General features: G+C 63.6%; 93 protein-coding genes and 2 riboswitches (1 of these 95 only partly in view). Of the genes, 43 read left to right on the forward strand and 50 right to left on the reverse strand.

Annotation, left to right across the window (positions count from 1 at the left end; translation table 11 throughout):
- Nucleotides 1–42 precede the first annotated feature (42 nt).
- The 6 genes from ASD01_RS25885 to ASD01_RS25910 form a co-directional block, all read right to left on the reverse strand.
- The gene (locus ASD01_RS25885; RefSeq protein ID WP_034805926.1) at nt 43–1,059 is read right to left on the reverse strand and encodes a LacI family DNA-binding transcriptional regulator; all 1,017 of its coding nucleotides are present in this window, start codon (nt 1,057–1,059) and stop codon (nt 43–45) included.
- Nucleotides 1,060–1,180: 121 nt separating this feature from the next.
- On the reverse strand, nt 1,181–2,461 hold the full coding sequence (locus tag ASD01_RS25890; protein WP_060644608.1) for a D-tagatose-bisphosphate aldolase, class II, non-catalytic subunit: 1,281 nt from the start codon (nt 2,459–2,461) through the stop codon (nt 1,181–1,183).
- Between the two features lie 5 nt (nt 2,462–2,466).
- Complete coding sequence (locus ASD01_RS25895; RefSeq protein ID WP_060644610.1) at nt 2,467–3,408, reverse strand: tagatose kinase; 942 nt, start codon at nt 3,406–3,408, stop codon at nt 2,467–2,469.
- 22 nt (nt 3,409–3,430) lie between these two features.
- A complete protein-coding gene (locus ASD01_RS25900; protein WP_060644612.1) occupies nt 3,431–4,393 on the reverse strand; it encodes an ABC transporter permease in 963 nt (320 codons plus the stop codon).
- Nucleotides 4,390–5,901 carry a sugar ABC transporter ATP-binding protein gene (locus ASD01_RS25905; RefSeq protein ID WP_060644614.1) on the reverse strand — a complete coding sequence of 504 codons (1,512 nt, stop codon included), beginning with the start codon at nt 5,899–5,901 and terminating at the stop codon, nt 4,390–4,392. The genes ASD01_RS25900 and ASD01_RS25905 overlap by 4 nt, the downstream gene beginning before the upstream one ends.
- A gap of 111 nt (nt 5,902–6,012) precedes the next feature.
- Nucleotides 6,013–6,903, reverse strand: coding sequence for a substrate-binding domain-containing protein (locus tag ASD01_RS25910; RefSeq protein ID WP_034805529.1), 891 nt, complete (start codon nt 6,901–6,903; stop codon nt 6,013–6,015).
- Between the two features lie 259 nt (nt 6,904–7,162).
- Between ASD01_RS25910 and ASD01_RS25915 the strand changes: the two genes are divergently transcribed.
- The gene (locus ASD01_RS25915) at nt 7,163–7,447 is read left to right on the forward strand and encodes an acylphosphatase (protein ID WP_034805532.1); all 285 of its coding nucleotides are present in this window, start codon (nt 7,163–7,165) and stop codon (nt 7,445–7,447) included.
- 30 nt (nt 7,448–7,477) lie between these two features.
- On the opposite strand, the gene ASD01_RS25920 is transcribed toward ASD01_RS25915, so the two are convergent.
- Entirely contained in the window at nt 7,478–8,146 is a 669-nt protein-coding gene (locus tag ASD01_RS25920; protein WP_051659704.1) for a TetR/AcrR family transcriptional regulator, read from the reverse strand.
- 189 nt (nt 8,147–8,335) lie between these two features.
- Between ASD01_RS25920 and ASD01_RS25925 the strand changes: the two genes are divergently transcribed.
- The gene (locus tag ASD01_RS25925; protein ID WP_060644615.1) at nt 8,336–9,532 is read left to right on the forward strand and encodes a multidrug effflux MFS transporter; all 1,197 of its coding nucleotides are present in this window, start codon (nt 8,336–8,338) and stop codon (nt 9,530–9,532) included.
- Between the two features lie 80 nt (nt 9,533–9,612).
- Here ASD01_RS25925 and nrdF read toward each other — a convergent pair whose 3' ends face one another.
- From nrdF to ASD01_RS25950, 5 genes are all read right to left on the reverse strand, one after another.
- Entirely contained in the window at nt 9,613–10,587 is a 975-nt protein-coding gene (gene nrdF / locus ASD01_RS25930; RefSeq protein ID WP_034805549.1) for a class 1b ribonucleoside-diphosphate reductase subunit beta, read from the reverse strand.
- A 129-nt stretch (nt 10,588–10,716) separates the two neighbouring features.
- Nucleotides 10,717–12,870 (reverse strand): class 1b ribonucleoside-diphosphate reductase subunit alpha, encoded by a 2,154-nt coding sequence (gene nrdE / locus ASD01_RS25935; RefSeq protein WP_060644617.1) that lies wholly within the window; start codon nt 12,868–12,870, stop codon nt 10,717–10,719.
- Nucleotides 12,840–13,256: a class Ib ribonucleoside-diphosphate reductase assembly flavoprotein NrdI gene (gene nrdI / locus ASD01_RS25940; protein WP_060644618.1), complete on the reverse strand. Its 417-nt coding sequence runs from the start codon at nt 13,254–13,256 to the stop codon at nt 12,840–12,842. Before nrdI ends, nrdE begins: the two co-directional genes overlap by 31 nt.
- Nucleotides 13,257–13,268: 12 nt before the next feature.
- Nucleotides 13,269–13,490, reverse strand: coding sequence for a glutaredoxin-like protein NrdH (nrdH, locus tag ASD01_RS25945; RefSeq protein WP_034805557.1), 222 nt, complete (start codon nt 13,488–13,490; stop codon nt 13,269–13,271).
- A 387-nt stretch (nt 13,491–13,877) separates the two neighbouring features.
- A riboswitch (cobalamin riboswitch) is annotated at nt 13,878–14,103 on the reverse strand.
- A gap of 254 nt (nt 14,104–14,357) precedes the next feature.
- The gene (locus ASD01_RS25950; RefSeq protein ID WP_060644620.1) at nt 14,358–14,657 is read right to left on the reverse strand and encodes a hypothetical protein; all 300 of its coding nucleotides are present in this window, start codon (nt 14,655–14,657) and stop codon (nt 14,358–14,360) included.
- Nucleotides 14,658–14,801: 144 nt separating this feature from the next.
- On the opposite strand from ASD01_RS25950, the gene ASD01_RS25955 reads away from it, so the two are divergent.
- Nucleotides 14,802–15,740: a LysR substrate-binding domain-containing protein gene (locus ASD01_RS25955; RefSeq protein WP_051659705.1), complete on the forward strand. Its 939-nt coding sequence runs from the start codon at nt 14,802–14,804 to the stop codon at nt 15,738–15,740.
- Here the strand turns inward: ASD01_RS25955 and ASD01_RS25960 are convergent.
- The 5 genes from ASD01_RS25960 to ASD01_RS25980 form a co-directional block, all read right to left on the reverse strand.
- Nucleotides 15,698–16,435 (reverse strand): aspartate/glutamate racemase family protein, encoded by a 738-nt coding sequence (locus ASD01_RS25960; RefSeq protein WP_034805563.1) that lies wholly within the window; start codon nt 16,433–16,435, stop codon nt 15,698–15,700. The two genes, ASD01_RS25955 and ASD01_RS25960, sit on opposite strands and share 43 nt — an antisense overlap.
- A gap of 5 nt (nt 16,436–16,440) precedes the next feature.
- Nucleotides 16,441–17,262, reverse strand: a complete 822-nt coding sequence (locus ASD01_RS25965; RefSeq protein ID WP_060644622.1) for an ABC transporter permease — start codon at nt 17,260–17,262, stop codon at nt 16,441–16,443.
- A 1-nt stretch (nt 17,263) separates the two neighbouring features.
- Entirely contained in the window at nt 17,264–18,178 is a 915-nt protein-coding gene (locus tag ASD01_RS25970) for an ABC transporter permease (RefSeq protein ID WP_034805568.1), read from the reverse strand.
- A gap of 234 nt (nt 18,179–18,412) precedes the next feature.
- Entirely contained in the window at nt 18,413–19,711 is a 1,299-nt protein-coding gene (locus ASD01_RS25975; RefSeq protein ID WP_034805570.1) for an ABC transporter substrate-binding protein, read from the reverse strand.
- A 33-nt stretch (nt 19,712–19,744) separates the two neighbouring features.
- Nucleotides 19,745–20,833, reverse strand: coding sequence for an ABC transporter ATP-binding protein (locus tag ASD01_RS25980; RefSeq protein ID WP_060644623.1), 1,089 nt, complete (start codon nt 20,831–20,833; stop codon nt 19,745–19,747).
- Between the two features lie 419 nt (nt 20,834–21,252).
- Here ASD01_RS25980 and ASD01_RS25985 point away from each other — a divergent pair, with 419 nt between their 5' ends.
- From ASD01_RS25985 to ASD01_RS26005, 5 genes are all read left to right on the forward strand, one after another.
- On the forward strand, nt 21,253–22,095 hold the full coding sequence (locus ASD01_RS25985; RefSeq protein WP_060644625.1) for a metallophosphoesterase family protein: 843 nt from the start codon (nt 21,253–21,255) through the stop codon (nt 22,093–22,095).
- Nucleotides 22,092–23,258, forward strand: coding sequence for an ABC transporter ATP-binding protein (locus tag ASD01_RS25990; RefSeq protein WP_060644627.1), 1,167 nt, complete (start codon nt 22,092–22,094; stop codon nt 23,256–23,258). Before ASD01_RS25985 ends, ASD01_RS25990 begins: the two co-directional genes overlap by 4 nt.
- A gap of 106 nt (nt 23,259–23,364) precedes the next feature.
- Nucleotides 23,365–24,327, forward strand: a complete 963-nt coding sequence (locus ASD01_RS25995; RefSeq protein ID WP_082584693.1) for a carbohydrate ABC transporter permease — start codon at nt 23,365–23,367, stop codon at nt 24,325–24,327.
- A complete protein-coding gene (locus ASD01_RS26000; protein WP_060521957.1) occupies nt 24,324–25,157 on the forward strand; it encodes a carbohydrate ABC transporter permease in 834 nt (277 codons plus the stop codon). Before ASD01_RS25995 ends, ASD01_RS26000 begins: the two co-directional genes overlap by 4 nt.
- Before the next feature lie 24 nt (nt 25,158–25,181).
- Nucleotides 25,182–26,447 (forward strand): ABC transporter substrate-binding protein, encoded by a 1,266-nt coding sequence (locus ASD01_RS26005; protein ID WP_060530407.1) that lies wholly within the window; start codon nt 25,182–25,184, stop codon nt 26,445–26,447.
- A gap of 64 nt (nt 26,448–26,511) precedes the next feature.
- Here ASD01_RS26005 and ASD01_RS26010 read toward each other — a convergent pair whose 3' ends face one another.
- A complete protein-coding gene (locus ASD01_RS26010; protein WP_060521959.1) occupies nt 26,512–27,498 on the reverse strand; it encodes a LacI family DNA-binding transcriptional regulator in 987 nt (328 codons plus the stop codon).
- Between the two features lie 235 nt (nt 27,499–27,733).
- On the opposite strand from ASD01_RS26010, the gene ASD01_RS26015 reads away from it, so the two are divergent.
- From ASD01_RS26015 to ASD01_RS26050, 8 genes are all read left to right on the forward strand, one after another.
- Nucleotides 27,734–28,762, forward strand: a complete 1,029-nt coding sequence (locus tag ASD01_RS26015) for a substrate-binding domain-containing protein (RefSeq protein ID WP_034805587.1) — start codon at nt 27,734–27,736, stop codon at nt 28,760–28,762.
- 59 nt (nt 28,763–28,821) lie between these two features.
- Nucleotides 28,822–30,363: a sugar ABC transporter ATP-binding protein gene (locus tag ASD01_RS26020; protein WP_060644789.1), complete on the forward strand. Its 1,542-nt coding sequence runs from the start codon at nt 28,822–28,824 to the stop codon at nt 30,361–30,363.
- 28 nt (nt 30,364–30,391) lie between these two features.
- Nucleotides 30,392–31,381 (forward strand): ABC transporter permease, encoded by a 990-nt coding sequence (locus ASD01_RS26025; RefSeq protein ID WP_060521961.1) that lies wholly within the window; start codon nt 30,392–30,394, stop codon nt 31,379–31,381.
- Nucleotides 31,382–31,383: 2 nt separating this feature from the next.
- Nucleotides 31,384–32,394, forward strand: a complete 1,011-nt coding sequence (locus tag ASD01_RS26030) for a sugar-binding transcriptional regulator (RefSeq protein ID WP_034805596.1) — start codon at nt 31,384–31,386, stop codon at nt 32,392–32,394.
- Nucleotides 32,391–33,386, forward strand: coding sequence for an aldo/keto reductase (locus tag ASD01_RS26035; protein WP_034805599.1), 996 nt, complete (start codon nt 32,391–32,393; stop codon nt 33,384–33,386). The genes ASD01_RS26030 and ASD01_RS26035 overlap by 4 nt, the downstream gene beginning before the upstream one ends.
- A gap of 12 nt (nt 33,387–33,398) precedes the next feature.
- Entirely contained in the window at nt 33,399–35,147 is a 1,749-nt protein-coding gene (locus ASD01_RS26040; protein ID WP_060644629.1) for a glycerol-3-phosphate dehydrogenase/oxidase, read from the forward strand.
- Nucleotides 35,120–35,962 (forward strand): class I fructose-bisphosphate aldolase, encoded by an 843-nt coding sequence (locus tag ASD01_RS26045; protein WP_034805605.1) that lies wholly within the window; start codon nt 35,120–35,122, stop codon nt 35,960–35,962. The genes ASD01_RS26040 and ASD01_RS26045 overlap by 28 nt, the downstream gene beginning before the upstream one ends.
- Before the next feature lie 119 nt (nt 35,963–36,081).
- Nucleotides 36,082–37,611: an FGGY-family carbohydrate kinase gene (locus ASD01_RS26050; RefSeq protein WP_034805608.1), complete on the forward strand. Its 1,530-nt coding sequence runs from the start codon at nt 36,082–36,084 to the stop codon at nt 37,609–37,611.
- A 75-nt stretch (nt 37,612–37,686) separates the two neighbouring features.
- On the opposite strand, the gene ASD01_RS26055 is transcribed toward ASD01_RS26050, so the two are convergent.
- From ASD01_RS26055 to ASD01_RS26095, 9 genes are all read right to left on the reverse strand, one after another.
- Complete coding sequence (locus ASD01_RS26055) at nt 37,687–38,313, reverse strand: outer membrane protein (protein ID WP_060644631.1); 627 nt, start codon at nt 38,311–38,313, stop codon at nt 37,687–37,689.
- A 202-nt stretch (nt 38,314–38,515) separates the two neighbouring features.
- The gene (locus ASD01_RS26060) at nt 38,516–39,853 is read right to left on the reverse strand and encodes a sensor histidine kinase (protein WP_060521967.1); all 1,338 of its coding nucleotides are present in this window, start codon (nt 39,851–39,853) and stop codon (nt 38,516–38,518) included.
- Nucleotides 39,850–40,524 (reverse strand): response regulator transcription factor, encoded by a 675-nt coding sequence (locus ASD01_RS26065; protein WP_060521968.1) that lies wholly within the window; start codon nt 40,522–40,524, stop codon nt 39,850–39,852. The genes ASD01_RS26060 and ASD01_RS26065 overlap by 4 nt, the downstream gene beginning before the upstream one ends.
- A 326-nt stretch (nt 40,525–40,850) precedes the next feature.
- The gene (locus tag ASD01_RS26070) at nt 40,851–42,590 is read right to left on the reverse strand and encodes a M14 family metallopeptidase (RefSeq protein WP_060644633.1); all 1,740 of its coding nucleotides are present in this window, start codon (nt 42,588–42,590) and stop codon (nt 40,851–40,853) included.
- Entirely contained in the window at nt 42,587–43,441 is an 855-nt protein-coding gene (locus tag ASD01_RS26075; RefSeq protein WP_060644790.1) for an ABC transporter permease, read from the reverse strand. The genes ASD01_RS26070 and ASD01_RS26075 overlap by 4 nt, the downstream gene beginning before the upstream one ends.
- Nucleotides 43,442–43,445: 4 nt before the next feature.
- Complete coding sequence (locus tag ASD01_RS26080; RefSeq protein WP_034805623.1) at nt 43,446–44,369, reverse strand: ABC transporter permease; 924 nt, start codon at nt 44,367–44,369, stop codon at nt 43,446–43,448.
- Nucleotides 44,370–44,432: 63 nt separating this feature from the next.
- Nucleotides 44,433–45,920, reverse strand: coding sequence for an ABC transporter substrate-binding protein (locus tag ASD01_RS26085; RefSeq protein ID WP_370689612.1), 1,488 nt, complete (start codon nt 45,918–45,920; stop codon nt 44,433–44,435).
- A 90-nt stretch (nt 45,921–46,010) separates the two neighbouring features.
- Nucleotides 46,011–47,843, reverse strand: a complete 1,833-nt coding sequence (locus ASD01_RS26090; RefSeq protein WP_060644635.1) for an ABC transporter ATP-binding protein — start codon at nt 47,841–47,843, stop codon at nt 46,011–46,013.
- A gap of 13 nt (nt 47,844–47,856) precedes the next feature.
- Nucleotides 47,857–48,441 (reverse strand): winged helix DNA-binding protein, encoded by a 585-nt coding sequence (locus ASD01_RS26095; protein ID WP_043622645.1) that lies wholly within the window; start codon nt 48,439–48,441, stop codon nt 47,857–47,859.
- A gap of 121 nt (nt 48,442–48,562) precedes the next feature.
- Between ASD01_RS26095 and ASD01_RS26100 the strand changes: the two genes are divergently transcribed.
- The 4 genes from ASD01_RS26100 (at nt 48,563) to ASD01_RS26115 (ending at nt 58,543) form a co-directional block, all read left to right on the forward strand.
- Complete coding sequence (locus tag ASD01_RS26100; protein ID WP_060644637.1) at nt 48,563–52,183, forward strand: hydantoinase B/oxoprolinase family protein; 3,621 nt, start codon at nt 48,563–48,565, stop codon at nt 52,181–52,183.
- A 292-nt stretch (nt 52,184–52,475) separates the two neighbouring features.
- The gene (locus ASD01_RS26105) at nt 52,476–54,377 is read left to right on the forward strand and encodes a methyl-accepting chemotaxis protein (RefSeq protein ID WP_060644639.1); all 1,902 of its coding nucleotides are present in this window, start codon (nt 52,476–52,478) and stop codon (nt 54,375–54,377) included.
- Nucleotides 54,378–54,629: 252 nt separating this feature from the next.
- Complete coding sequence (locus tag ASD01_RS26110) at nt 54,630–55,589, forward strand: 3'-5' exonuclease (RefSeq protein ID WP_060530413.1); 960 nt, start codon at nt 54,630–54,632, stop codon at nt 55,587–55,589.
- A gap of 671 nt (nt 55,590–56,260) precedes the next feature.
- Nucleotides 56,261–58,543 (forward strand): TonB-dependent receptor, encoded by a 2,283-nt coding sequence (locus ASD01_RS26115; protein WP_371814115.1) that lies wholly within the window; start codon nt 56,261–56,263, stop codon nt 58,541–58,543.
- A gap of 75 nt (nt 58,544–58,618) precedes the next feature.
- On the opposite strand, the gene ASD01_RS26120 is transcribed toward ASD01_RS26115, so the two are convergent.
- From ASD01_RS26120 to ASD01_RS26145, 6 genes are all read right to left on the reverse strand, one after another.
- Entirely contained in the window at nt 58,619–60,160 is a 1,542-nt protein-coding gene (locus ASD01_RS26120) for an aldehyde dehydrogenase family protein (protein WP_060644641.1), read from the reverse strand.
- 18 nt (nt 60,161–60,178) lie between these two features.
- Nucleotides 60,179–61,063 (reverse strand): NAD(P)-dependent oxidoreductase, encoded by an 885-nt coding sequence (locus ASD01_RS26125; RefSeq protein ID WP_060644643.1) that lies wholly within the window; start codon nt 61,061–61,063, stop codon nt 60,179–60,181.
- 179 nt (nt 61,064–61,242) lie between these two features.
- A complete protein-coding gene (locus ASD01_RS26130) occupies nt 61,243–62,160 on the reverse strand; it encodes a LysR family transcriptional regulator (protein ID WP_244495306.1) in 918 nt (305 codons plus the stop codon).
- 24 nt (nt 62,161–62,184) lie between these two features.
- Nucleotides 62,185–63,342, reverse strand: a complete 1,158-nt coding sequence (locus ASD01_RS26135; protein ID WP_060644645.1) for a M20 aminoacylase family protein — start codon at nt 63,340–63,342, stop codon at nt 62,185–62,187.
- Nucleotides 63,343–63,447: 105 nt separating this feature from the next.
- Nucleotides 63,448–63,960: a hypothetical protein gene (locus tag ASD01_RS26140; RefSeq protein ID WP_034805654.1), complete on the reverse strand. Its 513-nt coding sequence runs from the start codon at nt 63,958–63,960 to the stop codon at nt 63,448–63,450.
- 15 nt (nt 63,961–63,975) lie between these two features.
- Nucleotides 63,976–64,794 carry a DUF3100 domain-containing protein gene (locus tag ASD01_RS26145; RefSeq protein ID WP_034805657.1) on the reverse strand — a complete coding sequence of 273 codons (819 nt, stop codon included), beginning with the start codon at nt 64,792–64,794 and terminating at the stop codon, nt 63,976–63,978.
- 449 nt (nt 64,795–65,243) lie between these two features.
- On the opposite strand from ASD01_RS26145, the gene ASD01_RS26150 reads away from it, so the two are divergent.
- The 7 genes from ASD01_RS26150 to ASD01_RS26180 all read left to right on the forward strand — a co-directional run bounded on the left by ASD01_RS26150 (nt 65,244) and on the right by ASD01_RS26180 (nt 73,312).
- The gene (locus tag ASD01_RS26150) at nt 65,244–66,269 is read left to right on the forward strand and encodes an ABC transporter substrate-binding protein (protein WP_034805952.1); all 1,026 of its coding nucleotides are present in this window, start codon (nt 65,244–65,246) and stop codon (nt 66,267–66,269) included.
- A 164-nt stretch (nt 66,270–66,433) separates the two neighbouring features.
- Entirely contained in the window at nt 66,434–67,939 is a 1,506-nt protein-coding gene (locus tag ASD01_RS26155; protein WP_034805659.1) for a sugar ABC transporter ATP-binding protein, read from the forward strand.
- Complete coding sequence (locus ASD01_RS26160) at nt 67,939–68,931, forward strand: ABC transporter permease (protein ID WP_034805955.1); 993 nt, start codon at nt 67,939–67,941, stop codon at nt 68,929–68,931. Before ASD01_RS26155 ends, ASD01_RS26160 begins: the two co-directional genes overlap by 1 nt.
- Nucleotides 68,928–69,884: an ABC transporter permease gene (locus tag ASD01_RS26165; protein WP_060644646.1), complete on the forward strand. Its 957-nt coding sequence runs from the start codon at nt 68,928–68,930 to the stop codon at nt 69,882–69,884. Before ASD01_RS26160 ends, ASD01_RS26165 begins: the two co-directional genes overlap by 4 nt.
- Entirely contained in the window at nt 69,881–70,900 is a 1,020-nt protein-coding gene (locus tag ASD01_RS26170; RefSeq protein WP_060644648.1) for a LacI family DNA-binding transcriptional regulator, read from the forward strand. The genes ASD01_RS26165 and ASD01_RS26170 overlap by 4 nt, the downstream gene beginning before the upstream one ends.
- 81 nt (nt 70,901–70,981) lie before the next feature.
- On the forward strand, nt 70,982–72,226 hold the full coding sequence (locus ASD01_RS26175; protein WP_034805665.1) for a Gfo/Idh/MocA family protein: 1,245 nt from the start codon (nt 70,982–70,984) through the stop codon (nt 72,224–72,226).
- A gap of 249 nt (nt 72,227–72,475) precedes the next feature.
- Nucleotides 72,476–73,312: a universal stress protein gene (locus ASD01_RS26180; RefSeq protein WP_034805667.1), complete on the forward strand. Its 837-nt coding sequence runs from the start codon at nt 72,476–72,478 to the stop codon at nt 73,310–73,312.
- A gap of 46 nt (nt 73,313–73,358) precedes the next feature.
- On the opposite strand, the gene ASD01_RS26185 is transcribed toward ASD01_RS26180, so the two are convergent.
- Entirely contained in the window at nt 73,359–73,808 is a 450-nt protein-coding gene (locus tag ASD01_RS26185; protein ID WP_034805669.1) for a pyridoxamine 5'-phosphate oxidase family protein, read from the reverse strand.
- 228 nt (nt 73,809–74,036) lie between these two features.
- Here ASD01_RS26185 and ASD01_RS26190 point away from each other — a divergent pair, with 228 nt between their 5' ends.
- The 3 genes from ASD01_RS26190 (at nt 74,037) to ASD01_RS26200 (ending at nt 77,708) form a co-directional block, all read left to right on the forward strand.
- Complete coding sequence (locus ASD01_RS26190; protein ID WP_234798788.1) at nt 74,037–75,515, forward strand: SLC13 family permease; 1,479 nt, start codon at nt 74,037–74,039, stop codon at nt 75,513–75,515.
- Between the two features lie 172 nt (nt 75,516–75,687).
- Nucleotides 75,688–76,860: a glycerate kinase family protein gene (locus ASD01_RS26195; protein ID WP_034805670.1), complete on the forward strand. Its 1,173-nt coding sequence runs from the start codon at nt 75,688–75,690 to the stop codon at nt 76,858–76,860.
- 140 nt (nt 76,861–77,000) lie between these two features.
- The gene (locus ASD01_RS26200) at nt 77,001–77,708 is read left to right on the forward strand and encodes a class I SAM-dependent methyltransferase (protein WP_034805671.1); all 708 of its coding nucleotides are present in this window, start codon (nt 77,001–77,003) and stop codon (nt 77,706–77,708) included.
- A gap of 24 nt (nt 77,709–77,732) precedes the next feature.
- Here the strand turns inward: ASD01_RS26200 and ASD01_RS26205 are convergent, their stop codons facing one another.
- Entirely contained in the window at nt 77,733–79,115 is a 1,383-nt protein-coding gene (locus tag ASD01_RS26205; RefSeq protein ID WP_226020775.1) for a S8 family serine peptidase, read from the reverse strand.
- 157 nt (nt 79,116–79,272) lie between these two features.
- On the opposite strand from ASD01_RS26205, the gene ASD01_RS26210 reads away from it, so the two are divergent.
- Both ASD01_RS26210 and ASD01_RS26215 read left to right on the forward strand, forming a co-directional pair.
- Entirely contained in the window at nt 79,273–79,815 is a 543-nt protein-coding gene (locus ASD01_RS26210) for an RNA polymerase sigma factor (RefSeq protein ID WP_034805673.1), read from the forward strand.
- Nucleotides 79,812–80,624 carry an anti-sigma factor family protein gene (locus tag ASD01_RS26215; protein ID WP_060644650.1) on the forward strand — a complete coding sequence of 271 codons (813 nt, stop codon included), beginning with the start codon at nt 79,812–79,814 and terminating at the stop codon, nt 80,622–80,624. Before ASD01_RS26210 ends, ASD01_RS26215 begins: the two co-directional genes overlap by 4 nt.
- A gap of 52 nt (nt 80,625–80,676) precedes the next feature.
- Here the strand turns inward: ASD01_RS26215 and ASD01_RS26220 are convergent, their stop codons facing one another.
- A complete protein-coding gene (locus ASD01_RS26220; protein ID WP_034805679.1) occupies nt 80,677–81,159 on the reverse strand; it encodes an Lrp/AsnC family transcriptional regulator in 483 nt (160 codons plus the stop codon).
- Between the two features lie 155 nt (nt 81,160–81,314).
- Here ASD01_RS26220 and ASD01_RS26225 point away from each other — a divergent pair, with 155 nt between their 5' ends.
- Genes ASD01_RS26225 through ASD01_RS26235 form a run of 3 tightly spaced genes read left to right on the forward strand, consistent with a single transcriptional unit; the run spans nt 81,315 to nt 84,966 of the window.
- The gene (locus ASD01_RS26225) at nt 81,315–82,520 is read left to right on the forward strand and encodes a diaminopropionate ammonia-lyase (protein ID WP_060644651.1); all 1,206 of its coding nucleotides are present in this window, start codon (nt 81,315–81,317) and stop codon (nt 82,518–82,520) included.
- A gap of 2 nt (nt 82,521–82,522) precedes the next feature.
- Complete coding sequence (locus ASD01_RS26230; protein ID WP_060644653.1) at nt 82,523–83,698, forward strand: M20 aminoacylase family protein; 1,176 nt, start codon at nt 82,523–82,525, stop codon at nt 83,696–83,698.
- A gap of 29 nt (nt 83,699–83,727) precedes the next feature.
- A complete protein-coding gene (locus ASD01_RS26235; protein ID WP_034805688.1) occupies nt 83,728–84,966 on the forward strand; it encodes a Zn-dependent hydrolase in 1,239 nt (412 codons plus the stop codon).
- A 172-nt stretch (nt 84,967–85,138) separates the two neighbouring features.
- Here ASD01_RS26235 and ASD01_RS37315 read toward each other — a convergent pair whose 3' ends face one another.
- The 4 genes from ASD01_RS37315 to ASD01_RS26255 form a co-directional block, all read right to left on the reverse strand.
- Nucleotides 85,139–85,672 (reverse strand): hypothetical protein, encoded by a 534-nt coding sequence (locus ASD01_RS37315; RefSeq protein WP_156623704.1) that lies wholly within the window; start codon nt 85,670–85,672, stop codon nt 85,139–85,141.
- Between the two features lie 438 nt (nt 85,673–86,110).
- Entirely contained in the window at nt 86,111–87,934 is a 1,824-nt protein-coding gene (thiC, locus tag ASD01_RS26245) for a phosphomethylpyrimidine synthase ThiC (protein WP_060644657.1), read from the reverse strand.
- Nucleotides 87,935–88,024: 90 nt separating this feature from the next.
- Nucleotides 88,025–88,153, reverse strand: a riboswitch (TPP riboswitch).
- A gap of 97 nt (nt 88,154–88,250) precedes the next feature.
- The gene (locus tag ASD01_RS26250; protein ID WP_060644659.1) at nt 88,251–89,615 is read right to left on the reverse strand and encodes a sigma-54-dependent transcriptional regulator; all 1,365 of its coding nucleotides are present in this window, start codon (nt 89,613–89,615) and stop codon (nt 88,251–88,253) included.
- Nucleotides 89,616–89,618: 3 nt separating this feature from the next.
- The gene (locus tag ASD01_RS26255; protein WP_034805700.1) at nt 89,619–91,487 is read right to left on the reverse strand and encodes a sensor histidine kinase; all 1,869 of its coding nucleotides are present in this window, start codon (nt 91,485–91,487) and stop codon (nt 89,619–89,621) included.
- A 228-nt stretch (nt 91,488–91,715) separates the two neighbouring features.
- On the opposite strand from ASD01_RS26255, the gene ASD01_RS26260 reads away from it, so the two are divergent.
- Entirely contained in the window at nt 91,716–93,041 is a 1,326-nt protein-coding gene (locus ASD01_RS26260) for a dicarboxylate/amino acid:cation symporter (protein WP_034805703.1), read from the forward strand.
- 79 nt (nt 93,042–93,120) lie between these two features.
- On the opposite strand, the gene ASD01_RS26265 is transcribed toward ASD01_RS26260, so the two are convergent.
- Complete coding sequence (locus ASD01_RS26265; RefSeq protein ID WP_060644660.1) at nt 93,121–93,840, reverse strand: helix-turn-helix transcriptional regulator; 720 nt, start codon at nt 93,838–93,840, stop codon at nt 93,121–93,123.
- A gap of 92 nt (nt 93,841–93,932) precedes the next feature.
- Between ASD01_RS26265 and ASD01_RS26270 the strand changes: the two genes are divergently transcribed.
- A complete protein-coding gene (locus ASD01_RS26270; RefSeq protein ID WP_060644662.1) occupies nt 93,933–94,544 on the forward strand; it encodes a glutathione S-transferase family protein in 612 nt (203 codons plus the stop codon).
- A gap of 63 nt (nt 94,545–94,607) precedes the next feature.
- On the opposite strand, the gene ASD01_RS26275 is transcribed toward ASD01_RS26270, so the two are convergent.
- Nucleotides 94,608–95,108, reverse strand: coding sequence for a hypothetical protein (locus tag ASD01_RS26275; protein ID WP_034805724.1), 501 nt, complete (start codon nt 95,106–95,108; stop codon nt 94,608–94,610).
- A gap of 545 nt (nt 95,109–95,653) precedes the next feature.
- Between ASD01_RS26275 and ASD01_RS26280 the strand changes: the two genes are divergently transcribed.
- Nucleotides 95,654–96,514 (forward strand): hypothetical protein, encoded by an 861-nt coding sequence (locus ASD01_RS26280; RefSeq protein ID WP_060644663.1) that lies wholly within the window; start codon nt 95,654–95,656, stop codon nt 96,512–96,514.
- A 141-nt stretch (nt 96,515–96,655) separates the two neighbouring features.
- Here the strand turns inward: ASD01_RS26280 and ASD01_RS26285 are convergent, their stop codons facing one another.
- From ASD01_RS26285 to ASD01_RS26315, 7 genes are all read right to left on the reverse strand, one after another.
- Nucleotides 96,656–97,579: a response regulator transcription factor gene (locus ASD01_RS26285; protein ID WP_060601704.1), complete on the reverse strand. Its 924-nt coding sequence runs from the start codon at nt 97,577–97,579 to the stop codon at nt 96,656–96,658.
- Nucleotides 97,572–100,958 carry a hybrid sensor histidine kinase/response regulator gene (locus ASD01_RS26290; protein ID WP_060644665.1) on the reverse strand — a complete coding sequence of 1,129 codons (3,387 nt, stop codon included), beginning with the start codon at nt 100,956–100,958 and terminating at the stop codon, nt 97,572–97,574. The genes ASD01_RS26285 and ASD01_RS26290 overlap by 8 nt, the downstream gene beginning before the upstream one ends.
- A 172-nt stretch (nt 100,959–101,130) precedes the next feature.
- Nucleotides 101,131–102,534 carry a CehA/McbA family metallohydrolase gene (locus tag ASD01_RS26295; protein WP_060644667.1) on the reverse strand — a complete coding sequence of 468 codons (1,404 nt, stop codon included), beginning with the start codon at nt 102,532–102,534 and terminating at the stop codon, nt 101,131–101,133.
- A 7-nt stretch (nt 102,535–102,541) separates the two neighbouring features.
- Entirely contained in the window at nt 102,542–103,645 is a 1,104-nt protein-coding gene (locus tag ASD01_RS26300) for an ABC transporter ATP-binding protein (RefSeq protein ID WP_060644669.1), read from the reverse strand.
- Nucleotides 103,646–103,658: 13 nt separating this feature from the next.
- Nucleotides 103,659–104,489, reverse strand: a complete 831-nt coding sequence (locus ASD01_RS26305) for a carbohydrate ABC transporter permease (RefSeq protein WP_029742802.1) — start codon at nt 104,487–104,489, stop codon at nt 103,659–103,661.
- Nucleotides 104,489–105,397: a carbohydrate ABC transporter permease gene (locus tag ASD01_RS26310; RefSeq protein WP_060601700.1), complete on the reverse strand. Its 909-nt coding sequence runs from the start codon at nt 105,395–105,397 to the stop codon at nt 104,489–104,491. The genes ASD01_RS26305 and ASD01_RS26310 overlap by 1 nt, the downstream gene beginning before the upstream one ends.
- A gap of 115 nt (nt 105,398–105,512) precedes the next feature.
- On the reverse strand, nt 105,513–106,874 hold the full coding sequence (locus ASD01_RS26315; protein WP_029742799.1) for an extracellular solute-binding protein: 1,362 nt from the start codon (nt 106,872–106,874) through the stop codon (nt 105,513–105,515).
- A gap of 232 nt (nt 106,875–107,106) precedes the next feature.
- Here ASD01_RS26315 and ASD01_RS26320 point away from each other — a divergent pair, with 232 nt between their 5' ends.
- Together ASD01_RS26320 and ASD01_RS26325 are read left to right on the forward strand one after the other, a co-directional pair.
- A complete protein-coding gene (locus ASD01_RS26320) occupies nt 107,107–108,147 on the forward strand; it encodes a LacI family DNA-binding transcriptional regulator (protein WP_029742798.1) in 1,041 nt (346 codons plus the stop codon).
- An 11-nt stretch (nt 108,148–108,158) separates the two neighbouring features.
- Nucleotides 108,159–110,093 carry a DUF5054 domain-containing protein gene (locus ASD01_RS26325; RefSeq protein WP_060644671.1) on the forward strand — a complete coding sequence of 645 codons (1,935 nt, stop codon included), beginning with the start codon at nt 108,159–108,161 and terminating at the stop codon, nt 110,091–110,093.
- On the opposite strand, the gene ASD01_RS26330 is transcribed toward ASD01_RS26325, so the two are convergent.
- Entirely contained in the window at nt 110,080–111,390 is a 1,311-nt protein-coding gene (locus tag ASD01_RS26330) for an adenylate/guanylate cyclase domain-containing protein (RefSeq protein ID WP_060522005.1), read from the reverse strand. The two genes, ASD01_RS26325 and ASD01_RS26330, sit on opposite strands and share 14 nt — an antisense overlap.
- Nucleotides 111,391–111,716: 326 nt before the next feature.
- Between ASD01_RS26330 and urtA the strand changes: the two genes are divergently transcribed.
- From urtA to urtC, 3 genes are all read left to right on the forward strand, one after another.
- Nucleotides 111,717–113,009: an urea ABC transporter substrate-binding protein gene (urtA, locus tag ASD01_RS26335; RefSeq protein ID WP_060522006.1), complete on the forward strand. Its 1,293-nt coding sequence runs from the start codon at nt 111,717–111,719 to the stop codon at nt 113,007–113,009.
- Between the two features lie 170 nt (nt 113,010–113,179).
- Nucleotides 113,180–114,796 (forward strand): urea ABC transporter permease subunit UrtB, encoded by a 1,617-nt coding sequence (gene urtB, locus ASD01_RS26340; protein ID WP_060530434.1) that lies wholly within the window; start codon nt 113,180–113,182, stop codon nt 114,794–114,796.
- Nucleotides 114,793–115,343, forward strand: the 5' end (the start) of a protein-coding gene (gene urtC / locus ASD01_RS26345) for an urea ABC transporter permease subunit UrtC (RefSeq protein WP_060644672.1). It continues 598 nt past the right edge of the window; the window shows 551 of its 1,149 coding nt (coding positions 1–551); it begins with the start codon at nt 114,793–114,795; the stop codon falls past the right edge of the window. The genes urtB and urtC overlap by 4 nt, the downstream gene beginning before the upstream one ends.

Raw genomic sequence — 115,343 nt, forward strand, 5'->3', positions numbered from 1 at the left:
TCTGAGACGTCGCATTCGGACAGAACGGGTCGCCCGACCTTGCTAGGCGGAACCGCGCAGCATGATCTCGGCGCTCAAGAGAATGCGCTCGTCCTCGGGGAAGGCGCCGCCGTCGTCGGTGGTTTCCCCGAGCTTGAACAAAAGCAGTTCGATCGCCAGACGACCGATCTCGTTGTAGTTCTGCGCCACCGTCGTCAGCGGCGGGCAGGTGTAGCGCGACAGCGGATGGTCGTCGTGGCCGGCGACGCGCAGATCCGCATCGGCATCGCGTCCGACCTTGAGACCCGACTGGAAGGCGGCGGCAATGACGCCGAAGGCGACGCGGTCGTTGGCGCAAAGCACCGTCCTGGTTGGAAAGCCGCCGGAGCCGAGGATGCGCAGCGTCTCGTCGAAGCCGAATTTTTCGAAATCCCAGGCGGCATTCGGCGTGGTTTCGACCAGTGCCGGCTCCATCTTCAGCTGCTGCATCGCTTCCAGATAGGCGTCGCGCCGGGCCATCGCGTTGTTGTTGACCGGCGGCATGCCGAAGTAGCAGGGCGGGCTGCCGGAGCGGCAAAGATAGTCGACCATCAGACGGAAGCTCTGGCGGTTGTCGGTGCCGACGAAGGACGAGCTGTCGTCGAGTGGCGAGTCCACATAGATCAGCGGAATGCTGGCGCCGAGCGCCGTCAGCGTCCGGTGATGCGACTGCACGCCGAGCGGCGCGATGATGGCGCCGGCGACGTTCATCGACTTGAAGGTCTCGATCGCCCGCTCTTCCATTTCCGGCCGCCCGTCGGAGGAGAGCACGAAGGCAAGGAACCCTGCCTGGTTGGCGATGTGTTCGATCCGGCGCGTCAGCGCCATGTAGAAAGGGTCGGTCGAGTTCGGGACGATGACGCCGAGGATGTTGGTGCGGCGGCGGTTCAGGTTGACGGCGAAGATGTTCGGGCGAAAACCCGACTGCTTGATCGCAGCCTCTATGGCATCGCGGGTCTTCTTGCGGACCGAGCCTGGATCATTGAAGTATTTCGAGACCGTCGGGCGCGACAGGCCGACGAACTCCGAAAAATCCTCCATGGTCTTGATCTGTCTGTCCACGGTCGCTGTGCCCCATATTGTTTTGATTTCGTTTATAGGTTCATTTCGAGGGGATAGGCAGTACCGGCTCGCAAATATTCACCGAACAGAGGGCCGGGCGCTAAGCGCGGCAGGCCCTGAAGTAATCCTCGAGAACCCGATCGACGGCAGCAAGTGCCAGCGGTTTTGCTTGAGCCGCGACTTCACCGTCGCGCACGCGCTCGTAATTGCCGGGGAGATACTGGCTGATCAGCGTTTCCGCGATGACGACGCCGTCAAGCAGTGCCAGAAGTTCTTCGACGGCTGCCGCGACCTTCGGATGCGGCCAGTAATAGCGGATGCGGTCGCTATAGGAGAAGTGCCGCTGCAGCCGCTGGGCCTCCGCCGAGCCGTGGTAATACTTGCCCCAGTTGCCCGGCTCCTCGCGCATCACTTCCTCGGTGACGGCCGCCAGCGTCTGCTTGCGCGCCTCGGGGAAAAGGAAGGCGGCGATCTGGTCGAGGCCGTAGAGTGCCTCGCGCAAAGCGAAGGTCAGGCCCGGGCCGACCTTGAGAATGGCAAAGCCGTCGGAAACGAGATCGCGCAGCGCCTCTGGTGTCTGGTAGTCGGTCGAATGCGCTTCGAAGACGACGCCGTCGAGCTGTTTCAGGCTGGCGCTGAGGTTCGCCGCTTTCGCCCGGTCATAGGCGATCACGTTCTCGTTGCCGAACTCGACGCCCGGCTGGACCACCGCGCCGACGACACGTCCGAAGGCGTCGGCAGCGCCGGCCTTTTCAAACGCCTGGCGATGAATGGAGACGGTCTCGACCGCCGCCTCGGGTGCGGTGACTTCCAGCGTGTCGAGCTCTTCCAGTGCGCCGCCCGGAACCGGCACTTCGGTGCCGATGATGTAGACGGGAGCGGTGTGGTTTTCGCCGCGAATAGCGGCTTCGGCGGCAGCCGCCAGCCGCGCGGCGCGCTCCGCCGTCACCGCGTCGGGCAGAGCCACCGGCTCGCCGGCGCAGCCCATGCTGGTATCGAGATGCAGCTTGGTGAAGCCGGCCTGCGCATAGGCCTTGATCATCGTCTCGGCCTTGTCCATCGCTACATCCGCCGGCAGGTGCTTCCACGGGTTCGGGCCCAGATGGTCACCGCCGAGAATGATCTTTTCCTTCGGGAAGGCGACACGATCGGCGATCCCGGCGACGAAGCGGGTGAAATCGGCGGGCGTCATGCCGGTATAGCCGCCGTCCTGGTTGACCTGGTTGCAGGTCGCCTCGATCAAAAGCGCGGCATCTTCCTTCAGCGCCCGAAGCATGGCGGCTTCGATTACCAGCGGGTGGGCCGAGCAGACGGAGGGTATGCCGCGCGGGCCGGGGCGTTCGGACCAGCGGGCGATGTCGATCAGAAGGTTCTGTTGCATGGCGGTCAGCCCTTTTTCGCGGTGATGAAGGTTTCGAGATCGGCGCGCGTCGATGCGCCTTCCATCGGGCCGGAAATCATGACGGCGCGCGCGCCCGAGGCATTGGCGAATTCCAGTGCTTCAGCGGGTTTGGCTCCGTTCAGCCAGAAGGTGACGAAGGTCGCGCCGAAGCAGTCGCCGGCGCCGGTCGGGTCGATTTCCTCGACGGCAAAGCCCGGATGCGAGAGCGTCGTTTCACGATCGAAATAGCTGGCGCCTTCGGCGCCGCGCTTGACGACGACCACCTTGATGCCGGTGGCGAGCAGCTCGGCAATGGCTTCCGCTTCGGTCTTTGCCTGCGTGAACAGGAAGAGTTCCTGTCCGCTCGGCAGGAAGACGTCGGTCTTGGCGAGCACCGCCTGCAGCGCCTCGCGCATGCCGGGACTGTCGAGGATTTCCGGCCGCAGGTTCGGGTCGAAGGAGACGGTGCCGCCGGCTGATTTGATGATCTCGATCGCGGCGATGATGCTCTCGACCACGCTTGGAGCGTAGAGCGACGAGCCCATCACGTGCAGGTGGCTGCAAGTTCCGACCAGCGCCCGGGTCGCCTCGTCGAGCCGGATCGTGCCGCAGGCACTGTGGCGGATGTTGAAGACGAAGGCGCGGCTGCCGTCGGCGCGGTAGCGCACGAAGGCGCTGCCGGTGGTGCCGAGCGGATCGACCGCGATACCCGAGATGTCGACGCCATCGGCCTTGAGCCGATCGAGGTTGACGTGGCCGAAATCGTCGTTGCCGACGCGCGAGATCATTGCCGCTGGCTGGCCGAGCTTGCCGACCTGGTCGATGAAGATTGCCGGCGCACCCGAGGGGTAGGGGCCGATCAAAGAGGTCGCCTGGCGAAAGCCGTCGCCCTTTTCGGTGGCGATGATCTCCACGAGAATTTCGCCGATCGTCAGTATCTTGTGCATGGGTATGTTCTCTTCGGAAAGATCAGCGCTTTGCCTGCTTGGCGCGTACGTCGAGCCAGACGGCGATCAGGATCACCAGGCCCTTGACGATGAGCTGGTAGAAGTAGGGGACCGACAGCATGTTCATGCCGTTGTTCATGACGCCGATGATGAGCGCGCCGATCAGCGTGCCGACCATGGTGCCGACGCCGCCGGCAAGCGAGGTGCCGCCGAGGACTGCCGCCGCGATCGCGTCGAGCTCGTAGCTCATGCCGGCATTGGTCTGGGCGGAGAACAGGCGGGAGGAGAGAAGCACGCCGCTGATCGCCGCCATCACGCCCGAGATCATGAAGATGGTGATCTTCAGCCAGTCGACCTTGATGCCGGAATAGACCGCTGCCTCGCGATTGCCGCCCGTCAGATAGGCGCGGCGGCCGAAGCTCGTCTTGCTCAAAAGGATGTGGTTGACGAGGAAGAGCACGGCGACGACCCAGATGATGATCGGCAGGCCGAGGAAGCTTTCGGTACCGATGGCGGTCCAGGTCGAGTTCTCGATCATCGCCGGCGCGCCGTTGGTCGGCAGGCTGACCATGCCGCGGTAGATGCCCATGGTCGCGACGGTGACGATGAAGGATGGCAGCAGCAGCTTTGCCGTCAGTACGCCGTTCAGCATGCCCATCAGGGCGCCGGCAAGAAGCGTGATGGCGAGCGCCGGCGCGAAGCCGAGGCCGAAGGCGAAACATTGCGCGCCGACCATGCCCGCAACCGCAATGATCGAGCCGACCGAAAGGTCGATCTCACCAAGCAGGATCACCCAGGTCATGCCGAAGGCGGCGATCGCCACCACGGCCACCTGCTGCAGGATGTTCATGAAGTTGACGACCGACATGAAGCGCGGGTTGAGGAAGGAGAAGATGACGCAGAGCATCACCAACGACAAAAGGATGCCGCCATACTGTTTCAGGGCGCGCAGGAAGGCGGCCTGGAGTTCGGATTGCTGCGTCATGATTTAAATCCCGTTGCGTGCGCCATGATCGTTTCCGGGTTGAGTTCGGCGCCGGAAAGCGTTGCGCCGATGACGCCCTCGTGCATGACGACGACGCGGTCGCTCATTCCCAGCACTTCCGGCAGCTCGGAGGAGATCAGCAGGATCGCCGTCCCCTCGGCCGCCAGCTGGCGGATGATCTTGTAGATTTCGAACTTGGCGCCGACATCGACGCCGCGAGTGGGCTCGTCGAGGATCAGCACCTTGGGCCGGGTCAGCAGCCACTTGGCGAGCACGATCTTCTGCTGGTTGCCGCCGCTGAGCGAACCCGAGGGCGTGTCGAGCGAATGGGTCTTGATCGCCAGCCGGCCGACTTCCTGGGCTGCCGCCGTGCGTTCGGCGCGGCTGCGGGTGAAGCCGAGCGGGCCGGTGAAATCGGAGAGCGCCGCCATCGAGATGTTCCAGCCGACGCTGTGGCTGAGGACCAGGCCCTCTTCCTTGCGGTTTTCGGTGACGAAGCCGATGCCGCGGGCGATTGCCTCTGCCGGCGAGCGGAAGCGGACCGGTTGCCCCTCGAAGCGCACAGTTCCGGTCGCGGCCCTCATGCCGAAGAGCGCGTTCATCACCTCGGAGCGGCCGGAGCCGACGAGGCCGAAGAAGCCGAGGATTTCACCGGGCCGGATGTCGAAGGAGATGTTTTCGAACTCGCCGTCGCGGGTGAGGCCGTCGACGGAGAGAACCGGCGTGGCATCCGGCTTCTGCTCGTGTGCCGCTGGCGGATAAATTTCGTCCATGCGGCGGCCGACCATCAGCGCGATCAGCGTCTCGATGGTGACGTCGTCGCGATCATGGGTGGAGACATATTCACCGTCGCGGATGACCGTGATGTCGTCGCTGAGCCGCATGATCTCTTCCATGCGGTGCGAGATGTAGATGACCGCGACGCCACGGCTCTTCAGCCGCGCGATGATGTCGAAGAGGATCTCGGCTTCGCTGTCGCTGAGCGACGACGTCGGCTCGTCGAGAATGACGACTTTGGCCTCGTGGCTTAAGCCCTTGGCGATCTCTACCAGCTGGCGCTGGGCGATCGAGAGATTGCCGACCTTCTCGCTGACATCGATCGGCAGGCCGAGATCGGCGACGATCGCGCGGGCCCTGACGACCAGTTCCTTGTCGTTGATGAAGCCGAAGCGGCGTGGCTCGCGGGTGGCGAGAATGTTTTCGGCCACCGTCAGATTGCTGCAGAGGCTGAGTTCCTGGAAGACGATGGCAAGACCGAGTGCGGCGGCATCCTGCGGATTGCGCGGCTGGTAGGGGCGCCCATCGAGGGCGATTTCCCCCGAGGTCGCCTCGTGAACCCCTGCGAGGATCTTCATCAGCGTCGATTTGCCGGCGCCGTTTTCGCCGAGCAGCGTGTGCACCCGGCCGCGGCGAACCTTGAGGCGCATGCCCTTCAGCGCCGCGACCTGGCCGAAGGATTTGGTGACGTTGTCGATTTCGAGAATGGTATCGCTGGTCGAACCAAACATGGCGGCCTCCTTCAGGTCAGCCGAGAGCAGCGCCTCCGGCCAGAGGACGGAAACGGACCCTGATGGGTTGCCGCCGCCCCTGAGGTGAGGCGGCGGCTGTCCTGGGAGGACTTACTTCGCGGTGTAGACGCCGGGGACGATCGGCTGTTCGGCCGGCACGGTCTCGCCGGCGGCAACCTTGACGGCGGTGTCGACCGCCTGCTTGCCCATCTGGTCCGGGAACTGTTGGATGACGCCGACCATGACAGGGTTCGTGTCGACGGCGTCGCGCGCTTCCTTCATGCCGTCGAAGCCGATGACCTTGACCTGGGATTCGAGACCCGCAGCCTTGACCGCAACGGCAGCGGCAAGGGCGGCATCGTCGCCGAAGCCGAAGATGCCGGTGATATCAGGATTGGCCTGCAGCATGTTCTGGGCGGCGGCCAATGCTTCGGCGCGGGTGATGCCGGTCTGGATCGCGACGATTTCCATGTCCGGATGCTTGGCGATCGCTTCCTTGAAGCCGTTGACACGGTTTACCACCGACTGGACCGTCGGATAGTCGATGACGGCGACCTTGCCCTTGTTGTCGAGAACCTTGGCCATCAGCTCGCCGGCCTTGACGCCGCCGGTGAAGTTGTCGGTGCCGATATGCGAGGTGACGGTCGCGCCATTTGCCGGAACGTCGACGGTGATCACCTTGATGCCGGCCTTCTCGGCTTTTTCGATCGCAGCGCGCACGCCCTGGCTGTCGACCGGCGAGATGACGATGACGTCGACGCCCTTGACGATGAAGTCTTCGACATCGGCGAGCTGCTTGTTCAGATCCTGGTTGGCGATCGAGACCTCGAGCTTGACGTTCTTGGCTTCAGCCTCGGCTTTCATCGCGTCGGCGAGCTCGATGTAGAACGGGTGCTGCTGGGTCAGAAGCGACGCGCCGATGCCGTCGGCAAAAGCCGAGGAGGCAAGGAGCGACAGCGCCGTGCCGGCGACGAGAGATTTCAGAATGCGGGACATGTTCATGGTTTCCTCCCTGGAAACGGCGCGGGCCTTCTTGTGTCTCAGCCAAGCTGGCGAGGCCCTCCCACCGCCGTCTTGGTGAGGCCGTAAAAATCATAAAAGTTTTCGCGCGTCAACTTTTAAAAATACACGAACAAAATATTGGGGGCGCAGTGTGGAAATTTTTAGGTTGCAGCGGTCGTCCTTTCAGTCCTTTTGCGGGTGGCTTGTCTTTCCGCAGCCTTGCGCCAGATTTCATGACAAACGGCAAAGGAGACGAGCCATGGCTGAGACCGGCAAGACGGCGTTGGTCCGCATTCTCGGGCGGGTGCAAGGCGTCAGCTTCAGGGTCTGGACGCGTGACGAGGCGCGCAAGCTCGGTCTGGTGGGATGGGTTCGAAACGAGGCGGACGGGTCGGTAGCCGCCTTGATCAGCGGCCCGGAGGACGCGGTCACCCTCATGCTCGAGCGCCTGCATGACGGGCCGCCGGCGGCATGGGTTTCAAAGGTGGTTGCCGAATTTGTCGAGCCGCCTGAGCACGTCGGTGACTTTCGCATCACCAAATAGGCCGGGATTGGTTTTTAGCGCCGGTTGGCGTTAGGCTGCCGAAACCGTTGACGGCCGGCCATAGGCGCGCAGGAACGTCTTCACCGCCCTGCGGGCGCTGATCTCCAGCTCTGCTTCGCTCGGCGTTTCACCGAACAGCCCACCCATCTGCAGGTCGGCCTTGATCAGTGCGATGAACTGGCGCGCCGCGAGGTCGAAATCGTCGATGTCGAGCGGTGCGATGTGGGCAAGGCGCGCAAACAGCGCCGCCAGCGCCCGATCGGTCTTGCCGGGTCCTTGCTCCCGCCAGAACTGGAAGAGATGCGGATAGCGGTTGCCCTCGGTCGAGATCAGCTTCTGGATGAACTTGGCGTCCTGGTTGCAATTGCAGTTCTTGTTGAGGCGCACGGCAAATTCGGCCAGGTCTTCCTCGAGGTTGTCGGCGTTTTCGGGAAAGGTCGCGAGGATGGAGAAAAGCACGCCGTTCACGCGATCCATGATGTCCTGGATCACCGCCATGAACAGCGTCTCTTTCTCGCGGTAGTGATTGTAGATGGTCTGACGCGAGACACCCGCCGCGACGGCGATCTCGTCGATGCTGGCGCCGGAAAAGCCTTCCCGACAGAAAACATCGGCCGCGGCCTCCAGGATCGAAAGGCGTTTCGCGAATTGCCCTTTCTGGGGGCGAGCGTCAGCCGAGGCCAAATCAAATTTCTTCATGGACCGAAGATAGGCGCCATTGACGATTTAGACAATGCTGTCTAATTTTACACGTATGTCCAAATTAATGGACGGAATAGTCGGCGCAGGATGCGTATCCCCAACGTTCGATCCTGGCACGACGATGTCTTTGAGTTTCAATCCGGGCGGCAGCGATTTCGGCGCCGCGATTTCTGAAAGTTCATTGCCATGACAACGTCCTTCCTCCGCACGGCGATCGTGCTCGGCCTGATCTCGGCGATCGGCCCGTTTGCAATCGACATGTATCTGCCGGCCTTGCCGTCAATCGGCAAGGACCTGACGGCCGAAAACGGCGTGGTGCAGTTCAGCCTGCTGGCGTTCTTCATCTCCTTTGCCATCTCGCAGCTTGTCTATGGGCCCCTCTCCGATATCTGGGGCCGCAAGGCGCCGCTCTATCTCGGCATCGGCCTCTTCACCGTCGCCAGCATCGGCTGCGCGCTTTCGACCGACATCGAAACCCTGATCGCTTTCCGCTTCCTGCAAGGGATCGGCGGTGCCGCCGGCATGGTCATTCCGCGCGCCGTGGTGCGCGACATGCACACGGGCGTCCAGGCCGCGCGGCTGATGTCGATGCTGATGCTGGTCTTCAGCGTTTCGCCGATCCTGGCGCCGCTTGCCGGCAGCGCCGTCATCGGCTTCTACGGTTGGCGCGGCGTGTTCTATGCGGTGACCATCGCCGCCTTCATCGGCCTGATCCTGCTCTCGACGCAATTGCAGGAAACCCGGCCGAAGAAGGATCGTGCCGACAGCAGTATCGCAAGTGCGCTTGCCGCCTATCGCCTGCTCCTCTCCGACCGCAATTTCCTGACGCTCACCTTCATCGGCGGCCTCGGCATTTCCGGGTTCCTGGTCTATCTCGCCAATTCGCCCTTCGTGCTGATCGACCATTATGGGCTGACGCCGACTGAGTACAGCATCGCCTTTTCGATCAATGCCGTGTCGTTCTTCGCTGTGTCGCAGGCGACCGGCTGGCTCGGCGAGCGCTTCGGTCTGGTGCGGGTCATGCATCTTGCCGTCGGCGCGTTCGCGCTGACCATGGTCACGATGTTCATCGTCATGAGCCTCGGCTTCAACCAGTTGCCTGTCATGGCCGCGTTCCTCTTCGTCGGCTATGGCGTGCTCGGCCTGGTTATCCCGACCTCGGCGGTGCTGGCGCTTGAAGACCACGGCGAGATCGCCGGAACGGCCTCGGCACTGATGGGTACGCTGCACTTCGTCACCGCCGCCGTCGCCATGGTGGTTGCGACTATCTTCTTCGACGGAACGGCCCTGCCGATGGCCGGCGCGATCGCCGCTTGCGCCCTTGCCGCCTTCCTGCTGACGCAAGCAACGATCGGCCGCAGCCGGGTGGTCGCGGCAGAGTAGGCGCTGCTATTGCTGAACAAAGGCCGGCGAGGGCGTCCTCGCCGGCCTTTTGTTGTCAGGTATGACCGAATGGGCCGTCCTTAAAAATTCCAGTCCTCGTCCTCGGTCGCCACAGCCTTGCCGATAACGTAGGACGAACCGGAACCGGAAAAGAAGTCGTGGTTCTCGTCGGCATTCGGCGAAAGCGCCGAGAGAATGGCCGGGTTGACCTTGCAGGCTTCCGCCGGAAACAGCGCCTCGTAGCCGAGGTTCATCAGCGCCTTGTTGGCGTTGTAGTGCAGGAACTTCTTCACGTCTTCCGTCAGGCCGACGCCGTCATAGAGCGCCTCGGTGTATTTCGCTTCGTTGTCGTAGAGTTCGAGCAGCAAGTCGAAGGCGAAAACCTTGATCTCTTGGCGGCGTTCCTCGCTCAAGCGCTCCAGCGCGCGCTGGAACTTGTAGCCGATGTAATAGCCGTGCACCGCCTCGTCGCGAATGATCAGCCGGATCATGTCGGCGGTGTTGGTGAGCTTGGCGCGGCTCGACCAGTACATCGGCAGATAGAAGCCGGAATAGAACAGGAAGCTTTCGAGAAAGACGCTCGCGACCTTCTTCTTCAGGGGATCGCCGGAGGCATACTCCGCCATGATCAGCGCGGACTTCTTCTGCAGGAACTCGTTCTCTTCCGACCAGCGATAGGCGTCATCGACATCGGGTGTCAGGCAGAGCGTCGAGAAGATCGAGGAATAGGAGCGGGCATGCACCGCCTCCATGAAGGAGATGTTGGAAAGCACCGCCTCTTCATGTGGGGTGGTCGCATCTTCCATCAGTCGGACGGCGCCGACGCCGTTCTGGATCGTGTCGAGCAAGGTGAGGCCGGTGAAGACGCGGATGGTGAGTGTCTGCTCCTCCGGCTTCAGCGTTGCCCAGGAGGGAATGTCGTTGGAAAGCGGCACCTTCTCCGGCAGCCAGAAATTGCCGGTCAGACGGTTCCAGACCTCCAGGTCCTTGTCGTCTTCGATGCGGTTCCAGTTGATGGCGCGGATGCGGCTTGCGGGTTTGGTGTGCATGTTCATGTCGTTGAACCTTTGTGATCGTGTATGCCTCATCGCGCGGTGAGGGGGTGCCCCTCATCCGCCTGCCAGCACCTTCTCCCCGCTTGCGGGGAGAGGGCTAGGGTGGGGGGCCGTTACTGGAATGCGAGGTTACAGCGCGCAGGAAACGCAGCCCTGGACCTGCGTACCCTCGAGCGCCATCTGCCGAAGGCGGATGTAGTAGATGGTCTTGATGCCCTTCTTCCAGGCATGGATCTGAGCACGGTTGATGTCGCGGGTCGTTGCCGTGTCGCGGAAGAACAGGGTCAGCGACAGGCCCTGGTCGACGTGCTGGGTGGCGGCCGCATAGGTGTCGATGATCTTCTCCGGCCCGATCTCGTAGGCGTCCTGGTAGTATTCGAGATTGTCGTTGGTCATGAAGGCGGCCGGATAGTAGACGCGGCCGATCTTGCCTTCCTTGCGGATCTCGATCTTCGAGACGATCGGATGGATCGAGGAAGTGGAGTGGTTGATGTAGGAGATCGAACCGGTCGGCGGCACGGCCTGGAGGTTCTGGTTGTAAAGGCCGCCAGCTATCACCGCCCGTTTCAACTCCAGCCAGTCTTCCTGAGTCGGGATCGAGATGCCGGCTTCCTCGAACAGGCCCTTCACCTTTTCGGTCGCCGGCAGCCATTCGGTCTCGGTGTATTTGTCGAAATAGTCACCCGACGCGTATTTCGAGTTTTCGAAGCCGGCGAAGCTCTTGCCCTTCTCGACCGCCAGCCGGTTCGACGCGCGGATGGCGTGATAGGTCACCGTGTAGAAATAGATGTTGGTGAAATCGATGCCTTCCTCGGAGCCATAATAAATGCGCTCGCGGGCGAGATAGCCGTGCAGGTTCATCTGCCCGAGGCCGATCGCGTGGCTGTCGTCGTTGCCCTTTTCGATCGAGGGCACGGACGAGATGTGGCTCATTTCGGAGACGGCGGTGAGGGCGCGGATCGAGGTTTCGATCGTCTGGCCAAAATCCGGGCTGTCCATGGCAGCGGCAATGTTCAGCGAACCGAGATTGCAGGAGATATCCTTGCCCATGTGCTTGTAGGAGAGGTCGTCGTTGAACGCGCTCGCTTCGCTCACCTGCAGGATTTCCGAGCAGAGATTGCTCATGGTGATGCGCCCGGCGATCGGGTTTGCCCGGTTCACCGTGTCCTCGAACATGATGTAGGGATAACCGCTCTCGAACTGGATCTCGGCGATGATCTGGAAGAAGTCGCGCGCCTTGATCTTGCGCTTGCGGATGCGGGCATCCTCGACCATCTCGCGGTACTTCTCGGTCACCGAAATCTCGGTGAGGGGCACGCCATAGACCTGCTCCACGTCATAGGGTGAGAACAGATACATGTCCTCGTTGTTGCGGGCGAGCTCGAAGGTGATGTCGGGGATGACGACGCCGAGCGACAGCGTCTTGATGCGGATCTTCTCGTCGGCGTTTTCGCGCTTGGTATCGAGGAAGCGCATGATGTCGGGGTGGTGGGCGTGCAGGTAGACAGCACCGGCTCCCTGGCGCGCGCCGAGTTGGTTGGCGTAAGAGAAACTGTCTTCGAGCAGCTTCATGACCGGGATGACGCCGGATGACTGGTTCTCGATCTGCTTGATCGGCGCGCCCATCTCGCGGATGTTGGTGAGCGACAGCGCCACGCCGCCACCGCGCTTGGAAAGCTGCAGCGCCGAATTGATGGCGCGGCCGATACTCTCCATGTTGTCCTCGATCCGGAGCAGAAAGCAGGAGACGAGCTCGCCGCGGCTCTTCTTGCCGGCGTTGAGGAAAGTCGGCGTTGCCGGCTGGAAGCGGCCGGAGATGATCTCGTCGACGAGATCGCGGGCAAGCCCCTCGTTGCCGCGCGCCAAGGCCATCGCCACCATGCAGACACGGTCTTCGTAGCGTTCCAGGTAGCGCTTTCCGTCGAAGGTCTTCAGCGTATAGGACGTGTAGTATTTGAACGCCCCGAGGAAGGTCGGAAAGCGGAACTTCTTTGAATAGGCATGATCGTAGAGATCGCGCACGAAGTTGAAGGAATACTGGTCCAGCACTTCCTGCTCGTAATAGCCCTCGGTCACCAGATAATCGAGTTTTTCCCGGAGGTTATGGAAGAACACCGTGTTCTGGTTGACGTCCTGGAGGAAGTACTGTTTCGCCGCCTGCCGGTCCTTGTCGAGCTGGATCCGTCCCTCTTCGTCATAGAGGTTCAGCATTGCGTTCAGCGCATGATAGTCGAGCGCTGCTTCCGTCGCCTTCAAGGGGCGTTCGAGTGTCGTGACGTCCAAAATCGTTCCATCCCGTTTTTGACATTGGCGACGTCCTCGTCGGTCCCGAGCAGCTCGAACCGGTAGAGATAGGGTACCCGGCACTTGGCCGAAATCACGTCGCCGGCGATCCCGTAGGTCGCGCCGAAATTGCTGTTGCCCGCTGCGATCACGCCGCGGATGTGAGAGCGGTTGCCCGCGTCGTTCAAGAAGCGGATGACCTGCTTCGGCACCGCCCCGCGGCCATCGTCGCCGCAATAGGTCGGCACGATCAGCACATAGGGCTCTGCGACCGTAAGTGCGTCCATACTTTCCCTGAGCGGTATGCGGGCGGCGCGAAGGCCGAGCTTTTCGACGAAGCGATGGGTGTTTTCCGAGCGACTGGAAAAATAGACGATCAGGCCCATCGCCCGCGTCCTTCAGGAAAGCGCGCTGATCATGTCCGGGCGGAAACCCGCCCAATGCCGCTCGCCGGCGACGACGACCGGGACCTGCCGATAGCCAAGACCCTGCACCAGCGCGAATGCATCGGAATCCTCGGAGATATCGACGATGCGATAATCGATGCCTTGGCGGTCGAGCGCACGGGTTGTGGCGGTGCATTGGACGCAGGCTGGTTTGCTGTAGACGGTGATCGACATGGGTTCCTCGTAGGGTCTGGCAAATGGGCGCAAAAAGTCGTCGGATCGCGCGAACGCGAACCGTGGTGTTGGCGATTGGACACGAAACATCGCTCCCCGGTCGACTCGACCGGAGTTGACGTCGTCAAGCTGGCCCAAGGTCGGTTACGCAACCGGGCCGGCTCGTTTTGGTCGGGCGCTCAGGAATTCCGCGGATGCGGGTTTTCAAGGCGCGGCCTTTCAATCAGGCGCGCAACAACGCGCACCCGTCCGCAGAAGGTGGATCTGAACTGGAAGAAACTGGCATGACTTCACCCCGAAGCTTTCGACGGGCTGCCGGGGAGACGTCGAGATGATCGGGCAGGCTCATCCTGCCACGCACTCAACCCCTCCGGACACCCCGCCCGTGGACGTTTGGTGATCGAGGCAGGTCTCCTGGCTTACGGGTCAAAGCTGCCATCCCGACCTTCCCGAGGCCTCATGCCTCAGTGGTCCAAATCCGGACAGTCGCTCGCCGTCTACAGTTGCGGGGGCAGCTACGGCATAGCCTCAGCGGAAACCCGCCGGCGCACCGTATTCCCGTCTTAGCTCCCAATCCTTGCGAATCGGAAGAACCTCGAACACTAGATATAGTAGTTCATCGCAAATCTACGTCAATAGGTGTGAGGTGCCGGACGGCCCGTGCGGAGGGTCTTTTCTTTTGCAGTGTGGATAACGGAGAGTAAACGGCGCTTTGAAACGGCTCTCCGTCGGGGGCTTCGTCTCGCCGCCGAAACGGCAACAAGCGCCGCAGCGCTCGCAGGGTTTTGGGGAGAAATTTCGATGGAGCCATCACGCGGGCCGGATGCTGCACTAGGCGATCCAGGCCCGTCGCGTCTCGGCACTCGCTCAATCGCAAAGCAGGATGCTGACGTCCTTGTTTTCGCCGGGTTGCGCACGCGGCGAGACCGCCATGGCCCGTGGCTTGCTCGCGCCCTTGCAGCCTGCCGAGGTTTGCGGCACGGATGAGGCCTCTTCCTCGGGCCAGTGCCACGGATCGGCTGTATCGCCGATGCGCGGGCGAATGTGCTCCTGGTCCCGCGTCAAGCCGATATCCCGGAGCTGGAACTCGTTGAAGGTATCGATGGCAACGGAGGGGCTGAGGGTCTTATCGGCCCAGTTCAGAACATAGTAAATCGTTGATCGCATTGCGCTAAGCATTGCTATCCTCACTTCTCTAAGAGGTCGTGTGTTCGCGAAAAAAGTGAGGGTTTTTGCCGTTTCGCGCAAAGCGATTTCTCGCATGCTGGCATAAAGAATGCTTATCTCAGTTCCATGAGCAAGATTCCTCCCATGAGTGCGGTGCGCGCTTTTGAGGCCGCCGCCAGGCACCTGAGTTTCACCCGCGCCGCCGAAGAGCTCAGCATGACGCAGGCGGCCGTCAGCTATCAGATCCGGCTGTTGGAAGATCGCATCGGCGCGCCGCTGTTCGTCCGGCTTCCGCGCGAGATGCGATTGACTGGCGCCGGGCGGCAGTTGGCGCCGAAGGTGACCGAAGCGATCGATCTCTTAGGGGCAGCCTTCTCGGAGATCGCCGACAAGACCGAGCATCACCTGCACATCTCCGTGCTCCCGACCGTCGTTTCGAGCTGGCTCGGCCAGCGCCTCGCCTCGTTTCAGACCGCGCATCCCAATATCAGCATCAGGGTGCACATGTCGACCGAGCTGGTCGACTTCAAGCGCGACGCCGTCGATCTCGCGGTGCGCAGCGGCGCCGGCGACTGGCCGGGCAACGATGTCTTTCCTTTGTTTCCGCTCGATTACGTGCCTGTCTGCACGCCCTCCTTCCTGGAGAAGCACCAGCTCAAGGAGCCCGCCGACGTTCTGAGGGTCCGGCGTTTCGGCAACGCCAGCTGGTGGCGGCGATGGATGATCGAAACCGGCGTCGAACCGCCGGCAAGCAACGGCACCGAATTGATCTTCGACGTCCAGGCGATGGATGTCGCCACAATCCTGGCGGATCACGGCATTGCGATTGCCGTCTCAACCTTCCTGATGGATGAACTGAAGAGCGGCAGGCTCATCCGGCCGTTCGAGCACGTGGTGCGCGACGGCCGCGCCTACTGGCTCGTCTATCCGCAAAGCACCAGGCGGCAGAAGAAGATCCAGGCTTTTCGCGACTGGGTCGTTGCCGAAGCCGATGCGTCGAATGCGATGCTTGCCACCGTGATGGAGGTGTCCAGGTCGCTTCATCCAGGGGGCAGCGCAAGCGCGCTCACCAAGCCGGAATAGGATTTGCTGAGCGGGGCTGCGTAGGAGCCGCGCTTGCTCGTCGAAAGCCCCTGCGACACCAGTGCTTCCGCCTGCTTGACCGCGGCCGACACGCCGTCGATGACCGGCACGCCGTAGTCGGCCTGGAGCATGCGGGCGAGATCCGCCATGCCGGCGCAACCGAGCACGATTGCCTCGGCGCCGTCCTGATGAAGCGCCAGTTCGATCTCGCTCCGCAGCTTGGCAAGGGCGTTCGAGGACTTGTCCTCCAGTTCAAGCACGGGAATATCGGCGGCGCGCACCTTCGCCCGGCCCGCCATGCCGTAGTGCCGGGTCAGGTTTTCGATCAGCACCCGCGAACGTTCCAGCGTCGTCACGACGGTGAAGCGCTGCGCCACCATGGCTGCGGTTGCGACAGCGGATTCGCATAAGCCCACCACCGGCATGCGGGCTAGCGCGCGCGCCGCCTCAAGCCCCGTATCGTCGAAGCAGGCGATGACGGCGGCGTCCGCGCCCGCGGCTTCGCCGTCACGGATCTCCGCGAGCAGGCCCGGAAGCGCAATCGCACCGTCATAATGCCCTTCGATCGAGACCGGACCGGATTTCGATGTGCGGGCGAGGATTTCCGTGTGGGGTTCGGCGACCGCCCGCGCAGCAGTCGCTGCCTTTGAGGTCATCGAGGCGGTGGTGTTGGGATTGACGATCAGAATGCGCATCGGTCCTAGCTCAGCTTTGCCTGGCGGCGCCGCAGCATCAGTATGACAGCCAGCGCGACTAGGATGATGGTGAAGGAGAAGAGGGTTGTGACCGTGCCGAGCGCATAAAGCACCGGCGTCGTCACGTTCGTCGTCATGCCGTAGATCTCGAGCGGCAGGGTGTTGTAGCTGCCTGATGTCATCAGCGTGCGGGCGAACTCGTCATAGGAGAGCGTGAAGCCGAAGAGACCGACGCCGATCAGGCTCGGGGCGATCATCGGCAAAAGCACATGGCGAAAGGTCTGCCACGCCGTCGCGCCGAGATCGCGAGCGGCCTCTTCATAGGCCGGCGAAAACCGGTTGAAGACCGCAAACATGATGAGCACGCCGAAGGGCAGCGTCCAGGTCAGATGCGCGCCGAAGCCAGAGGAATACCAGGCAGGTTTCAGGCCGAACTGCTGGAAGACGACGCCGATGCCGAGCGAGATGATGATCGACGGCACCACGAGACTGGCGACAGTCAGATAGAACAGTGCGGTCGCGCCGCGGAAGCGCCGGCGGAAGGCGAGGCCCGCAAGCAGGGCGACGACGACATTGACCACCATGACCATCAGCCCCAGCGTGAAGGACCGGCGGAACGAAGCGCCGAAATCACCGACCGCCTGCCTTTCGAACAGATTGTAGAACCAGTGCACGGAGACGCCGTTCAGCGGAAAAGTGAGACCGCCGTCCGGCCCCTGGAAGGCGAGGATCAGCACCGCCGAGAGCGGGCCGTAGAGGAACAGCACGAACAGGGTGAAGAAGGCTGCAAGCAGGTAGAATTCCTTGCCGCGTTTCTCGTGAGGCATGTCAAAGCTCCTTGCGAATGTCTACGACGCGTAGGATGGCGGCGACCATCAGGAGAACGACGATCAGAAGAACCACCGCGTTGGCGGCGGCGGCCGGATACTGCAAGAGCGACATCTGGTTCTTCATCATCAGCGCCACCGAGGCGCTCTGGCCGCCGGACATGACCTGCACGGTCGAGAAATCCGCCATGACGAGGGTGACGACAAAGATCGAGCCGATGGCGATGCCGGGCTTGGCGAGCGGCAGAATGACGTTCCAGAGGATCTGGAAGCCGGAGGCGCCGCAGTCTCGGGCCGCTTCGATCAACGATCGGTCGATGCGCATCAGCGTGTTGAAGATCGGCGTCACCATGAACAGCGTGTTGAGATGGACCATGGCGAGCACCACGGCAAAATCGGAATAGAGCAGCCACTCGATCGGCTGTGGGATGAGGCCGAGCTCGATCAGGGCAGAGTTCACAAGACCGTTGCGGCCGAGCACCGGGATCCAGGAAATCATGCGGATGATGTTCGACGTCAGGAACGGCACGGTGCAGACGAGGAAGAGCACCATCTGCATGGTGGTGGTACGAACATGGAATGCGAGGAAATACGCTACCCAGAAGCCGATCGCGAGGGTCAGTGCCCAGACGAGAACGGTGAATTTCAGCGTGTTGAGATAGGTCTTCCACGTCACCCAGGAGCCAAGCGTGTCGGCGTAGTTCATCGTCAGGAAGTCCGGGTAGAGACCGGCAAAATCATAATCCCAGAAGCTGACGACGACGATCGTCAGGATGGGCAACACGAAGAAGAAGCCGAGGATCAGCGTCAGCGGCAGCGCCTGGATGTAGGAGGCAAGCGCGCGGGGAATGGCGGGGCGACGGGGCGCCGTCTCTGTTCCGATCTCCCCTGACTGCGAAGTGGCTATTGTCGCCATTGTTGGTCCTCTCTTCGATTTTTGGACGAGGGGGTGCCCCTTATCCGCGCGGTGAGGGATTGCCCCTAGTCCGCCTGCCGGCACCTTCTCCCCGCAGGCGGGAGAAGGGATATGCCGCACCGCCTCACAAACATCTGGACCGCAGGTGTGGCACGTCCCCTCTCCGCGCGAGCGGGGAGAGGGTTAGGGTGAGGGGCAAGACCGCTGCGGGCGCAGTCGTACCCGTGCCTGCGACTACGCCGCGATGAATTCGTTCCAGCGCTTGATCATATAACGGTCCTCGTCCATGACCGAGTTCCAGCAGGCAACTTTGCCCATGCGCTGTTCGAACGATCCGCCGTCGCGGACGGCGCCGGCCTTTTCCATCACCTTGCCCTCCGGCGAGAGGATGTCGCCCTTGGCGGGCTTGCCCTCCACCCAATAGCCCCACTCGTCCTCGGACATGAAACCCTTGGCGGTTTCCATCGCGGCGGAATAGTAGCCTTGGCGGTTGAGATAGGCGCCGACCCAGCCCGACAGATACCAATTGATGTATTCGTAGGCCGCATCGAGCTGCGCGCCCTGAAGATGGGCGGCAAGGCCGAGTCCGCCGCCCCAGGCGCGATAGCCTTCCTTCAGCGGCTGGTACTTGCAGGCAATGCCCTTGGAGCGCACGGCGGCGACGGCCGGCGACCACATGGACTGGATGACGACTTCGCCAGAGGCCATCAGGTTGACGCTCTCGTCGAAGGATTTCCAGAAGGCACGGAACTGGCCGTCCTGCTTGGCCTTGATCAGAAACTCGATCGTCTTGTCGATCTCGTCCATGGTCATGTTGCCTTTATCGGCATATTTGATGTTACCCATCGCCTCCATGATCATTGCCGCATCCATGATGCCGATCGAGGGGATGTTGAGGATCGCGGTCTTTCCCTTGAAGGCCGGGTCCATGATGTCGGCCCAGGTCGAGATTTCGCGGCCGACGAGATCGGGGCGAATGCCGAGCGTGTCGGCGTTGTAGATCGTCGGGATCAGGGTCATCCAGTCGGTCGGCGACTTGGCGAAGGTCTTGGAATCCTGGGCGTCAACAAATCCAACGGTGTGCGGCGCGGTGCCTTGCGCGACGACGCTTTCGGGCTTCAGCTTGCCGTCTATGAACAGCGGCACAATCTTGTCGAAGTACTTGATCTTCTTGACGTCCATCGGCTGTATCACGCCGGCTGGGAAGACCTTCTTGGCGATCCAGTATTCGATGTCGGCGATGTCGTAGGAATCGGGCTGCGTTACCGCCCGCTGCGCGGCGGCGTCGGAATCGGTCGCCGTCATCTCCAGCGTGATGCCGAGGTCTTGCTTACACTTCTCGGCGATCGCGTTGATGTTTGAAACGCCGGTGCCGAACTGCCGCAGCGTGATTGGATTTTGCGCCCAGATCGTTGGGAAGCCGGTGATCACACCGGATCCGGCGATCGCGCCGACGGCAGCAACGCCGGTCTTGAGCAGCGAACGCCGTGTTAGGCCGCTCGCAGGTTTCTCGGTCTTGGTTTCAGTCGTCATGTGCAGTTCCCCTTCTTGTGATGGTTGATTAGCTCATGCGGAAAGGCGGCCGAGGGGGACGACGTCCTCCAGGGTCCAACTCAGCGACACCGCGTCGCCGACCGCGACCGGCTTCCTGAAATGGTCGGCGTCGCTGACGATAACCGTGAAGTCGTCGCTGCCGGCGCCGGTGGCGGTGAGCTTCACCGAGGCGCCGCGATATTCGATGTTGGAGACCACCGCCTGGAAGCCGAGGCCCTTCTCACTGGGCGGGGCGAGCCGCACGCGATCGGTGCGGATGCCGATGTCTATCGGCCGACCCACCTGCTGGGCGATATCGCGCACCGTAAAGACCTGGCCCCCGGCCGTCTCCATTTCGACGACGTTGTCGCTGATCGCCCGGACTTTTCCGGAGAGAACGTTGTGGTCGCCCATGAAGCGGGCGACGAAGGCGGTGGCCGGCCGCTCGAACACCGTGCGGGGTGCTGCCGCCTGCTCAATCCGGCCGTTGTTCATGACGACGATCAGATCGGCGAGCGCCATTGCCTCTTCCTGGCTGTGGGTGACGTGTACGAAGGTGATGCCGAGTGTCTTCTGCAGCTTCTTCAGTTCGACGCGCATGCGGATCTTCAGGAACGGGTCGAGCGCCGAGAGTGGCTCGTCGAGCAACAGCGCCTCCGGCTCGGTGATCAGCGCGCGGGCAAGCGCCACGCGCTGCTGCTGGCCTCCGGAAAGCTGGGCCGGGCGCCTGGTGCCGTAGGCCTCCATCTGCATCAGCTTCAGTATGTCGAGCGCCTTGGCGCGTCTGATGTCACGGGTGACGCCCTTCATCTTCAGGCTGAAGGCGACGTTGTCGATGAGGTCGAGATGAGGGAAGAGCGCATAGGACTGAAACATCATCGCCGTGCTGCGCCTGGCCGGCGGAAAATCCGTGACGACGATATTGCCGAGCCTGAGATCGCCTGAGGAAATGCTCTCATGGCCGGCGATCATACGCAGCGTCGAAGTTTTGCCGCAGCCGGACGGGCCAAGGAAGCAACAATAGCTGCCGGCAGGGATCTTCAGGCTGATGGAGTGCACGGCCGTGGTCGCGCCATACATCTTGGAAACGGAAACGATATCGATCTCTGCGGCTTTCGACATGAGGCTTTCTCCTTGCAACAAGAAGAAGCATCAATCGTGCCAAATTCGATCGTCGTGCCTAAGGCTATGTTTTATAGCGAGAATGGCCGTTTTTTGTGCCGGATTGTGTCGTTCACGGCGTAGGGCGACTGCCCATGATTTGGGCTTTTTGTCGTCAATATGCGCAAATTATTGTATACGATAACGTAAAATTTTGAGCACAACGATCGCGGCGGCTCCACCGGGGTGGGCAAGGGCGAATTTCGCGACCTATTGGCATTCCCGAAGATGACGCTTTCATGGAGAAACTGAAAATCAGCTGAGAACGGCTGTTACCAAACTGACATGGCGGCTCCCTAAAGACTGCGGCCAACCGCAGAGAAGGGAAGTATCAGCCCTTCGACGCGGATACCGCAAGCCATCGTCGGAGGCCCGTTTCCATGAAAATCGTCCAGATCAGCGACACCCATCTCAGCCCCGCCAAAAGCCACTTCAATGGCAATTGGGAACCGGTTCGCGCCTGGATCGAGGCGGTGGCACCCGATCTCGTCATCCACACCGGCGACGTCACCATCGATGGCGCCGACCACGAGGACGACATCACCTTCTCGCTCGATCTGATCGGCCAGCTCTCGATGCCGGTGCTGATCGTTCCCGGCAATCACGATGTCGGCCATCTGCCGGGTTCGCACCAGCCGGTGGATCCAGTTCGGCTTGCCCGCTGGCGCCGGCTCGCCGGTCCGGACTACTGGGGCCGCGACCATGGCGACTGGCGGCTGCTCGGCCTCAACAGCCTGCTGATCGGCTTCGAGGACGAAGAAGAAGACAGGCAGTTTGCCTGGCTGGAGGAACAGTTGCTCAGCCGCGACGGCCGCCGGGTGGCCGTCTTTGCCCACAAGCCGCTTTTCGTCGACGATCCGGGCGAAGGCGACACCGGCTACTGGGGCATCCGTCCGCGCCAGCGCCAACGCCTGTTTGATCTTTTCGCCGAAGCCGAGGTGGCGCTCCATGCAAGCGGCCACCTGCACTGGGCCTGGTCGGGCAAGCACGCCGGGACGTCTCTCGTCTGGGCGCCGCCGACCTCCTTCATCATTGATACGCTGGAACGGCCGATGCCGGGCGAGCGGCTGGTCGGCGCCGTTGTACACGAGTTTAGCGACGTCAACGTCAAAAGCGAGATCATCGCGGTGCCGGGACTGACCAGCCACCTGCTCGATCCGATCGTCGAAGAGGTCTACCCGCTGGCGGCCAAGAAGACGGTCCGTGTGGAGGCCGCGCAATGAGCGTGCTTTCGCTAGAGGGTATCACCAAGTCCTATGGCGGCAACGCGATCCTGAAGGGGGTTAGCCTGCAGGCGGAGGCGGGTGAGTTCATCGCGCTCGTTGGTCCTTCCGGCTGCGGCAAGAGCACGCTGTTGCGCATCGTCGCTGGTCTCGATCATGGCGACGGCGGCGAGATCGTCATCGGCGGCCGCAGTGTCGCGCGCATGGCGGCGGCCGATCGCAATGTCGCGATGGTCTTCCAGTCCTATGCCCTCTATCCGCACCTGACGACGGGCGAGAACATCGCCGTGCCGCTTGCGATGCGGCGGCTGACAGCGGCGCAGCGTCTGCCTGTGATCGGCAATCTGATGCCGGGGCAGAAGCAGATCCGCAGCGATATCCAGCGCCAGGTCAAGGAAATGGCGCTGGCGCTGAAGATCGATCACCTGCTCGACCGCAAGCCCGGCCAGATGTCCGGCGGCCAGCGCCAGCGCGTGGCGCTCGCCCGCGCCATGGTGCGCCGCCCGGCCGTCTTCCTGATGGACGAGCCGCTCTCCAATCTCGATGCCAACCTGCGCGTCCACGCCCGCGGCGAGATCGTCGATCTCCACCGCCGCGCCGGCGTGCCGACGCTCTATGTCACCCACGACCAGTCGGAAGCGCTGTCGATGGCGGATCGAGTGGCAGTGATGATCGGCGGCAATCTCTTGCAACTGGCGACCCCGAAGGAGATCTACGACAACCCCTCCCATATCGAGGTCGCACGCTTCCTCGGCCAGCCGAAGATCAACGTGCTGGAGACCCGCACGGATAGGGCGAGCATCGTGCGCTTCGGCGATCTGGTGCTTCTGGCAAGCCGCGGACAGGCGCCGGATGCTTCAGTGAAGCTCGCAATCCGCCCGGAATTCGTGCGCTTCCATGCGGCAAACGCCGGCCGCTTGAGCGCGCGGGTCGAGCGTATGGAGTTCCTCGGCTCTGAGGTAATCGTTCACGCCCGCCTCGATGCGATCGGCGAGCTGGTCACTGCCAAGTCAGCACCTGCCGAGGCCGCGGCGCTCGCGATCGGTCAGCCCGTTGACGTCGAGTTCATGCCGGAACGGGCGATGCTGTTCGACGGCGAGGGCACCCGGCTGCCAGCCGAGCGGGTCGCTATCGCCGCGACGCTGGAGAAGATCCATGGCTAAGGCGGGTTCCAATCGGGATACGGCGGCAGGGGCGGCGGATTTCGTGGATACCGCCCTCTGCCCTGCCGGGCATCTCCCCCACAAGGGGGGAGATCGGCTGGAGGCAATGCCTCAGCATTCATCTCTGCGAGACGGTGTCCAGCCGACGCAGCGGCTGCGGACCCAAACGGCGATCGATGCCGCGACCACCGATCCCGATCGCCGCGAGGCCCGCATTGCCTGGCTGTTAGCGCTGCCGGCCATCACGCTGCTCGTCCTCTTCATCCTTTTACCAACCGCGGCGGTGATCGTTCTCGGTTTCACCGATTTCGAGCTCGGCTACGGCAGCTTCCGCTTTGTCGGCTTCGAGAACTATGCCGAACTCTTCAGCGACCGCACCTTCCGGCGCTCGCTCTGGAATACCACCATCTACACCGCGATCGTCACACCGGTTTCGATCGTGCTGGCGCTGGCGATCGCCATGCTGATCGAGGCGGAAACCAAGGGGCGGGCGTTCTTCCGCACGGTCTATTTCCTGCCGGTGGCCTCGCTGCTCGTCGCCATGGCGACGGTCTGGCAGTTCCTGTTTCACCCGACCATCGGCCCGATCAACACCTTCTTGGCCGTTTTCGGCATTGCCGGCCCCAACTGGCTCGGGGCCTCCGGCACGGTGCTCTATGGTCTGTCGATCATCGGCATCTGGCAGTCGGTCGGCTTCAACATGGTGCTGTTCCTTGCCGGTCTCACCGCCATCCCGCGCGAGCTCTATGCCGCAGCGGAAGTCGACGGCGCCAGGACCTGGTTCGATCGTTTCCGGCTGGTGACCTGGCCGATGCTCGGGCCGACGACGCTGTTCGTCACCACCATCAGCATCATCAACTCAGTGAAGGTGTTCGAGACGGTGAAGACGCTGACCGAGGGCGGTCCGAACAAGGCGTCGGAAGTGCTGCTCTTCACCATCTACCAGGAGGGCTTCGTCTATCTGCGCGTTGGCTATGCCTCGGCCATGACCGTCGTCTTCCTCGCCATCCTCGTCGTCCTGATGTTCCTGCAGTACCGCGTGCTCGACCGGAAGGTTCACTACGCATGACCAACACCATCTCCGTCACCCGCCTCATTCGCCTCGCCGTTCTCTCGTTTGGCGCGCTCATCTTCCTCGCGCCCTACATCTTCATGGTCTCGACCGCCGGCAAGGCTCAGAGCGAGATCTTCTCCTCGTCGCTGTCGCTGATCCCTGAGCAGTGGTCCTATATCGAGAACTTTTCCAAGGCGCTGTCGCGCGTCTCGATGACGACCCTGCTCTTCAACGGCGTTGTCGTCTGCGCGCTGATCTTCGTCATCCAGATCGTCGTCGCCATCCCTTGCGCCTATGCCATGGCGAAGCTGAAGTTTCGGGCGGCCCGCACCATGATGGTGCTGGTCATGCTCGGCCTCCTGGTGCCGATCCACGCAACCGCGCTGCCCATTTACGTGGCCTTCGACAGGTTGTCGGTGCTGAACAGCTACGCAGCACTAGTGGCGCCGTTCTCGATCTCGGTGTTTGCGATCTTCCTGTTCCTGCAGTTTTTCCGCGCCATGCCCGACGATCTGATCCATGCGGCACGCCTCGATGGTATGTCTGAAGCCGGCATCGTCGCGCGCGTCATCGTGCCAAACGCCTGGCCGGCGATCACCGCCTTTGCAATCTTCTCGGTCGTCGCCCACTGGAACGATCTCTTCTGGCCGCTGATCGTCGTCACCAACCAGGACTATGCGACCCCGCCACTCGGCCTTCTCTACTTCCGCGCCGCAGAAGCCGGCGACGACTACGGCGCGCTGATGGCCGCGACCCTCATCATCACCCTTCCCCTCGTGACCGCGTTTCTGCTGGCGCAGAAGCGTTTTGTCGAGGGCATTACCATGACCGGTCTCAAAGGCTGAACGGTCCAACCTGGAGCGAAACCCATGACACATCTGAGACAGCTTTTCACCGCGGCTGCCGCATCGCTAATCCTCGCAGCCCCCGCCAACGCCGAGACCCAGCTGACGGTGCATTATCCGATGCCCGGCTTCTTCAAGGACGTGATGGATACGATCTCGAAGAAGTTCATGGAAGAAAACCCGGATATCAAGATCACCTTCGCCAATCCGTCGGCGACCTATGAGGAAGGCATCCAGACGATCATGCGTCAGGCCGGAACGGCCGAGATGCCCGATCTCACCTTCATCGGCCTCAACCGCCTGCGCATGGTCAACGAGCGCGACGTCCCCGTTGATCTCGGCCCGTTCATCGCCAAGGACGGCAACATGGCCGAGCAGGGCTTTTCCGAAAACATCCTGAAGCTCGCCCAGGTGGGCGGCAAGCAGGTGGGCCTTGCCTTCGCCACCTCCAACCCGATCATGTATTACAACGCCGATCTCGTGCGCAAAGCCGGCGGCGACCCGGAAAACCCGCCGAAGACCTGGGACGAGGTCATTGCGCTTGGGGGCAAGATCAAGGCGCTTGGCGACGGCAACGAGGGCATCGATTTCCGCTGGCAGGGCGATGACTGGATGTTCTCCGCGCTGCTCTTCGGCGCCGGCGGCGAGATGCTGAGCGAAGACGAAAGCAAGGTTGCCTTCAACGGTCCCGAAGGTGAGAAGGCCGTCGAAGTGCTCGACCGCATGGTCAAGGAAGGCGGTCTGCCGGTTTTGACCAAGCAGGCCGGCGAGCAGGCCTTCGTTGCCGGCAAGGTCGGTTTCGCCTTCCAGACGACGGGTGCGCTGCGCAACACCATCAAGAATGTCGGCGACAAGTTCGACCTGCGCACTGCCCATATCCCGCTCATCGACCCGGCAAAGGGCAAGCTGCCGACCGGCGGCAACGCCGTCGTTATCCTGACGCGCGACGCCGAAAAGCAGGAAGCCGCCTGGAAGTTCGCGAAGTTCGCAGCCGGCCCCTATGGCGCCTCGGTTGTCGTTCCCGGCACCGGCTATGTGCCGAACAACGAGCTGGCCGCCAAGTCGCCTGAGTATCTCGCCAACTTCTACAAGGAAAACCCGCTGTTCCGCGCTGGTCTCGAGCAGATGGCGCTGATGCGCCCCTGGTATGCCTTCCCCGGTAGCAACGGGGTGAAGGTGACGCAGACGATCGTCGAGAACCTGTCGCGCATCGTCGAGCAGCAGGCCTCGCCGAAGGAAGCGCTGGACGAGGCCGCGGCCGAAGTCGAAAGCCTGCTGCCGCGCAGCTGATCCTGTAACCAAATCGATCGACGCCGCCCCGAAGGAAACTTCGAGGCGGTGTTTTCGTGTTTGCTCACGCGAGGTGGCGAACAGTCCCGCCTGCGTAGAGTCGGCAGTCGAGATTGAGATGGCGGCAGCCCGACGCATTCTCGGCCATATCGAGCAGCAGCGCCGCCGCTGCGAGCCCCATGTCGCCGTCGGGCATCGAGATGGTGGTGAGTGTTGGCGTCATCAGCCGGCCAAGCGCGATGCCGTCGAAGCCGGCGACGGAGACATCGTCAGGCACGGAAAGGCCTTCACGCCGCAGCGCTGCTATCACGCCGAGCGCCAGCAGATCGTTGGAAGCAATGATTGCGGTCGGGCGGTGCTGCGCAAGAACCGTCGCGAGGTCGAGGTTTTCATAGCCGTCGACGAAGGGGATCTCGACCGCCTCCATCGGCCGGGCGCCGGCTTCCTGCATAGCGGCCAAATAGCCGTCATAGCGCAGGCGCGCCCGGTCGGATGAACGGAAGTGGCCGGAGACGACGAGGATGCGGCGGTGACCGTGGTCGAGGATGTGGCGGGTGAGATCGAAACCGGCCCGGTAATTGTCGACGGTGACGGCGGCAGCGAAACGTGCGACCGGCCGGTTGTTGAGAAGCACCGTCGGCGGCAGCGCCGCCGAAAGCGCCTCGCTGGTCTTGGCGTCGCAGAGCGTCAGGATCAGACCGGTCGGCCGCTGTTCGAGCAGCGAGCGCACGGCGCGCGCCTCGAGTGCGGGATCATAATTGGATTGGGCGATCAGCACGCCATGGTTCGCCGCCTGCAAACGGTGCTGGATGCCGCCGAGCGAGGCGGCAAACACCGGGTTGGTGACGCTTGGCACCAGCACGCCGACGACGGGCTGGCTGCGGTTGGTGGCGCGTCCCGTGGCCGGCGACGGCCGGTAGCCGAGTTCGGCCGCCGCCCGGCGCACGCGACGCACCATCTCGTCGCTGACGGGACCTTCGCCCTTGAGCGCCCGCGATACGGTTGCCAGCGAGCAGCCGGCATGAAAGGCGATCTGTTGCAGGGTAACCATGATCGCGCTCTAACGGGTCTGCGTGACAGCTGATTGAAGGCCCGGACCCGAGGTTTTCCACGTCGCGCGTGAATTATTATTCATGCTGTGAATTATATTGACAGAAGCTGAGTCCGCGGCTTAAATCGCAATCGTCGGAAGTCGAGGAGGAGTTCCGGCGAACTCATACATTCAGCGGCCGCAAACAAACGGCCCTATCGGTTTTTGGGAGGGGCTTCGGCCTCGAGGAGGACGCGTGCGCAAATTTCTCAGCACGACCGCTCTGGCGGTCATTGCAGCTTCGTTTTGGGCAGGTTCGGCAAGCGCCGAAACGGCGAACCCGTTTCGCTGCCAGCCCGGCGAAAAATACGTCATGAACGTCATGGTATCCGGCGTCGAATACTGGTTCCCGGTCTATGAAATGTTCAAGCAGGCCGGCCAGCAGTTCGGCTGCGAGACCGAATATACCGGCACGCCGGAATATGACGTCAACAAGCAGATCGCCACTTTCGACCAGGCGCTTGCCCAGAACCCGGCCGGCATTCTGGTGCACCCGATGAACTCCGATCCGTTCATCGAGCCGATCAACCGGGCGATCGATCAGGGCACGGCAGTCGTCACCTTCGCTGCGGACTCGCCGCTGTCGAAGCGCGTCTCCTTCATCACCTCGGACAACACCCGCGAAGGCATCTATGCCGCCGACGCGATTGCCGAGAAGATGGGCGGCAAGGGCGAATATGCCGTTCTTGAAAACCCCGGCCAGGACAACCACGACAAGCGCATTACCGCCTTCGTCAATCGCATGGCCGAGAAGTGGCCCGACATGAAACTCGTCGGTCGCGCCGCCTCGAACCAGGATCCGAACAAGGCCTATCAGGGTCTGATGAGCCTCATCCAGGCCAATCCGAACCTCGGCGCCGTGTTCATGCCGGAAGCTAACTCCGCGATCGGTGCGGCCCAGGCCAGCAAGGAAAGCGGCGGCAAGGTCCTCGTCATGTGCGCCGACGTCAACGCCAACATCCTCGACATGATCAAGGCCGGCGAAGTCTTCGGTTCGATCAACCCGAACCAGGGCATGCAGGGCTATATGGGCTTCATGCTCCTGTGGATGGCCAAGCACCCGGAACTGATCGACCCGATGAACGACGCCAAGCGTTCCGGCTTCAACCCGATGAGCATCCCCTTCGTCGACAACGGCCTTTCGATCGTTACCGCCGAAAATGCCGATGACTTCTACTGGGACAAGTACCTGAAGCGTCGTGGCACCAAGGGCATCGACGAGTAAGATCGTGAATTGGCTGCCCGGTCGTTTCCGGGCAGCCAGGACTGCGGGTGGAGGACAGCATGACAGCACAACCGGTTCTGGAGGTCCGGCGCGTCACCAAGCATTTCGGTGCGGTGAAGGCGCTGACGGAGGTGGATTTTCGCCTTGAGCGGGGAGAGATCCACGCACTCTGCGGCGAAAACGGCGCAGGCAAATCCACGCTGATGAACATCATTGCCGGTGTGCTTCAGCCGAATGACGGCGAGGTGCTGGTGGATGGAGCGCCCGTGAAAATCGCCTCGCCGGCGACCGCCCAGACGCTCGGCATCGGCCTCGTCCACCAGGAAATCGCGCTCTGCCCGGATGCGACGGTGGCGGAAAACATGTTCATGGCGGCCACCAACCGCCGGCGCTCGCCGCTGATGAATTACGGCGCGCTCGAACGCGAAGCCCAGGTAGTGATGAACCGGCTGGCGCCGATCGACGTCCGGCGCAAGGTCGCCGACCTCGCCATTTCCAGCCAGCAGCTGGTCGAGATTGCCAAGGCGCTGACGCTCGACTGCCGCGTACTGATCCTCGATGAGCCGACCGCGGCGCTGACGGAAGCCGAAGCGCAGGCGCTGTTCGCCATCATCCGCGACCTGAAGGCCGCGGGTATATCGATCATCTATATCAGCCACCGCATGGCCGAGATTTTTTCGCTCTGCGACCGCGTCACTGTGTTTCGTGATGGCCGCCATGTGGTCACCGAGAAGATCGCCGACGTGACTGCTGACGATGTCGTACGCCGCATGGTCGGCCGCGAGATCAGCCAGCTCTATCCGCAAAAGCAGGCGCCGGAGGCGCGGACGGATGAGACCATTCTCTCTGTGCGTGGCTTGAGCGATGGCGACCGCATCGACACCGTCTCCTTCGATCTGAAGCGGGGCGAAATTCTTGGAATCGGCGGTTTGATCGGCTCCGGTCGTACCGAGATCGCCGAAGCGATCTGCGGTCTGAGGGCCAAGTCGAAGGGCGACATTACGCTGCGCGGAAAGCCGCAGCGCATCGGCAACTACCGCGACGCGGTCGATGCCGGCATCGTCTATCTCTCGGAGGATCGCAAGGGCTCCGGCGTCTTCGTCGACCTGTCGATCGCGCAGAATATTTCGGTGCTTGATCTGAAGACGCTGACCGGGCCGCTCGGATTGCTGAATTCCAGGGCCGAGGCCGATCTCGCCCGCGATTTCGTCCGCCGGCTCGGCGTGCGCATGGGCGGCATCGATATGCCGGTCTCGTCGCTCTCGGGCGGCAACCAGCAGAAGGTGGCGATTGCCAAGCAGCTCGCCGTTCGCCCGCAAGTGATCCTGATGGACGAGCCGACGCGCGGCATCGATGTCGGCGCCAAATCCGAAATCCACCGGCTGCTGCGCGAGCTTGCAGAAACCGGCATCGGCATTGTCGTGATCTCGTCGGAACTGCCGGAGCTGCTCGGGCTTTGCGACCGGGTTCTGGTCGTGCGCGAAGGCGCGATCGCCGGCGAGCTTGACGACAGAGAAATGAGCGAGGAGGCGGTGATCCGCCTGGCCTCAGGGGTGACGCAAACGGCCGAGGCTGGCCGGATGGTGGATCATGTCGCCTGAAAGAACTGATAGAGCCGGGGAGGCGGAAATGGCTGTTGATACGATGGTTGCAACGCATGCGCAGGCGCCCGCCTGGAAACGCATCGGCACGATGCGTGAGGCGGGGCTGATCGCGATCATCCTGGCGCTCGGTATCATCATGAGCTTTGCCTCGCCGCATTTTCTCACCTTCGGCAACATGCGCGCCATGCTGATGAGCTTCTCGGTCGAAGGCATCGTCGTCGTCGGCATGACGATCCTGCTCATTGTCGGCGGCATCGACCTCGCCGTCGGCTCGGTCGTCTGCTTTGCCATGGTGCTGGCCGGTTCGCTGTTTCTCGCCGGTGTCGATCCCTGGACGGCCTCGCTGGTCGGCATCCTCGCCAGCAGCATGATCGGCATGATCATGGGCTTCTTCGTCACCGTCGTCGGGCTCAATCATTTCATCACGTCGCTGGCGGCGATGGTGATCGTGCGCGGCCTCTGCCTCGTCATCACCAAGGGCACGCCGCTGTCGCTCTTCACGCTGCCGGCGTCGTTCAAGGCGGTCGGGCAGGGCACCTTCCACGGCGTGCCCTATGTCATCCTGATCTTCGTCGCCGTCGTCGTGCTCTTCGACTTCCTGCTGCGCCGGGCGACCGCCTTCCGCAAGGTTTTCTATACCGGCAGCAACGAGAAGGCGGCGCTCTATTCGGGCATCAAGACCAAGCAGGTGAAGTTCTGGGTGACGGTGCTTTGCTCGACGCTCGCAGGCGTCGCCGGCGTCATCTACATGTCGCGCTTCGGCGCCGCGACGCCCACCTTCGGGGTCGGTATGGAGCTCAACATCATCGCTGCGGCGGTCATCGGCGGCGCCTCGCTCAACGGCGGCTCGGGCACCATCCTCGGCGCCATCCTCGGTATCGCTCTTCTCTCGGTCGTCACCAGCTCGTTGATCCTGCTCGACGTCTCCGTCTATTGGCAGGACATGATCAAGGGGTGCATTCTCTTGGCTGCCGTTTCCATCGACCACCTGCTGCACAAGCGGAAGGCAGCCTGACCATGCCGATTGCCAAACCCATTTTGTCCCAGGCCTCAAGTGCGCGAGAAGAACTCGTCGTTGCGCGGCAGATGCACCAGGCGCTCGTCCTGCATTTCCTCGAAGGACTGACCCAGTCGCAGATCGCCGATCGGCTCGGCATCTCGCAGCCGACCGTTAACCGGCTGATCAAGCGCGGCCGTCAGCTTGGCCTGGTAGAGATCAAGATCAAGTCGCCGATCGAGCCCTTGGTCGACATGGAAGAGCAGTTGCTTGCGATCGGCGGCATCCGCCGGGCGATCGTCGTGCCGACCGTTTCCGACAATCAGCAGACCGCACTCCAGGCGGTCGGCGAGGCGGCAGCCCGGCTGCTGCTCGAGGAGATCGGCGATGGCGACACGATCTGCATCACCGGCGGCAAGGGTGTCAGTGCCGTCGTCGCGGGGCTGCAGGCGCCGCGCCGCTTCGATGTCGAGGTTATCCCTGGCACCGGCTGCGTCCAGGGCAAGCACTATACGGATGTGAACCACGTCTCGACGATGATGGCCGACAGGCTCGGCGGGCGGTCTTTCCAGATCCACGCGCCGCTCTTCGCCGACAGTGCCGCCGAGCGGGCGATGCTGATCAACATGCGCTCGGTGGCAGATGTCTTCGGGAGGGCGCGCGAAGCGAAGGTGGCGGTGGTCGGCATCGGTTCGATCCTTTCGGACGATTCGAGCTACTACGACCTGCATCCGTCTTCGAGCACGGACCGAGCGGCAATCGAGCGCTCTGGCGCAAGCTGCGAACTTCTCGCCCATCTGCTCGATGATGAGGGACGTGTCTGTGACTACAGCCTCAACCGTTCGCTGGTGTCACTGACGCTCGAGGAGTTCGCCTCGATCCCGACGAAGATCGGCGTGGCAAGTGGACCGAACAAGGCCGGACCGATCCTCAGCGTCATGCGGGGACACCACCTCGACACGCTGGTGACGGACGAGGCGACCGGCGAGCGCGTGCTCGCCATGGCAAGCGAAAAGGGACTTCTGGCATGAGCGGGGATCAATTGATGCGGGAGATCGGCCGATCGGGCGTGAAGGCTTCGGCCGTCGGGCTCGGCACCTGGGCGATCGGCGGCTGGATGTGGGGCGGCACGGACGAGCGGGAGTCGATTGCCGCGATCCAGGCTTCGCTCGACGCCGGTGTGACGCTGATCGATACGGCGCCGGCCTATGGCCTCGGCCGCTCGGAAGAGATCGTCGGCAAGGCTTTGGCCGGCCGCCGCGACAAGGCAATCATCGCCACCAAGTGCGGGCTCGTCTGGCATACGGACAAGGGCAAGCACTTCTTCGACCAGGACGGCAAGCCGGTGCACCGCTACCTCGGCCGAGATGCGATCCATCACGAGGTCGAGCAGAGCCTGAAGCGGCTCGACACCGATTACATCGACCTCTACATCACCCATTGGCAGGACCCGACGACGCCGATCGAGGAGACCATGGCCGCGCTCGAAGAGCTGCGCCAGGCGGGCAAGATCCGGGCGATCGGCGCCAGCAATGTCGGCCGTAGCGACCTTGAACAGTACATCGCGATCGGCGGGCTCGACGCGATCCAGGAACGCTTCAGCATGATCGATCGCGAGATCGAGGCGGAGCTTTTGCCGCTGACGCGGCGCAACGGCGTCGCCACGCTCAGCTACTCGTCGTTGGCGCTCGGCCTTCTCTCCGGCGGCATCGGACCGGAGCGGGTGTTTTCAGGCGACGACCAGCGGCGCGACAATCCGCGCTTCTCGGTCGGCAACCGCGAAAAGGTCGCGGCCTTTGCCAAGGCCATCCAGCCGGTCGCAGAAAAGCATGGCGCGACAATCGCCCAGATCGTCATTGCCTGGACGCTCTGCCAGGAGGGCGTGACTTTCGCGCTCTGCGGCGCACGCAATCCGGCGCAAGCGCTCGACAATGCAAGGGCCGGGACGATCCGGCTCGATCACGATGATCTCGCGGGGATCGACGCGGCCATCGCGGCGACGCTCGTCAACATGGACAGCTAACGGACTGCCATCATGAACCGGGAAGAGATTTTCAACGGGCTCGCCAAGAGCCCGAAGGTGGACGTGTGCGTCCTCGGCGGCGGCATCAACGGCCTCAGCGTCTTTCGTGAACTGGCGCTGCAAGGGGTGAACGTGCTGCTCGTCGAGAAGCACGACTACTGTTCGGGCGCGAGTGCGGCGCTGTCACGCATGGTGCATGGCGGTCTTCGCTATCTCGAAAATGGCGAGTTCAGCCTGGTCAGGGAATCGCTGGTCGAACGCGATCGGCTGCTGAAGAACGCGCCGCATTACGTGGCGCCGCTGCCCACGACCGTGCCGATCTTCGACATCTTCTCGGGTCTTGCCAATGGCGCGGTTCGCTTCCTGGGATTGACGCGGCGGCCAAGCCGCCGTGGCGCCGTCGCTGTCAAGATGGGCCTTGGCATCTATGATTTCCTGACGCGCAAGCGGGCGCTGATGCCGAAGCATGCCTTCCGCGGGCGGCGCACGACGCTTGCACGCTGGCCGGCGCTCAATCCCGACATCAAGAGTTCCGCGACCTATTACGACGCCTGGGTCAGCCAGCCGGAACGTCTCGGAATCGAGCTGTTGAAGGACGGGCTTGCCGCCGGTTCTCACGCGCAGGCGCTGAACTACGCCGAACTGACGCTGGCCGCACCCGGACGCTACGAACTGAAGGACGATGTCACCGGCGCGGTCGCTGCGATCGAGCCCGGCCTCATCATCAACGCCACCGGCGGCTGGATCGATATCGCCAACGGCGCACTGTTTCCCGCAACGTCGAAGCCGGCCCCGTTGATGGGCGGCACCAAGGGCTCGCATCTGATCATCGACAATGCCCAACTCATGGACGCGCTTAACGGCCACATGATCTACTACGAGAACGAGGATGGCCGCATCTGCATCCTCTTTCCCTATCTCGGCAAGGTGCTGGTGGGCTCGACGGACATTCGTGTCGATGATCCCGAAACCGTGCGCTGCGAAGCCGACGAGCGCGACTACATCCTGCAGTCGCTCGCCTTCGTCCTGCCAGACATCCGGATCAGGCCGGAAGAGGTGGTGTTCCAGTTCTCGGGCGTACGGCCGCTGCCGGCGAGCCAGGACAGCTTCACCGGTCGCATCCCGCGCGACCATTTCTGCACCTTCGTGGAGGGTGTTGAGGGCGGTCCGCCGGTGCTCTGCATGATCGGCGGCAAATGGACGACGTTCCGCTCCTTCGGCGAAATGGCGGCCGACCTCACCCTGGAACGGCTCGCAAAACAGCGCCATGTCAGCACCGGAGAACGTGCCATCGGTGGCGGGCAAGACTATCCCTCCGATCGCGACCGATGGGTCGATGATGTTGCGGCAGCCACCGGGCTTTCGCGGGAGCGCATGCAAGTGCTTTTCGTCCGCTATGGAACGGGCGCGCGAGACGTTGCCGATCTCATCGCCGCCGGCGCTGACCATGCCTTGCCGCATCCGGATTACTCCGCGCGCGAGCTGCAATACCTGATCCGCAGCGAAGCCGTCGAACATATCGAGGACCTGCTGCTGCGCCGCACGACGCTTGCAATCACCGGCGAGCTCTCGCTCGACATGGTGGATGCGGTGCTCGCCTTGCTTGCCATCGAAAAGCAATGGTTGCCGCCGCGTGTCGCGGTCGAGCGTAAGCGATTTCTTGCCCTTCTCGTCGAGCGCCATGGCGTCGACGAGGAAACCCTATCCATACGGAACGAACAAAGGAGTGCATTATGCGAAACAACAGCAAGGTCCGGATGAACCGTCTGTTCGGCGGTGGACGTTGCCTCGACGTCGCGATCGATCATGGCGTCTGCAACGAACCCTCCTTCCTCAATGGTCTTGAAGACATGTCAGCCGTGGTCAAGGCGCTGGTCGCGGCCGCACCGGATGCGATCCAGATGAATTTTGGCCAGGCGGATCTGTTGCAGGAGGTGCCGGGCAAGGACAAGCCGGCGTTGGTCATGCGTCTCGACATGGGCAACCCCTATAACCGCATCCGCCACCGGCACATGTGGGCCGTGTTGCAGAACGAGGCCGAACCGTTGATCGGCGCGCTGGCGATGGACGCGGCCTGCGTCGTCGTCAACCTCTTCATGCTGCCGGACGAGCCCGATCTCTTCCGCCAATGCGTCGCCAACATCTCGCGCGTGCGGGCCGATTGCGACAAGTACGGCATGCCGTTGATGATCGAGCCCTTGGTGATGCAGCCGGTGACCGAGCACGGCGGCTACATGGTCGATGGCGACGCCGAGAAGATCGTGACGCTGACCCGGCTTGCGCGCGAGATGGGCGCTGACATCGTCAAGGCGGACCCGACCACCAATGCCGAGGATTTCCACCGGGTCGTCGAGGCGGCGCGCTGCCCCGTTCTCGTGCGTGGCGGCGGCAAGGAGGACTTGCGCAACGTCTTCGACAAGTCGGCGGCCTTGATGCGTCAGGGCGCAATGGGCATGGTCTATGGGCGCAACATCTACCAGCACGCCAATCCGAGCGCCGTTGTGCGCGGCCTGATGGCGATCATCCATGAGGATGTAAGCGGCGAAGAAGCATACGCGCTCTACCAGCGCGGTTGAAATCGCTCAGCCGGAACCGCTTCACCAGCGATGCTCCGGCGCAAGAGGAACGCTGCCGCTGTGAGGACACCGGCTGCGTTCCGGCAAATGGATTAAGGACCTTGGGGAGGGGTTCGAAAATGGGTAAGTATCTGCTCGGGATCGACGCCGGGAACACCGTGATCAAGACGGTACTTTTCGATCGTGACGGCAACGAGATCGCGATGGCCGCGGAAGAAGGGCACAGCCATGTGCCGATGCCCGGCCATGTCGAGCGTGGGCTTGGCGAACTGTGGAGCCATGCCAAGGTGGTGATCCGCGCCTGCATCGAGCGCGCCGGCATCGATGCCAGCGAGATCGCGGCGATCGGTTGCGCCGGGCACGGCAACGGTCTCTACGCGCTCGATCGAGACGGAGAACCGCTTGTCGGCATCCAGTCGCTCGACACTCGCGCCGCCGGCCTCGCCGAGGAGTGGCAGGCCGCAGGCGTCGGCGAGCGAACCTATCCAATCGCCGGGCAGAAGCCCTGGCCATCACAAACGCCGACCCTGCTTGCCTGGCTGAAGCGCCATCGGCCTGACCAGTTTGAGAAAATCGGCACGGTGTTTCTCTGCAAGGACTTCGTCATCAATCGCCTGACCGGCGCGCGCGTCAGCGACGTCTCGGACATGAGCGGCGCGGGCCTGCTCGATGTCGCCGGAAGGCGTTACGATGCGGCATTAATGAAGGCCTATGGCCTCGGCGAAGACATGGACCTGCTGCCCGATCTCGCCGAAAGCGCCGATATCGTCGGACGCGTTACCGAGGAAGCGGCGGCGCAGACGGGTCTGGCTGCCGGCACACCCGTTGTCGGTGGGCTCTTCGACGTGGTCGCTTCGGCAATCGGCTCGGGCGTCACCCGCACCGGTGCTGCCTCGATCATCGCCGGCACCTGGAGCATCAACCAGGTGATCATCGACCAGCCTGATCTCTCACGTCCGCTCTTCATGTCCTCGACCTTCGATCGCAAGCGCTACATGGCGATCGAGGCGAGTGCCACGTCGGCGGCCAATCTGGAATGGCTGGTGCGCGAGCTCTTCCCGCACGACGGCAAGGATGGCCGGTCGCCCTTCGATCTCTGCTGCCAGCTGGCAGCCGAGGTCACGCCGGCCTCTGATGACCCGCTCTACCATCCGTTTCTCTATGGCGCTCAGCAGGACGGCAACGCGCGCGCTGGCTTCTACGGCGTCGCCGGCTGGCACGGCAAGGGTCATCTGGTCCGCGCGGTGCTTGAAGGCGTCGCCTTCGGCCATCGCCAGCATATCGCGGCGTTGCGCGCGGCTGGGGCTCGCTTCGAGGAGGCGGTGCTTTCGGGTGGCGGATCGCGCAGCCTGATCTGGCCGCAGATCTTCGCCGACGTGCTTGACGTGCCGGTGACGGTCGCCCGTTCACGCGAGACCGGCGCGCTCGGCGCCGCGATTACGGCTGGCGCCGGCATCGGCCTTTTCGCCGATATCTCCGCCGGTGCTGCGGCGATGGTCAAGACCGAACGCCACTACCGTCCAAACCCTGCACTTGCCGCGCATTATGACAGGCGCTTTGCGCTTTACGGCGAGATCGCCGCTGCCATGGCGCCGATCTGGCGCCGGCTTGCAACGCCCGAGCGATCGGCGCGGGAAGCGGCGGAGTGATCAGGGCAGAGGCATCGGTCTGTCGGGGCGCTGCTGGGAGGAACGTTGCAGCGCCGCCGCAAACCGTCTGACCCGTCAGAAACGCATGTTGATGCCGGCCTTGATGACGTGGCTGTTGATGTCTTTCTCGCTGGAGCCTGAGCTCGTGTGGGTGCGGACATCTGGCGTGGTGATGTAGTTGTATTCGAGCTTGGCGGAGAGGCCGCCGGCAAAGGCCTGTTCCACGCCGGCGCCGAGCAGGTAGCCGCCCTTGAAGCCGACGTCGTTACGCACGTCGGCGCCCTTCTTGTAGCTGGTCATGGCGTAACCGGCCGTGCCGTAGACGAGCGTCTGGTCGAAGGTGAGACCCGCCTTCGCCTTGATGGCGCCGCGCCATTTCTCCTTGAGCTTGCCGCCGTTGACCTTGTGCTCGGTGTCGCCGAGATAGGAGCCTTCGATTTCCGCCCCAACGATGCCGGGGCCGGCCTGCATGTTGTAGCCGGCCTGGACGCCGAGCGCGACGCCATTGCGGTCGGCGAACGGGTTGGGGCTGCCGGTAAAGCCAAGGCCGCCATGGGCACCGACATAGGCGCCACTCCAGCTGAAGGCCGGCGGGTCCTGATAGGTGGGGGCGGAGAAATCAGCCGCCTGGGACGGCTGTGCGCCGCAGAGGGCGAGAAGGGTAAGACCCGACCAGATGGAAAACTTGCTGGACTGCCGCATTTGCTTGCTCCGTGCATAGGAAACGCGCCTTGATGGCGCTTGCGTCCTCCCATGCGCGCTTCACCTTTGGGGTGGGATGGCGATGTTTGGACGGTACACGGCCTTTGTCGGCCCCACGGATTGCATCAACATTGCGCAACTTATCTAAGTTACTGATTTTGTTGTTAGTTAACTGTTAACCATACGCCGACTGAGAAAAATCCTAGCCGGCAGGCAAGGTGATGCGGAAGCAGGCGCCACCCTTGGGATCATCGACCACCGAGATGTGACCCTTGTGGCGGCCGATGATCTCGCTGACCAGATGCAATCCGAGGCCGGCGCCATGGTCCCGCGGCTGCAGGCGATGGAAGGGCTCGAAGATCCGGGCCCGTTCCCGCTCCGGTATGCCGGGACCTTCGTCGGTAACCTCGATCACGCCGCCGCGCTCCACCCGGATCGTGATCAGGCCGCCGGCGTGTTCGATGGCGTTGCGCACGAGGTTGGTGACCGCCCGCTCGATGGCGCCGGTATCGCCGCGCACGACGACGCGCTCCGTGCCCGGAGCGAAGGAAAGGTCGCAGCCGGCCGAAAGCGCAAGCGGGGCGAGGTCGGCCGTCACATCGCGGCAGAGCGAAACCAGGTCGAGCTGCCCGAAATCCGTGCCGTCGCGATCGATGCGTTCGAGATCGAGCAACTGTTCGGCAAGGCCGGCAATGCGGTTGGAATCGATCAGCAGGCGGTTCCGGAGCGGGCCGGCCTCCATGCTTTCCAGGCGCGTGTGCAGGATCGCAACCGGGGTTCGAAGCTCGTGTGCCGCGTCGAGGATAAAGCGCTGGCGGCGCTCGTACCCCTCATCGAGCCGCTGCAGTGCGCCGTTGAACGCCTCAACGAGCGGTCGCACTTCGCCGGGGATGCGATGATCGGGCAGCCGGGCACCGCGGCGCTCGACATCGATCGTCTTTGCCTGGTCGACCACCTCGGCAAGACCGGCAAAGGCGCGCCTTACGATGATCGGGATCGCGAAGGCCGGGATCAGCACCACGATCAAGACGATCGGCAAAAGCAGAAGGTTTGCCAGGATGAACACCGCGAAGGACGCGCTCCAGAGCCGCCCTCCGCCGGCAAGCACCGTATAGGTGCCGTTGTCCGTGGTCACCGAGCGCACGATCGACGAGAGGGTATAGGGCTCGATGCTGTCACGCATATCGCCAAAGGCGATGCGGTCGAGGTGCTCGCCAATGCTGCGATAGGCGTCCGGCACCGGTCCGCTGCGGATCATGTCACCGCGTTCGTTGCGTGCGACGAACCAGAAATCGGCGGACTCGGCCCGCATGGCAAGCAGTTGCGGCGTCTCAACCAGCGTCAGTCCACCGGCGGGATCCGGCCGGATTGCCCCGGCCGCGATCGACGCGGCGTCGGCGTCGAGGAACTTGCCGCCGAGATCGGCGCGCGTCAGCAAGGCCATGAAGCCGGCGATGACCGCCATCAACAGCAGCACCTGAAAGGTCAGGATCTGCCAGATCAGGCGCTTCTTCAGCGAGTTGGTGGAAGCGTTCGTCATGGAGAGGGTCTCAGAAGGTAGCCAACGCCGCGGATGCTGTGAATTTCAACGCCGGCACCGGTTTCCGAGAGCTTGCGGCGCAACCGCGAAACATGCGCGTCGAGAGAATTGGACTGGATTTCGTCGTCATAGCCATAGACGGATTCCTCCAGCGTCGAGCGCTGCACCGTGCGCCCCTGCCGGCGCGCCAAAGCCTCCAGCACCAGCAGCTCCCGCCGCGGCAGGTCCAGCACCCGGCCGTCGACGCGGGCCTGTCGGCCTTCGAAATCGAAGATCAGCTGGCCGATGCGGGCGGTGATCGGCGCAATATCAGGTGAACGTCGCATCAGGGCACGGATGCGCGCCAGCAATTCCTCCACGGCGAACGGCTTGGCGAGATAGTCGTCGGCGCCCATGTCGAGCCCCCTGACCCGTTCATCGATGGCGCTGCGCGCCGTCAGCACGATTACCGGGATTCCCGATCGTAGCGCACGCACCCGCGGGATCAGCGACAGGCCATCGCCGTCGGGCAGTTGCCGGTCGAGGATGATGCCGTCGTGAACCTGGTTGGCCAGCGCCGCCATCGCATGGTCGATCGACGGTGCATGGTCGAGGATCATGTCATAGCGGCTGAGTGCGGCACTGAGTGCTGCCGCCATTTCCAGCTCATCCTCGACAAGGAGCAGGCGCATTGAATATCTCCGAATCCGATAGGCGTGTCTCGTTCACGTCTGGTGGACGAGGATTGCAACAACGTTGCGGCCTTTCGCTGCCTTTCTAGCGGCGAGAACGGGAGCCCGGCAATGCAGAGCGGCCGAGGCTTACCGTATTCGGATGGGACGGAGAGAATAGCCGCGCATTTGCGGGGCGAGCGATCGGACAAGAGCCCTCAAAAATTGCCTTGCGCGGCAGCGCCGGGCGGGCGCTGCCGCGCAAGGCGCAGATCGTCAAACGATGTGTCGCTGCGCAAGGGTACGCAGCGGCACGGGACCGGCCATGGGCCGGCCGATGACGGAGGTCAGGCGACGGCTATGATCCGCTGGAACGCATCATAGGCCGCAAGCACCGTTTCCTTCTGAGCCTCATGGCCGGCAATGAAGGCATCGCCGTAGATGGTCTCATCCGGGTACTCGGTGATCAGCGTCAGCGGTGCCGTGTGGCGGTCGTCGACGGAGATCATGCAGGGGAAGCCGTTGATGATGCGGAAACCGGTTTCACCGGCATGCGTCTCGTAAAGCGCGATCTGGGCGTCGTTGTAGGCGAGCAGGCCCGGAACGGCCGCAAGCCGCTCGGTGACTTCCGCGATCAGCTGTTCGGCGCGCGCTTCCCATTCGGCGTGGTGGCGCATGATCAGGAAGAAGCCCTTGGGCAGGGTCCACATGGCAAAACCGCGCGGCACGTAGCCCGAAAGCGGCCGCGTCCACTCATGCGAGGGATAGCCGTGCAGGTTGACGTGCAGCTGCGCGCCGGTCAGCCGCTCCGCCTCCTTACGGATCTCGCGCTCGTTGAGTGCTGCACCGGTGCGGTATTCGAGATCGTCGCCAAGGGCGGTGTAGCGGGCGGCATGGTGCATGTGCAGCGGGTTGTCGATGCGCAGCCGCTGGTGCACGGCATAGCCGTCGGGGTTTTCGAGCGGCGAGATGGTGAAGTGGCTACCGGTGCGGGCGGCGAGCGCCTGGGCGGCGCGAAGCACGCCGACGATGCCGGTCGTCTCGTTCGGATGCTGACCGCCGCTGATCATGACCGGCGCATCGCTTCCCTTGTGATAGCGGGCCTTCACTGGCCGGCCGGCACGCGACCTGGCCTCGAAGGGCTGGCCGTCGATCGCGGCGAGTTCGGCATGGATCTGCGCCACCGCCAGCGGTACCTCGGCGGTGTCGAGCGGCAGGGTTTCGCCTTCGACATCCGTCGCCTGCAGCGGCCGCGCCTTGACGACGACGGTGGGCTTGCCGACGCCGAAGACGATCTCCGGCACGATCTGGCCGGGCTTCAGGCCGCGGTCGCCGAGCGGGCGGCCGGACTTCTTCTGGAAGACTTCGAGCAGCGAGAAATAGAAGTCCTCGTGCAGCGCTTCGCGCAGGCTGATGACTTCCTCGCCGACAGGCAGGCGGAAGTCGGTGATCGGCAGGGTCACGCGGATGTTGAGCTCTTCGAAATAGGGCTCGCTGTCACCCCAGGCATGATCGGAGATCGCCTGCATCGTGCCGGCAAAAAGCCGCTCATAGTCGGTATCGAGGTGGCATTCGCGATGCTTGTCGCAGCCCTCGTCGAGGCGGATCCAGCCGGTCGGCGACAAAAGCGTCTCGCCGATGAAATCGGTGTGGATGCGGTTCGGTGCGAATACGGCGTTGTTTTCCTGGCGCCCGTCACGGAAGGTCAGCGCGACATCGTAGGTGAATGCCTTGGCGCTGCCGGCCTCGAAGCGGATCTCGGCGTCGCCGAGAAGGGCTGCGAGCGGATAGGCTTCGAGCAGGAAGCGGTTCTGAGGGGCGCCCTCATGCTGGGGATAGCGGACGACGACGCTTGCGAGGGCTGCGCGATCCACTTCTTCCAGGAAGAAATGCAACAGCGGCTTGTAGGCGCTCCTGAGCGCCGCCTTGACGCCGAAGCTTGCAAGCTTCTGTTCGGCAGCCTTGCGGCTGGCGGCATCGTCGAACAGCCAGGCTTCGAGCTTGGTGCCGCGGGCGGCTTCCTTGCCGTAGGTGGTCAGAAGCGTGTCGAGGGTGCGCTCGAAGGCGCCTTCGAAAATCGTCGTCATCGTGAAGTTCTACCGGTTGGGTCGAGGCTGTCACGCAGCCAGTCGCCGAGAAGATTGAGGCCGAGAACGGTGAGCAGGATCGCAAGGCCCGGGAAGACGCTGACCCACCAGGCGTTCTGCAGGTAGGTGCGGCCGTCGGCCAGCATGCCGCCCCAGCTCGGGATCAGCGGATCGACGCCGAGGCCGAGGAAGGTGAGGCTGCTTTCGAGCAGGATGTTGTTGGCGACGTTGAGCGTCATCAGCACGATCACCGGGCCGATTAGGTTCGGCAGCAGGTGCTGGAACAGGATCCTGTAATCGCGCACGCCGATGGCTCGGGCCGACTGGATGAACTCGCGCTCGCGCAGAGACAGGACCGAGCCGCGCACGAGACGCGCATATTGCACCCACTGCGAGACGATCAGCAGGATGATGGTATTGCCGAGCCCGCCGCCGACGATGGCGATGAAGGTGATCGCCAGCAGGATGAAGGGGAGCGCCAGCTGCACATCGGCAAAGCGCATGACGAGCATGTCCCAGAAGCCGCGATAGTAGCCGGAGACAAGCCCCATGACCACGCCGACGACGACGGCGCCGGCAACCGACGTCAGGCCGACGAGCAGCGAGATCTTGCCGCCGGCAACCACGCGAGCCAGCACGTCGCGGCCAAGCGGGTCGGTGCCGAGCGGATGGGCCCAATTGACGAAGGGCGGCGTCAGCCGCGCCATCAGGTCGATCTTGTCGACGCCGCCGGGAAAGAGCACGCCAGAGAAGAGAACGGCGAGGCAGATGCCCCCGGTGAGCAGCGCTCCGAGGATGAATTCGAGGTTGCGGAAGCGGGCGAAGCGGGTGCTGGAAGCCTTTGACGACATCGGCTCACTCCGTCCGGATGCGCGGATCGACGAGGCCATAGGCGATGTCGACCAGAAGATTGACGAACACGATCATTAGCGAAAGCACGGTTATGACCGCCTGAAGCACGGGGTAATCGCGTGAGGCGACCGCGTCGAAGGCGAGCGTGCCCATGCCCGGCCAGTTGAACACCAGCTCGACGACGACGATGCCGCCGAGCAGGCCGCCGAACTGCAGGCCGAAATAGGTGATCAGCGGGATCGCGCAGTTACGAAGTGCGTGCTTGTAGAGCACCTTGCTTTCGCTGAGGCCCTTGGCGCGCGCGACCATGATGTATTGCGACTGCAAGGTTTCCAGCATCGCGGTGCGCACCAGGCGCACATTGGTCGCCGTCAGGATGATGCCCATGGTCAGCGCCGGCATGATGAAGCTTGCAAAACCGTCCATGCCGCTTGGCGGCAGCCATTTGAGGACGATCGAGAACAACAGGACCAGCATGATCGCAAGCCAGAAGTTCGGGAAGGAAAGCCCAACGAGCGACAGAATGCGGATTGTCTGGTCGGCCCACTTGCCGCGGGCGACGGCGGCGCGGATACCGAGCGGAATGGAAATCGCGATCGAGACGATCAGCGAGGCGAAGGCGAGCAGCATGGTCGCCGGCAGCGCAGAGGCGATCAGCTGCGAAACAGGCGTACCGCCCATGAAGGAGCGGCCGAAATCGAGCCTGAACATGCCCGTGATGAAATCGGCATATTGCGCCAGGAACGGCTGGTTAAGGCCGAGCCCCTCGCGGATGCGCACGAGGTCGGCCTCGGTGACGCTGCCAGCGCCCTGCGCCAGCATTAGCGCGGGGTCACCGGTGAACCGGATGGCATAGGAGACGGTCAGTGTCACGACGAACACGACGAAGACCGCCTGCAGAAAACGTTTGATCAGAAATCCGGCCAAGTGACCCGCCCTTTTGGAAAAATGGTCCGCCGCCTCAAGCGTGAGGCGGCGGACCGGCCTGTATTACTCGACCGTCACGTCCGTCAGCCGCAAGCGGCTATCCGGCACCGGCGTGAAGTTCTTGACGCGCTTGCTCACGCCGAAGATGGCGTTGAGGTTATAGAGCGGCATTTCGAGCGAACGGTCTGCGGCGTAGTTGGCGATCTGCTTGAGGATCTCCTCGCGCTTTGCCTGGTCGGTGATCGAACGCTGCGATTCGAGCAGCTTGTCGAGTTCCGCGTCCTTGTCGTACGGGTTCCACTTTTCGCCCGAGTGGTACATCGAGTAGGCGGTGTTGTCGTAGTCGAGCGTCCAGCCGCCCCAGGACTGCTGGAACAGCGCGCCGGTCTTGCCGGCCGGGATGATGTCGTTCAAGAGAACGTTGGTTTCATAGGGCTTGATCGTCGCGTTGATGCCGATCAGCTGCAGGTAGCTTGCGATAGCCTGCACGACCTCGTTGAAGGTCGCGTCGTTACCGCGAACGTCGATCTGCACGGAAGCGCCCGGCGCAACACCGGCTTCCTTCAGAAGCGCCTTTGCCTGTTCCGGATCGTAGGGCAGCGGCTTCATCGCCGGGTCGAAGCCGAAGGAGAGCTTGCCCTGGAAACTGGCGATCGGATCCGCCTGGCCGGCGAGGATCGACTGGATGATGGTGTCGCGGTCGACGCCGAGGATCAGCGCCTTGCGGACCTTCGGATCCTTAGTGATGCCGTCGCGCGTGTTGAATCGCAGCGCGTAGACCGTCGGGCCGGCGCTGGAGACGATCTCCAGATTGCTGTCGCCCTGGATCGTCGGGATCATGCCGATCGGAATGGTCGGCGGGATGACGAGATCGACGCGGCCGGCCTGCAGCTCGGCAACGGCGGTCGCCGGCTCCGAAATGAAGCGGTAGTTGAGGTTGGAAAGCTTCGGCGCGCCGCCCCAATGATCTGCGAAGGCTTCGAGCTTGATGCCGACCTTCGGCTCGTAGGAGACGAACTTGAACGGGCCGGTGCCAACAGGATGGGCGTTGAAGTAGTCCTCACCTTTTTCCTGGATGTACTTCGGCGGCACGATCATCGCGCCATAGCCGGCGAGCTTGGTGAGAAGCACCGGATCCGGCGTCTTCAGGACGAGGTCGACTGTCTTTTCGTCGACGATCTCGACCTTTTCGATCACGGCATAGTTGGACTTCTGCGGACCCTTGGAGCCTTCTTCGCCGAGCAGGCGGTCGAAGGTGAACTTCACTGCTTCTGCATTGAAGGGCTCACCGTTGTGGAACTTGACGCCCTCGCGCAGCGTGAAGCGCAAGCGTTTGCCGCCGTCGAGCTCTTCCCAAGCAGTAGCAAGGCCGGGCACGAGCTTCAGATCCGGACCGCGATAGGTCAGGCCGTCATAGATATTGGTGGCAACCGACGCCCAGTTGACGAGGAAGGTGTCGACCGGGTCCCAGCTTCCCGGATCCTGCGGCGAAGATACCGTCAGCGTGCCGGCGGCAAAGGCCGGGGCTGCGGTCATGAAACTACCCGCCATCGCAAGGGCGATGAAAGCGGCGTGGATCCCCTTTTTGTTGATCATTTACTCACTCCTGTTTCGACAGCCTTCCTGAGAAGAGAAAGCGGCTCACGCACCCTTGGCCACGTAATGGCCAGGGGCGATTTCTTTGCGCGGCAGCACCGCGGGTTCGTCGCCGACGCGGCGGATCGGGCTCGGGATCTCGCCCTCCAGCATGGCGCGCTCGCGACCCTTGCCGGGCTCGGCGACGGGCACCGCGGAAAGCAGCCGGCGAGTATAGGGATGGGACGGCGTCTCGAAGACCTGCTGGCGGCTGCCGAACTCCATGACCTGGCCGAGATAGAGCACGGCGACGCGGTGGCTCATGCGTTCGACCACCGCCATGTCATGGCTGATGAAGAGATAGGCGAGGCCCTCCTGTTCCTGCAGCTCCATGAACAGGTTGATGATCTGCGCCTGGATCGAGACGTCGAGAGCCGACAGCGCCTCGTCGGCGATGATCAGCTTGGGACGCGAGGCAAGCGCGCGCGCAATGCAGACGCGCTGGCGCTGGCCGCCGGAGAATTCGTGCGGGTAACGCTTGGCGTGCGCGGCCGTCAGTCCGACGCGCTCCAGCAATTCATGCACGCGCTTTTCGATGTCCTTTTCACCGAGGATCAGGCCGTGGGTGCGGATAGGTTCGGCGATCGAGAAGCCCACGGTCTTGCGCGGGTCGAGCGAGGCGAAGGGATCCTGGAAGATGTACTGGATTTCCTGCTTCAGCCGCTGCCGCTCGGCATAGCTCATGGCCGAGACCGGGCGACCGCCAAAGAGGATCTCGCCCGAGGTTGCGTTCTGCAGTTGCTGGATCGTGCGACCGATCGTCGACTTGCCCGAGCCGCTCTCGCCGACCAACGCCAGCGTTTCACCCGGGAAAATGTCGAAGCTGACGTTTTCGATGGCGTGCACGCGGTGCGTCGCCTTGCCGAAAAGGTTCTTGCGCACGTCGAAGCGGGTGACGAGATCACGCACCGAAAGGATCGGTGCCGCGTCGTAGCGGGCGGTGCGCTGGATATGGGTTTCGCCGACGCGCTTCGGTTCGCCGTCGACCATCATGGTCAGCGGCAGGCGCTTCGGGAATTCCTCGCCGGTCATGCTGCCGAGTTTCGGCACTGCGGAAAGCAGCGTCTGGGTATAGGGGTGCTTGGGGCTTGCGAAGATCTCTCCGACCGGACCTTCCTCGACCTTGCGGCCCTTCCACATGACGACGACGTCGTCGGCCATTTCGGCGACGACACCCATGTCATGGGTGATGAAGATCACCGCCATGCCGAGTTCTTTCTGGAGGTCGCGGATGATCGTCAGGATCTGCGCCTGGATCGTCACGTCGAGGGCCGTCGTCGGCTCGTCAGCGATCAGCAGTTTTGGCCGGCAGGCAAGCGCCATGGCGATCATGACGCGCTGGCGCATGCCGCCGGAAAGCTGGTGCGGATAGCGGCCGATCAGTTCTGCAGAATCAGGAAGGCGCACCATGTCGAGCAGGCGGCGCGTCTCGACGAGCGCTTCGGCCTTGGTCATCTTCTCGTGCAGCATCAACACTTCGGCGACCTGGTCGCCGATGGTAAAGACCGGGTTCAAGGACGTCATCGGCTCCTGGAAGATCATGGCGATCTCCTTGCCGCGGATCGCGCGCATGGTCTTCTGCGGGGCGCTCGTCAGATCGATTTCGCCGTCCTTGCCGCGAAACAGGATGCGGCCTGTCGGAAACTGGCCGCCCATCATGTCCGAGAGCCGCATGATCGACAGCGACGTCACCGATTTGCCGGAGCCGGATTCGCCGACGATTGCGAGCGTCCGGCCGGGCGTCACCGTGAAGCTCAGGTCTTCGACGACAGGATTGCCGTTGAAGGCGACGGAAAGCTTCTCAACGGCGAGCAGGGGCGCAGGCGTATCGACGGTCACGCGGTCTTCCTTGTTACAATGTGGTCGCGGCGCGCGCGGACTGTTCATAGGCGCCCGACATGAAACGCAGGACGGCGGCGATCTCGGAAAGCGTCTCCTCGGAAGGACGCGCTTTGGCGGTGGAGGAGACCAGCAGCCGCTCGCGAATTTTTGCGTAGCGCGTGCAGGCGTCCGACCCCTTGTCGGTGATGAGGATGGTCTTTTCCTTGCCTTCCTTGCCCGTCGTCACGAGGCCTGCGGCTTCGAGCTTGCGGATGGCATAGGTCGCGACATGGGTGTCCTCGATGTCGAGCACGAGACAGATGTCGGCGAGTTTCTTGCCGCGATCGCGGTGGCGGATCGTGTGCAGGATCAGGATCTCGATCGGGGAAAGACCGGGTACGCCGGCGGCCGCCATGCAGCGCATCATCCAGCGGTGAAAGGCATGCGACGCGAGGATCAACCCGTATTCGACCTCGGAGAGGCCGGGAGAGCCGCCTTCAGCAAGGTGCGCGGAGGAAACGATCGGGCCGATGGCCGCGACCGGCTTTAGATGTTCGGGCAGGGCATTTTCGGCCCATTCCCGTCCTTCGAAGCTATCCTCCGACTTCTTCGTCATTCAGCTCTTCCTCATCTTGACGATTTTATGTCATCATTTTATCGACATTTTGTCAACGAACTGCTTTGATGAATTTCCGGGCTTGCACAATGAAGCGGCTCGCGAATGAGAGGGATGGACAATGAGCGCACGCGAAACCGGCAGCTGGGACTTCTGGATCGACCGTGGCGGCACCTTCACCGATGTCATCGGTCGCGACCCGCACGGGAACCTGCATGCCCGCAAGGTGCTGTCCGAAAATCCGGAAGCCTATCGCGACGCCGCTGTGCAAGGCATCCGCCTGCATCTCGGCCTTGCGACCGGTGCACCGATCCCGACCGGCCTCATCGGCGAAGTGCGCATGGGCACGACGGTCGCCACCAACGCGCTGCTCGAGCGCAAGGGCGAGCCCCTGGCTCTCGTGACGACCAAGGGCTTTCGCGATGCGCTGAAGATCGGCTACCAGGAACGCAAGAAGATCTTCGCGACCGAAATCATCAAGCCGGAAGCGCTCTACCAGGATATCGTCGAACTCGACGAGCGCGTGCTGGCCGACGGTATTGTCGAGCAGCCGCTCGACGAGGCGAAGGCGCGCTTTGCCCTCGAAGACCTGAAGGGCAAGGGCTACAAGGCCGTCGCCATCGTCTTCATGCATGCCTACAAGTATCCGGAGCACGAGGCGGCCGTTGCCCGCATCGCCCGCGAACTCGGCTTCGAGCAGGTCTCCGTCAGCCACGAAGTCTCGCCGCTGATCAAATATGTCGGCCGCGGTGATACCACCGTCATCGACGCCTATCTCTCCCCGGTTCTGCGCCGCTACGTCGCCCAGGTCTCCGGCGAACTCGATATTGCCCGTACCGGCGCACGCGTCATGTTCATGATGTCCTCCGGCGGCCTGACGGCGGCTGAAATGTTCCAGGGCAAGGATGCGATCCTCTCCGGCCCGGCCGGCGGTGTCGTCGGCCTCGCCAAGACCGGCGAAGCCGCGGGCTTCGATCGCGTCATCGGCTTTGACATGGGTGGTACCTCGACCGACGTCGCCCATTTCGATGGTGAATATGAGCGGGCGTTCGAGACCGAAGTTGCAGGCGTGCGCGTGCGCGCACCGATGATGCTGATCCACACGGTTGCCGCCGGCGGCGGATCGATCCTGCACTTCGACGGCGAACGTTTCCGCGTCGGCCCGGATTCGGCCGGCGCCAACCCGGGCCCCGCCTGCTACCGCAATGGCGGTCCGCTTGCTGTCACCGATGCGAATGTCATGCTCGGCAAGCTGATGCCGGATTTCTTCCCGGCGCTGTTCGGTCCGAACCAGGACGAACGTCTCGACGTCGAGACCGTGCGCGGCCGTTTTGTTGCCATGGCGACCGAGATCGGCGATGGCCGCAGCCCCGAGGATGTGGCCAACGGCTTCATCCGCATCGCCGTTGCCAACATGGTCGAGGCGATCAAGAAGATTTCCGTGCAGCGCGGTTATGACGTGACGCGCTATGCGCTGAGCTGCTTCGGCGGCGCCGGCGGCCAGCACGCGTGCCTCGTTGCCGACCAGCTCGGCATGAAGAGCATTCTCGTGCATCCGATGTCCGGCCTGCTTTCGGCCTATGGCATGGGACTTGCCGATATCCGCTCGACTCGCCAGAAGGCGCTCGGCGTCGCGCTCGACGACAAGGCGCCGGCAGCCCTCAGCACGCTGGGCGCCGAGCTGGAAGTCGATTGCCTCGGCGAACTGGAAGCACAAGGAATTGCCCGCGACGAGATTCGCACCCATCTGCGCGCCCATATCCGCTATGCCGGCACCGACACGGTGCTTGCGGTCGACGCGACCTTCCCGGCGCATGACGACATCGCCCGCCTGCGCGCCGAGTTCGAAGAGCTGCACAAGCGCCGCTTCGGCTTCGTCGCCGACAACAAGGCGCTGGTGATCGACGCCGTCGAAGTCGAGACGGTCGGCGGCGGTGCTGCCCAGATGGAGCGCGAAGGCGCATCCGTCACCTCGGGCACGCCCGACGTTTCACGCCGCACTCAGTTCTATTCGCAAGGCCAGTTCCACGATGCGCCGGTCCTGCTGCGCGCCGAACTCAGCCCCGGCCAGCGGCTCGACGGTCCGGCGATCATCATCGAACCGAACCAGACCGTCGTCGTCGAGGACGGCTGGCAGGCGGAACTGACGGCGAAAGACCATATCGTGCTGCGCCGCGTGAAGGCGCTGCAGCAGCAGAGCGCGATCGGTACCCATGCCGATCCGGTCATGCTGGAGATCTTCAACAATCTCTTCATGTCGATCGCCGAGCAGATGGGCGTGACGCTGCAGAACACCGCCTATTCGGTCAACATCAAGGAGCGGCTCGACTTCTCCTGCGCCGTCTTCGACAACCGCGGCAACCTCGTCGCCAATGCGCCGCACATGCCGGTGCATCTGGGTTCCATGGACGCCTCGGTCGCAACCGCGATCCGCGAGAACCCGGTGATCAAGCCCGGCGACGTGTTCCTGATCAACGCGCCCTATAACGGCGGCACGCACCTGCCTGACCTCACCGTCTGCACGCCCGTCTTCGACGATGCCGGACAAGAGATCCGCTTCTGGGTCGCCAGCCGCGGCCACCATGCGGATATCGGCGGCATTTCGCCGGGCTCGATGTCACCGCTTGCCACCAACATCGAGGAGGAGGGCGTCTACATCGACAACTTCAAGCTCATCGATGCAGGTCGCTTCTGCGAGGCCGAGCTTGAAGCGCTTCTGAATGGCGCGCGCTATCCGGTGCGCAACATCCTTCAGAACGTCAACGACCTGAAGGCTCAAGTGGCGGCCAACGAAAAGGGCGTCGCCGAACTCAAGAAGATGATCGCCCAGTTCGGCGAAGACGTGGTCGAGGCCTATATGGGCCACGTCCAGGACAATGCTGCTGAGAGCGTGCGCCGTGTGCTTGACCAGTTGCCAGACGGCGAATTCTCCTACGAGATGGACCAGGGCTGCAGCATCGTCGTCAAGATCACGGTCGACCGCGACAAGCGCGAGGCGACCGTCGATTTCACCGGCACGTCGGAGCAGCGCGGCGACAACTTCAATGCGCCGGCGCCTGTCACCCGCGCCGCCGTACTCTATGTCTTCCGCGTGCTGGTCGAGGCCGACATTCCGATGAATGCCGGGTGCCTGCGGCCGATCCACATCGTCATCCCCGAGGGTACGATGCTGACGCCGCGCTATCCGGCGGCCGTCGTTGCCGGCAACGTCGAGGTCAGCCAGGCCGTGACGAACTGCCTGTTCGGCGCGGTCCAGAGCCAGGCCGGCGCGCAAGGGACGATGAACAACCTGACCTTCGGCAACGACAATTATCAGTATTACGAGACGATCTGCTCCGGCGCGCCGGCGGGTCCCGGCTACAACGGTGCCGATGCGGTTCATACGCACATGACCAACTCGCGGCTCACCGATCCGGAAATCCTCGAAACCCGCTTCCCGGTGGTGCTCGAAGACTTCCACATTCGCGTCGGTTCCGGTGGCCGCGGCCAGTGGCACGCCGGAAACGGCACGAAGCGCACGATCCGGGCGCGGGAAACGCTCGACTTCGCGATCCTCTCCGGCCATCGCCGCGTCGCACCCTTCGGCATCAAGGGCGGCAGCCCGGGTGAACTCGGCCGCAACCTCGTGCGCCGCAATGACGGCCGGACGGAGGAACTGTCGGGCTGCGCCCATACGGTTCTCGAAGCTGGCGAAGCCTTTACCGTCGTGACGCCGACCGGCGGTGGATACGGCCGGTCATAGGCCGGAAAGACTGAAATCTCCCAAGACTGCTGCGGTGGTCTGCGGGCGGGCGAGCGATCGTCCGCCCGTTTTTCGTTCCGGCATATGCACAACAACTATTGCTGCATATGCGAAAAGACGCGATCGCTTTTTTAACCCGAATTTAAATTCGAAATTACTAAGTACTTATTGGTCAGTGCGCGCCCCAGTTCCTCCCCTTGCGGGGCCGCAAACATCCGGTCCTCCTCCCGCCGGTTTGGCTGACCATGTCCCCTCCCATCAGCGCGATTGCGACATCACAGGAGTCACGGCAGTGACGTTCAAGAACCTTTCGATTTTGACCAAGGTCGGCCTTGTGGTCGTGGTCATGGGCATATCCTCCATTCTGATCGCGCTTGCCGGTGCGCGTGGTCTTTCCTCGCTCGGTGCGACGATCGTCGATGTCGGCGCGCGTGAGGAAGCAGCGCGCGAGGCAATGGACCTGCGCGTCGACATCATCGCCATCAGCCGCATGACCTATCAGCTCGCCGCCGCCCCGGAGAACGCCGCCGACTTCGGCGCGGAAACCGAAAAGCGTGCGACCGAAATGCTCGGCCGCCTGACCAAGATCGAGGCGGTCGCCGACGATGCCGAAGACAAGCTGCTGAATGACATCCGCCTGACGCTCAACAGCTACTTCGACGAGATCCGCGCCATGGTCGCCGTCGCCGCCGAGAAGGGCGGAGATGCCGGTGCCGTCAAGGCCGCACTCGACAAGGCGCTCGAAGCGCAAAAGACCGTGACGGCAACAGTCAAGACCTACAGCACCTATTCCGGCGAAGCGCTTTCCGCCGCTCGTGAAGAGGCGCTGAATTCCTCGTCCGTCGCCATGACAATCCTCGCCGCGGCCGCTGCGGCCTGCGTGCTCTTCGGCGTCGGCGTCAGCCTCGTCGTTGCCCGCCGCGGCATCGTCATGCCGGTCCGTGACCTGACCTCGACCATGAGCGAACTTGCCGACGGAAAACTGGATGGAGATGCGACGGACGTTTCCCGCCAGGACGAGATCGGCGAGATGGCCCGTGCCGTCGAAGTCTTCCGCAAGAACGGCATCGCCATGCGCGCGATGAAGGCGCAGGAAGCGGCCCTCCATGCGCGCAGCAGCGACCTGCAGTCCAACATCAGCGTCGTCGTCGCCTCTGCCGTTGCCGGCGATTTCACCGGCCGCATCAACAAGGACTATGAAAACGACGACCTCAACCGCTTCGCATGGAGCGTCAACGAGCTCGTCTCCAGCGTCGACCAGACCGTCACCGAAGTCCGCCGCGTGATTGCGGCGCTTGCCGACGCCGACCTGACGCAGAACATGCGCGGCGAATTCCACGGTGCCTTCGCCGAGCTGCAGACGAACGTCAACCAGACGATGGTGACGCTGCGGTCGACCATGCAGAACGTGCGCACCGCGGCCAGCACCATCAACGACAACTCCGCCGAACTGAGCTCGGCTGCCAATGATCTGTCGAAGCGCACGGAACAGCAGGCGGCAGCGCTTGAGGAAACCGCAGCGGCGCTCGACGAAATCACCTCGACCGTGCGCACCGCCTCGGAGCGGGCGAATGAGGCGCATGAGATGGTGCGCGCCACCAAGGAAAGCGCCGGCCGTTCCGGCGCGATCGTGCGCAGCGCCGTCGATGCCATGGGCCGCATCGAGGGTTCGTCCAACCGCATCAACCAGATCATCTCGGTCATCGACGAAATCGCCTTCCAGACGAACCTGCTGGCGCTCAATGCCGGCGTCGAAGCGGCACGCGCGGGCGAAGCCGGCCGCGGTTTTGCCGTCGTCGCCCAGGAAGTGCGCGAGCTGGCGCAACGCTCGGCCAACGCGGCCAAGGAAATCAAGACGCTGATCCACAGCTCGGCGTCGGAAGTCGAAAACGGCGTGGCGCTGGTGCGCTCGACCGGCGAGGCGCTGCTGGAGATCGAGACACTGGTCAACAATGTCAGCGGCCACGTCAACACGATCGCGACGGCGGCGCGCGAGCAGGCGACCGCACTGCAGGAGATCAACACCTCCGTCAACCACATGGACCAGATGACCCAGCAGAACGCGGCGATGGTGGAAGAGACGACAGCCGCCAGCGGCACGCTCGCCGAAGAGAGCCGTCAGTTGCGCACGATGCTGGCGAAGTTCAAGCTGGAAGGTGCTGCAGCCCGCGAAGGCTGGAGCCGCGCCGCCTGATCGAGCGGCGTAATCGCCACGACTTCAAGTGAAGTTCTTGCTGCGGCGGCACTGTCGTTTCTGCACCCCGTGTTGACGGGGACGGGGACAACAGTGCCGCCGAGCATATTGAAGCGCGAGACCGTTTCCCCATCTTTTGCGCCTGAAAATCCAGGCGCTCCTGCGCCTTCTTCCCGATTTGCTGGGAAGCATGCCTGTTAGCCGCTATTCTGGAACGCAGACGTGTGAGTCGTTAATTTGCGGGACAACCGAATGACGCAGCAGTTCGACCTCTTTGTTTCGGACGAGGCAACTTCCAAAAAGGCGGGCGGTGGACCGGCGGTCAAGCGGGCATCGCTGACCGAGGACGATATGGTCCGCCACCTTCAGGCCACGGGTCGCTATCGCCTGTTGCAGCGGCTTGTGCCGCGCGCTGTGGTGCCTGTTGCGCGTCCCGGCTTCCCCCTGCATGGCGTCATTCTCGATACCGAAACCACAGGGCTCAACCATCGCAAGGATGAGATCATCGAGATCGGCCTGATCGCCTTTACCTTCGATGAGAAGGGAAACCTGGGAGACGTGACTGGCGTTTTCGGCGGCTTGCGCCAGCCGTCCAATCCGATCCCTGCGGAAATCACTCGTCTTACCGGCATCACCAACGAGATGGTCGCGGGAAAGACGATCGACCTCGACGAAGTGCGGGCGCTGATGGAAAAGGCCGACCTTGTCATCGCCCACAATGCCGGCTTCGACCGTCCCTTCTGCGAGGCCTTCTCGCCCGTTTTCGCAGGAAAGGCATGGGCCTGTTCCGTCTCCGAGATCGATTGGTCTTCCCGCGGCTTCGAAGGCACCAAGCTCGGTTACCTGATCGGGCAGGCCGGTTACTTCCACGACGGCCACCGGGCGGTCGACGACTGTTTCGCTTTGCTCGAAGTCCTTGCCAAGGATGGCGGCTCCGGCAGCACGCCCTTTGCCGAACTCTGCGAGGCTAGCCAGCGATCACGCGTCCGCATTTTTGCGGAAAACAGCCCCTTCGACATGAAGGATCATCTGAAAGCTCGCGGCTACCGCTGGTCTGACGGAAGCGACGGCCGTCCGAAATCCTGGTGGGTCGAAGTCGCCGAAACCGCACTTGAAGACGAACTCGGCTACCTCCGCTCGGAGATCTATCGCTGGAAGGAAGCCGATCCGCCGATCAAGCGCTTGACCGCTTTCGATCGCTTCCGGGCCTGACACGCGAACGAGCCGCTGCGGCCGACAGGGCAAGCCCTTGGGTGACGCGGGCGTCGCTCGATTAAAACATCCTTTTCCCTCCGATCTTTGCATGACGCGGCCCACCGATCATAGCGCAGGCGCCAGGCTGAGGCTGTCCTGCGCCGGACGCGGGCTGACGGCCCGCTACGCCCCGATTTGCCTGTCTTTCCACATCTGGCAAACAACGCCCGGTTTACCGTTAACCGCTGAATTCACGCACAAAAAGCGTGGACGCCCGACCGAATCCGACTATACGTGCGCAGACTTGACTTTGAAATTCAAGTTTTATGCTGTTGTTATAGTTGATGTTTCAATGTCGATGTTCGCAATCTCGTCCAGTTTTGAGAGTGCTCCCAAGCGTGGGATGACCCGCGATCGCCGACACTTTGTCTGGCAGCCAGTCTGCATGGGCGCAACCGAACGCGCCGTGACCGAAGGGCCGGTTACGCACCCGCTTTGCCGAAGCGAGCTGCTGCGCACGAGACCCGTCTGTCGGTCGAAATAGCCGCAACTGAACGTAATGTCCGGGGCTCGCCCTGCACCGTTGTTCAACGGGCAAGGCGCGTGCGTCGCGTTCTGAGCGGCTGGGTTCGGCCGGCGACAGTGGCGGATACGGAATTCACCTTAATCGAAGTTACAGGGGTAAGAGAATGGCAAGGGGCAGGTTCAATTCGGTTTCGCGTCGGCGAGCCAAAGTCGTGCTGGCGGGCGTGTCGCTGCTGGCAATGTCCGCCGTGGCGGCGTCGGCCCAGGAGGCACGCAAGACCAACCGGGTCGAAAGCCTGGCCCAGGCTGAACGCAGTTCGGGCGGCGCGACGCAGCTGGCCCCCATCGTGGCCGTCGGGCAAGCGGGCGGTCAGCCGCCTGAGACCGGCACCATCGGCCAGCCGTCAGCTCCCTATGCGGGCGGTCAGATGGCGACCGGTGCGCGGCTTGGCGCGCTCGGCAACCGTCCTGTCAAGGAAACCCCGTTCAGCGTCACCAGCTACACGGATAAGCTGATCCGCGATCAGCAGGCGCGAACGGTCGCCGATGTCACCCTCAACGATCCCTCGGTACGCATGGATGCGCCGGCGTTCAGCGAGCGTGATTCGTTCTTCATTCGCGGCTTCTCGGTCACCAATCTGGATACGGCCTATGACGGCCTCTTCTACATCACCAACCCGCGCCGCAGCCCCCTTGAGGGTATCGAGCGCGTCGAGGTCCTGAAAGGCCCGAGCGCGCTGGTCAACGGCGGCGTCGGCCGCGTCGGTGGGACTATCAATCTGGTGCCCAAGCGCGCCACCGACGAGCCGCTGACGCGACTGACGACCACCTATATGTCGGACTCGCAATTGTGGTCGCACCTCGATGTCGGTCGCCGTTTCGGGCCCGAGGGCGAATGGGGCGTCCGTTTCAACGGTTCCTATCGTGGCGGCGACACGGCGCTTGACCACAACGAAAACGAGATCGGCGTGCTGTCGCTCGGGCTCGACTATCGCGGCGATCGGGTGCGTGCCTCGCTCGACCTCAATCATTCCAAGCAGAACATCAATGCGCCGGCCTCGCTGTTCAACGCGGCAGCGCCGGGCATCAAGATCCCGGAAGCGCCGGACGGCCGGATCAACACGTCCAACCCGTTCGAATACCATGACAGTGAACACAATATGGTCGCTGGCCGCGTCGAGTTCGACGTGCTGGAGAACACCACTGTTTACGCCGCCGGCGGCATCAGCCGCTACCGCGAGGACTTCCTGAGCACGTCCTACACCATTCAAAATCCCAATGGCGATGCGCTGGCCGAGTTCGGCTACAATCCGCAGGAGATCCAGGGGGTCTCGGGTGAGGTTGGTCTCCGCTCGGAGTTCGATACCGGACCCGTCGGTCACCAGCTCAGCGTTTCTGTGAGCCGAGCGCTCAACGAGAACAACCGCGGCTACTTCCATCCGGGCAGGCTCGGCTTCAGAAGCTACATGACCAACATCTACAATCCGATCTATGTGCCGAGCGATTGGGTCAATACGGGCGGGCTTCCGCGCTCGAACGACCTGCATGCGTTTTCGGACCTGCTCGCGACCAGCGTCGCGATCTCCGATACGCTTTCCTTTGCCGAAGACCGTTTCCAGCTGACGGTCGGCGGGCGCTATCAGGAAATGCGTGTACGAGGGTACAATACGCGTCCCGGCGCCGTGCCGCTCGGTCAACAGACCTACTATTACGAGGAAGGCCGGTTCAGCCCTGCCGTCGCGGCACTCGTAAACGTCACCGACAGCTTCTCTGTCTACGGCAACTACGTGGAAGCTCTGACCGAAGGGCCGTCAGCGCCGTCCAACGCTCTGAACAGCGACCAGATTTTCCCTCCTGTTGTCAGCAAGCAGAAGGAAATCGGCTTCAAATACGACCTCGGCGAAGTAATGCTCGGCGCAGCGCTGTTCGAGATCAGGCAGCCAAACGGTTTGACAACCGGCGGCGTCTTCGCCGTCGACGGCCTGCAGGTGAACCGTGGCATCGAGCTTTCAGCCTATGGCGAACCGGTTGACGGCGTTCGCTTGCTTGGTGGCATCACCTTCATGGACGCCAAGCTCGATAAGGCAGAGAACTCGAGAACAGGAGAGCGGTTCGATGGCAACCGTGTGCCCGGCGTCCCGACGACCGCGATCAGCCTCTATGGTGAATACGACACACCCTGGGTCGAGGACCTGACGCTCACCGGTCGCCTCGTTTATACCGGCAGCACCTACTACGACCAGAGGAACACGCAGAAGGTCTCGGACTGGACGCGGGTCGATCTCGGTGCGCGTTACTCCTTCGAGCGTGAAAACGCTAAGCCGGTGGAAATCCGGGCGACCGTCCAGAACGTGTTCGACGAGAACTACTGGGCCTCGTCCGCCCGTGGCTTCCTTGCCGCCGGCGCGCCGCGCACCTTCATGGTGTCGACTGCGTTTGAATTCTGAGCCAGAGGAGCTTCAGTCACAAAAAGAAACGGCCGGCATTCTGCCGGCCGTTTCTCGTTTCGGGGGGCGTGCCGATCAGGCTTCCGGCGAATAACCGAAGACGACGGCCGGGTTTTCCGCGGTCTCGACCCAGACGCTCTTCGTCTGTGTATAGGCCATCAGTGCATCACGGCCGGAGGAGCGGCCATAGCCGGAGCGGCCGAAGCCGCCGAAGGGCGACATGACACTGATCGTCTTGTAGCCGTTAATCCAGAAGGTCCCGGCCCGCACCCTTGAAGCGACCCGGTGTGCGCGGCCGACATCACCGGTCCAGACCGCACCGGCCAGGCCGTACGGGTTATCGTTGGCGAGTGCGACTGCCTCGTCCTCGTCGTCGAAGACGGTGACGCCGACGACCGGGCCGAAGACCTCTTCGCGGGCGATCGTCATGTCCGGCTTGACGTTGTCGAGGATGGTCGGCGCGAAATAGAAGCCGCCGGAAGCTTGAAGAGAAGCCGGCTTGGCGCCGCCGGTTGCAAGCGTCGCACCTTCGGCAACGCCCTGGCGCACCATTTCCGCGATCTTCGCCCATTGTCGTGCATTGTTGATCGGGCCGATCTGCGTGCTGTCGAGATAGGGATCGCCGACGGGGATGCGCGCGGCAGCCTCGGCATAACGCTCGACGAACTGCTGGTGCACCGAGCGATGCACGAGCAGGCGTGAGCCGGCAACGCAGCTCTGGCCGGCGCCAGAGAAGATCGCCGATTGGGCGCCGACGATGGCGCGGTCGATATCGGCATCGGCAAAGACGATGTTGCCGGACTTGCCGCCGAGTTCGAGGATACAGGGCACGACGTTCTTCGCAGCCGCTGCCGCAATGGCCGAACCGGCAAGCGCCGAGCCGACGAAGACGACGAGTGCCGTTTTCGGATGGGCGACCATCGCCTGGCCCGCCGTTACGCCCTGGCCGGCGATGACGTTGACGAGGCCGCGGGGCGCGCCGCCCGCCTCGCAGAGCGCACCGAGCACGAGCGTGCTGAGCGGCGTCAGTTCCGACGGCTTGATGACGACGCCGTTACCGGCGCAGATCGCAGGCGCAATCTGCCATCCGCCGGTAAAGAGCGGCGCGTTCCAAGGGGTGATCTGGGCGACGACGCCAACCGGCTCATTGCGGGTATAGTTCAGATGCGAGGTCGGGACCGGGATGACCTCGCCGTGCAGCTTGTCGCACCAGCCGGCATAATATTCGAACATCTCGGCGACCCGGACCGCCTCGCCACGGATGTCGCGGATCGGCCGGCCGGCCGAGCGGCTTTCGAGCTCGGCAATCTCGCCGGCGCGCTCGCGGATCTTGCGGGCGATCTCGTTCATCACCCGGCCGCGCGCCGAAGCGGTCATCGAGATCCATTCGCGCTGGGCGCGCGCTGCCGCCTGCATGGCGGCGTCGACGACATCAGCGCCGGCGTCCTTGAAGGTGGCGAAGATTTCGCCGGTCGCCGGATCGGTGAGCGCCTGCTCGTCGCCGGAACCGGGCACCAGCGTGCCGTCGACATAGCTGCCGATCTCGGTGCCGGGAATGATACCGTGGAACAGCGCCCGGATGCGCTCGGCCTTGGCGGGCATGGTCATGTCGTTCATCGTCGTTCCCTTCAAGTCTCAGTTGTCGTTGGCCACCGGGCGGAAGGCGCCCATGCGGGTGAAGTCCTCGGCGTTTTCGAGCGGGCTCTCGGCCCAGAGCTTGGCGACCGCGCCCGAGAGCGGCAGATCGGCGCCGGTGCGGGCCGCAAGCTCGCTGGCAAGCCGCACGTCCTTGCGCATCAGGCCCATGGTGAAGCCGCTGTCGAAGCGGCCGTTCATCACCCAGGTCGGGAAATGCACCTCGCTGATCATCGACTTGCCGGAGGCGGCGTTGAGCACCTTCAGCGCCTCGTCCGCATCGAGCCCGGCGGCAAGCGCCAGCTTCAGCCCTTCGCCCGTCGTCACCATATGGGCGGCGGCGAGCAGGTTGTTGACGAGCTTGGCGACGTTGCCGGCGCCGCTCGGGCCGACATGGAGGGCCTTGGCCGACATCGCGTCGATGACCGGGTCGGCAAGGGCGACGTCCTGATCGCTGCCGCCGATCATCATCGTCAGCTTGCCGCTTGCGGCACCTGCCGGACCGCCGGAGACCGGCGCGTCGATGAAGCCGTGGCCGAGGCCGGCAAGGGCTGCGGCGAGATCACGCGAGACATCCGGCTCGGAGGTCGAGGTGTCGATGATGACGACGCGGCGGCCGGCCGCCTTCAGCGCTTCGAGATTGGCCTCGACGACGGCTGCCACGTCCTTGGCGGTCGGCAGCGAGAAGACGATGAAGTTGGTGTCGAAGAAGACGTCAGTCAGAGCCTCGACCGGGGTCACCCCGCCTTCGGCGGCAAGTGTGCGCCGGGCCTCGGAGAGGTCGAAGCCCTTGACGGCAAACCCTTTGCCGGCGAGCGTCGTCGCCATGCCGAGCCCCATGGCGCCCAAACCCACCACGCCAACTGTTGTTCGTTCCGCCGTCATGATCCGCTTACCCTCGTATGATCAGAATGATCCGGCGAAGGTGGCATGCGGGCTGGCGAGCGGGTAGACGGCGCGCCTGGTACAATGCGTTGCTGGCGTGGCAACGTCTGCTCGACCGCCGGTGATGGGACAGGCGAGCGTTAGCGACGCGCGGTTTTCATGGAGCCGAGGACGGTCTTCTAAGTCTGGAAGGACTGCATTTCGCGCGCGAGATGCTGGCCGAGTTTTTCGACCGACAGCGGCAGGCGGCGGTGCGCCCGCACCATCAGATGCGCGCTCGCCTCGCTCAGCAGCGGATCGGCGAGGTCGATCGCCTGCATGGACCCGCGCGTAATTTCCACGGTTACGGACGTGCGCGGCAGGAAGGTGACGCCAAGGCTTGCTGCAACGAAGCGGCGGAGCACCTCGATCGAATGGGTTTCGAGCAACGGCGCCAGCGCCAGCCCCGCATCCGCCGCCACCCGCGCCACCAGTTGTGTCACGCCATTGCCCTTGCCGAGCAGCGCGCACGGGAAGGCGAGGCAATCGGCAAGTTTCAGGTCGCTGCGCTCGGACAGGGGATGGCCTGCCGGCACGATGACGCAGAGCGGCTGGCGCGCAATCGCCAGCGCCCGGATGCGCGGTTCGGTCAGGGGATTGTAGGCGATGCCGATGTCGGCGTCGCTGTTGGCGATGGCGTCGACGACGTCTTCGGTGCTGCCGAGTTCGACGATGTAGCGCACATAGGAATGTGCCTTTGAGAACGACGAGAGCCCGTGCTCCACCAGGTCGGCCATGAAACCTTCGCCGCAGCGAATGCGGATGCGGGTCTGCTGCACGCCGCGGATCTGGTCGAGCTGCTCGGCAAGCAGCCCGTTGTCCTCGAGCACGCGTTTGCCGTGTTCGAGCACTAGTTCACCGGCGTCGGTCAGGACCGTGCCGCGGGCGGTGCGCTCGAAGAGGGACAGGCCGATGTCGCGTTCAGTGTCGGCGATCTGGCGGCTGACGACCGATGGCGCCAGCCCCATATGCTCCGCAGCGCCCCGGATCGAACCGATGCGCGCAACCGCCATAAAGATCCTGAGCGCTTTCGCGTCGAGTACGTCCATGGTGGTCATGGATGCGACGGAATCCCCTTGGGGTCAACGACCAAGCGAGGTCGCGATCAGGCGTGTCCAGAGGTTTACGCCCTGGCCGATGATCGCGTCGTTGAAATCGTAGTGCGGCGAGTGCAGGCCGGGATTGGCGCCGTCGCGTCTTGCGCCCAGCCAGAGATAGCAGCCGGGACGTTCGTCGAGCATGAAGGCGAAGTCCTCGGCCGCCATGCTTGGTGGCGCGTCGATGACCGTCAAGGCCGGGTCTGCCGCGGCGACCGAGCGTGCGAGCGCGGCGGCTGCGGGATCGTTGATCGTCGCCGGATAGCGGCGCTGATAATCGAGCTCGGCCGTGCAGCCGAGCCCTTCGGCAAGGGCCGAAACGAGCGTGCGCATCCGGTTTTCGAGCGTGTCACCGACCGCCTTGTCGAACCAGCGCGTGGTGCCGCGGATCACGGCTTTTTCCGGGATCACGTTCCAGGCGTCGCCGCCGTGGATCTGTGTGACGGAGACGACGGCCGCTTCGAGTGGCGAGACGTTACGGCTGGCAATCGTCTGCAAGGCCGTGACGATCTGGGCGCTAGCGACGAGCGGGTCAGCACCCTCATGCGGCATCGCCCCATGGGCGCCGCGACCGGTGATGGTGATTTCGAAGACCCCGAAGGCGGCCATCATCGCGTCGTCGCGGGCCACCACCGAGCCGACGTCGAGCGCCGGCCAGTTGTGCAGCGCATAGACGGCATCGGCCGGGAAATCACGGAAGAGGCCATCGGCGACCATGACGCGGGCACCGCCCTCGGCCTCTTCGGCCGGCTGGAAGATGAAATGCACGGTGCCGTCGAAGTCCATCTCGCTCGCCTGCCGGGCGGCGGCCAGCAGCATGGCGACGTGGCCGTCGTGGCCGCAGGCGTGCATCTTGCCCGTCGTCTTCGAGGCGTAGGCAGCGCCGCTCGTCTCGATGATCGGCAGCGCGTCCATGTCGGCGCGAATGGCGATCGATCGGTTCGATGTGCCACGCCTGAGCGTGCCGACAAGCCCGGTGCCGCCATAACCGTCCTTCACGGCAATGCCCCATTCGGCAAGCCGGCCGGCGATGAAGGCCGCGGTCTGGCGTTCCTCGAAGGCAAGCTCGGGATGGGCATGCAGGTGATGACGCCAGCGGATCGTTTCCTCGATGCGCTCGGGGCTGATGTCGTGGCGTGTCATGGCGTGCGTCCTGTCGTTTGAGGGGATGGCCGGCCGCAGAGCGGCCGACCTGTTTCTCTTACACAATTCCGGACGGAAAACCGCTTCCTGGAATTGCGTGCCGCGTTACTGGCCGAGACGCAGGAAGAGATCGGCGACGACGACCGAGCCCATATAGGTGCCGACCATCACGCAGATCGCGACGATGACGATCTTCCAGCCCGAGCGGCGGGCGATCGCGAACTCGTTCGCCGTCAAGGCAAGGCCGCCATAGGCAAGCGCCGGGGTCGCCAATGCGAGGAAGTTGAGGTGCTCGACCTGTTCGCTGACCCAGGCTGCACCCGGAACGCCCGGGATGGTGATGAGGATCGCGATCAGCGAAACCCAGGCGACGCTTGGCAGGTAGAAGGGCACGAAGCGGGCGAGCGCCAGGCCGACGATACAGGCGGCATATAGCGTCGCCATGCCCGGCAATGCGGTGAGCGGTGACGTTCCGGTGCCGACCCAGTTGGCGACAAGGCCGATCGCACAGGCGATGATCAGCAGGCCGGCATGGCCGATCACATCGAGCTTGCGTTCGTCCTCGGGGTTCAGCGGGAGATCGTCGGCGTAGTTGGCGGAGGTGTTCTGGTTGGTCATGGTTCTCTCTCCCGATCAGGCTGCGGTGCGACGCTCGGATGGGCGCGCCTTGTTGTAGAGCCACTCCGTCAACGGCAGCGCCACGAACATGCCGACATAGAGGCCGGTGGCATAGGTCAGGATGTTGCTGGCGGCGGCGAGCGCGAGAATGATGTCCTTCTGGTCCGGCACCGCCGCGACGAGACCGCCGGTGCAGGCCGCCAGCATCGAGCCGGAGCCGACGCCGCAGGACATGGCGAGCGCACGCACGTCGAAGATGCCGAGGCCGTGAACGATCGGCGGCATGATGGCGAAGACGAAGGTGCCGATCAGCGTGCCGGTCGCATAAACGCCCATGGCGCCGGCACCTTCCGGCGAGTTGAGGCCATATTTGTCGGCGATCAGCGCGATGTTCGGCTCGCGGTCGATCGAATAGGTGGCGCCGACGGCTTCACGGCCCATCTTGAGAAGGAACACTGCGACCGGGAAGGCGACGATGATCGTTCCGAGATTGCCGAGTTCCTGCAGAACCAGCGCCGGGCCGGCCTCGATGATCTGCGAAATCTGCGGGCCGACCGTCGTTCCGAACTTGGCGATGAACGGCATGATGGCAACGGTGATCATCGCGCCGGAAAGCTTGACCGCATCGCGCGACAGGAACTTGCCGGTCGCCTTGAAAATGGCCGGATTGAAGGCGATGCCAAGCGCGAAGGCGTAAAGGATCGGCAGGAAGATGACGGTGCCGATACCGATCGGCAGACGCTGAATGCCGATCAGCTCGGAGGCGATGACGATCGCCAGCACAAAGATATGCAGATAGAGCGCGCCCGAGGCGGCTCCGGTTTTCCCGGTCATGATGTTCTCCTCTGGTTGGGAGCCAGTTGTTGTTCTTTGCCCAGCGTTCAGAGTAGGCGGTGAGGGCAAATTGCGGCTAGCCGGCCGGCAAGCAACGAAGTGTTGCGATTTGAGCAACGGGCGGGCCGCTGTTCGGGCGGCCATTGGGATCAATCCCGCAGCGCCTTCATGTCATGGCGTCATTCCTGCAGTTCATTCCAGTTGGCGCAACGACGAATCGTCACCGCCTCTGCCCTTGCTGTCGCACAGCGGGGAGGGGGAACCAAGCACTATTGGCTTCTCTCGGTGAGACACTTTCCGAAGTCTATTCTGCCCGCGCCCGACGCTTTCCGCTATCTCCTTGATCCTCCCGGCGGCGGAAACGAAACCGCACAAAATTCCCGAAAATGCCCATTGAAATCGATTACATTTTCTGGCTTCATGGTTTTCGCAAGATTTGGGAGGATCTGATGAAGAAATTTATCGCCGCAGCGCTAGGCGCTGTCGCAACCATTGCCATTTCCGCTTCTTTCGCCAATGCCGAGACCTTCAAGATCGGCCTGTCCAACGGCTGGGTCGGCAGCGAATGGCGCACGCAGATGATCGACGAGGCCAAGGAGGCCGCGGCGAAGTGGAAGGAGAAGGGCGTCGACGTCGAAGTCTCCGTCCAGAGTGCCAATGTCGACGTACCCGGGCAGATCGCGCATGTGCGCAACTTCATCGCCGAAGGCGTTAACGCCATCATCATCAACCCCAACAGCCCGACGGCCTTCGATCCGATCTTCGCCCAGGCGAAGGAAGCCGGCATCCTGGTGATCGCGACGGACGCTGAGGTTTCCTCGCCGGATGCGACCTATGTCGGCATCGACCAGACGGCCTGGGGCGCCGCCGGCGCCAAGTGGCTGGCTGACACGCTCGGCGGCAAGGGCAAGGTGGTCGCCATCAACGGCGTCGCCGGCCATCCGGCCAACGAAATGCGCGTTGCCGGCTACAAGAGCGTCTTCAAGGATTATCCAGATCTGCAGGTGGTCAACGAGGTCAACGCCAACTGGGATCAGGCCCAGGGCCAGCAAGCGATGCAGAACATTCTTGCGACCTATCCTGATATCAACGGCGTCGTCGTGCAGGACGGCATGGCGGCTGGCGCCTGGAAGTCGATCATGGATGCGGGCAAGACCAGCCAGATCGCCGCAACCGGCGAAATCCGCAAGGATTTCATCGATCTCTGGGTCAAGGACAAGCTGAATTCCGGCGCGACCGTCAACCCGCCGGGCGTCATGGCAAGCGCGCTCAACGTCGCGGTGCTGATGCTGCAGGGCAAGGAACTGAAGGAGCCGGCAACGGCTGGCCAGTACAAGAACGCCATGTATCTGCCGATCCCGTTCATCGACAGCAAGAACCTCGGCGACGCCGCCAAGCAGCTCGACGGCAAGCCGGGCTACTACTCCTACACCAACGCGCTTTCGATCGACGACGCCACGGCGTTGTTCAAGTAAGTTCGGGTTTCGCCGGGCGACTCTTGTCTTGAGCCGCCCGGCGACCGATGCCGCCGATGGCCACCGACCAAGGCCGATCGGGCGTGAAAGATTGCTGCAGTGGAGCCGGTGCCGAGCGCGAGCATCCCTGAAGATGCGGCAAGCAACCAAATGGACGACAGCCGATGTCGAAACTGAGACTGAACGGCGTGAGCAAGGCTTACGGCGCAACGCTGGCGCTACGCCGCGGCGACCTTGAGATCGCTGCCGGCGAAGTGCATGTGCTGATGGGCTCCAACGGCTCCGGCAAGAGCACGCTGTGCAAGATCATCGCCGGCAGCGTGCGGCCGGATGGCGGCCAGATCCTGATCAACGACAAGCGCGTGACGATCTCCGGGCCGCAAGCCGCACGCGCCGCCGGCATCGGCATTTTCTACCAGGAACTCAGCCTCGCCAGCCACCGGTCGGTCGAGGAAAACATCTGCCTTTCCGCCCTGCCGGTGAAGGCCGGCCTCTTCATCGACCGGGCGGCAATGAAGGCGCGCGCGGCGCGCTACATCGCCTTGTTCTCGGAGGTCTCCGGCGAAGGTTTCCACGCGGAGGCCCTGGTCGGCAATCTCCGGGCGGACCAGCGGCAACTGGTGGAGATCATGAAGGCGCTCGCCAGCGAAGCGCCGATCCTGATCTTCGACGAGCCGACCTCCGCACTTGACCGCGCCCAGGTCGATCGCTTCTTCGAGATCCTGCGCGATCTCAAAGGCCAGGGTCGCGGCATCATCTTCATCTCGCACCGCATGGACGAAATCACCGCGATCGGCGATCGCGTGACGATCATCCGCGACGGCGAGACCATCGAGACGTTGAAACTCTCCGAGACCGACCCGGCAACGGTCATCCGGCTGATGGTCGGCGGCGCCAGCGACATGCCGGCTGCAAGGTCATCGGCACCAGCGGTGGTGGAAACTGGCGCGCAGACGGCGATCTCCGTACGTAGCCTCTCGGGCAAGGGCTTTCGCGATGTCAGCTTCGAGGTGGCAAAGGGCGAGATCCTCGGGCTCGGCGGGCTGCACGGGCAGGGGCAATCGGCGCTGCTGCGGGCCATCTTCGGCGCAAGCACCGTTTCATCCGGCGAGGTGACGATCGGCGGCGAACGCTATGATGCCAAAAGCCCGCGCGACGCCATTCGCCGTGGCTGCGCCTATGTCTCCGGCGACCGCGGTCGCGACGGCGTCATCAGCGGCCGTCCGATCATAGAGAACGTCACGCCGATCCATTATCTTCGCGACCGGCTGATGCTCGCGCGGCCCTCGAGCCTCAAAAACAAGGCGATGCCGGCGCTCGAAGCGATGCACACCAAGTTTGCGAGCCTCTTCCATCCGATCAATTCGCTTTCCGGCGGCAACCAGCAGAAAGTGATCATCGCCCGATGGCTGATCGATCGGCCCGACGTGCTGCTGCTCGACGACCCAACCAAGGGCATCGACCTCCAGGCCAAGGCCGATCTCTTTGCGCTCATTCGCCAGCTTGCGGCCGAAGGCCTCGGCATCCTGCTCTATTCGTCCGAGGACGCCGAGCTGCTCGGCAACGCCAACCGTATCCTCGTCTTCAACGGCGGCTCGGTGACACGCGAGCTGATCGGTGACGATCGCACCCGCTACAATCTCTACCAGGCTGCATACGAGGCCGCATGATGACATCGACCGCGACAGACATTTCCTCTCCAAGGAGCGGTGGGCTGCGCTCCTGGCTCGAGCGCTACCCCTTCCTGCCGGCACTGGTCATCCTCATCGTGCTGCTGGCGCTGAACGGCCTCTTTTCGCCCAACAGCCTGAGCTACCGCTCGCTGACGGGTCTGCTCAGCACCTATATGGCGCTGATCATGCTGGCGATCGCGCAGACCTATGTCGTCTCCGCCGGCGATATCGATCTTTCCGCCGGCGCGACGCTGTCGCTGGTCAATGTCGCGATCGTCGTCCTGATGGAGCGCTGGGGCGGCGGCGCCGGTGCCGTGCTGCTCGCACTTGCGCTCGGCGTCCTCATCGGACTTGCCTGCGGGCTGGTCAACGGACTGGTCGTCGCAGCACTTCGGCTGCAGGCGATCGTCGCCACCTTTGCGACCAGCATCTTCTTCACCGGGCTGGCGCTCTATGTCATGCCCGTTGCCGGTACGCCGGCGCCGGCACTGTTCTGGCGCACCTATGGCGGCCGCCTCTTGGGCCTGCCCTTCGTCTTCTACGTGCTCGCGGCGCTGGCTGTCCTGCTTTACTTCCTGTCGCGCACGCGCATCGTCACCGAACTGCTGGCCGTCGGTGACGACCAGCAGGCCGCCTATCAGACCGGGCTTCCGGTCGTCGCCGTCCGCATCAAGGGCTACCTTCTGTGCGGACTGTTCTCGGCGCTTGCCGCTTTCTGCCTCACGGGTGATACAGCGAGCGGCGATCCGCTGGTCGGCGGCAAGATGACGCTCTACAGCGTCGCCGCCGTCGTGCTTGGCGGCAGTGCGCTTGCCGGCGGCTGGACGACGGTGGTCGGCTCTCTGCTCGGCGCCCTGACGATCGGCCTCGTCAATTCGCTGGTCTTCTTCATGGGCACGCCGTCGGAATGGCAGAACTTCGTCCAGGGCCTCGCCATTCTGATCGTCTTGATGGCCGGCGTGCTCGCCGGTCGGAGGGCACGCGCATGAGCTGGATTACGTCGTTCTTCAAACAGCCGCTGGTCGTGGCGCTCATCCTCATCGTCGCGCTGCTCTATCTTGGCCAAAGCCTGTCGCCGGGGTTTGCCTCGGCCGATCAGATCCTGCGGCTCTTGATCGTCGCCTCGCTGCTCGGCATCGTCGCCGCCGGCCAGAACGTCGTCATTCTCGGCGGCCGCGAGGGCATCGACCTCTCCGTGGGTGGCGTCGTGTCGCTCTCGGCGATCATCGCCGGCAATGTCATGGACGGTGCCGATGGCGGCATCCTGCCGGCGGTGCTCGCCTGCCTGGCGGCCGGCGCCTTCTTCGGCCTTTTGAACGGCCTCGGCGTCACGCTTCTGCGCATCCCGCCGCTGGTGATGACACTCGGCATGCTGGGCGTGCTGCAGGGCCTGCTGGTGGTCATCCGCCAGGGCATTCCCTCGGGTCGCGCCGCGCCCGGCCTCTCCGCCTTCGTGACCCAGCCGCTGGCGCTCGGCATTCCTGGCATCATCTGGCTCTGGATCGTGATCGGCCTGTTCATGGCCTTCATGCTGAACCGCACCGTCTTCGGTCATCGGATCTACGCGATCGGCTCCAACGAGCACGCGGCCTATATGGCCGGCGTGCCGGTTCGGCTCATGCGCATCGGTCTCTTCATGATCTCGGGCATGTTCGCCGCGATCGCCGGGCTCTGCCTGCTCGGTTATTCCGGATCGTCCTTCGCCAATGTCGGCGAGCAATACATGCTGTCGTCGATCATCGCGGTCGTCTTTGGCGGCACGTCGCTTGCCGGCGGCAAGGGCGGTTACACCGGGACCATGGCCGGCGCGCTGCTGCTTGTCATCCTCCAGGGCATCCTGACGACGGTGAACATCGACGAGTCTGGCCGTCAGATGGTGTTCGGCGCGACGCTGCTGCTGCTCATGCTGTTCTACGGCCGCGGGAGGGCGATGCGCGCATGAGCGACCGGCCGAAGATCAAAGATATCGCAGAACGCGCCGGTGTCTCGGTTGCGACCGTTTCGCGGGCACTGAGCGGCTCGTCGCTGGTGACGGACGAGACACGCCAGCGCATCAACGCGCTGGCGCGCGAGCTCAACTACCGCCCGAATGTCAGCGCCCGCAACTTGCGAACGCGCCGGTCGATGTCGGTACTGCTTGTCGTGCGCGACGTCGGCAACCCCTTCTACCTCGAGATCCTGAAGGGCGTGGAGGCGACGGCGCGCGAGGCCGGTTACGCCGTCCTCATGGGCAACACCGAGAACGACCCGGACCGCGAGGTCGAGTATTTCAACATGCTGCGCGACGGCCATGCCGACGGCATGATCCTGATGACCGGCAAGCTGCCGCCGCCTGAGCCGGGCGAAAGCGCCGATCTCTCGCATCTGCCTGTCGTTATCGCGCTCGAAATGATCGAGGGGTCCGGCTTCCCGCATGTGCAAATCGACAACGTCGCCGCCGCTGAGGCTGCGGTCGACCATCTGATCGCGCTCGGCCATCGCCGCATCGCCCATATCGCTGGTCCCCTGCCGGAGGTCATGGCGCTCCACCGCCGCGACGGCTACCGGGCCGCCATGAAAGCGGCCGGCCTTGCGGTCCCCGAGGGGTACGAGGTGCGCGGCGACTACCTGCTCGAAAGCGGCGAGGCCTGCGCCTCGGACCTTTTCGCCCTGCCGGAGCCGCCGACCGCGATTTTCGCCGCCAACGACGAGATGGCCTACGGCGCAATCCATGCGCTACGGCGGCTTGGCCGCGAGGTGCCCGGCGACGTCTCGGTCGTCGGCTTCGACGATCTCTATCTCAGCAAGGCCTTCTATCCGCCGCTGACGACCGTCAGCCAGCCGCGCGCCGACATCGGTCGCACGGCGATGTCGCAGCTTCTCAACGTCCTCTCGGATGGTGACGTCGCCGCAGAGCCGGCCATCGTCCTGCCGACCACGCTCAACATCCGTGGCAGCACCGCGCCGCCACGTAAATAGCCGGAGGTGGGACGAGGAAAGCCGCGTGCGGTTTTCCGCCCGCACCCCGCCGTTACCAAAATCGATCAATGGGAGAAGAGAATGACACAGCTACCGAAGCAGACGCTGCGCGTGGGTTTCGTCGGATCGGGCTTCATCGCCCATTTCCATCTGAAATCGATGATCGGCGTGCGTAATGTCGAGGTCACCGGCGTCTTCAGCCGCAAGGCCGAGAACCGCGAGAAATTTGCAAATGAGGTCGAGGCGCTTGGTCTCGGCAGCTGCCGCACGCATGAAAGCCTGGAAGCGCTGCTGACCGCCGATGACGTCGACGCGGTCTGGATCCTTTCGCCCAACTACACCCGCATCGACGTCATGCGTTCGCTGCACAAGGCCGTCAAAGACGGCCGCAGCAAGGTCTTCGCCGTTGCCTGCGAAAAGCCGCTTGCCCGCACGGTTGCCGAAGCCCGCGAGATGCTGTCGCTGGCCGAGGATGCCGGCCTCAACCACGGTTATCTGGAAAACCAGGTTTTCTGCACGCCGGTGCTGCGTGGCAAGGAAATCATCTGGCGGCGCGCGGCGACGACCACCGGGCGCCCCTATCTGGCGCGCGCGGCCGAGGAACATTCCGGCCCGCACGAACCCTGGTTCTGGCAGGGCGACAAGCAGGGCGGCGGCGTGCTTTCGGACATGATGTGCCACAGCGTCGAGGTCGCGCGCTACCTGCTGACGGCGCCCGGTGCGCCGCGCAATTCGCTGAAGATCAAGGCGGTAAACGGCACCGTCGCCAACCTCAAATGGACGCGTCCCCACTATGCCGAACAACTGCGCAATCGCTTCGGCAACGAGGTCGATTATCGCAACCGGCCGTCCGAGGATTTTGCCCGCGCCACGGTGACGCTCGAAGACCAGGACGGCAACGAGCTGATGATCGAGGCGACCACCTCCTGGGCCTATGTCGGCGCCGGCTTGCGCATCCAGCTCGAATTGCTCGGACCGGAATATGCGCTCGAATACAATTCGCTCTCTACCGGCCTGAAGATCTTCATGTCGCGCGAGGTCAAGGGCTCGGAGGGCGAGGATCTCGTCGAAAAGCAGAATGCCGAGCAGGGCCTGATGCCGGTGCTCGAGGACGAGGCCGGCGTCTACGGCTATACCGACGAAAACCGCCACATGGTCGAGTGCTTCCGCAAGGGCGAAAAGCCGCTCGAAACCTTCGAGGACGGCCTTGCTGTCGTCGAGATGCTGATGGGGCTTTACCGGTCGGCAGAAATCAACGCGACGCTCAACTTCCCGGCGCCGGAGCTCGAACATTACGTGCCGGTCGTCGCGCGCCGGGGTGCCTGACGACTGAAGTTCAGGCCCGCGCGGTCGAGGCCGTGAGGCCGAGTTTGCGGAGCAATTGGGCGGCGGAGGCAATGACCGTCTTCGCCGGCCCGCCCGCAACGAGGGCGGTCGGCGTAGACGCCTGCGCGTAGAGCCCCCCATAATTATACGCTTTCCTCCATGATCCCGGTTGACGGGGATCAATGTCGCCGGGTGCGCATTTGCCTAGGCTGACTCAGTTCTTAAGTCCGGTCGCGAGGAGGAAACGCGATGACATACAAGACAATTCTCGCCGTGGTCGGCGTCGATCATTCCGCAGACGATCTGCGTGCCGCGGCACAGGTCTGCGCTTCGGCAAACGCTCACCTCTCCCTGTTGATCGTCAAGCTCGCCGCTTCTCCGCCGATCGGCGATTTTGCCGCCGCCATCTCGATTGACTGGCTGAACGAACGTCAGCGCGAGGTCGACAAGCTCGAATCCTGCGTGGCAAGCGCAACCGACGTTCTCACCCGGGAAGGCATCTCGTTCAGCGTCGAAACGAAATACACCGAGGCTGCCTGGGCCGATGACGAGATCGGCGAGCGCGCACGCTATGCCGACCTGACGCTCGTGGGCGACGGCCTGATGCTGGACCCGGAGCTACGGTCGCGCACCATCGACGGGACGCTGTTCAACTCCGCGCGACCGGTCCTCGTCCTGCCCAAGGGCAAGCCCGCGCGGCTTGATCCGAGGACGGTGGTGCTTGCCTGGAACTCCCGGCTGGAAGCGGCCCGTGCGGTACGCGAAGCGCTCGACCTGCTGAAGGGCGCCAAGATCGTCCACGTGACGATGGTCGACCCGCGTTCCGCCTACGGCAAGAACGGCGAGGAACCCGGTGCCGATATCGCCGGCTACCTTGCCCGGCATGGCGTTTCGGTTTCCGTCGAGCGGCTGCCGAGCGGCGGGCATCGGGTCGATGACGTGATCAATCGCTTCGCTTCCGACGTGGCCGCCGATCTGATCGTCATGGGCGCCTATGGCCACTCCAGAATGCGTGAACGCGTCTTCGGCGGCGTCACCCGCTCGATGCTCGAAAACGCAGTGGTACCCGTGCTGATGGCCCATTGACAGGCACGGCCGAGCGCGCAGCCATCTGACTGCGCGCCGACGGTCATCAACCCACAGTGGCTGCCCGCCCGGTCACCTCATCGATCTCGATTTCGAAGAAGAGATGCGGCGAGGCGCCGGTAATTGCCTGATCGCCGGGCTTCAGACCGCCCGGTTCCCACCAGTTCACGCGCTGTTCGAGAAGCGACCAGGCGTTCATGCGCTCGCGATGCCATTGTTTCGTATCCGGCAGTTCCTGATAGCGGCCGTAGATGACGACGCTTCGCCAGTCCTTCCGGTCCGTTGCCGTGTCCATTTGAATGCAGACGCGGGGAGTGGCCCGCATCCAGTCGATCTTCTGCCCGGGCATCGAAAAGCCGTAGAGCCTGTTGGCGGCAAAAGCATATTGGATGGGCACGACATAGGGCTGGCCATCCCGGACGCACCCGAGGCGGGCGATGTGGTTCTCGGCGACGAGGTCGATGCATTCCTGCCGCGACATTTCCCTGATCAACATGAAACTCTCCTTTTGAAAGAGGTCATCTGGCACCAGTCTCTGCCTGTCAGGAGAACAGGCATTGATCTCGCTCAATTCGGGCTTTCGGGCCTCCAGCGCCGAAAATTGTCGGGCACGAGCGGAATAAACCGCCCGACACCCCGTTTGCCCTCCCACGAAATCAGCCCGGTGGCTTTCGTGCGGCGCGGTTGCCGCGCGAGCCTGGGCCAGCAAAAAGGGAGCGTAGCTATGACCATCAGCCCGGTGATCGCTTCGGAAAAAGACCTCGTCACCCTGAACGCGGCGGTAGCCGAACGCATTGACGGCCATATGCCGGTGAGTCAGGTGCGCCTGCTCGTCGGCGCAATGCTCGTCGCCTTTGCCGCCGTCCTGATCTTTCTCGCGGCCGACGGCCTGGTGCTGCCGATGCGCCTTTCGCTGATGGTGTTTGCGACGACGCTGATCTGCTGGACGATCTTCGACCTGCCGGAAACGCCGGTGGCGCTTGCCGGGGCGGCGGCTTTGGCCGTGACCGGCGCCGTCGGCGAAGAGGCGGTTTATGCCGCGCTTGGCAACGACATCGTCTGGCTGATGATGGCGGCATCGGTGATCGCGGCGGTGCTGCAGGCATCTGGTCTCGTTGAGCGGCTCGCCTTCCGGCTGCTTGCCCGTTTCCGCGATGTCAGCCGGCTGTTCTGGGTGGTGACGCTGACGATCTTCGTGACTGCCTTCGTCATCCCCTCGACCTCGGCGCGGGCGGCGATCTTCATGCCGGTCTTCCTGGGGCTTGCCTCGACCATCGGCCGCCCTGGCGTCACCCGCGCGCTGGCCCTCCTGTTCCCGTCGGTGATCCTGCTTTCGGCGGCCGCCTCGCTGACCGGCGCTGGCGCCCATCTCGTTGCCGTCGATTTCATTCGCCGCAGCGGCGGTGAGGCGCCGGGTTTTCTCGGCTGGGCCTTGCTTGCCGCGCCCTTCGCGCTGCTGACGAGCCTCCTTGCCTGCGGCCTGATCCTGCGCTTCTTCCTCGACGATGCCGACCGGAACTCGCGCTTCGACCTGCCGGCCGCGCCTACGGAGAAACCTCCGTTTTCGGCGCGCGACAAGGCAATCCTTGCCGTGACCGCTGCGATCGTCGCAGCACTCGCGACCTCGGACCTGCACGGCATCGCGCTGCCGGTGGTGGCACTCGTCGGCGCTCTTGTCCTTGCGTCGGAAAAGATCTCCGGCATGCCGTTTCGCAAGGCGCTGAAGGGTGTCGAGTGGAACCTGCTTCTGTTTCTTGCCGGCACGCTCGTCATCGGCGAAGCGCTGCTGTCGACCGGCACGGCGACGGAACTTGCCGATCGCCTGATCGGTGCCTTCGGCCAGATCGGCAAGCCGCCGGCGTGGCTGGTCGTGCTTCTCGCCATTGCGGTCGCGACCTTTGCCCATATCGTCCTTGCCTCGCGAACGGCTCGCGCGACAGTGCTCATTCCGGCCGTTGCGCTGCCACTGGCGGGCTTCGGGGTCAGCCCCGCCAGCCTCATCATGGTCACAGCCATAGGTAGTGGCTTTTGCCAGACGCTGATGGTTTCGGCGAAGCCCGTAGCGCTGTTCGGAGGTATGGAACCACCCGCTTTCAGCCCTTCCGATCTCCTGCGCTTGGCCTTGATGCTGGCGCTCCCGTTCATCGCGTTGCTTGCCCTGTTCGCGCTTGTGATCTGGCCTGCAGTCGGGTTGGAAACATGACGATAAGCATCTGATATAATGTCATTTTAAGAGCCGAAGCGTCTGTCGCTTCGGCTCTTTTCTTTTTCTTTTCGTAAAAGAAAGAATTCTGCATTTCGGCCGGAATAAACGTGGCGAGCTGCCGTTTCTCCCTTGCATCCGCATTGTCACAAAAGTGCAAGGAGATTGTCACATGTCACTTACCATTCTGGTTGCACCGTCCGGTTTCAAGGAAAGCCTGTCGGCGGAAGAAGCTGCCAACTGCATCGAGAAGGGCGTGCTGCGCGCCTGCCCGAGCGCCGAGGTCCTCAAGGTGCCCATGGTCGACGGCGGTGAAGGCTTCACCAAGGCGCTCGTCGCTATCACCGGCGGCAGCCTGCACGAACTGACCGTGACCGGCCCGCTCGGCGAACCCGTCGCCTCGCATTTCGGTTTCCTCGGCGGGCAGTCCGAACGCACGGCCGTCATCGAAATGGCCGCGGCCGCCGGTTTGCGACTGGTCCCGCGCGATCGGCGCAACCCCTGCCTCACCACCAGCTACGGCGTCGGTGAGCTGATCCGGGCGGCCCTCGACGCCGGCGCCCGCCGTATCCTGCTTGGCTGCGGCGACAGCGGCATCAACGATGGCGGCGCCGGCATGGCCGCAGCCTTGGGCGTGAAGCTGCTCGACCGGAAGGGCAAACCGCTTGCGCCCGGCGGTGCGGCACTGGCGTCGCTGGCGCGCATCGACATTTCGGGCCGCGATCCGCGCCTCGCCGAGGTTCGCATCGACGCGGCCGTCAACTGGCACAATGTGCTGCTCGGCGCACGCGGCGTTGCCCGTGTCTTCGGGCCGCAGAAGGGCGCAACGCCGGAGCAGGTGGAACTGCTCGCGGCTGCGATGGAGACCTATGCCGCAGCCATCGAGACGGCAACCGGTATCGCGGTCGGCGACGTAGCGGGAGCGGGCGCGTCCGGTGGTCTCGGGGCGGCGGTCATGGGGCTGCTCGGCGGCGCGCTGCATCCGCGCTACGACATCGTGATGCGCTATCTCGATCTCGACAGCATGATCGCCAGGGCCGATCTGGTGATCACCGCCGAAGGCAGCCTCGACGGGCAGACGCCGTTCGGCAAGGTGCCGGCCGAGGTCGGGCACAGGGCCAAGGAGGCGGGCCGCCCCGTGATCGCTCTCGCCGGTACGATCGGCAAGGGCGTGACCCTCAATTTTGAGCACGGCATCGACGCCTTCGCCTCGATCCTGAAGGCGCCCTGCACCCTCGACGATGCCATCAACGCAGCACCGAAACTGCTCGTGCGCGCCGCGGAAGACGCCGTGCGCATGGTGCGCGTCGGCATGCTGCTCAACGAACGCGGACTGGCTGCCTGATTGACGCATCTACCGGTCTGGCGGGATGGTGGCGTTACCGCCTCCCGCCGGAGCCGCGCGGCGGCTACCGTCATGTAATCGCCAAGGTTGTCCTCTCAGTCTTCGTAAACGCAGGACGGATCACGAGGGCCAAACGTAAAATGTCAAATGGATGGGAGGAGTCGGCGGCTGCCTGGATTTCCGGGCTGGGCGCCGAGGGGGATTTTGCGCGGCGCTTCGTCCTCGATGCGCCCATGCTGGAAAGGGCGCGGCAAAGCGGGGCAAGGGCTGTCCTCGATGTCGGGTGCGGCGAGGGGCGGTTCTGCCGGCTGCTTACGGCGGAGGGGCTGAGCACCGTCGGCATCGATCCCGCCGGGTCGCTCGTTAGTCAGGCGAGGCGTCTGCATCCGGATGGTGACTATCGCATCGCACAGGCCGAAGGACTGCCTTTCGCGGAGAAGACTTTCGATCTGGTCGTTGCCTATCTCAGCCTCATCGACATCGCCGATCTGGATGCGGCGGTTGGCGAGATGAACCGGGTTCTGCGCCCGGGCGGTCATCTGCTGATCGCGAACCTGACCAGCTTTTACAGCGCCAGCAACCCGACCGGCTGGCGCGATGGCGGCGATGGCAAGCGCAGTTTCATGATCGACCACTACATGGATGAACGGTCCGATTGGATCGGCTGGGGCGATCTTCGGGTCATGAACTGGCACCGGCCGCTCAGCACCTACATGTCGCTGTTGCTGGGAGCGGGCCTGCAGTTGCGCTATTTCGACGAACCATTGCCGCGTGGCGGCGAACCGGAACAAAGGGACCTCTTTAGAAGGGTCCCCTCGTTCCTGGTCATGGATTGGCAAAAGCCGTAGTTCAGTGCTGCCCGCTCGACGCTGCTACGAGCGGCAGAGCTCGCGGGCATTGAGAACGCCCCAGCCGAACACGGGATCCTTGCCCGGCGCGCCGAGGTCCTGCGCCGTCTCGGTGACGAGTTTTGCAACTTCCTGGGCCGACAGCGACGGATGCGAGGCCCTGAGAATGGCGGAGGCAGCCGTGACGAAGGGGGCGGCAAAGGATGTGCCGGTCTTGGGCGCTGCCCCCTCGATCGAGGCTGCCGTCCAGACACTCGTGCCGAGTGCTGCGACATCGATATGGTCGCCGCGCCCGGCGCGGCGATAGGGCTTGAAGTTGCGGTCGACCGCGGTGACCGCGATCATCGCCGGATAGGCGGCGGGATAGACGGGTTTAGCCCGCGGGCCGTCATTACCTGCCGCCGCCACCTGGATGATGTTTCGCTCGGCGACAAGCGCGACGGTCTTTTCGAGCAGCAGATTGTGTGGCCCGGAGAGGCTCATGTTGATGACCGCGACCTTGCGCGAAGCCAGGAGATCGATGGCGCGTACCAGATCGTAGGTCTCGGCGATATCGCTCTCGCCGCCCTTACGCTGGAAGGCGTCGACGGCGATCAGGTGGGCATTGCCGAGCAGGCCCGGCGCGCGACTGTCCTTCCGCCCGGCAATGAGAGCTGCGACCGCGGTTCCGTGCTGGCGGCCGGATTCCGGTGCCTCTTCCTCCGCCAGCCTGACGATGTCGAGCCTGACGTCTTTCAGTGAGGGATGGGCGGGGTTGATCGCCGTGTCGATCAGCCCGATCGGACCGGCAGCCGGGCACGCGGCGCCGGCGTCGGGCCAGCCGATGGCGGTGCGAACGAGCGCGCAACCGCCGTCGGCACAGGGAGCCGGTGAGGCGGTGCCTTCGTTCGGCTCGAAATAGTGGTTGAGATCGGCGATTGCTCCGGGCGTCGCATCCGCGACCTGCCGGCGGGCATCCTCGAGCGTCATGCCGCGGGGGGCGCCGAGCTTGACGATCTCTGTCGTCGAAAGCCCGAGCGGCTCTCGTGCACGCACTGTGAAGCCGCTTTCCGCAAGGCGCTGGATAGCGGCATCGTTGAGACCGAGCGCGATGATTTCACCGGGAACATGGGTTGCCCGGCGCGCTGCCGGACGCTGGCGCACGACGCGGCGCTCCGACGTCCCGCGGAAGAGATCGAGCAGATTGCCGCCTCCCCGCCAGGTGTTGCTTGAGTCGCGATCGCCTGAGCCGCGGGACGAACCGCCACCGCCACCATCGTCATCGTCGTCGTCCGCCTGGGCCTGACTGATTGAGGCAAAGCGAACGGTTGAATTGCCATCGTTACTACCGCCAAAGGAGAGATCCCCAGCACCGGTTGCCAGGCCGCACAACGACAGGACGGTCAGTCGAAACAGGCGTTTTTTCAAGGTTTTCTCCTTGTGTAGCGCCATCCGAAAACGAAAGCTTACCGTGAACGGACGGACCATAAGTGGTGACTTTCGGGTGTAGTTCCCATAACGCTCAACGGATGAATGGACAAATTATTCCACCGGTGACGAAGGGTAGCGCCAAAAGGAACGCCCGATGACGGATCCGACCATCGTCTTCGGCGAGCGCCTGGTCGCGTTTCTGCCGAACCTGCGCCGCTTTGCCATTTCGCTTTGCCGGTCGCGCGACGTGGCCGACGATCTGGTGCAGGCGGCCTGCGAAAAGGCGCTAGCCGGTTCGGACCGCTTCGAGGAAGGCACGCGCTTTGACGCCTGGATGTTCCGCATCCTGCGCAACCTCTGGATCGACCAGCTGCGCCGGCAGAAGACCGCCGGCCCGACGGAGGAGATCGAGGCGCAGGCCGAACTCGCCGTTCCTTCGGGCGAGGCCGGGAGCGAGGCGCGCATGGCGCTGAAGAGCGTGGCGGCTGCGATCGACGGCCTGGTGCTCGAACAGCGCGAGGTACTGATCCTCACCTGCGTCGAGGAGCTTTCCTACAAGGAGGCAGCCGAGGTTCTCGGCATTCCGATCGGAACCGTCATGAGCAGGCTCGCCCGGGCGCGTAAAAATCTTGCGGAGGCAACGGGAATAGAACCGCCGGTCGCGCGTTCACAGGACATGAGAGGCGGGACAAGATGAGCGACACGGAATTCAGCGATGAGATCTTGATGGCGTTCGCCGACGGCGAACTCGACGAGGCGACAATGCGCCGTGTCGAGGCGGCGCTGGAAACGGACGACGATTTGATGGCGCGCGTGGCGATGTTCATGGAAACGCGCGCCGCCGCAAGCGAGGCGCTGAAGCCGGTGCTCGACGAGCCGGTGCCGGACGAACTGGTCGCTAAGGTGCGGGCCATGGCGGCGGCCGCAGGCGACGCAGCGCGCGCGGCGGACGCACCGGCTGCAGCCGGCGATAATGTCGTGGCCTTCCGGCGCCCTGCGGATCAGCCGGCGTCGCCGAATGGTAGCCCCTCGCGGTTTCTGATGGCGATGGCAGCGTCGCTGCTGGTGGTCGTCGGCGGCGCTGGCGGCTACCTGCTTCGCGGCGGTGGGCTGGCGGATCCAGGCGGGGTGCCGGGCGCGATGCAGGTGGCCGGCACTGTCGGCCCGGCGCTCTCCGCCATCCTCGACAAGGCGGCTTCGGGAGACGAAGTCGCCGTTGGTGAAGGGCAGGGGACGGTCCGGCTGGTATCGGCATTCGAGCTCGGTTCGGGGCAGCTCTGCCGCGAATACGAACTCGCCCAGCCCGGTGAGCCCGGTCTGGTGTCGGTCGCCTGCCGCAAGGCGTCGACCTGGCAGACGCGGCTCGCCGTCGCCAAGCCGGAAGGCGGAGACGGCTACGCGCCGGCCTCGTCACTTGAGACCGTCGATGCCTTCCTGACGTCGATCGGCGCCGGGCAGCCGCTCGATGCGGACGCCGAGAAGAAGGCGCTCTCCGGCAGGAAATAGACCGTGAATTCCAACGTCCGTCAGGCAATCGCTGCGCGCTTCCGGCTTTATCCTAGAGCGGAACCGAAAGCCCGACCTTCACCGGGTCCATCGTCACGAAGGTGCGGAAGCGCTTGATGTTCGCATTGCCGAAGAACATGCGCCGGGTGAAGGCCTCGTAGTCGGCCATGGTCGGCACGATGACGACGAGCATGAAGTCGACGTCACCGGTGACATAGTAGCATTGCTGCACCTCGGGTGCCGCCGTGAATGCCGCCTTGGCCGCATCGAGCAGGGCGATCTGCTCGCTTTCGACCTCCACCTCCACCAGGATCGTCAGCGCCTGATTGACGCTGACCGGATCGATCAGCGCGACATTGGCGCGGATGACGCCGGTTTCTTCCATGCGCTTGATCCGCCGCTGGACGGCGGGCGCCGACAGATTGACCGCCTCGCCGATCTGGCGCTGCGGCGTCGTATTGTCCTTCTGCAGGATGGCGAGAATCGCAAGATCGAAGCGATCCAGTTCGACCTGTGGCTTTTTCGACGGTGCCATCCAGTGCCTTTCGGTTCCTGCTCTCCGGGCCCTGAAGGTGGAACCCCACGCCACGGCACCCCATTAACTTTACAAACTTGCATTCTCGACGGCCATTTAGAGCGCATTTCTCGGCAACGATGAAATAGATTTTCGTGGTCTACGGAGATTGCACCATGTTTCTCGCCAATTCCCATGCCGATTTCGGCCACTCGCTACTGCCCGCGGATGCCGACATGCTGTCGCTTGCCGCCGCCGCCCGTGTCGAGCAGCAGCTTGCGCGCCGCCCCGACCATCGGCCGACGCCGCTTCATGCCTTGCCCGCATTGGCGGACGAACTCGGTATTGCGGGCGTCTTCGTCAAGGACGAAGGCCATCGCCTGGGTCTCGGCAGTTTCAAGGCGCTTGGCGGTTCCTATGCGGTGATCCGGCTGGTGGTCGAGGAGGCGGAACGGCGCCTCGGTCGCAGCATCGATCTCGACGATCTCGACCGGCCAGAGGTTCGGGCAATTGCCGCCGCCCAGACCTTCGGCTGCGCCACCGATGGCAATCACGGCCGCTCGGTTGCCATGGGCGCCCGGCTTGTCGGCGCGAAAGCGGTGATCTTCGTGCACGGAGGCGTCAGCGAAACGCGCATCGAGGCGATCGCGGCCTATGGCGCGGAGATCGTCCGCGTTGCCGGGACCTACGACGATTCCGTCCGGGAGGCCGCGCGGGTCTGTGACGAAAATGGCTGGACCGTCGTCTCGGACACCACCTGGCCGGGCTACGAATACATTCCCGGCCTGGTGATGCAGGGCTACACGGCGCTGCTGAGCGAGGCGCTGCGGCAGATGGAAGAGCCTCCGACGCATGTGTTCGTGCAGGCGGGCGTTGGCGGCATTGCGGCGGCGACCGCGGGGCATCTGGCGCTACGTTATGGCGCAGAGCGTCCACGTTTCGTCGTCGTCGATCCGGCGCGCGCCGCCTGCCTCTACGAAAGCGCCAGAGCCGGACATCCGGTCAAGGTGGCGCATGGCGAGCCGACGATCATGGCGATGCTCGAATGCTACGAGCCGTCGCTTGTCGCCTGGCGTATCCTGTCGCGCGTCGCCGATGCCTTCATGACCGTCGACGAGGAGGATGCCGTTTCGGTGATGAACCGGCTTGCGCGGCCGACAGGCTCTGACCCGGCGATCGTGTCCGGCGAAAGCGGCGGCGTCGGCCTGGCCGGGCTGCTTTCGGTTGCCCGCGATCCAGCGCTGCGGGAAACGCTCGGACTGACCGCGCAGTCGCGCGTCTTCGTCATCAATACCGAGGGTGCGACGGACCCAGAGCGTTATGCTGCCTTGGTCGGCCTGTCGCCCGAGACCGTCGCCAACACATCGAACGAAAGAGGATGACCATGGCGGGAATGGATTTTGACCGGCTTGTGAAGGACATGACCGCCTGGCGCCGCGACCTGCACGCGCACCCGGAATTCGGTTTCGAGGAACAACGCACCTCATCCTTCGTTGCGGCAAAGCTCAGGGGATTCGGGCTCGACGAGGTGGTGGAAGGTGTCGGTGGTACCGGCGTCGTCGGTCGGCTGAAACGCGGCAGCGGCAACCGCGCCATAGCGCTTCGGGCCGACATGGATGCGCTGCGGATACCGGAACAGGGAGAGCTTCCCTATCGCTCGACGAAGCCCGGCACCATGCATGCCTGCGGCCATGACGGTCACACGGCCATGCTGCTTGGCGCCGCCAAGATGCTCGCCGAAGACGGCGGCTTCGATGGTACCGCATGCTTTATCTTCCAGCCGGCCGAGGAGTGGGGCAAGGGCGCGCTGGCGATGCTCGACGACGGACTGATGGAACGTTTTCCCTTCGACGAAATCTACGGCCTGCACAACATGCCGGGGCTGCCGGTCGGCCGTTTCGAAACCCGCGTCGGCGCCATCATGTCGGCGGAGGACAATTTCGAGATCGTGCTCAAAGGCGTCGGCGGGCACGCGGCGCGGCCGCACTGGGGTAACGAGACGCTGGTCGCCGCCTGCGCCACCGTCGTCAATCTGCAGACGATCGTGTCGCGCCGCCTCTCGCCGACGGATATCGGTGTCGTTTCGGTCACCGAGCTTTTGACCGACGGCACGCGCAACGCGCTGCCCGGTCTCGCCCGCATCCTCGGCGATGCCCGCAGCTTCCGCCCGGAGGTCAGCGCCAAGATCGAAGCGGAGATGCGGGTGATCGCCAAGGGTACGGCGGATGCCTATGGCTGCGAGGTCGAGGTCAACTACACGCGCGAGTTCGTGCCACTGATCAATGACCCGGCCCTGACCGGCCACGCCTTTGCCGCAGCAGAAACGGTGTTCGGGACCGGGAATGTCGCAACGGCCGCCGAGCCGATGACCGGCTCGGAGGATTTCGCACGCTTCCTTGAGCACGTTCCGGGCTGCTTCGTCTTTATCGGCAATGGCGAGACATCGGCGCCGCTGCACAATCCGCGTTACGACTTCAACGACGACGCCCTGATCTTCGGCGCGCGTTATCACGCCGAGATTATCCGGCAGAGACTGGCGTTGGCTGATAGCCGGCCATGAACCAAAATCCGCATGAAAGCAGGACTAACATGTCATTTCCTTCCATCGACGCCGCGCGCCTCATCGGGCGCATCCGCGAGCTTGGCGAAATCGGTCGCGATGCAGAAGGGCGACTGACCCGGCTGGCCGGCTCCGACAACGACAAGGCCGGCCGCAACCGCCTCGTCGCCTGGATCGAGGCGGCGGGCCTCGATGTGGCCGTGGACCAGATTGGTAACATCTTCGGCATCTGGCGCAGCGAGGAGAACAGCGGCGAAGCGCCGATCATGCTCGGCTCGCACATCGATACGGTCATCAATGCCGGCATCTATGACGGATGTTACGGCGTACTCGCCGCGCTCGAAGTAATCGAGACGCTGAAGGACCGTGGCGTGACGCCGGCCCGACCGATCGTCGTTGCCGCCTTTACCAATGAGGAGGGCGTGCGTTTTGCGCCCGACATGCTCGGCTCGCTCGTCTATGCCGGCGGCCTGCCGCTGGACGCAGCGCTCGCGACCATCGGCACGGATGGCTCGTCGCTGGGCGAGGAACTCGAGCGGATTGGCTATGCCGGCAACATCGAGCCGGGGTTCCTCAAGCCCCACGCCTATGTCGAGCTCCATATCGAGCAGGGGCCGGTGCTGCAGCGCGAGGGCTTTTCGATCGGTGCCGTCGAGAACCTGCAGGGCATTTCCTGGCAGCGCGTGACGATCGATGGCGTCGCCAACCATGCCGGCACCACGCCGATGGCAATGCGTTCCGACGCCGGTCTCGCGGCCGCGCGTGTCGGCCTCTTCCTGCGCGAGCATATTGCCCGGTCGAACGCGCCGAGTGTCGCGACCATTGGCACCATGCGTTTCGAGCCCGACGCGATCAACGTCATCCCATCGCGTGCCGCCTTCACCGTCGATCTGCGCGATCCGGACGAGGATCGGCTGCAGGCGCTCGAAGCGGCGCTTGCGGACTTTCTGGTGCGCATCGGCGCGGAAGAGGGGGTAACGATCTCGGTCGAGCGGCTGGCACGCTTCCAGCCGGTCGCCTTCGATCAGGGCATCGTCGCAGCGGTCGAGGCTTCGGCGAAGGCGCGAGGCCTCAAGAGCCGGCGCATGACCTCGGGCGCCGGTCATGATGCCCAGATGATCGCCCGCATCGCGCCGACGGCGATGATCTTCGTTCCGAGCCGCGACGGCATCAGCCATAATCCGCGCGAACACACGGAGCCGGATGATCTGGTCGCCGGCGCCAACGTGCTGCTCGATGTGGTCGAGCGGATGGTGAGTGGTCGCTAGAGGGCTATAGGGCTATAGGGACGTTGCGCGTTCGTTGATCGAACGGGATCGATAGCGCGCCTCCCGCTGCTCCGTCATGCCAGGGCTTGGCCCAAGCATCCAGGCGCAGACGCTTCTATGTCTGCGATAAACAGCACACGGCATCCTTCCGCGCGACGAAGCAGACATCTCTTCAGGGCTCTGTTCTGGTGTGACCCGCGCTTTTGCGGGATCCCGCATCGCTCTTCTGCCGGGTGGAAGACTCTGGCCCGCTCCCCTCGGGAGGCTCTTCCGGTGTCCGGCGAAAAAGATTGAGGAAACTGCTGCCGCCGTGCCATACGCTGCCGGTTGGTCCGTAATCCCGCCCGTCGCGCGAAGAGGATGAGTGGCGCTCGCTGTCTCCGCCGCTCAGGCCGCTTCCGTCGATGACGCCGCCTCCACCGCCAGCCCCGGTCCCGCCGGGCTCGCCGCCCACGCCGCTACCATCGCCGGAGCCCCAATCGCCGCCACCCTCTGTGCCGTTGCTTCCGCCGCTCCCGACGTTTTCGCTACCTTGGTCGCTGCCGCCCGCGGCACCTTCACCATTCGTGCCGCCGGCATCGGCGTCGTCCGCATGGGCAGCGGAAATCCAGGAAAGGCCCCCGGCAAAGCCCCGGTCACCGTTGAGGCGCGGCAGATCTCCGCCGAATGCTGCAAGGGCTCCTATGGACAAGGCCGTCAGTCTCAACAGGCATGTCCTCAAGTCATTCTCCTTGTGCAAACGGCGTTCTTGCGTGCGCGGGTACAGTTCGGCTGCCCGCCGCGAATGAATTTCGCCGACAGCGACTTTTGCGTGCGCCTTGCATATCGTTCAATCGATGTGGGGACAAGCTATTGGGGGGACGGGCGACACGGAGCGCAAGGTGCGGGCCTCTGGCGGCGGCCACGACATACAGATGATCGCCCTCATCGCTGAGGCGTCGCGAGAGGGACAGAGGACGTTGCATGTTTGTTGATTGAACGGGGTCGTTGGCGCGCCTCCCACCCTCCGTCATGCTCGGCTCAAGCCCAAGCATGACGGAGGAGGAGAGCCTTGGCGATCGCCGCTTCCGCTTCCGAGGCGGGAGGCGCAGCCCTGAGTGAACTGAAGGGGCCGTGACTGGCCCCTTCAACGAGTCTCTGTCGTCTACTCGGCCGCGCCAGCCGCCCCTTCCACCGGCATATAGAGGTCGCCGCCCTCGCGGTATTTCGCGGCCATTGCCTCCAGGCCTTCCTTCTGCGCTTCTGCGCGGATGTCGTGCGAGATCCGCATCGAGCAGAATTTCGGGCCGCACATGGAGCAGAAATGCGCGACCTTGTGCGCTTCCTTCGGCAGTGTCTCGTCGTGGAAGTTACGGGCCGTCTCCGGGTCGAGCGAGAGGTTGAACTGGTCCTCCCAGCGGAATTCGAAGCGCGCGCGCGATAGCGCGTCGTCGCGCACCTGGGCGGCCGGATGGCCCTTGGCGAGATCGGCGGCATGGGCGGCGATCTTGTAGGTGATGACGCCGACCTTGACGTCGTTGCGATCGGGAAGACCGAGATGCTCCTTCGGCGTGACGTAGCAGAGCATGGCGGTGCCGAACCAGCCGATCATCGCCGCGCCGATGCCCGACGTGATGTGGTCGTAGCCGGGCGCAATGTCCGTCGTCAGCGGTCCGAGTGTGTAGAACGGCGCCTCGCCGCAGACGGCGAGTTGCTTGTCCATGTTCTCCTTGATCTTGTGCATCGGCACGTGGCCGGGGCCTTCGATCATCACCTGACAATCCTTGGCCCAGGCGATCTTGGTGAGCTCGCCGAGCGTTTCGAGTTCGGCGAATTGTGCCGCGTCGTTGGCATCGGCGATCGAGCCGGGGCGCAGGCCGTCGCCGAGCGAGAAGGAGACGTCATAGGCGCGGCAGATGTCGCAGATTTCCTCGAAATGCTCGTAAAGGAAGCTCTCGCGATGGTGATGCAGACACCACTTGGCCATGATCGAGCCGCCGCGCGAAACGATGCCGGTGACGCGATCGACGGTGAGCGGGATGTAGTGCAGCCGGACGCCGGCATGGATGGTGAAATAGTCGACGCCCTGTTCAGCCTGCTCGATCAGCGTGTCGCGATAGACTTCCCAGGTGAGGTCCTCGGCAATGCCGTTGACCTTTTCCAGCGCCTGGTAAAGCGGCACGGTGCCGATCGGAACCGGTGAGTTGCGGATGATCCATTCGCGGATGTTGTGGATGTTGCGGCCGGTCGAAAGGTCCATGACGGTGTCGGCGCCCCAGCGCGTCGCCCAGACCATCTTTTCGACCTCTTCCGCCATCGACGAGGTGACGGCGGAGTTGCCGATATTGGCATTGATCTTCACCAGAAAATTACGGCCGATGATCATCGGCTCGGATTCCGGATGGTTGATGTTGGCAGGCAGGATCGCGCGGCCGCTGGCAATTTCCTGGCGCACGAATTCGGGTGTCACGTGATCGGGGATGTGGGCGCCGAAGCTCTCGCCGTCGCGGACTTTCGCACGCGCCGCGTCGCGGCCGAGATTTTCGCGGATCGCCACGAACTCCATTTCCGGCGTGATGATGCCGGCGCGGGCATAGGCAAGCTGGGTCACTGGGCGGCCGCCCGTGGCCTTCAGCGGCGCATGCTGGAACGGGAAGGTCGGTGTCAGCCTGTCGCCGCTCACAAAGCCGTTGTCCTCGGGGCGGACCACGCGTCCCTCATAGGTTTCCACATCGCCGCGGTCGACGATCCAGTTGCGGCGCAGCCGCGGCAGGCCGTCCTCGATGCGGATCTCGGCGTCGTCGGCGGTGTAGGCGCCGGAGGAATCATAGACCGTAACCGGTTGCTCGCCCGACGTCGGGTGGAGCGCAATCTCGCGCATCGGCACGCGGATATCCGGATGAAGCACGCCCGGCTTGTGGATCTTGCGGGAGGCGGGAAGCGGTCCTTGCGTGACGGTGAGGGCTGCGGGTTTGGTGGCAATATTCATGACGAGGCTCCAAGTTTGCAATTGGAGACCCAGTTCTGATGCCGGAAAGATGAAAGACGCTCCGCCAGATGCTGGACGCACGGAATCCTGGCTTCGATATCTGCACCGTCCCTACGCCAGTATGAACTGGATCAGGTTCAACGGGTCACTGCGCCACAGCCGGCAAGCCGGCCATCCAGCAGAATCTCAGCCCCTTGCGGGACCCCCCTGGTGAATGCCTAGATCATAGCCATCGATCGGCCCGGGTCGTCAAGCGTGAATTCGCCTGCCGACAAAGATGCACCTATTGCGTGTGGTGACGGATTCGGGTTTGACGCTAGCGGCCGGCCTTTTCCGGTGCGGCCCGCTCGGCGTAATCGGCACGGTTGATGCCGTGGCGCTGGAGCTTGTCGTAGAATGTCTTGCGCGGAATGCCGAGCGCCTCGATCGTCGCCTTGACGTCGCCGCGCTGAGCCCGCAACACCTCTTTCAGGATCTCCGCCTCGTAGCGTTCGAGCCGTTCCGGGAGTGCAAATCCAGGCTGTTCGGTGGGCGCAATCGGCTGTCCCAGCGGACCTTCGACACCAAGCGCCACGCGTTCTGCAAAGTGCGAGAGCTCGCGCACATTGCCCGGCCAGGCATGCGTCATCAGATGTCTCTGCACGGCCGATGTGACCACAGGCGCGTCGCGCTTGAAGCGCTCGGCCGCCCGGGTCAGGAAGTGCGAGAAGAGCAGCGGGATATCGTCTCGACGTTCGCGCAGCGGTGGGATCGACAGCGTTACGACATTCAATCTAAAGTAGAGGTCTTCCCGGAAATCGCCGCGCTGCGCCGGGTCGCCAAGATCGATTTTGGCAGCCGCGATGACGCGGATATCGACCGGACGAACCTGGTTGGTGCCAAGCGGCGTGATTTCGCGCGCTTCCAGAACGCGCAGCATCTTCACCTGAGTCGCCGGTGGCATCGCCTCGATCTCGTCGAGGAACAGCGTGCCGCCGCTCGCATGCTCGATCCGGCCGATGCGCTTCTTCAAGGCGCCGGTGAAGGCGCCCTGTTCGTGGCCGAAGAGTTCGCTTTCGATCACCGTTTCGGGCAGCGCCCCGCAATTCAGCGCCACGAAGTTGCCGTTGCGGCGTCGGCTCCAATTGTGGAGCAGCGTCGCCACCACCTCCTTGCCGCTGCCCGTCTCGCCGGCGACGAGCACGTCGACATCGGTATCGGCAATGTGCCGGATCGTCTGGCGCAAACGTTCCATGACCGGCGTCTGGCCGATCAGCGGCAGGTTGTCGCCGGCCGTCTCGGCGGCCCGTTTCAGCGCGCGGTTTTCCATCACGAGCCGGCGTTTTTCCAGCGCGCGATGCACGCTCTGCACCAGCCGGTCGGCGGCAAAGGGTTTGGGGATGAAGTCGTAGACGCCATCCTGCAGCGCCTGCACTGCCATCGGGATATCGCCATGGCCGGTCACCAGGATCACCGGCAGATCCGCGTCGAAAGCTTCGATGCGGCGGAAGAAGGCGAGGCCGTCGATGCCCGGCATGCGGATATCGCTGACGACGACGCCGTCGAAATTCGCATCCAGCGTCTTCAACGCTTCGGCAGCGCTGGCAAAAGGGGTAACGGCGAGGCCGGCGAGTTCCAGCGTCTGCGTCATCGCCTTGCGCAGATGGTTGTCGTCGTCGACGAGATAGACGGTCGGCTGCATCGCTCAGGCCCTCTTCAGGCGAACCGTGAAGACGGTGCCCCTGTCGCTGGTTTCGACGGTGATATCGCCGCCATAGTCGGCGACGATCTCCTTGGAGATGGCAAGGCCGAGGCCGAGCCCTTCATCCTTCGAGGTGTTGAACGGCGTGAACAGATCCTCGTGGATGTGCAGGGGAATGCCTGGGCCGTTATCGGCAACGACGAGCAAAACCGTCCCGGAGGGACCGTCCTCGCAGCGCACGCGGATCTCGGCGCCGCTGCGCGTGCCGAGCGCTTCCAGGGCATTTTGCAAAAGGTTGATCAGCACCTGCTCGAGCCGGATGCGGCTGCCGAGGACGCTGAGGCCATTTTCCGGCAGGTCGATGACGATCGCATCCATGCGGCCGGCAAAGCGGCTGCGCAGCAACATCATCGCCCCCTCGATCACGTCGCGCATGGGCGTCGGCTCGGCGACGAAGCGGCCCTTGCGAGCGAAGCTTCTGAGTTCGTCGGTGATGGTGCCGACCCGATCGGTCAGTTCGGCGATGCTGACAAGGTTCTCGACCGCGGTCTGCTGCTGGCCGCGTTCGAGGAAGGTGCGGGCGTTGTCGGCATAGGCGCGGATGGTCGCGACCGGCTGGTTGATCTCGTGGGCGACGCCGGCCGCCACCTGGCCAAGGATCGCCAGCCGGTTCGCCTGAACCAGTTCCTGCTGCACCGCCTGCAGCTTCTCGCCAGTACGCCGGTGGTCGGCGATCTCCGTTTCGAGATGATCGCGGGCAAGGCTGAGGTCATGTGTGCGCTCCGCCACGCGGGTCTCCAGCTCGTCGCGCGCGGCGCGATCGCGCGCAGACACCAGTGCCAGCGTCTGGCGGCGGCGCAGGAGGACCGCGGTAAAAGCGAGCAGCGGTGCGAGGAGGGCCAGGGCAATCAGCCGGGCCTCGCGGGTTGCCGCCGAGATCGCGCCATCGAGCGGTGCTAGCTGCTCCAGCCGCCAGCTGGTGGTCGGAACCATGGTTTCGACCCGGAGGAACCGACGTTCGCTTTCGCCCGGCAACAGTGCGCGCAACTCGCTGGAGCCATCGCTGGTCGGCTCGATGTCGCGGAAGGGCAGCGGCAGCAGCGAGGCATCGCCAAATTGCAGGCTGTCGCGGATGGCGGCGACGCGGTCGCGTGGAATTGTTCTGGTCGTCATGAAGCGCCAGGAGGGGAAGCTGGTGATCAGCACGATGCCGCGCCGGTCGGTGACGTAGACCGGCTTGCCGGAGGCGAGCCATTCGGCTTCCACATCGTCGAATTCGAGCTTGGCGACGACGACGCCGATCGGGCCGTCAGGACCCTGGACCCGACGCGAAATGTAGAGGCCCGGCCGCTTGCTGACGTTGCCCATGGCGAAATGCTCGGCCTTGCCGTCGCGCATCGCCATGCGGAAATATTCGCGGAAGGCATAGTCGTTGCCAACGAAACTCGTCGGCTCGCGCCAGTTGCTGGCAGCGACGGCGACGCCATCGGGGCCGATCACGTAGATGACAGCGGCGTCCGTGTTGGTCGCCAGCGCCTGCAGCTTCTCGTTCAGCCGTTGCAGCGCCTCTGTGCCGCGGGTCGAAAGGGCTGCCATCACCTCGACATCGTCGGCCAGCACCAGCGGCGTCGAGCGTTGGCGTTCGAGTACGGCGCGCAGCAGCGAGGCCTTCAGATTGGCATCGATCCGGCTTTGGGCATCGACAGTTTCGAGCGCCTGGCTTCGGCCGTACTCGCCGGCAAGCAGGAGCGCGGCGACAAGCAGCGCGACGGCAAGGCCGGCAAAGACCAGCCAGGTGCGGCGCATCGACTGGTCGAGATCTGCCAGATTGAGGGGGGCGGACAGGGCGTTGAACATGGCCCAATTGTGCATTTTTTCGCTCAGTCTTCCAGATGGCTTGTGCGGAAATCCGCTCAACTCTTTGTGCGCACCGAGCCGCCTGCACAAAACATCCTCATCAATTCAAAGGCTTGGTTCCTGCCGCGGCCAACTGGCACGACCGTTGCAAATGACATCCTCATGACAGCCCGCGCTGTCGCGCATCGGAAATTGACCCGGGAGGCCCGGCATGACGCCGGACTGGGTCCAGTGGAGGATCTCATGATTATCGAACAATCCGCGGAACCGCGCGGCAAGACACCTTTCTATCGCCATCTCTATGTCCAGGTTCTGGTGGCGATCGCCGCAGGCATCCTGCTCGGCCATTTCTATCCGTCGCTCGGCACCGAGCTGAAGCCGCTCGGCGACGCCTTCATCCGTCTCGTCAAGATGATCATCGCGCCGGTCATCTTCCTGACAGTCGCGACCGGCATCGCCGGCATGACCGATCTTGCCAAGGTCGGCCGCGTCGCCGGCAAGGCGATGATCTATTTCCTGACCTTCTCGACGCTCGCGCTGATCATCGGCCTGATCGTCGCCAATGTCGTCCAGCCGGGCGCCGGCATGCACATCGATCCGGCCTCGCTCGACGTCAAGGCGGTGACCACCTATGCCGAAAAGGCGCATGAGCAGACGATCACCGGCTTCCTGATGGGCATCATCCCGACGACGCTCGTCGGCGCCTTTGCCGATGGCGACATCCTGCAGGTGTTGTTCATCTCCGTGCTCTTCGGTCTGTCGCTTGCCATGGTCGGCAAGAAGGCAGAGCCCGTCGTCGACTTCCTGCACGCGCTGACGCTGCCGGTCTTCAAGCTCGTCGGCATCCTGATGAAGGCCGCCCCGATCGGCGCCTTTGGCGCGATGGCGTTTACCATCGGCAAATACGGCGTCGGCTCGATCGCCAACCTGGCGATGCTGATCGGCACCTTCTACATCACGTCCTTCCTCTTCGTGTTCGTCGTTCTTGGCGCGGTCGCCCGCTACAATGGCTTCTCGATCGTTGCGCTGATCCGTTACATCAAGGAAGAACTGCTCCTGGTGCTCGGCACGTCCTCGTCGGAAGCCGCTCTTCCGGGTCTGATGAGCAAGATGGAAAAGGCCGGCTGCAAGCGCTCGGTCGTTGGTCTGGTCATCCCGACCGGCTATTCCTTCAACCTCGACGGCACCAACATCTACATGACGCTGGCCGCGCTCTTCATCGCCCAGGCGATGGATATCCCGCTGTCGCTCGGCGATCAGGTGCTGCTGCTTCTCGTCGCGATGTTGAGCTCCAAGGGTGCTGCCGGCATCACCGGCGCCGGTTTCATCACGCTGGCTGCGACGCTTTCGGTCGTCCCGGCGGTGCCGGTCGCCGGCATGGCGCTGATCCTCGGCATCGACCGCTTCATGTCGGAATGCCGCGCGCTCACCAACTTCGTCGGCAATGCGGTCGCCACGATCGTCGTTGCGAAGTGGGAAGGCGAACTGGATGAAGCGCAGATGGCCGCGGTCCTTGGCGGCCGTGCGCCGGAGGCGCTGCCGCAGCCGGCCTTGCAGCCGGCGGAATGAGTTTGCCTCCCAAGGCATGACTGCAAAAAAGCAGTCCGAACGCGGTCCGTGGCAACACGGGCCGCGTCGTCGTTTGCGGCTATTGGCCGCTCAGCGTCATCTTCGATGTGTCCGGCGCGCCAGCGTTCAAGAAGCCGATGAACTCCCGGAGCATCGGCACCCGACGCGGACGGAAGCTCTCCTCCGTCGTGCTGATATCGACGATGCGGTCGACGCGGAACTTGCGGTAACCTTCTCGAAGGCAGCACCAGGCGAGAAGCACCAGAACCCGTTCCAGATAGACGATGGCAAGCGGCAAAACCTGCCGGTCGGTCCGCTGCCCCAAGGCATCCACATAGCCGATGATGACGGCGCGTTCCTGCCAGGAGGCTTCGCGCAGCAGGGAGACATCGACGGTTGGCGGCCCTCTCCTGTCGAAGCGATAGACCTGCGAGACTGCATGAAGCGCCTGGCGTTGCAACCGATCGGGCAGTGTCGCCGTTATCTTGGAAAGGACGGCGCGTGCCGCCGCGGCAAGATCCGGCTCGCCCATGTGCTGCACCTCGGCAAGGCCGAGCACCAGCGCCTCGATCTCCAGGCGGGTAAAGGTTTGCGGCGGCAAGGCGATATCCTCCGTCAGCCGGTAGCCGAAGCCGCGCTCGCCATCGATGACGGCGCCGGCGGCGCGCAGGCTGTCGATGTCCCGATAGAGCGAGCGCAACGACACGCCGGTTTCCTCGGCAAGGCGGGCCGCCGTTACCGGGGAGGGGAGTGTGCGCAGCGCCTGGAGCAGGCGGAACAGACGATCACTACGGGCCATGGCTGAAAGATAGACGAACCCTACTGACGAAAACTGGCAGTTGGCCGACTGTATAAGATCCGCATCGCCAAACGCAACCGAGGATCCAGACTATGCTGACACTCTTTCACGCCCCGCGCTCGCGCTCGTCGCGCATCATCACCCTGCTTCGCGAACTCGATGCTCTCGACAAGGTGGAAGTCGAGATCGTCGACATCACTCGCGGTGACGGCAGCGGTCGAAAGGATCCGGCGAACCCGCACCCGGAGGGTAAGGTGCCGCTGCTCGTTCATGACGGTGTGGTGCTCTGGGAAACCATTGCGATCATCCAATACCTGACCGACCTCTTCCCGGAAAAGGGGATGGCGCCGCATGCTGGCGATCCGCAGCGTGGCCGTTATCTCAGCTGGCTTGCCTGGTATGCCGGTGTGGTCGAGCCGGTGCTGATCGCGCAAGCCGCGGGGGTTTCGCATCCCTATTTCGACGCCACCTTCCGCGGCCCGACAGAGATGGCGGCACGCCTGGAAGACGCGTTGAAGGACAGTCCGTATCTGATGGGCGAGCACTACTCGGCGGCCGACCTGCTCTTGCATTCGCCCTTCGCCTGGTATCCCGCGGCAACGCCGGATAGCGCCGTCATCAAGGACTGGGTCGAGCGCTGTGGCGCGCGGCCGTCGCTACAATGGACCGCGGATTTCGATGCCCGGGTGGCAGCGGTAGCCTGACGGCGCCGGCAACGCGCCAACTCCGCCCCGGTTCCGGTCCGAAGGGGGCATGGTGGCCCAAGGCTATTTTCGCTTGAGATTGATCTCGCTCGTGACGATCCGCTTGCCGGAAGCGGGATCGACGTCGATCGTCTTCAACTGCATCCCGTTGGTGCCGACCTTGCGTAAGGTCAGGTCGGCACTGCGGTCGCCATTGACTTCCTTCGCCCATCGAATGGTGAGGTTGATCGCATCGCCGCGTCGTGTGCCGTTGAGCCCGGCGCGGCCGCCGCGGGGGCCGAGATAGGAGCCGCTATAGGTGGACCCGGTAAAGCGCAGCTTCGCGTCGATGGATCGCGAGATCAGCAGCATGCCGCGGCAGACGCCCTCCATCGATAGAGCGGCGTCGCTCGCCTTGGAACTGAAGTTGCAGGAAATGTTCATCGGAGACATGTGGGCACGGATGCGCACCGTTCCGGTGCCTGCCCAGTTGCCGCCGAGGGTCTTCAAGAACGCGCCCTCGTCTGCCCGTGAGGCACTCGTGGACGGCAAGATGAGTGCGGCCATCAGGAGCCATCGCCACATGCCTTGCACCTCCCATTTGCGTGGATGCTGCAACACCCCGTTGCCGCACATGAGCGTCAACGCAACATGTGGCGGCGAAGTTCCTCATTGGCTTCATTATCTGGCCGGATCTTACGATCGATCAACAATCGGGCACGCATCCGGGTAGCCATCAAAATGTGATCGCTGGCGCTGTTTTATCAGATTTGCCTGCACGTGCGCTGCTGTTTTCAATTTCCCGTATTAACGTTGATCTCTGAAACAGCGTCTCGTCGTCCCCATCCGTAAAAACGGGTAAAGACTTCGTTACCTTGTAAGTATAGACCTCGATCTGCGCTGTCTGTCCGATTTAGTTATTGGCCACCGGGGCGGGAGGGGGACTGGTTTATGTTCGGTGCTACGCGCTTTTTGCCTTTTTCAACCGATCCGGGTGCCCGGGTCCGCCTAAAGGCACCCGCCAGCCACCGGTTCATTTCACGCGGTCGCAAGCAACGAACAGCGGTTACGCTGTCTGGAGACTGCCCGTGACGGCGCGATCCGAATGTGTCCGATCCCCGGACGGCGAAATGCCGTTCACGCCTGCGCGGCTCGTCGGCGATCCGCTCTTTGGGGAGGCGTTGCGTCAGGCGGCCCTTCATATGGTTGCGATCCATGACGCCGCTCCGCGCATCGTGCGCTACACCGCCAGCCTGAGAAAATGGCTGCTCACCCAGGCCATCCTGACGCTGCATTTCGAGCGTCTGACCGACCCATCCCGCCCCGAACTGACGGCGGCAAGGCTGATCGACTTTATCGCCGGCAACAACGTAGCCAGCAAGAACACGGCAGCGGCGCACCTGGCCGAGATGCGCAACTATCGACTGCTTCTCGATGCGGAACAGGGCGGTGACAAGCGGATCAGGCCCCTGATCCTTTCCGATGTCGCCGAGGGCCTGATCCGGCAGTGGTTCGAGGGGCACCTTTCGTCGCTCGACAGGCTCGACGAGGGGACAAGGCTGGCGCAGTCGCAAACCGAGCCGACCTTGATGCATCATGCGCTCCCGCGTGCGATGCGGCGGCTCATCGCGGATCGCGCCTGGTGCGAGCCACCCGAAAGCATCGCCGCTTTCGTCTCGACGGAGTCAGGCAGCAACATCCTGCACGACCTGGTGGCGCGGCTGCCGACGGGCGTCCTGCCCGATCAGCGGATTTGGATCGGGCCCCTGAAGCCAGGTGAGATCTCCAGCCGCTACATCATCTCGCGCACCCATGCGCAGAGGGTTTTCGCGCGTGCCAGTGATCTCGGCGTTCTCGGCTGGGAGAGTTCCGGCAGCCGCGGTCCGCTCTGGATTTCGCGTGACCTGGTCGACGATTACCGCCATTGGCAAGCGGTCAAGTTTGCCGCACTCGATGAAGCCTTCGCCTGGGCAGCGTTGCAGGCAAGGTGAACGGCGGGCGCGGCCTGAGCGCGTGCAGATTGCTGCTTGCGATGCGTGCCGGTCGGCTGTCGCTTTCAGCAGGTGCTGACCCGCCCATGACGCTGGACGTGCGGCAGCAAGAAGCGGGACGGAAATCGGACCGCAGCCTGCCTACAGACTGTGCAGAACCTGCGTCGCCTTCACCGCGGCAGACGCCCGGTTCTCGACGCCGAGCTTCACATAGATCTGCTCCAGATGCTTGGTGACCGTGCGCGCGCTCAAGCCGAGGATCTCGCCGATGTCGCGGTTCGCCTTGCCCTTGGCGATCCACAGCAGCACCTCCGATTCCCTTGGGGTCAATGCGAAGTGCTGGCGCAACACCGCATCGTCGGAGCGGCGGTTTTCGGCTGTGAGGCGGAAGAGATGTTCATTCGGGCCGATCGAGCCGAGGAAGGATATCTGCAGGGACGACTGCTCGGGCTGGTCGAGCGTGAAGGTGCCGTCGTCGGGCGCTCCGGTGCGCAGGCGGTTTGCCATCCAGCCCGCGATGCGCCGGGTGACGATCGCCATGCCATCGTCGCGGCCGGTTGCGGCGTTGACGAGACGCGTCGCCTGCGGCGTCGACCAGCAGACGCTTCCGTCGCTGCGCACCGCGAGCAGATGGCGGCCGGCCGCGTCAAGTGCGACCCGTGCGCTCTGGGCCGAACGCGCGTTCGAGAGATGGACGCGAATGCGCGCCCTCAGCTCATCGATGTTGATCGGCTTGGTCAGATAGTCGACGCCGCCGGCCTCGAGCGCACGCACCACATGTTCGGTCTCGGTCAGCCCGGTCATGAACAGCACCGGCGTCTGGCCGACGGCGGCGTTGCCCTTGAGGCGTCGGCAGGTCTCGAAGCCATCGATCCCGGGCATGACGGCATCGAGCAGAATGACGTCGGGCGTGATGCGCTCGGCGATCGAAAGGGCGGCGCTGCCGGAGGTCGCGATCAGCACGGAAAAGCCGGATTGCTCCAGCGCTTCCGTCAAGAAACCAAGCGCCTCCGGGGAATCGTCGACGAGAAGCACGATGTCGCGGCGGTCGTTGGCCTCAGCCATGGGCGTCGTCTCCGTTGGCTGCGTTGTTCTTGAGGAAAGCGTCGTAGCCCGAGAGGTCGAAGGCCTGCACATAGGCGCGGGCGGCCTCAGCGAAGGGCTGGTGCTCGGGCTGCAGGGCAATCTCCGTCAGTTTGGCTTCGATGCCCCTGACATAGCCGATCTCTCCAAGGCGGATCAGCTCTTCCACGTGATAGGCGTCGGGGCGCGTCAACGGTTCGGCCGCCGGCGACGGGTGTGCTTGCTTCTCCTCTCCCTCGTGAACCCAAGTGAGGCCAAGGTGTACGGCGAGCTTGTCGGCGAGTTGCCCGACGGGGAAGGGCTTGGCGAGCGTGTCGTTGTGGCCGCGGAATGCTCCGGTCGCCGAGCCATCGCCGATATTGGCCGAAAGCATGATGATCGGCGCGATCTGCCCGCCCTGGCGCAGCCGCTCGACAAGCTCCCAGCCGCTCATGCCCGGCATCGAGATATCGATCAGGAAGAGGTCGGCGCCGAGGTCTTGAAGCAGCGCCAGACAATCGGCTCCGGACGCGGCCGTCAGCACCGTGAAGTCCATCGGCACGAGGATCTCGCGCATGAGGTCGCGATGGTCGGCATTGTCGTCGACGATGACGATGGTGCGGCGCGGGCCGAGATAGGAGGTGATACGGCGCGGGGCTGCGGGAGGTAGCGGACGATCTACCGCCGACAGCATCAGCCGGACGCGGAAGGTGGTGCCTTGCCCAGGCGTGCTGGTGACTGCGATTTCGCCGCCGAGCGTCTGCGTCAGGAGCCGCGTGATCGTCAGGCCGAGGCCGAGGCCCGGCATACTACCGAGATGCTCGGCCTCGCCGCGCTGGAACGGATCGAAGATGCGCGGCAAATCCTTGTCGGCAATGCCGCGGCCGCTGTCGGCAATCGTGAAGGTCGCCACCTGGCTGCGATAGGCGACATCCAGGCGGATGCCGCCACGCTCGGTGAACTTCAATGCGTTGGATAGGAGATTGACGAGGATCTGCCGCAGGCGCTTTTCGTCGGTCTTCACATGGCGTGGCAGGCCGCTAGCGCGCTCGTGCTCGAAGCTGATGCCCTTGGCCAATGCCTGCGGCCGAAACATTTCGACGATCTGGTCGAGGAAATCGTGAATGTTGATCTCATTGGAATAGACCTGCAGCTTGCCGGCCTCGATCTTCGAGATATCCAAGAGGCCGTCAATCAGGCCGGAAAGATGGTCGGCGCTGCGCTTGATCACCTTGATCGCGCCCTGACGCGCCGGGGGGATCGTCTCGTCGCGCTCCAGAACCTGGGCGTAGCCGAGCACGGCGTTGAGAGGCGTGCGAAGCTCATGGCTGAGGCCGACGACATAGCGGCTCTTGGCGCGGTTGGCTGCTTCCGCTGTTTCCTTTGCCTGCTGGAGTGCGGCGTCGGTCTTCTTGTGGGCGGCGATTTCCTTCAGAAGCAGGGTGTTCTGGCGCGAGGATTCTTCTTCGGCGACGACGCGGCTGTCATGGGCGAGCACGTAGAACCAGGAGACGATACCAGCGAGCACGGCAAAGACGAAGAAGACGACGGCGACCGTGCGCTCGACGACCGCAGCGATCTCGGGAGATGTGCCGGCGGTCTGGTGGGCGATCATCGCGAGGATGAGGCCGATGCCGGCGATCGACAGCACCGCAGAGATCGCGTAGCGGCCGAGCCGCGTCGCGAGCTTTTCCGTGACGGTGCGTGGAAGCAACGTGGTCGCGACGGTCGCGACCTGGGCGTTGAAGCGGGCCTTCGGCTTGCACATGTCGTGGCAGCGGCTGTCGAGCGAGCAGCAGAGCGAGCAGATCGGCGCTGCATAGGCGGGGCACCAGGCCATGTCCTCCGGCTCGAACGGATGCTCGCAGATCGAGCAGGTGATGTCCATCCGGTTGGCCCAGCTCCTGCGCGGCTTGCGCGCGAGATAGAACTTGCCGTCGGTGCCCCAGGCAATCAGCGGCGAGGCGATGAAGGCGACGACCAGCGCGATGTATGGCGCGAGCGAGGCGGCAATCTCGCCGAAGGCACCGAAATGCGCTGTCAGCGCCACGGTCGCCGAGATCGCCATCGCGCCGAGACCCACAGGGTTGATGTCGTAGAGATGGGCGCGCTTGAACTCGATGCCGGGAGGCGACAGGCCGAGCGGCTTATTGATGAAAAGATCGGCCGAAATCGTGCAAAGCCAGGCCATGGCGATAATGGAGAAGACGCCAAGCGTTTCTTCAAGCAGCCGATAGATGCCGAGCTCCATCAAAAGGAGCGCGATCGCGACGTTGAAGACCAGCCAGACGACCCGGCCCGGATGGCTGTGGGTGAGCCGCGAGAAGAAGTTCGACCAGGCGAGCGACCCGGCATAGGCGTTCATGACGTTGATCTTCAACTGCGACACGACGACGAAGGCGACCATCAGGAGAAGTGCTGCCGTATCGGAGGGGATCATGTAGCCGAAGGCGGTGTAGTACATCTGCGCCGGATCGGCGGCTTTGGTCGAAGGCACACCGGCAGAAAGCGCCAGCACCACCAGGAACGAGCCGGCGAGCAGTTTGGGCGCGCCGACGATCACCCAGCCGGAACCGGCGAGAAAGACGGCGATGCGGTGGTGCAGCTTGCGCTGTCCGTCCGGCGGCAGGAAGCGCAGGAAGTCGACCTGTTCGCCGATCTGCGCCATCAGCGCGAAGATGACGGCAGAGGCCGCACCGAATTCGACGAGGTCAAAAGGCGCGAAGGTACCCGGAGGACCCGAGGCGTGATGCATGCCCGCATAGGCGAGCCAGGCGCCGACCTTCTCCCAATCGGCAAAGGCGATGAAGACGAAGGGCAGGACGTTGAGCACGATCCAGAACGGCTGCGTGATCAACTGGAACTTGCTGATCAGCCGCACGCCATGGGTGACGAGCGGGATCACGACGACGGCGCTCAGGATGTAGCCGATCCAGAGCGGTATGCCGAGCGCCAGTTCGAGTGCGCCCGACATGATCGAGGCCTCGATCGCAAAGAGGATGAAGGTGAAGCTGGCATAAATCAGCGAGGTCACCGTCGAGCCGATATAGCCGAAGCTGGCGCCGCGGGTGAGCAGATCGATGTCGACACCGTGGCGGATCGCATAGCGGCTGATCGGCAGGCCCACGGTCAGGATCATCAGGCTGGCGACGACGATCGCAACGATCGCATTGGTGGTGCCATAGGACATGGTGATGGCGCCACCGATCGCTTCCAGCGCCAGAAAGGAGATCGCGCCGATGGCGGTCTGGGAAATGCGTTCGGAAGAGAAGCGCCGGGCGCTCTTGGCGGTGAAGCGCAGCGCATAGTCTTCAAGCGTCTGGTTGGCGACCCAACGATTGTATTCCCGCCGGACGGGAATGATGCGCTGGCGTGCCGCCATGGGGGTCCTAACGTGCTATCGCGGTAGTCTCTGCCTTTTTTCTTAGCACGGAAATTTTCTGCTTAAAATTGCTGCAATCGTAAAATGTGTCGGTAAAGCGGAAAATATGAGCGTGCCGAAATCGGATGCCCCATACTTTGAGAATGAGATCAGTTGCGGAGTGCAGCGGCCGTCAGTTGGGCCGGCAATAGATCGGATTGCTGATGGCCCGGCGGATCGTCTGTTTCGAGAGATCGTCCTCCGAGAGCGCCCAGGGCAAATTTTTGCCGTAGACGGCCTCCCGGAATGTCTCGACGATCGCGCTCCGGTTGGCGGCCGCGGCGATTTCGGTCCGCAGGAACCGATCGGGCGAACCGGCATAGTGGGCGGTCCAGTCGTCAGCTTCGATGGTCTCTTCACCGACGATGCCGGAAGCGTCTAGCCACAGCAGCCGGTCGCCCTTGGCGCCGCGAGCCAAGGCCTCTGCGGTCACAGGGCCAACCACGGTCGATCCCATCGGTTGGCCGTTGGCGATCAGTTCGAGATGCGGGCCGGTGGGGCTTTCCGTCACGTAGCCGTGGCCCGATCTCATCGTGGCGAGCACGGCGTCTTCGGAGAGTTCATTGAGCCAGAGCACCGTCGTCGGGCGGGCGAGCACCAGCGGTGCCTCCGGCATTAGCCGCGCGGGCTGGTGGAAATCGCTGCCGCCGATGGCGGAGATCTTCAGGCCCGAGGCGAGGCGCTGCTGGTAGCGCTCGAGCGACACCCAGTTCCAGGCGAGCCAATGGGATTGCCAGACCTCCATGCAGTCGATCTCAGGCAGTTCGTAGTCCCAGGGGATGGTCGGCTTGTCGTGGTTGACCGAGAGCAGGCCGCCGCGCTCATGCACCATGCTCGCGAGCGTGCGAGCATGCTCCGGCTTCGTCATGCGAAAATCGACCCAATCGTCGACGCCGAAGACATTGGCGTGGCCGACGGCGGTGGTGATTTCCATGGCGCGGATGAAGATGAGGTCGGCGGAGGAATGCGGATGGAAGTAGCGCCGCTGGGTGATGGTGTTGTGGTCGGCGACCGCAAGAAAATCGAGACCCGCCTGTTTGGCGGCGGCGTGCAGCAGTTCGGGCGAGCCAGCCGCATCCGAGTGGAAGGTGTGGCAGTGCAGATCGCCGCGATACCATCCGGACTGTTTGCGCACGGGGAACGTTCTTTCCGGCTGCGGCACGATGGAGCGCGGGCTTCTGTCGAAATCGACCGTCACGCGAATCTCGGCGCCTTCTTCGGGGATCTTGTAGAGGCCGAGCATCACCTTCCACTGGCCGGGCGGCATCTCGCCGTGAATGTAGCCGGGCGTGGCGTCGTCGGTAGCGATGAAGAAACGGTCACGCGCGCCACCGCTCCAGCCGCGAAAACCCTGGCCGGTCGGATACTCGGTCGCCCGCGGATCAAGCGCGCCGAGATCGATGATGCATGCCTCTGACTTCGGATAGCTGAGCGTCGCGTCGATGCGCGTTACACCTTCGGGCACCTCGAAGGGCAGATAGAAATAGGGATCGGCCGCCTGATGCTTACGGGTGATGCGCACGGCAAATTCCTGCATGGCGGCCTCAGCGTTCGTCTGCCGCGGGAATGCGGGCGCCGCTGTCGTCGAAGAGGGTGATGTGCCTGGCGTCGAAGGCGAGATGGACTGAGGTTCCGACCTTGATCTCGTCGTCGGTGAAGATGCGCGCGGTGACGCGACCGTTGTCGCCGCGCTCCAACGTGACGAGGCTCTCCGGCCCCATGTTCTCGTTGGCGAAGAGTTCGCCGGAAACCACGTTCAGGTCGCCTGCGGCCGCGATACGCAAATGTTCGGGGCGGACACCGAGTGTCATCCTGGCTGATTTCGCCGCCTTGGCGATGGCGTCGGTGAGCGCGATCGGTGCGAGCTTCAGGCCATCGGCGCGCAGGTGCAGGGCGCCATCGCCGATGGATGCTTCGACGGGGACGAGGTTCATCGGCGGATTGCCGACGAAGTTGGCGACGAAGGTCGTTGCGGGCCGGCGGTAAATCTCGATCGGCGGCGCGAACTGCACGATCCGGCCCTTGTCCATGACGGCGATGCGGGTTGCGAGCGCCATGGCTTCGGCCTGGTCGTGCGTGACATAGACGGCGGTCATGCCCATGTCGCGCTGCAGGTGGTTGAGGAAGCCGCGCGCTTCGAGCCGCAGCTTGGCATCGAGGTTCGAAAGCGGTTCGTCGAAAAGATAGACCTCGCTCGGATAGACGAGCGCACGTGCCAGCGACGTGCGCTGCTGCTGGCCGCCGGAGATCTGGCTCGGAAGCCGCTTCATCAGGTCGCCGATCTTGAGGATGTCGGCCACTTCCTTGGCGCGGGCGTGGCGCTTGGTCTCCTGCTCGCCGCGCACCTTCAAGGGATAGGCGATGTTGTCGGCGATGTTCATGTGCGGGTAGAGCGCATAGTCCTGAAAGACCATGGAGATGCCGCGGTCCTTCGGATGCAGGTAGGTGACGTCGCGGCCGCCGATCATCACCCGGCCAGAGGTTGGCGTTTCGAGACCTGCGATCATGCGCAGGCTCGTCGTCTTGCCGCAGCCCGACGGGCCGAGCAGGCAGATGAACTCGCCGTCGGCGATCTGGAAGCTGATGTCGGGCACGGCGACGAAGGCGCCGAAGGTCTTGGAGATGTTCTGGAATTCGACAGAGGCCATGACGGGTTTCCGATTACGACTTGATGCCACCAAAGAACCGGAAACCGAATTTCCAATTCACGAAGAGATAGAGGGCGATGACCGGCAGCGAATAGATCAGCGAATAGGCGGCCAGCAGCGTGACGATCGGCGTGCCGGCTTCCGAGTAGAAGGAGTAGATGGCGACGGATGCCGGCATCAGCTTGTCGCTGCGCAACAGGATGAAGGGGATGAGGAAGCTGCCCCAGATGTTGACGAAGGCCCAGACGACAACCACGACGATGCCCGGCCGGATGACCGGCAGCGCCACATCGAAGAACGCCTGGAGCGGAGAGGCGCCGGCGACCATCGCGCTCTCCTCATAGGAGCGCGGGATGGCGTCGATGAAATCGCGAAGAATGAACATCGCTGTCGGCAACAGCCCGCCGGCAAAGACGAGAATGACGGCAAGATGGGTGTCGATCAGGCCTGCCGCGGAGATGATGAGGAAAATCGGCACCATCGCCGCCGAGCCTGAAACGACCGACGAGAAGAGCAGCAGGATATAGGTGACGGCGCCCTTGCCCGGGATCGGTGAGCGCGAGAGGGCATAGGCCGCAAGCGTCGCCGCCGCGCCGACCAGCACCACGCCGCCCGCCGCCTGGATGAGACTGTTCAGCAGCGCCTGCATCGCGAAGGTGTTCTGGAAGACGGTGGCAAAATTCGAAAGCGTGAAGGGCGAGGGGATGGCAAGGCCGAGTTCGGCACGGGCATTGAAGGGTGCAAAGATGAACCAGACGAGCGGCAGTGCGAAGATCGTTCCGAGGAAGGTGGCGGCGGCGGCAAAGATCGCGCGCCGCACGAAGATGTTCTGAGTCTTCTGCATCATTCCGCCTCCACCGGCTTCTTGTGGGCAAGGCGAAGATAGATGAGCGCGAAGGCGAGATTGATCAGCATGATGACCACGCCGACGGCAGCGCCCTTGCCGAACTCGAAGTCCTTGAACGCGATGCGGTAGGTGTAGATCGACAGGATCTCGGTGCGATAGGACGGCCCGCCATGGGTGAGCAGGAACGGCGTGAAGACGTTGAAGGTCCACATGGTGATGAGGATCAGATCGGTGACGACATGGCCGCGGATCAGCGGCAGCGCGATGTCGCGCAGCTTCTGCCACGAGGTGGCGCCCGCGACATCGGCTGCCTGGAAATAACTCGGCGGGATCGACTGGAAGGCCGAGTTGAACAGCATCATCGAGAAGGCGGCGCCCCGCCAGGTGTTGAAGAACACGATCACCCAGAACGGTTGCTGCAGCAGCCAGTCGCCCGGCGGCAGACCGAGGCCGCGCAGGATCATGTTGAGCGTGCCGTTGTCGTAATCGAGGAACGCGAACCAGGCAAAGCCGATCACCACCTCCGGCAAGATCCAGGCGGCGATGACCGCGGTTTGCAGGAAGGATTTGAGCGTCGGCGTGACCGTCTGGCTGAGCCAGGCGAGCAGCAGCCCGAGCAACGCCTGGCCGATCAGCGCCGAGAGCAGCACGAACTGGATCGTCAGGATCAGCGAAAAGCCGAACTGGCCGCGGGTAAAGAAGGTCGCCGGATTGAAGAGCGCGAAATAGTTCTGCAGGCCGACGAAATCGGGGTCGACGGCCGTGCGGCCGAGCAGTGTGCGGTTGGTGAAGGAAACGAAAATCACCCAGAAGAAGGGAACGATGACGAAGACCCCGACGAGGGCCGTGGCCGGTGCCAGAAAAAGCGCGCCGGCGCGCGTCGAAAGCAGGGAGAATTTCTTCATGCGCGTTTCATGCCCATATCCTGGATCGGGAGCCCGGCCACGGATGGCAGCCGGGCGCTCTGTCGTTGGATCGAAGCGCGAGGGGGCCTCGTTGCGGCCGCATCCCGCATTGGCTTTAGAGCGTGCTGACGGTGTTTTCTTCACCGACGATGGCGATGACGGCCGCCTTGTACTGGGCCATCGCGTCCTCAGGCGAGAGCTCGCCGGAAACGACGCTTTCGGTCATGCGCTGGATCTCGGTCGAGACCTTGTTGTAATTGGCGTCGTTCGGACGGGCCGTGGTGATCGGCAGCAGCGTCGTTGCCGTTTCCGTCAGGAACGGCGAGTTCGGGATCGCCACGTCGTCGCGGATGCGGATGGCGGGCTGGATTTCCTGGAACGCGTCGAGCTGCTCCTTGCTGTTCATGAACGAGAGCAGCGCCCAGGATTCGGCAGGCGCGTCCGTATGCGGATTGATGACGAAGCCGGTGCCGCCGGACATCGTGACGAAATCCTGGCCGCGTAAGCCCTTTCCGGGTGCTGCGGCGGGCATCTTCTTCCAGGTCATGGTGTTGTCGCGATCGGCGACGGCGAATTCGGCGCCGGGCGCTGTGACCGAGCGATAGAACCAGTCGCCCTCGACGAGCATCGCCGTCTTGCCATCGCGGAAATTGGCGAAGGTGCGGTTGCGGCCGTCGGCAAGCAGCTGCGCGCGCTGGTCGCCGAGCTTGTCGTCGACATAGATGGTCTTGTAGAGCTTCAGCGTGTCGAGGATGCCCTGGCTCGAAACGATATATTTGCCGCTGTCGTCGGTGACCTGTTCGCCGGTGCCGAGCAGCGCCATCCAGTAGCCCTGCATCGTGGTCGCCTCGCCCATGGAGACGCCGGCGTTGAGCTGCAACGGGAAGCTGTCGGGGGCGGCCGCCTTGATCTTGCGGGCGGCGTCGAGCAACTCATCCCAGGACTTCGGCTGCCAGCTGTCGGCATCGAGCCCAGCCGATTTGAAGAGGTCCTTGCGCACGAAGATCATGCGGGCGTCGGTGCCGAGCGCGATGCCATAGGGCTTGCCCTGGTAGCTCATCAGCGCCTTGGTGCCGTCGGAGATATGCTGCCAGCCCTCCCACTTCGGAACGTCTGGGCCGGCCACTTCCTCGAGCGACTTCAGGAGATTGCCCTGGACGAAGCTCGGGATCAGGAAGCCGTCGAAGCCGGAGACATCAGGGCCGGCGCCGGTGGAGAAATCGAGCGCGAGCTGCTGCGTCAGCTGCTCGTCCTCGCCGCCGAACTGGGTGAGCTTGACGGTGACGTCCTTGCCTTCGGCCTTCATCTTCTCGGTAAAGGCCGGAATGACCTTCTTTTCGATCCACTCGGCCATGCCGCTGTTTACGCCGCCGATGATGCAGCGGCAGGTGATGTTGAGTTCGGTGGCGCTCACTGGTGCTGCAAAGGCGATGGCCGCGGCTGCGCCGAGCAATAGGGAATGAAACCTGGTACGCATGTTTTCTCCTCCCGGTCGATCCACTCAAGGACCTATGTGTCTGGCTGCGACAGTCCGTCCCTCCTCCAGGTCCGGCGTCTCGACGACGGTCAAGAATGAACACGCTTTCATCTTTGTCAACATGGATCATGTGTTCCGTTGGTAAAAATCGGCGGAATACCTATTCCGCTTGACGAAATCGTCGCGTTGCTCTCTTTTGTGAATGAACACGTTTTCATTTTGTGACGGATAGATGAACGAGCGCGCCGACAAGAAAGCTGCCCGAGCCACCGCAGACCAGGTGGCGCGCGAGGCCAATGTTTCCCGTGTGGCGGTCTCGCGGGCCTTCAATCCGAATGCGTCGCTGAAGCCGGAAAAGCGCGACCGCATCCTGCAGGTGGCGCGGGAGCTGAACTACACGCCCGACATGGCGGCACGCTCGCTGGTGACCGGTCGCTCGCATCTCGTCGGCATGATCGTGCCCGACGTCTGCAGCCCCTGGGAGAGCCAGGAGATCGACGCGTTGACGACGGCGCTGCAGGCGGAGGGCTTCGCGACGCTGCTCTTCAAGGCCAAGGCTGATTTCAGCATGGATCCGCGCCTGCTCACCTACATGCGCGGCTTCAATCCGGATTCCGTGATCGCCTTTACCGAGAACATCCTGCCCGATGTGCTCTGCGGCTTTCTCGACCGCGCGGTGCCGATCTACGTGATCTACGACGACGTGAAGCAGTTTGCAGGCGCCGCATCCGGTACGCTCTATGACCGCCTGCTCGTCCGGCAGAAAAACGGCATCGAGCAGGCGGTGGCCCTGCTTCAGGGCTATGGCGCGCGCCGCATCGCCTATCTCGGCGGCAAGGCGCAGTCGCTCGCCAATGCCGAGCGCGAGCGCACACTGAAGGAGACGCTCGCGGAGCGCGGCATGGATGCGCCGATCGTGCTTGCCGGCGATTACACCTACGACACCGCCTACCAGGCGACGCTCGATCTGTTCCGCATCGGCGAAGGTGCCGATGCGATCTTTGCGGCCAATGACGTCGGCGCCTTCGGCGCGATCGACGCGCTGCGCCACGAGCTCGGGCTTTCCGTGCCTGAGGACGTCAAGGTCGTCGGTTTCGACGACATCCCGCAGGCGCACTGGAAGAGCTACAACCTCACCACCGTGCGCATCGACCTCGAAGAGCGCGTACGTGCGCTCGTCCGCCTCATCCTGATGCGGCTTCGTGCGCCCGATGCCGAGCCGTTTACCGAGACACTCAACACCCGCCTGATCGTGCGGGGCACCGTCGGCTGAAGGTAGCGAACATGACCGAAAAACGCATCCACGTCGTCTTCAAGACCCATCTCGACATCGGCTTTACCGATCACGCCGAGAAGATCCGAAAGCAGTATCACGAGCGCTTCATCCCGCAGGCGATCGAGACCGGCGCGCACTTCTACAACGAGAACCCGCACGAGCCGCTGTTCGTCTGGACGACGGGCGCCTGGCTGATCTGGGATCACCTGAATTCTCGCTCGAAGGAAGAGGTCGCCCGCCTTGAGCAGGCGATCGAGCGCGGCCTGATCCGCTGGCACGCGCTGCCCTTCACCACCCATACGGAGCTGATGTCGCCGGATCTTTTCAAGGCGGGGCTTTCCTATGCTCAGGAGCTGGACCATCGCTTCGGTCTGAAGACGATCGCCGCCAAGATGACCGATGTGCCCGGCCATACGCTCGGCATGGTGCCGCTGCTGGCCGAAGCCGGCGTGCGCTTCCTGCATATCGGCGTGAACTCCGCTTCGCCGCCGCCGGAAATCCCGGATATTTTTCGCTGGCGAGCGGCGGGCGGCGAGGAAATCGTCGTCATGTACCAGCGCTCCTATGGCGAGACCTATTTCCCCGAGGGTCTCTCCGACGGCTTGAGCTTCGCCCATACCAGCGACAACATCGGCCCGCAGAGCGTGTCGCAGACGGCCGAAGCCTATCGCGAGATCCTGAAACACGAGCCAGGTGCCGCCGTGCGCGCGGCGACACTGGAGGACTACGGCAAGCTTATTTGGGAGGCGCGCGAGCGTTTCCCGGTGGTGGAAAAGGAACTCGGCGACAGCTGGATCCACGGCAGCGGCACCGATCCGGAAAAGATCGCCCGCTATCTGGCGCTGCAGCGGCTTTACGACCAATTTGCCGGCGAGCGGATGACCACAAGCCGCCAGGCCTTCGGCCGCAAGCTGGCGCTGGTCGCCGAACACACCTGCGGCGTCGACATCAAATCCTTCCTGCGCGACGAGAAGGCCTGGGCACGCCCCGCCTTCGAGGCGGCGCGAAAGACTGATCCTCGCTTCCACTATACCGAAGCGTCCTGGGCGGAGCAGCGGGCCTATCTCGACCAGGCGGTTGCAGAGCTGGACGGCGAGGATGCGGTCCGCGCCGAGGCGGCCCTTGCCGAGATTGCCGTTCCATCACGGCCCGAGGCGACCGAGGCTGCTACGCGGCTCGATGTCGGCGGCTGGATCATCGAGCTTGATCCGGTAACCGGCGACGTTTCCGCGCTGACTGCGCCCGACGGTCGGACGGTCCGTGGCGCCAACGGTTCGCTGATCGCCTATCGCTACGAAAGCTATGACGCCGGCGACGTTCGCCGCCACATGGATACGTACCTTACACATTGGATGGATTGGGCGGTGCTCGACCACGACAAGCCTGGGCTTGCGAAGGTTGCGGAAGCGCGCTCGCAGGCCTACGCGCCCAAGCTCTACGGCACGACCGCAACATCCGTCCTTGCAGTCATGCCGGCAGAAGCGGTGGAGCAATTGGGCGCGCCTGCCGAAATCGCCATCGAATTTTCCGCCGGCAAGGACGGGCCCGATGTCCGGCTGTCCCTCTATGGCAAGAACGCCAACCGTATGCCGGAAGCGAGTTTTCTGTCGTTCACGCCCGAGGGACGTTCCGCCTGGGATGTGTGCAAGATGGGGCACTGGCACGCCACCGACAATTTCGCCCGCGCGGGCGGTGCACAGCTGCAGGCGGTCACGGCGGTGAGGGGGCGCTCGGAACCGGGCGTCGAGCTGATGGTCGAAAACCTCGACACGCCGCTGGTGGCGCCGCAGTCCTGGCCGTTCATGGCCTTCTGCAAGGACCTGCCTGACTATTCCGCCGGTGTCCGCTTCAACATCCACAACAACAAATGGGGCACCAACTTCCCCATGTGGTGGGGCGGTGATTTCACCACGCGCTTCAAGCTTAGCTTCAGCGGTCGGTGATCGTCAGCGGCTGCGGAGCGACGGAAGGCTCGTCCTCGTTCGGGTGGGCTGAGCCGGTCTCCCGGTGAAGACACCAGATGTCGACCGGAAGGCGACGACCTGGCAGCACGACCGCCTCGTGCGATATCCATGCGGCTTCAGGTGCTGGAGCTTGAAGCCGGCACATCAACGAGGCGGAGACGACAAGCGGCACCTGCAGCGTCTTGGTCATGGATTCCAGGCGCTGGGCCACGTTGACGGCGTCGCCGATGACGGTGAACTCGCTGTGGCAGCCGCTGTCGAGAACGCCGCCGACGACCGTGCCATAGTGCAGGCCGATGCCGGCATCGAGGGCCGGGTGGTTGTTGCGCGCGTTGTGGTTCTTCCAATCCGTGAGGATGTCGACGAGATCGAGCGCGCAGGCAAGTGCCCTGTCGGCGTCGTCTTCCTTCGGTCTCGGCTGGCCGAAGACCGCCATCACCCCATCGCCGATGAACTTGTCGACGGTGCCGCCGTGTTCGAAGATCGTCTGCGAGACGAGTTGGCGATATTCGGCGAGCACGAAGGCGAGCTCAGGCGCCGGTGCCGCCTCGGCAAAACGGGTGAAATCACGCAGGTCCACGAACATGATCGCGGCGCTGCGTCGCTCCAGCCCGAGCACATCGCCTTTCTCCTGCAGGGCGGAAACGACTAGCGGCGAGAAGAAGCGCGAGAGATTTTGTCGCCGCTGGTCGGCCTTCAAGGCTTCCTTGCGCGTCCGGTCGTGGTCGCGCGCAAGAAGATAGATGGCAAAGGCGGTGAAGCCGAAGCTCACGGTCAGGCCGAGATCCTGATTGAAGAATGCCCCGAGCAGCGAAAGCGGTCCGGAGGCATCATGCCTTGCAGCCGTCATCGCCAGCATCGTCACCCAGGCTATGAGCACGATGGCGGAAAAGAGGAGGACCAGGCGTCGCTCCAGCTTGAGTCCGACATGGACGAGCAGGATGAAGGCGACGACGAGGCTGGTCGTCGTCAGATTGTGGTTCGCTGTCACCGGGCCGGCCAGAATATGGGCGTAGAGCAGCAGCGCGACCAAGAGCGCATCGAGAACGACGAAGAGGGTCGTCAGCCAGGAGCGGCCGGGCAGATAGCGCGCCGTTGCCACCGACGCCACGCTGATGGCGAGATAGCTGACGACAACGACCGCGTGCATGCGTTCCGCGCCCGCGTTGCCGCCGAGCAGCAGACTTGCCAGCAGGATTGCGAAAGCAACGAAGCGCAGGGTGAGCGAACGCTTCTCCCGGGCCGTATCCCAATGCGGATGAAGTGAGGACGTCATGTCTTTCGGCATTCCCCCTGCGTCGACGGCCGGCGATAGCCGCTCTGCTACCAGTCGATTCGCGTCGAATATGTGGCGTGGCCGCAAGCCCGCTGACCTGCGGCCAGATTAGGTTCTAGGGCTTCCAACGATGGGAAGGTCAAGAAAGATACCATCGCTGCGCTGCAGCCGCCCGCGACCAGGTTATCAATCGCGTTCCTCTTTGCCCCCGGCGCCTACGTAGAATGACGTATGTGCAGTGCAGCGTGGCCGTCCGATGATCCCCTTAAGCAGCGGCCAGAAGCACCGAAAGGCCAGTTGCTCCAGAACGAGAGGGATTCCATCAGATGACTATCAAGACAAGCGTGACCGGCGCATTCCTAGCCGCCATCCTGTCGACGACGGCTTTCAGCGGCGCTTTCGCCGCTGACGACACGATCAAGGTCGGCATCCTGCATTCGCTTTCCGGCACCATGGCGATCTCCGAGACGACGCTGAAGGACGCCATGCTGATGCTGATCGACGAGCAGAACAAGAAGGGCGGCCTGCTCGGCAAGAAGCTCGAGGCCGTCGTCGTCGATCCCGCGTCCGACTGGCCGCTCTTTGCTGAAAAGGCGCGCGAACTGGTTTCGGTCGACAAAGTCTCGGCGGTCTTCGGCTGCTGGACCTCGGTATCGCGCAAGTCGGTTCTGCCGGTGTTCGAGGAGTTGAACTCGATCCTTTTCTATCCCGTCCAGTATGAGGGCGAGGAAAGCCAGCGCAACGTCTTCTACACCGGGGCGGCGCCGAACCAGCAGGCGATCCCGGCCGTCGACTATCTGATGGAAAACGAGAGCGTCGAGCGTTGGGTGCTCGCGGGCACCGACTATGTCTATCCGCGCACGACCAACAAGATCCTCGAAGCTTATCTGATCTCCAAGGGCGTGAAGCCCGAGGACATCATGATCAACTACACGCCCTTCGGTCATTCCGATTGGCAGACCATCGTTTCTGACATCAAGAAGTTCGGCTCGGCCGGCAAGAAGACCGCCGTGGTCTCGACCATCAATGGCGACGCCAACGTGCCGTTCTACAAGGAACTGGCGAACCAGGGCGTCAAGGCGGAGGATATTCCGGTCGTCGCCTTCTCGGTCGGCGAAGAGGAACTCGCCGGGCTCGATACCACGCCGCTCGTGGGGCATCTGGCGGCCTGGAACTATTTCCAGTCGGTCGACACACCCGCCAATGCCGAGTTCATCAAGACCTGGAAGGCCTATACCAAGAACGACAAGCGCGTGACCAACGATCCGATGGAAGCGCATTACATCGGCTTCAACATGTGGCTGAAGGCGGTCGAAAAGGCCGGCACGACCGATACGGACGCCGTTCTCGACGCGATGATCGGCGTCTCCGTCCCCAATCTTTCGGGCGGCTACTCGACGATGATGCCGAACCACCACATTACCAAGCCGGTGCTGATCGGCGAGATCCAGGGCGACGGCCAGTTCGAGACCGTCTGGGAAACACCCGGCCTCGTCGTCGGCGACGAATGGTCCGATTATCTGCCGGACTCCAAGGACCTGATCTCCGATTGGCGCGCGCCGATGTCCTGCGGCAACTTCAACGTCGCCACCGGCAAGTGCGGCGGCAAGGGTTCCTGATTTCATCACCTAGTCATAGACCGGGCGGCTTGCCGCCCGGACAGTGATTGCATGACGAAAACTTGAGGCAAGCATGCCCTTCGTTCGGCGGCGCGCACGAGCGAAGGGAGCTTGCTTGGGCTATGACGGGTTTGTGCATGCGCCGCATGACCGACCCGGATGAGGGGGCCATGTACCGAATTCTGCAGATCCTGTTCGTTGCGCTGTGTCTGGTGATATCGGCCCATGTGGTCGGTTCTCGCGCAGCCGAAGACCTCGGCCCGCTGATCGATCAGCTGGGCAGCGCTAAGCTTTCCGAAATGGACGACCACATAACGGCGCTGGCCAAGACCGGCGACGCGAAGGTCATTCCGGTGCTTGAGGCGCTGGGCGAGGGGGAACTTTATCAGCGCAAGTCCGACGGCAAGGTCTTTCTGGTCAAGGCGCAGGGCGCAGACCTGCTGCTCGTCGATCCCGTGACCGGGGCTGACGCCGGAGCGGCACCGAAGGCGGCGATGCAGAAGGTCAAGGTCAACAATGCGGTGCGTCGCGCGGTTCGCAGCGCGCTCGGAGGTCTCACGCTCTTCAGCGACGATACCAGTGCGCGCATAAAGGCGGCGCAATCCATGCTGCAGACGCCGAATGCCGATGCGCTCGAGGCGATCGAAACGGCGATCGCGGCCGAGAAAGACGGGACCGTGCGCAAGGTTCTCGATGAGGCCCGCGCGGTGACGCTGCTCGTCTCGGATCGCCCGGACGATCAGAAGCGTCAGGCGATCGCGCTGCTTGCCGAAGGTAACGGGCGAAACGGCCTTGCCGTTCTGACCTCCGCTCTGGCCACAGCCGATGCTTCCCTTAAACCCGATATCGAGGCCGCGATCGCCCGGATCGAGCAGACCCAGGCCTTCTGGAGCGCCGGCCAGAACATTTGGTACGGCCTGTCGCTCGGCTCGGTCCTCTTGCTGGCGGCGATCGGCCTTGCCATCACCTTCGGCGTCATGGGCATCATCAACATGGCCCATGGCGAGATGGTCATGCTCGGCGCCTACACGACCTTCCTGGTGCAGGAGGTGGTGCGCAATTCCTATCCTGACCTCTTCGACTGGTCGCTGGCGATCGCGCTGCCGCTCGCCTTTCTCGTGACCGGCGCGGTTGGCCTTGCAATCGAGCGCGGCGTCATCCGCTTTCTCTACGGGCGACCGCTCGAAACGCTGCTTGCCACCTGGGGCATCTCGCTGATCCTGCAGCAGGCGGTGCGCTCGATCTTCGGGCCGACCAATCGAGAGGTCGGCAATCCCTCGTGGATGTCCGGCGCCTTCGAGTTTGGCGGGCTGACCATCACCTGGAACCGCCTGTGGATCATCGTTTTCGCGCTGGCGGTATTTGCGGCGCTGCTGTTCCTGCTCAAGAGGACGTCGATGGGCCTTAAGATGCGGGCCGTAACCCAGAACCGGCGCATGGCGTCGTCGATGGGCATCCGCACCCCCTGGGTGGACGCGCTCACCTTCGCGCTCGGCTCCGGCATCGCCGGCATGGCGGGCGTGGCGCTCTCGCAGATCGACAACGTCTCGCCCAATCTCGGCCAGGGCTACATCATCGACAGCTTCATGGTCGTCGTCTTCGGCGGCGTCGGCAATCTCTGGGGCACGCTCGTCGGCGCCTTCTCGCTCGGCATCCTCAACAAGTTCCTGGAACCCTATGCCGGCGCGGTGCTCGGCAAAATCCTCGTGCTGGTGCTGATCATCCTCTTCATCCAGAAGAAACCGCGCGGCCTCTTCGCGCTCAAGGGAAGGGCGGTGGAAGCATGATCACGTCATTTCTGATGCGGTCGTTCGACCGCAGCATTCTGATCGCCGTTGCGATCCTTGTCGGCCTCGCCATGCTTGTCCCGGCGCTCAACCTTTTGACCGCGCCCGATCATCCACTGCACGTGCCGACCTATCTTGTGTCGTTGTTCGGCAAGTACCTGACCTATGCGCTGCTGGCGCTGGCGCTCGATCTCGTCTGGGGTTTCTGCGGCATCCTTTCTCTCGGGCATGCGGCTTTCTTCGCGCTCGGCGGTTACGCCATGGGCATGTACCTGATGCGCCAGATCGGGGCGCGCGGCTCCTATGGTAACCCGCTGCTGCCGGATTTCATGGTGTTCCTCAACTGGAAGGAGCTGCCGTGGTTCTGGCATGGCTTCGACATGTTCTGGTTTGCCGCGCTCATGGTGGTCCTTGTCCCGGGGCTGCTCGCCTTCGTCTTCGGCTGGTTCGCCTTCCGCTCGCGGGTCAACGGCGTCTATCTCTCGATCATCACTCAGGCGATGACCTACGCGCTGCTGCTTGCGTTCTTCCGCAACGACATGGGCTT

Origin of the sequence: Ensifer sp. Root423 (assembly GCF_001426275.1) — a bacterium.
Lineage (GTDB): Bacteria > Pseudomonadota > Alphaproteobacteria > Rhizobiales > Rhizobiaceae > Ensifer > Ensifer adhaerens.

Coding starts and splice junctions, on each gene's coding strand:
- ASD01_RS25885 (WP_034805926.1), bottom strand. CDS start 1,059: ATGGAGGATTTTTCGGAGTTCGTCGGCCTGTCGCGCCCGACGGTCTCG.
- ASD01_RS25890 (WP_060644608.1), bottom strand. CDS start 2,461: ATGCAACAGAACCTTCTGATCGACATCGCCCGCTGGTCCGAACGCCCC.
- ASD01_RS25895 (WP_060644610.1), bottom strand. CDS start 3,408: ATGCACAAGATACTGACGATCGGCGAAATTCTCGTGGAGATCATCGCC.
- ASD01_RS25900 (WP_060644612.1), bottom strand. CDS start 4,393: ATGACGCAGCAATCCGAACTCCAGGCCGCCTTCCTGCGCGCCCTGAAA.
- ASD01_RS25905 (WP_060644614.1), bottom strand. CDS start 5,901: ATGTTTGGTTCGACCAGCGATACCATTCTCGAAATCGACAACGTCACC.
- ASD01_RS25910 (WP_034805529.1), bottom strand. CDS start 6,903: ATGAACATGTCCCGCATTCTGAAATCTCTCGTCGCCGGCACGGCGCTG.
- ASD01_RS25915 (WP_034805532.1), top strand. CDS start 7,163: ATGGCTGAGACCGGCAAGACGGCGTTGGTCCGCATTCTCGGGCGGGTG.
- ASD01_RS25920 (WP_051659704.1), bottom strand. CDS start 8,146: ATGAAGAAATTTGATTTGGCCTCGGCTGACGCTCGCCCCCAGAAAGGG.
- ASD01_RS25925 (WP_060644615.1), top strand. CDS start 8,336: ATGACAACGTCCTTCCTCCGCACGGCGATCGTGCTCGGCCTGATCTCG.
- nrdF (WP_034805549.1), bottom strand. CDS start 10,587: ATGAACATGCACACCAAACCCGCAAGCCGCATCCGCGCCATCAACTGG.
- nrdI (WP_060644618.1), bottom strand. CDS start 13,256: ATGGGCCTGATCGTCTATTTTTCCAGTCGCTCGGAAAACACCCATCGC.
- nrdH (WP_034805557.1), bottom strand. CDS start 13,490: ATGTCGATCACCGTCTACAGCAAACCAGCCTGCGTCCAATGCACCGCC.
- ASD01_RS25950 (WP_060644620.1), bottom strand. CDS start 14,657: ATGCGATCAACGATTTACTATGTTCTGAACTGGGCCGATAAGACCCTC.
- ASD01_RS25955 (WP_051659705.1), top strand. CDS start 14,802: ATGAGTGCGGTGCGCGCTTTTGAGGCCGCCGCCAGGCACCTGAGTTTC.
- ASD01_RS25960 (WP_034805563.1), bottom strand. CDS start 16,435: ATGCGCATTCTGATCGTCAATCCCAACACCACCGCCTCGATGACCTCA.
- ASD01_RS25965 (WP_060644622.1), bottom strand. CDS start 17,262: ATGCCTCACGAGAAACGCGGCAAGGAATTCTACCTGCTTGCAGCCTTC.
- ASD01_RS25970 (WP_034805568.1), bottom strand. CDS start 18,178: ATGGCGACAATAGCCACTTCGCAGTCAGGGGAGATCGGAACAGAGACG.
- ASD01_RS25975 (WP_034805570.1), bottom strand. CDS start 19,711: ATGACGACTGAAACCAAGACCGAGAAACCTGCGAGCGGCCTAACACGG.
- ASD01_RS25980 (WP_060644623.1), bottom strand. CDS start 20,833: ATGTCGAAAGCCGCAGAGATCGATATCGTTTCCGTTTCCAAGATGTAT.
- ASD01_RS25985 (WP_060644625.1), top strand. CDS start 21,253: ATGAAAATCGTCCAGATCAGCGACACCCATCTCAGCCCCGCCAAAAGC.
- ASD01_RS25990 (WP_060644627.1), top strand. CDS start 22,092: ATGAGCGTGCTTTCGCTAGAGGGTATCACCAAGTCCTATGGCGGCAAC.
- ASD01_RS25995 (WP_082584693.1), top strand. CDS start 23,365: ATGCCTCAGCATTCATCTCTGCGAGACGGTGTCCAGCCGACGCAGCGG.
- ASD01_RS26000 (WP_060521957.1), top strand. CDS start 24,324: ATGACCAACACCATCTCCGTCACCCGCCTCATTCGCCTCGCCGTTCTC.
- ASD01_RS26005 (WP_060530407.1), top strand. CDS start 25,182: ATGACACATCTGAGACAGCTTTTCACCGCGGCTGCCGCATCGCTAATC.
- ASD01_RS26010 (WP_060521959.1), bottom strand. CDS start 27,498: ATGGTTACCCTGCAACAGATCGCCTTTCATGCCGGCTGCTCGCTGGCA.
- ASD01_RS26020 (WP_060644789.1), top strand. CDS start 28,822: ATGACAGCACAACCGGTTCTGGAGGTCCGGCGCGTCACCAAGCATTTC.
- ASD01_RS26025 (WP_060521961.1), top strand. CDS start 30,392: ATGGCTGTTGATACGATGGTTGCAACGCATGCGCAGGCGCCCGCCTGG.
- ASD01_RS26030 (WP_034805596.1), top strand. CDS start 31,384: ATGCCGATTGCCAAACCCATTTTGTCCCAGGCCTCAAGTGCGCGAGAA.
- ASD01_RS26035 (WP_034805599.1), top strand. CDS start 32,391: ATGAGCGGGGATCAATTGATGCGGGAGATCGGCCGATCGGGCGTGAAG.
- ASD01_RS26040 (WP_060644629.1), top strand. CDS start 33,399: ATGAACCGGGAAGAGATTTTCAACGGGCTCGCCAAGAGCCCGAAGGTG.
- ASD01_RS26045 (WP_034805605.1), top strand. CDS start 35,120: ATGCGAAACAACAGCAAGGTCCGGATGAACCGTCTGTTCGGCGGTGGA.
- ASD01_RS26050 (WP_034805608.1), top strand. CDS start 36,082: ATGGGTAAGTATCTGCTCGGGATCGACGCCGGGAACACCGTGATCAAG.
- ASD01_RS26055 (WP_060644631.1), bottom strand. CDS start 38,313: ATGCGGCAGTCCAGCAAGTTTTCCATCTGGTCGGGTCTTACCCTTCTC.
- ASD01_RS26060 (WP_060521967.1), bottom strand. CDS start 39,853: ATGACGAACGCTTCCACCAACTCGCTGAAGAAGCGCCTGATCTGGCAG.
- ASD01_RS26065 (WP_060521968.1), bottom strand. CDS start 40,524: ATGCGCCTGCTCCTTGTCGAGGATGAGCTGGAAATGGCGGCAGCACTC.
- ASD01_RS26070 (WP_060644633.1), bottom strand. CDS start 42,590: ATGACGACGATTTTCGAAGGCGCCTTCGAGCGCACCCTCGACACGCTT.
- ASD01_RS26075 (WP_060644790.1), bottom strand. CDS start 43,441: ATGTCGTCAAAGGCTTCCAGCACCCGCTTCGCCCGCTTCCGCAACCTC.
- ASD01_RS26085 (WP_370689612.1), bottom strand. CDS start 45,920: ATGGCGGGTAGTTTCATGACCGCAGCCCCGGCCTTTGCCGCCGGCACG.
- ASD01_RS26095 (WP_043622645.1), bottom strand. CDS start 48,441: ATGACGAAGAAGTCGGAGGATAGCTTCGAAGGACGGGAATGGGCCGAA.
- ASD01_RS26100 (WP_060644637.1), top strand. CDS start 48,563: ATGAGCGCACGCGAAACCGGCAGCTGGGACTTCTGGATCGACCGTGGC.
- ASD01_RS26110 (WP_060530413.1), top strand. CDS start 54,630: ATGACGCAGCAGTTCGACCTCTTTGTTTCGGACGAGGCAACTTCCAAA.
- ASD01_RS26115 (WP_371814115.1), top strand. CDS start 56,261: ATGGCAAGGGGCAGGTTCAATTCGGTTTCGCGTCGGCGAGCCAAAGTC.
- ASD01_RS26120 (WP_060644641.1), bottom strand. CDS start 60,160: ATGAACGACATGACCATGCCCGCCAAGGCCGAGCGCATCCGGGCGCTG.
- ASD01_RS26125 (WP_060644643.1), bottom strand. CDS start 61,063: ATGACGGCGGAACGAACAACAGTTGGCGTGGTGGGTTTGGGCGCCATG.
- ASD01_RS26130 (WP_244495306.1), bottom strand. CDS start 62,160: ATGACCACCATGGACGTACTCGACGCGAAAGCGCTCAGGATCTTTATG.
- ASD01_RS26135 (WP_060644645.1), bottom strand. CDS start 63,342: ATGACACGCCACGACATCAGCCCCGAGCGCATCGAGGAAACGATCCGC.
- ASD01_RS26140 (WP_034805654.1), bottom strand. CDS start 63,960: ATGACCAACCAGAACACCTCCGCCAACTACGCCGACGATCTCCCGCTG.
- ASD01_RS26145 (WP_034805657.1), bottom strand. CDS start 64,794: ATGACCGGGAAAACCGGAGCCGCCTCGGGCGCGCTCTATCTGCATATC.
- ASD01_RS26150 (WP_034805952.1), top strand. CDS start 65,244: ATGAAGAAATTTATCGCCGCAGCGCTAGGCGCTGTCGCAACCATTGCC.
- ASD01_RS26155 (WP_034805659.1), top strand. CDS start 66,434: ATGTCGAAACTGAGACTGAACGGCGTGAGCAAGGCTTACGGCGCAACG.
- ASD01_RS26160 (WP_034805955.1), top strand. CDS start 67,939: ATGACATCGACCGCGACAGACATTTCCTCTCCAAGGAGCGGTGGGCTG.
- ASD01_RS26165 (WP_060644646.1), top strand. CDS start 68,928: ATGAGCTGGATTACGTCGTTCTTCAAACAGCCGCTGGTCGTGGCGCTC.
- ASD01_RS26170 (WP_060644648.1), top strand. CDS start 69,881: ATGAGCGACCGGCCGAAGATCAAAGATATCGCAGAACGCGCCGGTGTC.
- ASD01_RS26175 (WP_034805665.1), top strand. CDS start 70,982: ATGACACAGCTACCGAAGCAGACGCTGCGCGTGGGTTTCGTCGGATCG.
- ASD01_RS26180 (WP_034805667.1), top strand. CDS start 72,476: ATGACATACAAGACAATTCTCGCCGTGGTCGGCGTCGATCATTCCGCA.
- ASD01_RS26185 (WP_034805669.1), bottom strand. CDS start 73,808: ATGTTGATCAGGGAAATGTCGCGGCAGGAATGCATCGACCTCGTCGCC.
- ASD01_RS26190 (WP_234798788.1), top strand. CDS start 74,037: ATGACCATCAGCCCGGTGATCGCTTCGGAAAAAGACCTCGTCACCCTG.
- ASD01_RS26195 (WP_034805670.1), top strand. CDS start 75,688: ATGTCACTTACCATTCTGGTTGCACCGTCCGGTTTCAAGGAAAGCCTG.
- ASD01_RS26200 (WP_034805671.1), top strand. CDS start 77,001: ATGTCAAATGGATGGGAGGAGTCGGCGGCTGCCTGGATTTCCGGGCTG.
- ASD01_RS26210 (WP_034805673.1), top strand. CDS start 79,273: ATGACGGATCCGACCATCGTCTTCGGCGAGCGCCTGGTCGCGTTTCTG.
- ASD01_RS26215 (WP_060644650.1), top strand. CDS start 79,812: ATGAGCGACACGGAATTCAGCGATGAGATCTTGATGGCGTTCGCCGAC.
- ASD01_RS26220 (WP_034805679.1), bottom strand. CDS start 81,159: ATGGCACCGTCGAAAAAGCCACAGGTCGAACTGGATCGCTTCGATCTT.
- ASD01_RS26225 (WP_060644651.1), top strand. CDS start 81,315: ATGTTTCTCGCCAATTCCCATGCCGATTTCGGCCACTCGCTACTGCCC.
- ASD01_RS26230 (WP_060644653.1), top strand. CDS start 82,523: ATGGCGGGAATGGATTTTGACCGGCTTGTGAAGGACATGACCGCCTGG.
- ASD01_RS26235 (WP_034805688.1), top strand. CDS start 83,728: ATGTCATTTCCTTCCATCGACGCCGCGCGCCTCATCGGGCGCATCCGC.
- thiC (WP_060644657.1), bottom strand. CDS start 87,934: ATGAATATTGCCACCAAACCCGCAGCCCTCACCGTCACGCAAGGACCG.
- ASD01_RS26250 (WP_060644659.1), bottom strand. CDS start 89,615: ATGCAGCCGACCGTCTATCTCGTCGACGACGACAACCATCTGCGCAAG.
- ASD01_RS26255 (WP_034805700.1), bottom strand. CDS start 91,487: ATGCACAATTGGGCCATGTTCAACGCCCTGTCCGCCCCCCTCAATCTG.
- ASD01_RS26260 (WP_034805703.1), top strand. CDS start 91,716: ATGATTATCGAACAATCCGCGGAACCGCGCGGCAAGACACCTTTCTAT.
- ASD01_RS26265 (WP_060644660.1), bottom strand. CDS start 93,840: ATGGCCCGTAGTGATCGTCTGTTCCGCCTGCTCCAGGCGCTGCGCACA.
- ASD01_RS26270 (WP_060644662.1), top strand. CDS start 93,933: ATGCTGACACTCTTTCACGCCCCGCGCTCGCGCTCGTCGCGCATCATC.
- ASD01_RS26275 (WP_034805724.1), bottom strand. CDS start 95,108: ATGTGGCGATGGCTCCTGATGGCCGCACTCATCTTGCCGTCCACGAGT.
- ASD01_RS26280 (WP_060644663.1), top strand. CDS start 95,654: ATGCCGTTCACGCCTGCGCGGCTCGTCGGCGATCCGCTCTTTGGGGAG.
- ASD01_RS26285 (WP_060601704.1), bottom strand. CDS start 97,579: ATGGCTGAGGCCAACGACCGCCGCGACATCGTGCTTCTCGTCGACGAT.
- ASD01_RS26290 (WP_060644665.1), bottom strand. CDS start 100,958: ATGGCGGCACGCCAGCGCATCATTCCCGTCCGGCGGGAATACAATCGT.
- ASD01_RS26295 (WP_060644667.1), bottom strand. CDS start 102,534: ATGCAGGAATTTGCCGTGCGCATCACCCGTAAGCATCAGGCGGCCGAT.
- ASD01_RS26300 (WP_060644669.1), bottom strand. CDS start 103,645: ATGGCCTCTGTCGAATTCCAGAACATCTCCAAGACCTTCGGCGCCTTC.
- ASD01_RS26305 (WP_029742802.1), bottom strand. CDS start 104,489: ATGCAGAAGACTCAGAACATCTTCGTGCGGCGCGCGATCTTTGCCGCC.
- ASD01_RS26310 (WP_060601700.1), bottom strand. CDS start 105,397: ATGAAGAAATTCTCCCTGCTTTCGACGCGCGCCGGCGCGCTTTTTCTG.
- ASD01_RS26315 (WP_029742799.1), bottom strand. CDS start 106,874: ATGCGTACCAGGTTTCATTCCCTATTGCTCGGCGCAGCCGCGGCCATC.
- ASD01_RS26320 (WP_029742798.1), top strand. CDS start 107,107: ATGAACGAGCGCGCCGACAAGAAAGCTGCCCGAGCCACCGCAGACCAG.
- ASD01_RS26325 (WP_060644671.1), top strand. CDS start 108,159: ATGACCGAAAAACGCATCCACGTCGTCTTCAAGACCCATCTCGACATC.
- ASD01_RS26330 (WP_060522005.1), bottom strand. CDS start 111,390: ATGACGTCCTCACTTCATCCGCATTGGGATACGGCCCGGGAGAAGCGT.
- urtA (WP_060522006.1), top strand. CDS start 111,717: ATGACTATCAAGACAAGCGTGACCGGCGCATTCCTAGCCGCCATCCTG.
- urtB (WP_060530434.1), top strand. CDS start 113,180: ATGTACCGAATTCTGCAGATCCTGTTCGTTGCGCTGTGTCTGGTGATA.